Source organism: Streptomyces solitudinis (assembly GCF_036323765.1).
In the GTDB taxonomy this organism is placed as follows: domain Bacteria; phylum Actinomycetota; class Actinomycetes; order Streptomycetales; family Streptomycetaceae; genus Streptomyces.
This window is the reverse complement of the sequence record NZ_JAZDCW010000008.1, coordinates 1-114419: the sequence shown is the minus strand read 5'-3', so window position 1 is coordinate 114419 and position 114419 is coordinate 1. Positions and strand designations below refer to the sequence as shown.

The following is a 114419-nucleotide window of genomic DNA, read 5'->3' as shown; positions in this document are numbered from 1 at the left end:
GCACCACGGCTGGCGGACGGGCGGGTGCCGCTGCTGGTGCACCTGCTCTCCCCCGCCGGGCGCCCCGTCGCCGTCACCGCCGACCTGGCCTCGTTCTGGGCCGACGGCTACCGGGCGGTGCGCGCCGAGCTGCGGGGCCGCTACCCGCGCCACCCCTGGCCCGAGGACCCGGCGACGGCACAGCCCACCCGCCGCACCAACCGGCGCCGCTGAGCGGCCGGGCGGGGCGGCCCGCGCCGCTCAGCGGCGGGACGGCTCAGTCGAGGCGGGCGGGCGGCGTGGAGGCGGGCGCCGGGGACGCCCCGGCCGCGGGCTCGCCGGACTCCGCGTCACTGCCGGGCCCGGGCGCGCCCTCGTCCTCGGCGTCGCCGTCCGGGTCGCCGCAGGGCTCGTCGGGCCCCTGGCCCGGCTCGTCGGCGTCCTCGTCCTGGGTGCCCTCACCCGCGTCACCCGCGTCACCGGCTCCGGCGGTCAGGCCCGGCTCCGGCTCCTCCTCGGCGGCGGGCTGCGCCGGTGCGGGGGACGCGGTGCCCGGCTCGGACGCGCCGGGGGTGGCGGGCGCGTCGGGGTCGGCGGGCTCCGTCGGGCACTCGCCCGGCTCGCCCGGCTCCTCCTCGCCCGGCTCGCCCGGGTCCTTCGGCTCGTCCGGGTCGTCCGGCTCCTCGCCGGGGCCGCCCGGGTCGCCCGGTTCCTCGTCCGGGTCACCCGGGTCGCCCGGCTCCTCGCCCGGGTCACCCGGCTCGTCCGGCTCCTCACCCGGGTCACCCGGGTCGCCCGGCTCGTCCGGCTCCTCACCGGGGTCACCCGGGTCGCCCGGCTCGTCCGGGTCCTTCGGCTCCTCACCCGGGTCGCCGTCACCGGGGAGGTCCGTCCACGGCGGGAGGGGACCGCCCGGCTGCTGGCCGCCGTCGCCCGTGCCGCCGTCGTCCTTCCCACCACCGTCGCCCGTGCCGCCGTCCCCCTGGCCGGGGGTGCCGTCCGGAGAGGGCTTCGGCTTCGGCTTGGGCTTCGTCTCCGGCGCCGGTGCGGGCGCGGGCTTCTGCGCGGGCTTCGGCGACACCGGGCGCTCCGCGGGGCGGTCCTCGTTGCCCGCACCCGGCGACTCGGGCAGCGGACCGCTGCCGTCGGGCACCTCGTGCACGCCCTTGCGGTAGAACTCCAGCCAGGACAGGACGGTGTTCAGGTACTCACGGGACTGGTTGTAGCTGAGGACGGCCCGTTCCAGGTCGGCCGCGTCGGACAGGTCCCGCCCGTTCGCGCACAGGTAACGGCCCGCGGCCAGAGCCGCGTCGTAGATGTTGTTCGGGTCGTCGGCGCCGTCGCCGTTGCCGTCGGCTCCCCAGGCCGCCCAGGTGGAGGGGATGAACTGCATGGGGCCCACGGCCCGGTCGAACGTGGCGTCCCCGTCGTACGCACCGGCGTCGGTGTCGTTGATGCGGGCGAAGCCGTTGCCGTCGAGCACGGGGCCGAGGATCGGGGCCGTCGTGGTGCCGCCGGCGTCCACCGCACCGCCGCGCGCGTGCCCGGACTCCACCTTGCCGATGGCGGCGAGCAGTTGCCACGGCAGGTTGCACCCCGGCTGCTCGCTCCGCAGCGCGCTCTCGGCGTTCTGGTAGGCGGCCAGGACGGTGGCGGGGATGCCGCCCTCTGCGTCGCCGGTGACCGTGGGACCGCCGCCGAGGTCGTGCGACTGTCCGGGCAGGCCGGGAACTTGGAGCGGGGGCAGTTCGGTGTGGTAGGAGTCGTCGAGCGGGACGTCGTCGGCCCCCGAACCCGGGTCCTGCGGGGCGACGCCGGGCTGCATCAGGGTGATGCCGGGCGCCTGCGACGCCGTGAGAGCCACCATGGCAGCCGCCGCGACGGCCGTGCTCGTCACGCCCCTGCGGAGCCTGCCACCTGTCCGACCCGTCATCCGGCCGCCCCTCCCTGGTCCTGCGCGCCCTCGCGCCCGTCTCACCCCTGCCGACAGCAGCGTTCGAGACGATACGACACGCTGCGGCTCCAGGTCACGCGTACCTCCGGAATCGTGCGTTCCCCACGAACTCCGGCGGCCGCGAACGCAGCCCGCGAGCAACCGGCGCCCTGCCGTGCCGTCCGGGCGGCGCTCCGGACGGCACGGCAGGGCGCGGGGGGTGCGGCGGGCGGGAGTCAGTGGGCGGCCGACTCCCAGTCGGAGCCCACGCCCACGGAGACGTCCAGCGGGGCGCGCAGCTCCACCGCCGCCGCCATCTCACGGCGCACCAGTTCCTCGACCCGCTCGCGCTCCCCCGGGGCGATCTCCAGCACGATCTCGTCGTGCACCTGGAGCAGCATGCGCGAGGTGAGGTCCTGTTCGCGCAGGACGGCGTCCACCCGCAGCATGGCGATCTTGACGATGTCCGCCGCGGTGCCCTGGATGGGGGCGTTGAGCGCCATACGTTCCGCCATCTCGCGGCGCTGCCGGTTGCTGGAGTTGAGGTCGGGCAGATAGCGGCGGCGGCCGAGCATCGTCTGCGTGTAGCCGACGGCCCGCGCCTCCTCCACGGCCCGGCGCAGGTACTCCCGCACACCGCCGAAGCGTTCGAAGAAGGTGTCCATCAGCCCGCGTGCCTCGTCCGGGCTGATGCCGAGCTGCTGGGAGAGGCCGAACGCGGACAGGCCGTAGGCGAGCCCGTAGGACATGGCCTTGGTCTTGCGGCGCATCTCCGCGTCCACGTCCCCCTTCGGGACGCGGAACACCTGCGAGGCGACGGTGGTGTGCAGATCCTCGCCGGAGGTGAACGCCTCGATGAGGCCGTCGTCGTCGGAGAGGTGCGCCATGACGCGCAGCTCGATCTGGCTGTAGTCCGCCGTCATCAGCGTCTCGTAACCCTCGCCGACGACGAACGCCCGGCGGATGGCGCGGCCCTCGTCGGTGCGCACCGGCACGTTCTGCAGATTGGGGTCCGTGGAGGACAGCCGCCCGGTGGAGGCGACGGTCTGGCTGAAGGTGGTGTGGATGCGGCCGTCGGCACCGATCGTCTTGATCAGCCCCTCGACGGTGGCGCGCAGCTTGGACTGCTCGCGGTAGCGCAGCATCAGGACCGGCAGCTCGTGTTCCGTCTGCGCGGCGAGCCAGGCGAGCGCGTCGGCGTCGGTGGTGTAGCCCGTCTTCGTCTTCTTCGTCTTCGGCAGGCCCAGCTCGCCGAAGAGGACCTCCTGGAGCTGCTTGGGCGAACCGAGGTTGAACTCGTGCCCCACGGCCGCGTGGGCCTCGCGCACCGCGTGCTGCGCGGCGTCGGCGAACTGCTGCTCCAGCTGGGTGAGCCAGGGCCGGTCGGCGGCGATCCCGGCTCGCTCCATGCGGGCCAGCAGCGCGGAGACGGGCAGTTCCATGTCGGTGAGCAGCCCGGCCGCGCCCACCTCGGCGAGCCGTTCGGTGAACGCCTCCCCCAGGTCCAGCACGGTGCGGGCCTGGCCCATCAGGGCGTCGGCCTCGGCGGCCTCGTCCACGCCCAGCGCGAGCTGTCCGCCGGCGCCCTCCGCGGGCCGCGGCAGCTCCCGGCCGAGGAACTGCACGCTGAGGGCATCCAGCGCGAAGCTGCGCCGCCCCGGCTGCACGAGGTAGGCGGCCAGCGCGGTGTCCGTGGCGATGCCCGCGACGTACCAGCCGTGCTCGGCGAACACCCGCTGCGTGGCGCGGGCGTTGTGGACGGCCTTGGGGCGGGTGGCGTCGGCGAGCCAGGCGGCGAACGCGCGCTCGTCTCCCTCGTCCAGGCGGGCCGGGTCGAACCAGGCGGCGGGCCCGGAGGCGGCGGCCAGGGCGACCTCGGTGACCTGGCCCGCGCCCAGCCGCCAGTCGTCCACCGTGGCCAGACCCAGCGGCTGCTCCGCGTGCTCGGCCAGCCAGGGGGCCAGCTCGCCGGTGCCCAGCACCGTGCCGTCCAGTTCGACACCGGCCGCGGGCTCGGCCTCCTGGCTCTCCCCGGCCCCCGGGTCGGCGGCGAACAGGCGCTCGCGGAAGTTGGGGTTGCGGATCTCCAGGACGTCCAGCGCGGCCGTCAGCGCCTCGCGGTCGTAGGCGGCGCGCTCCAGCTCCGCCGGACCGCAGGGCAGCTCCACGTCGCGGACCATCTCGGTGAGCCGGCGGTTGAGCTTGACGGACTCCAGGTGATCGCGGAGGTTCTGCCCGGCCTTCGTCTTGATCTCACCCGCCCGCGCCACCAGCTCGTCGAACGAGCCGAACTGGCTGATCCACTTCGTCGCCGTCTTCTCGCCCACGCCGGGGATGCCCGGGAGGTTGTCGGAAGGGTCCCCGCGCAGGGCGGCGAAATCCGGGTACTGGGCAGGCTCCAGACCGTACTTCTCGCGGACCTTGTCCGGGGTGAACCGTGTCAGCTCCGAGACGCCCTTGGTGGGGTACAGCACGGTGACCCGGTCGCTGACGAGCTGGAAGGCGTCCCGGTCACCGGTGACGATGGAGACCTCGAAGCCGTCGGCCTCGGCCTGGGAGGCGAGGGTGGCGATGACGTCGTCCGCTTCGAAGCCCTCGACGGCGAAGCGCTTGACGCGCATCGCGTCCAGCAGCTCGCCGATCAGCTCCACCTGCCCCTTGAAGCCGTCCGGCGTCTTGGAGCGGTTGGCCTTGTACTCGGTGAACTCCTTTGACCGCCACGTCTTGCGGGAGACGTCGAAGGCGACGGCGAAGTGCGTGGGCGCCTCGTCACGCAGGGTGTTGGACAGCATCGACACGAAGCCGTACACGGCGTTCGTCGTCTGGCCCGTGGTGGTGGAGAAGTTCTCCTCGGGCAGCGCGAAGAACGCCCGGTACGCCAGCGAGTGCCCGTCCATCAGGAGCAGGCGGCGCGGCTGCCCGGCCCCCGGCTCCTGTGCTGTCTGTTGCGATGCTGTCTTTGCCACGGACCCGATCCTGCCACGGAGCGCTGACAACGCCTCCGCCGACAGGCGCCCCCGGGTTCCGCGCTGCCCGCCCGGCCGCACCCTGCCGCCCGCGGGCGGCCGCGTGGGAGGATGCGCGGCATGACGCGCACCCCGCCCCCGTCCTCCCCGGACGAGCCCGCCCAGGACGCTCCCCGGGTGGGCCCGCCGCAGCGCGCCGCCGCCGGGCTGCCCGCCGTCGGGCACGCCCTGCGGGCCGCGCACCGGGAGATGGGCGTGCGGCGCACCGCGCTCACGCTGGCCCGCGTCAACCAGGAGGACGGCTTCGACTGCCCCGGCTGCGCCTGGCCCGAACCGGAGCGGCGGCACGCGGCCGAGTTCTGCGAGAACGGCGTGAAGGCCGTCGCCGAGGAGGCCACCCGCGCCCGCGTCACCCCCGCCTTCTTCGCCCGGCACCCGGTCGGCGACCTCGCCGGGCGCTCCGGCTACTGGCTCGGGAAGCAGGGCCGCCTCACCCACCCCGTGTACCTGGCCGAGGGCGCGGACCGCTACGAGCCCGTCAGCTGGGAGCGGGCCTTCGACATCGTCGCGCGGGAACTGCACGGCCTGGCCTCCCCCGACGAGGCCGTCTTCTACACCTCGGGGCGCACCAGCAACGAGGCGGCGTTCCTCTACCAGCTGTTCGCCCGCGAGTTCGGGACGAACAACCTGCCCGACTGCAGCAACATGTGCCACGAGTCCTCCGGCGCCGCGCTCACCGAGACCCTCGGCGTCGGCAAGGGCAGCGTCTCGCTGGCGGACCTGCACCAGGCGGACCTGGTCATCGTCGCCGGCCAGAACCCGGGCACCAACCACCCGCGCATGCTCAGTGCCCTGGAGCGGGCCAAGCGCGGCGGGGCGAGGATCGTCACCGTCAACCCGCTGCCCGAAGCCGGCACCGAGCGGTTCAGGAACCCGCAGACCCTCCGGGGCCTGGCCGGGGCCGGGACCCCGCTCACCGACCTCTTCCTCCAGATCCGCATCGGCGGCGACCAGGCCCTGTTCCGGATGCTCGGCAGGCTCGTGATCGAGGCCGGCGGCGTGGACGAGGAGTTCGTCGCCGCCCACACCGACGGCTACGACGCCTTCGCCGCCGCCGCACGCGAGGCCACCTGGGAGGAGACGCTGCGCGCCACGGGGCTCGCGCGTGCGGACGTCGAGCGCGCGGCGCGCATGGTGCTGGACTCCCGCCGCACGGTCGTGTGCTGGGCCATGGGGCTCACCCAGCACCGGCACGCGGTGGCCACGATCCGCGAGGTCGTGAACCTGCTGCTGCTGCGCGGCGCCGTCGGCCGCCCGGGGGCGGGGGTGTGCCCGGTGCGCGGCCACAGCAACGTGCAGGGCGACCGCACCATGGGCATCGTCGAGCGGCCCGCCCCCGCCTTCCTCGACGCGCTCCAGCACGAGTTCGGCTTCGCCCCGCCCCGCGCCCACGGCCTGGACACGGTGGAGGCCATCCGGGCGCTGCGGGACGGCCGCGCCCACGTCTTCTTCGCGCTCGGCGGGAACTTCGTCGCCGCCTCCCCCGACACCCACGTCACCGAGGACGCGATGCGCCGCGCCCGGCTGACCGTGCACGTCTCCACCAAGCTCAACCGCTCCCACGTCGTCACCGGGGCGCGGGCGCTGATCCTGCCCACCCTCGGCCGCACCGAGCGGGACGTGCGGGCGGGCGGGGAGCAGTTCGTCACCGTCGAGGACTCGATGGGCGTGGTGCACGCCTCCCGCGGGCGGCTGGCCCCGGCGAGCCCCGCGCTGCTGTCCGAACCGGCCATCGTCGCCCGGCTGGCCCGCCGCGTCCTCGGGGCGGCCAGCCGCACCCCGTGGGAGGAGTTCGAGGCCGACTACGGCACCGTGCGCGACCGCATCGCCCGCGTCATACCCGGCTTCGAGGACTTCGGGGCCCGCGTCGCGCGGCCCGGCGGCTTCGTCCTGCCGCACCCCCCGCGCGACGAGCGCCGCTTCCCCACCGCGACCGGCAAGGCCCGCTTCACCGCGGCGCCCGTGCACCACCCGCACCTGCCCGAGGGGCGGCTGCTGCTCCAGACGCTGCGCTCCCACGACCAGTACAACACCACCGTCTACGGTCTCGACGACCGCTACCGGGGCATCCGCGGCGGGCGGCGCGTCGTGCTGGTCCACCCCGAGGACGCCCGGGAGCTGGGCCTGCCCGACGGCAGCCGCGCCGACCTCACCAGCGAGTGGCACGACGGCACCGAGCGCACCGCCCCCGGCTTCCGCGTCGTCCACTACCCGACCGCCCGCGGCTGCGCGGCGGCGTACTTCCCGGAGACGAACGTGCTGGTGCCCCTGGACGCCACCGCCGAGACCAGCAACACCCCGGCCAGCAAGTCCGTGGTGATCCGCCTCACCCCCGCCTGAGCGGCCGCCGGGCGTCTGATAGGAACGAGCCACCGCCAGGCACGGGCCGCACCGGCCCCTTCGCACCACGATCGGAGCCGCCCCCATGGGAGAGACCGCCCCCACCCGCTTCCCGCAGGCCGTGCTCGACCAGTGGAGCGGGCTCGGCGTCGACCTGCCGTCCCTCTTCTCCGCCGGTCACCTCGGCGACCGCATGGGGCTGCACATCGTCGAGGCCGCGCCCGAACGCGTCGTCGGGACCCTGCCGGTGGAGGGCAACACCCAGCCCTACGGGCTGCTGCACGGCGGTGCCTCCGCCGTGCTGGCCGAGACGCTCGGCTCGGTCGGCGCCATGCTGCACGGCGGGCCGGGCAAGGTGGCCGTCGGAGTGGACCTCAACTGCACCCACCACCGCGGCCTGCGCTCCGGCCACGTCACCGGCACCGCCACCCCCGTCCACCGGGGGCGCACCACCGCCACCTACGAGATCGCCGTCACCGACGAGCAGGACCGCCGGGTGTGCACGGCCCGCCTCACCTGCCTGCTGCGCGACGCCTGACCGCCGGCGCCCGGCCCGCCGACGGCGGGCCGGGCGCCGCGGGACGGGGCCGTCCCGACGCGCCCGGCCCGGCGTCAGCCCGCGGCGCCCTCGCCCAGGTACGCCTCGCGCACCCGGGGGTCGGCCAGCAGCGCCGGCGCCGCGTCCGACATCGTCACCGCCCCCGTCTCCAGGACGTAGCCGCGGTCGGCGAGCTGGAGCGCCTGCGCGGCGTTCTGCTCTACCAGCAGCACCGTCGTGCCCTGCTCGTTGACCTCCCGCAGGATGTCGAAGATCTGCTGCACGATCAGCGGCGCCAGCCCCATCGACGGCTCGTCCAGCAGCAGCAGCTCCGGCCGGCCCATCAGGGCCCGGCCGATCGCCAGCATCTGCTGCTCGCCGCCCGACAGGGTGCCGCCCAGCTGCGACGTCCGCTCCTTCAGCCGGGGGAACAGCGTGAAGACGCGGTCCAGGTCGGCCCGGTCCGGCGAGCGGAACCGGTAGGCGCCCATCTCCAGGTTCTCGCGCACCGTCATGCGGGGGAACACCCGGCGGCCCTCCGGCACGTGGCCGATGCCGAAGTGCACCAGGTCGTGCGGGGCGATGCCGTCGATCCGCTCGCCGCGCAGCCGCACCTCGCCCGAGCGCGGCGCGAGCATCCCCGAGGCCGCCCGCAGCGTCGTCGACTTGCCCGCGCCGTTCGCGCCCAGCAGGGCCACGACCTCGCCCTCGTGCACCGTGAGGTCGATGCCCCTGAGGGCCTCGATCGCGCCGTAGAAGACCCGCAGGCCCCGCAGTTCCAGCACCGGCGTACCGCCGGGCGCCGGGCGGGCCGGTTCCTCCGTCAGCTCCGTGACACCGCTCATTCCCGCTCCTCCGCGCCCGTGTGCGTGCCGCCGTGCGCCCCGCCGTCCGCCTGGTCCCGCGCCCCGCCGCCGCCGTCCGCGGCGCCGTCCGGCGTCCCGGAGGGCGGGGACGCCCCGGAGGCGCCGGACGCCTCGGGCGCGTCGTCCGCCGAGCCGAGGTACGCGGCCACCACCGCCGGGTCCCGCTGGACCTGCGACGGCGTGCCCTCGGCGATCTTCCGGCCGAAGTTCAGCACCATCACCCGGTCCGCCACCGACATCACCAGCCGCATGTCGTGTTCGATCAGCAGCACGCTGATCCCCAGTTCGCGGTTGATGCGCCGGATCAGCTCCTCCAGTTCCAGCTTCTCCGTGGGGTTCGTGCCCGCCGCCGGCTCGTCCAGCAGCAGCACCTGCGGATCGGTGGCCAGCGCCCGCGCGATCTCCAGCCGCCGCTGGTCGCCGTAGCTGAGCGACCCGGCCAGCTCGTTCAGCTTCCCCGCCAGTCCGACGAAGTCCAGCACCTCGTGGGCCCGCTGGTCGCTGCGCCGCTCCGCCCGCCGGGCGTTCGGCAGCCCCAGCATCACCGAGACCGGGTCCGCCCTCAGCCGCGTCTCCGCCGCGATCTTGACGTTCTCCAGCGCCGTGAGCGCCCCGAAGAGCCGGATGTTCTGGAACGTCCGCGCCAGGCCGAGCCGGTTCACCAGGTGCGGCTTGCGGCCGCGCAGCTCGTGCTCGCCGCCCGTCCCCGGGCGGAAGGTGATCCGGCCCTCCTGGGGCACGTACGCCCCGGTCAGCGAGTTGAACAGCGACGTCTTGCCCGCGCCGTTGGGGCCGATGACCGCGAGGACCTCGCCGCGCCGCATGGTGAGTTCGACGCCGTCCAGGCTGGTCACGCCACCGAACCGCAGCGTGACCCCCGCCGTCTCCAGCACGAGGTCGCCGGCCTGCGGCGCCGGCCGGTCCGCCACCGTGCCCTCCTTGCCCACCCGTGCCGTCATGACAGCCTGCCTCCCGCCGGAGCCGACATCGCGTCGGCCTCCACCTCGCCCGACTCCGCCATCTTCAACTCGCGCCGGCGCCGCCGGGACGGGATCACGCCCTGCGGGCGGTAGATCATCATGACGACCAGCAGCGCGCCCAGGTACATGTAGCGGTCCTTGGGATCGACCACCGTCCGCAGCGCCTCCGGCAGCCAGACCAGGAACGCCGCGCCGAACAGCACGCCCGCCAGCGAGCCCATGCCGCCGAAGATCACGTACGCCAGCACCAGCACCGACAGCAGGATGACGAAGTTCTCCGAGTTGATGTAGCCGACCTTGCTCGCGTAGGCCACGCCCGCCACGCCCGACGTCGACGCGCCGATCGCGAACGCCAGCAGCTTGTAGCGCACCGTGTCCACGCCCGTCGCCGCCGCGGCCACCTCGTCCTCCCGGATCGCCGTCCACGCCCGGCCGACCTTCGAGTGCTCCAGCCGCACGAACAGGAACAGCACCAGCGCGATGAACACCAGCAGCAGGTAGTAGTAGGGCAGTTGGTCCACCACACCCCACTCGTAGCTCCAGAAGCCGAGGTCCAGCGCGAAGCGCTCCACCTTCACGCCGCCGGTGCCCCCGGTGACGTCACCGAGGTTCTTCGCCGTCAGGTACACGATCTCGTGGAAGCCGAGCGTGACGATCGCCAGGTAGTCGCCGCGCAGCCGGAGCGTCGGGGCACCCAGCAGCACGCCCGCCACCAGGCACGTCACCACCGCGATCGGCAGCACCGCGAAGTTGTTCAGCACCACCGGCGGTGCCACCGGCAGCGCGCCGGTCCAGTAGGCCGCGCTGTAGGCGCCGATGGCGAAGAAGGCGATGAACCCGAGGTCCAGCATGCCCGCCCAGCCGATGACGACGTTCAGCCCGATCGCCACCAGCACGTAGATCGCGATCTGGTCCACGAGCACCGTCTGCCAGTACCGGTCGAGCACCGACGGCACGAAGACGACCAGCGCCGCCGCCCCCGCCAGCACGCCCCAGCGCACCCGCCGGTCGTCCCGCCAGGCTCCGCGCACCGAGGCCACCGGGCCCCGCGCCACCGCCCGGGACGCCGCCACCGCTCCCACGAGCTGCGGCGTCAGGAACTCCCGGCCCGCCCAGACGAGCAGTGCCAGACCGAGCCACACCAGGAACAGGGCCGAGGTGAAGTCCTCCCGCATGGCGTACATCAGGTTCCGGTGCGTGCCCTGCACACCCGTCACCAGCGTCATCAGCACCGCAAGCGCCAGCAGCGCCGCCAGCCTGCGCCACCTGGGCCGCTGGTACCACGCCTGCCTCCGCAGCCGCTCCGCGACCCGGGCCCGCACCACCGCATCCGTACTCACGCGGTCCTCCCCAGACGCTCACCCAGCAGGCCGGTCGGCCGCACCATCAACACCAGCACCAGCACCGCGAAGCCCGCCACGTAACGCCACTGCTCGCCCCAGACGAACACCGTCAGCGTCTCCACGACGCCCAGCACCATCCCGCCGAGCATCGCGCCCCGCACGTTCCCGATGCCGCCCAGCACCGCCGCGGCGAACGCGGTGATCCCGGGCAGGAAACCCATCGTGTACACGACCTTGTTGTTCACCCCGAACAGGAATCCGGCCGCGCCGCCCAGCAGTCCGCCGATCACGAACGTCCGCGACACCACCTTGTCGATGTTCACGCCCATCAGCGAGGCCACCTCCGGGTCCTGCGCCACCGCGCGGATGCCCGACCCCAGCTTCGTCCGGTTCACCACGTAGTCCAGGCCGATCATCATCGCCACGGCCGAGACCACGATCAGCACCTGCGTCACGTTGAGATCGGCACCGAGCAGCGTGAAGACCGTGTCGTTCTCGTACATGTCCGGCATCGCCAGCGAGTTGCGCCCGAAGACCTTGCCCGCGAGGTTGTACAGGAAGAACGACGCGCCGATCGCCGTGATCAGGAACACCAGACGCGGCGCGTGCCGCCGCCGCAGCGGCCGGTACGCCACCTTCTCCAGGCCGAACGCCACCGCGCCGCCGAACGCCGCGCCGGCCAGCATCCCGACCACGACGTACACCACCGACTGCAACCCGGACGGCTCGGCCACCGGCGCCCAGGCCGTGAGCGCCAGCAGGCCGCCGAAGCCGCCGAACATGAAGACCTCGCTGTGCGCGAAGTTCAGGAGCTGGAGCACCCCGTACACCAGCGTGTAACCGATGGCGATGACGGCGTACAGACAGCCGAGCACCACCCCCAGGACCAGGAAGTCCCAGAACTCGTTGAGGGACATCGAACTGACTTCCTTAGAAAGCGACGACCTTGGAAAGCGAGGACCGGACGGCGGGGCGCGGCACTTCGTCCCCGGGAACACCGGCCGGCGCGGTGCGCCACGCACCCCTCCGGCCGGCGGCCGGCAACCGGCCGGCCGGAGGGCCGGGGCGACGCGCCCCGGCCCGCGGTCACTGCTGGGTCAGTTCCTCGATGCTCCCCGAGTACTCGATCGCCCCGTCCTTCACCTCGTACAGGTAGATCGACTGGTTGGTGAACTCGCCCTTGTCGTCGAACGAGAAGGTCTTCGTCAGCCCCTTGTGCTCCACGCCCCGCAGCGCCTCCAGCAGCTTCCCGCTGTCGGAGTCGACGCCGCCCGTCGCGGCCACCTGCTCGATGATCATGTTGGCGACGTCGAACGACTCCGCCGAGTACGTGCCCGGGATCTGGTTGAACTCCGCCTCGTAGTCCTCGGCGAACTTCTTCGTCGCTTCCTCGCGCGTCGGGTCCGTGCACGGGCACGTCAGCAGCCAGCCGTTCGCGGCGCTCCCCGCCAGCTCCACGAACTGCGCGTCCTTCGTGCCGTCGCCCGAGATGGCGATGCCCTCGAAGTCCTCCTCCGCCAGCTTCGTCGCGAAGGGGCCCGCGTCCTCGTAGTAACCCGCGTAGATCAGCCCGTCGGCGTTCGCGCCCACCACGTTCTTGGCAGCCGCGCTGTAGTCCGGGGTCTTCTGCGGCACGCTCTGCCGCACCACGTCGAGCCCCGCCTCCTTCAGCGACGCCTCCGCCACGTCCGCGAGGCCCACGCCGTAGTCCGTGGTGTCGTCCACCACGACGATCTTCTCCGCGTCCGTGCTCTCGGCGAAGTACCGCGCCATGCCCGCGCCCTGCGCGGAGTCGTTCGGCACGGCCCGCAGGAAGGACCCGTACCCCTTCGTCGTCAGGTCGGGACGCGTCGCCGACGGCGACACCGCCGCGATCCCCGCCTCCGCGTAGTACTCGGCCGCCGTGTCGGCGGGCCCCGAGAACGCCGGGCCGACGACGGCTATGACGTTCTCGCTGATCGCCTTCTGCGCCGCGGCGGTCGCCTTGTCCGGCTGGCCCTGGTCGTCCGTCGGGAAGTACTCGATCTCGAAGTCGTACTCGCCCGACGCGTTCGCCTGGTCGATCGCCAGCTTGACGCCGTTCTCCATGTTCTGCCCGAGCTGGACGTTGTCCCCCGAGAGCGGCCCCTGGAAGGCGATCCGGACGGTGTCGCCACCGCCGCCGCTCTCCCCGCCGCAGCCGGTGAGGGCCAGCGCGCCGACGGCGAGCGGAACGACCACCTTCACGAGATTCTTGTTGAGCACCGAGGACACCCCTTGATCGGTCGATCCGGCTCGGAACGAGACGGCCGCCGGACGGACCGCCGGCGCCGCGAGCCGCACGAACGTGCGGTTGGCCTCGGAATCTATGCCGCACGCGGCCGACGCAGACAGACACGCGGCACAGATGTGATCCCCCTGTGACCTGTGCCACGCGCCGGAAACAGGACGGTCCTTACCGCTCACCGAACGAAACGGCGAAGATCCTTTGAAGCCGGACATGGCGGTGCCCCGGGTGCGAAGCCGTGCGGCTTCGCACCCGGGGCACCGCCGGGCCGGCCGGGCGCTCAGCCCTGGTTCTTCTGCTGCTTCTTCTCCTCGGCGTCCTCGATCACGGCCTCCGCCACCTGCCGCATCGACAGCCGCCGGTCCATCGAGGTCTTCTGGATCCACCGGAACGCCGCGGGCTCGCTGAGCCCGTACTCCGTCTGCAGCAGCGACTTCGCCCGGTCGACGAGCTTGCGCGTCTCCAGCCGCTGCGTGAGGTCGCCGACCTCCCGCTCCAGCTGCTTGAGCTGCGCGAACCGGGAGACGGCCATCTCGATGGCCGGGACCACGTCGCTCTTGCTGAACGGCTTGACCAGATACGCCATCGCCCCGGCGTCCCGCGCCCGCTCGACCAGCTCCCGCTGGGAGAACGCGGTCAGCATGAGGACCGGCGCGATGCTCTCCCCCGCGATCTTCTCGGCCGCCGAGATGCCGTCCATCACCGGCATCTTCACGTCCAGGATCACCAGGTCGGGCCGGTGTTCGCGGGCCAGTTCCACCGCGGCCTGTCCGTCACCGGCCTCGCCGACGACGGTGTAGCCCTCCTCCTCCAGCATCTCCTTGAGGTCCATGCGGATGAGGGCCTCGTCCTCCGCGATCACCACGCGGGTGGTCAACGGCGGCACATGGGCGTCGGAGCCCTCGGCGGTGTCGGCCGGCGTGGGGGTCTCGGGGGCGTCAGCGGCGCTCACTGTGCTCCTCGCTTTCAGCAGGTGGGGCCCCATGAGCCTAACCGGCCGCCGAGCGCCCGGACGACCCGGTACACTGCCAGTGGCTCTCGGCCGGCCGGGTTGGCGAAATCGGCAAACGCGAAAGTCTCAAACACTTTTGCCTGAAAAGGCTTGTGGGTTCGAGTCCCACACCCGGCACCCAGCACTCAGCGCCCAGCACAGATCACCAGCGTAGGCCATACGGGCGAATTCGACCCGCCGCGCTGGTCCAGCCGATTCGAACAGGCGCACGATGTGCTCATGGATGAGCGCACGCTGTCACCCGGCCACCGCCACACCGTACCGCCGCACAGGGGAGCCCCGGCCGCCGCAGCGGCACCCGGCGGCGGGGGCGCGCACGTCGCGGTGCCGCCTTCCGGCGCGCCGCCCGGCCGGTCAGCGGTGGGTGTGGTGGGGGCGGGGGGCGTCCTCCTCGCCGATGTGGTGCACGCGCACGAGGTTGGAGGTGCCGGGCATGCCGGGCGGCGAGCCGGCCGTGATGACGACCATGTCCCCGCGTCCGCAGCGGCCGACCTTGAGCAGGTGTTCGTCGACCTGGTCGACCATCTCGTCGGTGGTCTGCACGGTCGGCCCGAGGAACGTCTCCACCCCCCAGGTCAGGCAGAGCTGGGCGCGGGTGACGGGGTCCGGGGTGAAGGCGAGCAGCGGGATGGGCGAGCGGTAGCGGGAGAGGCGGCGGGCGGTGTCGCCGCTCTGCGTGAAGGCGACGAGGTACTTGGCGCCGAGGAAGTCGCCCATGTCGGCGGCGGCACGGGCGACGGCACCGCCCTGGGTGCGCGGCTTGGTGGTGGGGCTGAGCGGGGGCAGGCCCTTGGCGAGCATCTCCTCCTCGGCCGCGGCGACGATGCGGCTCATCGTGCGGACGGTCGCCAGCGGGTGCTTCCCGACGCTGGTCTCGCCGGAGAGCATGACGGCGTCGGCGCCGTCCATGACGGCGTTGGCGACGTCGGACGCCTCGGCGCGGGTGGGGCGGGAGTGGTCGATCATCGACTCCAGCATCTGGGTGGCGACGATCACCGGCTTGGCGTTGCGCTTGGCGAGCTGGACGGCACGCTTCTGGACGACGGGGACGTTCTCCAGCGGCATCTCGACGCCGAGGTCGCCGCGGGCGACCATCAGGCCGTCGAAGGCGTGGACGATCTCGTGCAGGTTGTCGACGGCCTGGGGCTTCTCGATCTTGGCGATGACGGGACGGTGGACGCCCTCCTCGCGCATCACGCGGTGGACGTCGCGGATGTCGCCCGCGCTGCGGACGAAGGACAGGGCGATGACGTCGGCCCCGAGGCGGAGCGCCCAGCGGAGGTCCTCCACGTCCTTGCCGGAGAGCGCGGGGACGGAGACGGCGACGCCGGGGAGGTTGAGGCCCTTGTGGTCGGAGACATAGCCGCCCTCGAGGACGGTGGTGCGGACGCGGGGGCCCTCGACGGCGGTGACGTGGAGAGCCACGCGGCCGTCGTCGACGAGGATGCGTTCGCCGGGGCTGACGTCGTGGGCGAGGCCCGGATAGGTGGTGCCGCAGTGGGTGTGGTCGCCCTCGGTCTCCTCGACGGTGATGGTGAAGTCGTCGCCGCGTTCGAGTAGTACGGGGCCTTCACGGAATCGGCCCAGGCGGATCTTCGGGCCTTGAAGGTCGGCGAGCACACCGACGCTGCGCCCGGCGTTCTCGGCGGCCTCGCGGACGCGGCGGCAGCGTTCTTCGTGTTCGGCGTGGGTGCCGTGGCTGAGGTTGAGGCGGGCGATGTCCATTCCGCTGTCGACGAGTGCTTTGATCTGCTCGTACGAGTCGGTGGCCGGTCCCAGAGTGCAGACGATTTTTGCTCGGCGCATGGGAGGAGCTTATGGCTTACCCGGCGGTAGGCGGCCCGGCGCGGGTGGCGGGTCAATGGCGTGCGGCATAACGGGAATTGACGTTTTCTGAATGTGTGCGCAATAGCGCTCAGACGAGCACCGCCCCGGGTCCGCGCGCTTACAGGCGTTCGAATCCGCGGTGGCGTTCCCAGTCGGTGACGGACCGTTCGAAGGCGGCGAGTTCGGTACGGGCCGCCTGCGCGTAGTGGGTGGTGACGGCGTCCCCGAAGGTCTTGGCGACGGTGTCGCTGGCCTCCCAGTGGTGCAGCGCTTCGGTGAGCGTGCCGGGCAGCCGCGGCACGCCCGGGTCGGCGAGGGCGTTGGCCGGGTGGGGGTCGGGCAGGGGCAGCCGGTTCTCGATGCCGTGCAGGCCGGCGGCGAGAACGGCGGCGAGCGCGAGGTAGGGGTTGGCGTCGCCGCCGGGCACGCGGTGTTCGATGCGCAGGGAGTGGCCGCTGCCGATGACGCGGACGGGGCAGGTGCGGTTGTCGCGCCCCCAGCCGATGCCGGTGGGGGCGAAGGCACCGGGCTGGAGGCGCTTGTAGCTGTTGACGCCCGGGGCCATGAGGAGGGTGAAGTCGGGCAGGCACGCGAGCTGTCCGGCGATGAAGTGGCGCATGAGGCCGGACATGCCGTCGTCCGCCGCGGGGTCGGCGAGGACGGCGCTGCCGTCCTCGCCGCGCAGGGAGAGGTGGATGTGGCAGGAGTTGCCCTCGCCGTCGTCGTACTTCGGCATGAAGGTGACGGCGCGGCCCTCCTGCGCGGCGATCTGCTTGGTGCCGTGCTTGAAGAGGGCGTGGTGGTCGGCCGTGGTCATGGCCTCGGCGTAGCGGAAGACGATCTCGTACTGCCCGGGGTGGACCTCGGCGCGGGCGGTCTCCAGGGTGAGCCCGGCACGGGGCATCTCGCGGCGCAGGCGGCGGAGCATGGGCTCGAGGCCGGTGAGGCCCTGGAGCGCGTAGTCGACGTTGTGCCGGGTGGCGGGGCGCAGGCCGTGGTAGTTGGCGTCGTGGGCCTGCTGGTAGGTCGCGTCGAAGGCGAGGAACTCCAGCTCGGTGCCGGCGTGGGCGGTGAGCCCGTGCGCGGCGAGCCGGTCGAGCTGGCGGCGCAGCACGTGGCGGGGGGCGACGGGTACGGGGGTGCCGTCGGGCCAGGTGGCGTCGGCGATGACGAGCGCGGTGCCCTCGTCCCAGGGGAGGGTGGTGTACGTGGCCGGGTCGGGCCGCAGCAGGAAGTCGCCGAAGCCGGTGCTCCAGGCGTCGATGGCGTAGCCCGGTCCGGTGTTCATCTCGACGTCGGTGGCCAGGAGGTAGGTGCAGGCGCTGAAGCCGTGGTCGGCGGCCTCCTCCAGAAAGTGCGGTACGGCCAGGCGGCTGCCCTGGAGGCGTCCCTGGAGGTCGGGGAGGGCGACGATGACGTTGTCGACGCGCCCGGCGGCGTGGTCGGCGCGGAGCTGCTCGTAGGCGTTCATGCGGGTTCCTGGGCGGGTTCCGGGGCGGCGGCGGGGGCGGTGTACGTGGCGGGGGCGGTGGCCAGCGGGTTGGCGACGCGGCCGTGGGTGACGTCGAAGCCCTCGTCGCGTTCGGCCCGGTCGTGGAAGGCGCCGCCGAGGAGCTGCTCGCGGTTGAGCGCGACGCGGTCGAACTCGGGGGCCAGGAGTCCGTAGTCGCCGGCCCGGCCGGCGAGGTCGGGGAAGCGGGCGTGGTAGCGCTCGATCTCGGCCCGTACGAGCGCCCAGAACGCGGTCTCGGGCAGGCCGAGGTGCCGTTCGAGCAGGGGCGCGAAGAAGCGGAAGTGCCCGGCGAAGACGGCGCTGAGCAGTGAGTGGGCCAGCTCGCCGGGGGGCCAGCGCAGCAGGACCTTGTCGGCGCGGGCGCTGAGGCCGGCGTACTCGGGGTGGTCACCGGGGAGCAGGTTGACGTCTTCGGCGAAGTCCTTGACGGCGATGCCGACGGGTGTGTCGGTGGCGTCGTAGAGGATGACGGTGTTCTCGCCGTGCGGGCAGAAGGCGACGCCGTACCGGTAGAGGTGGTGGAGGAGGCCGGGGAGGAGCGCGGCGAGGAGGTGGCGGAGCCAGTCCCGCACGTCACGGCCCGAGCGGTGCACGAGTTCGGTGACCAGGGCGCGGCCGTCGGAGCCGGTGCTGAGCAGCGCGGCCATGGTGCGCGCGTTCTCGCCCTCGGCCAGGAGCGCGGTGACGGGCTCGCGCCAGACGGCTCCCAGGAGTTCGTGGTAGCGGTAGGGCGCGTCGGGGACGGCCTCGTACAGGGGGTGGCGGACGGCGACGGCGGCGACCTCGCCGAGCGGGTGGAAGCGCAGCTCGTCGCGGAGGTAGGGGTCGCCGTCGCGCAGGGTGTGCAGCCAGTGGGAGACGTCGGGCGCGGCGTGGGTCGGCTCGGTGGACAGGCCGCGCCACACGAGGGTGTTGCGGATGAGGAGGGGCACCTTGACGTTGCGCCGGCGGGGGTGGTCGAGGTTGGCGAGGGTGCGGATGGACTGGAGGGGGCGGTAGCGGTCGGGGCCCTCGCCGAGGGGGACGATGCGGCCGTCGGCCAGGTAGGGGGCGAAGAGGGTCTCGACGGCCTCGTCCCAGTGGAAGGGGTGGACCGGCAGCCAGGTGTAGTCGTCGGCGGTGTGCCCGGTGGTGGCGGTGGCCGCGTCGAGGGCGGCGGAGAACCGGTCGCGGGTGGCCGCGTCGAGTTCCTCGGCGAGCAGGGTGCCGGCGTCCAGGCCGGGGGTGCCGGAGTAGCGGGCGAGCGAGGTGTGGACGGCGGCCCACCGCAGACGGACCGTTCCTGCGGATTCGGGCGCGTAGGCGGCGGCGTCGCGGGCGGAGAAGCCGAGGCGGCCCTTGTTGAGCAGCATGCAGGGGTGGCCGTCCTGGTGGGCCTCCAGGTCGAGGTGGCCGAGGTCGGCGAGCTGGGCGGCGGTCCGGGACCGGGTGAGGGCTCCTGCGTCGGCCTGCCGGGTGGCGGTGAGTTCGCGCAGGACCTCGGCGGTGGTGGGGCCGTCCCAGCCGAGGCGAGGGCGTGCGTCGAGGAGGAGCTGCTCGGGCCCCGCCTCGCCCGCCTCCGGCTCGGGGTGGCGGACGGGCGTGGCGGTGAGGTGCCAGGTGCCGAAGGTGCCGCGGGTGGCGGGGAACGTCCAGTGGACGCCGTCGGCGAAGGCCAGGCGGTAGGTGCCGGGGTGGCCGGGGCGGGGCTCGGGGGTGAGGAGTTCCTCGTAGGCGAACTCCTCGATGGCCTTGACGAGCAGCCGGCGGCCCGCTTCTGCCCAGGTGGCGGGGGTGGGGCGGTTCATGAGCGGGCTTCCTCCGGTTCGTGGGCTGCGGGTGTGTCGTGGACTGCGGTGCCGGTGCCGGTCCCGGAGCCGGTGCCGGTGCGGCCGCGGACGAGTGAGACGAGGGCCGCGCCCAGCAGCGCGGCGGCGGCGACGCCCAGCGGCAGGGCCAGGTCGCGGCTGGCGGTCGCCGCCGCGATGAGGGGGGCGGCGACGAGTCCGGCGGAGCGGACGGTCTCCACCGCGGTGAAGGCGGGTCCCGCGGTGCCGGTGGCCCGGAACATGCGCAGCTCGACGGCGATCTGGGCGAGTCCGAGCCCGGCGCCGAAGAGGGCGCGTCCCGCGGCGAGGGCGGGCAGGCCGTCGGCCAGGTACTGGGAGGCGAGCCCGGCGGCGGTGAGGGCGAGGGCGGCGGGCAGCAGGCGGGCGCCGAGCAGCGCGTGGCAGCGGCGGGCGGCGGGCAGGACGGCGAGGGCGGTGAGGGAGGGCAGGAGGAAGAGGGCGGCGGCGAGTCCCGGTCCGCTGCCGAGGTGGTGGGCGAGTTCGGTGAAGAAGGGCCGGGAGGCGCTGACGGCGAAGTCGAAGGCGACGCCGATGACGGCGGCCTGGGCCAGGAGCAGCAGCCAGGTGGTGCCGCGCCGGGGCGTGGCGGGGCGCTCGCCGGGCGCGGGGGGCGGCAGGTGGCGCAGGGTGCGCAGGAGGAGGGCCGCCAGCAGCAGGTCCAGGAGGGCGAAGGCGGAGATGCCCAGGCGTGGGTCGGGCAGGGCGAGGACGCCCGCGCCGGTGAGGGTGGCGGCGACGGAGGCGAGGTGGAAGACGGCGACGATGGCGGTGACCGCGGCGAGGCGCGCGTGGTCGCTGCCGGGGTGGCCGGCGCCCGCGTGGCGGCTGTGCTCGGCGATGAGGGCCGGGTAGGCCAGCAGCAGGGCGCAGTTCGCGGCGACGGAGGCGGCGGACAGGGCGGTGAAGGCGGCGTAGGTGGGGGCGAGGCCGAGGGCGAGGTCGCAGGCGGCGGAGGCGCACAGGCCGGTGAGGACCAGGCGGTGCAGGGCGTACCGGCGGGCGGCCAGGCCCCACAGGGGCAGCGCCGCGAGGCCGACGACGCGGCAGGTCCACAGGTACAGCCCCGTGGCGCCGGGGTCGTCGATGGCGTAGAGCTGCGTGAACAGCTGGGGCAGGAAGGGGGCGAGGGCGGTCTCGGCGATGAGGTAGAGCGCGATGACGGCGATGAGGACGACGCGCAGGCGCCGGGTGGACGGCTCGGGTCCGGCCGCCTTGGCCGCGCCCGGTGGGGTGCTGCCGCCGGGTGCGCCGCTTCCGCCGGCCGCCGCCGCGGGGGCCGTGGCGGGGCGGGCGGGTTCGGCGGGCTGGGCGGACGGGGTGGCCCGGGCGGCGGCGTCCGGTATTCCGGTGCCCGGGGTGGCGGTGTGTCCGGTGCCGTCCGGGGTGGCGGCGGCGCGGGGTGCGCTCACCGCCGGGTCCCGGCGGTCGCCGACGGCTGGCCGGTACCGGTGTCCGGGCCGGTACCGGTGTCCGTCCCCGCCGTCCCGCCGGCGGCCGGTGCGGGGGCGGGGGCGGCCGCCTCCGCACCGGGTGCGCCGAAGGTGGTCCAGGCCGCCGTGCGGGGCACGGGCACGGCGATGCGTCCGGTGACGGCGTTGAGGATGGTGGCGGCGCGCCAGGCGCCGAGCGTGAGGTCGGGCGCGCCGACGCCGTGGGTGTGCGTCTCGGCGTTCTGCACGTACAGGCGTGCGCCGACGCGGGGGTCGAGGGCGACGCGGTAGTCGCCGTCGATCTGGTAGCGGCCCTGCGCGTCGAGGTCCAGGAGCCCCAGCAGCGGGTCGAGGAGGGCGGGGCGCCGGGCGGCGTAGCCGGTGGCGGCGACGACGGCGTCGGTGCGGACGGTCCACTCGGTGTCCTGCTGCTGGTGACGGCAGGTCAGCCGGTAGCCGTCGCCCTCCGGTTCGGCTCCGGTGACCTCGACGCCGGGGTGAAGCCCGGCCCGGGGCCGTCCGCCGCCGATGGTGCGTTCGTACAGCTCGTCGTGGATCTCGCCGAGCGTCGTCTCGCTGACGCCCTTGTAGAGCTGCCACTGCTCGCGGACGAGGCGGCTGCGGGTCGCGTCGGGCAGGGCGCGGAAGTAGTCGATGTAGTCGGGGGTGAAGTGCTCCAGGCCGATCTTGGAGTACTCCATGGGGGCGAAGGCGGGGGTGCGGGCGAGCCAGCGCACGTGCGGGCCGCCGGCGCCGTCGCCGTCCTGGTGGCGGATGAGGTCGAGGGCGACCTCGGCGCCGGACTGGCCCGCGCCGACGACGGTGACGTCGCCGAGGGCGGCGAGCGCGGCGCGGTGGCTGCGGTAGTCGGCGCTGTGCAGGACGCGCCCGGAGCCCAGGTGAGGGCGCAGCGGCGCGGGGACGGTGGGGGTGGTGCCGGTGCCCAGGACCACCTGCCGGGCGTGCAGGCGGCCGGTGGTGCCGTCGGCGGCGCGGTGGGTGAGGACGAACGTCCCGGCCGCCTCGTCCCAGGCCAGGGCGGTGACCTCGGCGTCGAAGCGGCAGCTGGGCAGGTTCTGGGCGACCCAGCGGCAGTAGTGGTCGTACTCGCGGCGCGGGATGTGGAACCGCTCGGAGAAGAAGAACGGGAACATCCGGTCGTGGTGGCGCAGGTAGTTGAGGTAGGACCAGGGGCTCGTGGGGTCGGCCATGGTGACGAGGTCGGCGAGGAAGGGCACCTGCAGGGTGGTGCCTTCCAGCAGGAGGCCGGGGTGCCAGGAGAAGGCGGGCTTGGCGTCCAGGAAGCAGGTGGTGAGGCCCTCGACGCCGTCGGCGAGCGCGGCGAGCGACAGGTTGAACGGGCCGATGCCGATGCCGGCCAGGTCGTAGGTGGTGGGCTGCGCTGTCACCGCTGGGCCTCCGCGAGGGGGTTGGGTAGGTCGATGTAGACGGACTGGGTGTGGACGTCGCCGACGAGTTCGTCCAGGCCGTCGACACAGGTGAGGTAGTTGCCCTTGCAGCGCAGCACGGGGGCGTCCAGCAGCAGCCCGAGGAGCCCCGCGGCGCCGGGCTCCTCGGCGCGCAGGCGGGTGAGCGCGGCGCGCGCCGCGCGCAGGAGGCGGTCCTCGTCGGCGAGGCCGAGGGCGCCGAACGCGCCGATGAGGCCGAGGAGGTTGTTGATGCCGAGGTAGTAGGCGACGCGTTCGTCCACGAAGGCGTCGTCGAAGACGAGGTCGAGGCCGTCGGTGGCACCGGGCAGCAGGGCCTCGGCGGTCTCGGCGTGCGAGGCGGCCAGGTAGTAGCCCTGGGAGTCGCGGTACCACCCGGCGCTCGGCAGGCCGGTGGTGTCGAGGGCCACGAGGGTGTTCTGGTGGTGCGGTTCGAGGGCGATGCCGTAACGGGCCTGGAGGCGGATCAGCGGGACGAGGAGGACGTCGAGGTAGCGCTCCAGCCAGAGCCGGGCGGCCTCGGGGACGCCGAGGCGGTGTGCGGCGGCGGCGCGGTGGACGGCGTCGGCTGCGAGCGCGCGGTGCGCGGGCGGGGTGCCGTCGCCCGGTCCGGTGCGTTCGGCCAGAAGTCCGGCGACGCACAGGGCGTCGTCCGCGCCGCCGTGGAAGGGGTTGTCGCGCAGGGCGGTCTCCAGGCCGGTCTCCGTGTCGCCGGGGCCGGCGGAGATCCAGGCGTGGTCGCGGAGGATGCCGAAGGACGGGTGGTGGGCGCGCAGCCACGCGGCGGGGCCGGCGGCCAGCAGGCGGGCGGCCCGGACACCGAGGCGCATCTCCGAGCGCAGGTTGTTGCGGCGCGAGTTGGTGATGCGCATGCCCAGGGAGAGCTTCAGCATGACGTCCGCGTCGGGGCGGTGCACGGTGCGCACGGACGACGTGGGGTGCCAGGGGTCGCCGTGCGGGCCGAGGTCGGTGAGGAGTCCGGCGTCCAGGAGGGCGCGGACGGCGGGGCGGCGCCGGACGTCGCGGGCCTGCCAGGGGTGGGCGGGCAGCGGGACGGTGCCGTCCGGGAGGGCGAGGCCGGCGGCCAGGGGGCGGAGCAGTGCGGCCGGGGGGCGCCCGTCGTGGGTCTCACCGGTGACGATGTCGGGGTGGGCGGCGAACCAGTGCAGCGGGAAGGAGCCGCGCAGTTCGGGCGAGTAGGCGTCCAGTTCGGCGTCGGACGCCTCTTCGCGGCTCTTGGGCGCGGGGTGGAAGGGGTGGCCGGTCAGCAGGGCCTGTTCGGCGTCGAGGTGCGGGGTGGGCCCGGTGGTGCCGGGCGGCTCGGCGCGGCGGGCGGTGAGGTGGGCGGCGGTGCGGCGGGCGGAGTTCAGGACGCGGGCGGTGGCGTCGGCGCCCAGGTGCGGGGGCAGGCCGCGTCCGGCGGTGGTCTGGCGGATGGCGGCGGCGGCGACCAGGGCGGTCTCGGCGGGGACGGGGGCCGCGTTCGGGGCGGGGCGCAGCGTGGCGGGTCCGAAGCGGTGCCAGCCGGTCGCGGAGCGGTACCGCACGGGGACGGTGAGGGTGAGGCCGGTGGCGGGCAGGTCGAGGTGGAGGTCGCGGCCGGTGGCGGGGACGGGGGTGCCCGTCTCGCGGACGTAGGCGCGCAGCAGGGTCTCGCTGGCGGCGTTGTCGGCGGCGTGCTGCGGGTCGGGGTGGTCCAGCGGGTCGGCGCCGCGCGGTCCGCGCGGCGGGGGCGCGGCGGGGGGCCGGGACGGCTCCTGGGCGGGGGCGTGCGGGTCCGGCGCCGGGGCGGGGCCGGGCGCGTCGGCGTGAGCGTGGGCGGGGCGGGCGGGCATGGGGGGCTCCTGGGGTGCGGTGGCGGCGGGCCGGGTCACAGGAGGTGGCGTTCGGCCGCCGGGTGGCCGAGGAAGTGCGGCATGGCGAACTCCCAGCCGTAGGAGCCGGCGTTGGGGAAGACGACGACGTCACCGGCGCGCAGGCGCCCTACGCGCACGTCCCGCAGGAGGGTGTCCTCGGGGGTGCACAGTTCGCCCACGACGGTGACGGTCGTGTCCTCGGCCGCCGGGCGGGGGCAGCCGGCGGGCCACTCCTCGACGGGCAGGACAGTGATGTTGTGGACGATGTCCCAGGACGTCGGGAGCTGGAAGTGGTTGATGCCGCCGCGCAGCATGGCGAACCAGTGTCCGTAGGAGTTCTTGACGTCGGTGACCTCGGCGGCGTACCAGCCGCAGTCCGCGACGAGGTACCGCCCCGGTTCCAGGATGACCTTCGCGCCGGACGGCGGCGGGGTGTCGGCGATCAGCTCCGCGAAGCGGGCGACGTCGAAGGGCTTCTCCCCCTCGTCGAAGGCGACGCCGATGCCGCCGCCGGTGTCGATGTGCCGCAGGTCGAGCCCGGCGGCGCGGGCGGTCTCGGCCGCCCAGGTGACGCACCAGCGGACGTAGGCGGCGTGGGCCTCGGCGTCGAGGTTGCCGGAGGCGGCGTGCACGTGGAAGCCGGTGATGTCGAGCGCGGGCAGCGCGCGGGCGGCTTCGAGGACGGCGGGCACGTCGGGCTCGGCGACGCCGAAGGCGGAGGGCTCGCCGCCCATGCGCAGGGATCCGGTGACGGGGATGTGGGCGGGGTTGACGCGCAGCGCGACGCGCGCGGTGGTGCCCAGTTCCTGCGCGATGCGGCTGATGCGGTGCAGTTCCAGCAGGCTTTCGGCGTTGACGGCCTCCACCTGGGCGCGCACGAGGTCGGTGAGGACGGCGACGGACTTGGCCGGTCCGGCGGCGACAAGGGGCGGCGGCGCGTCCTGCCCGGCGGGGGACAGGGCGGCGCGGGCGAGGGCCAGTTCGCTGCGGGAGGCGACCTCGAAGCCGTCCACGTGCGGGGCGAGGCCGTCCAGCACGCCGGGGAAGGAGTTGGCCTTGACGGCGTAGTAGACGGCCGCCCACTCCGGCAGGGCGGAGCGCAGTTCGCGGGCGCGGGCGGCGGCGGTGTCCGGGTCGTACAGGTAGGCCGCCAGCGGTGCGCGGGTCCGGGCCAGTTCGGCGAGGCGCGCGCGGACCGGTTCGGGCAGGACGGTCAGCGGGTGGGCGGCGCGGGGCGCGGCGGAGGGCGGGAGCTGGATGGACACGGGTTCTGCCTTGCCTGGGTCGGGGGCGGGGCGGGCACGGCGGGGGCGCGCGGGTCGGGCGCACCCCCGGGGGAGGCGGCGTGGCGGCCGGGGCTGGTGGCGTCAGCGGCGGCGGAGCCGGTCGAGCGTACCGACGACCATGGTGTGCGGGCGCCAGCCGGGGTACGGCTCGACGGTCCCGGCCTGCTCGAAGCCGTAGGCGGCGTAGCGGCCGAGGACGACGGTGTTGCCGTCCGCGATGAGGGCGGCGGCGCGCTCCTCGGTACGGCGGGCCAGGAAGTGCTGGAAGAGGGTGGCGCCGACGTGGGAGCGGCGCCAGGCGGGCGCGACGAGGAGTTCGCACACCCCGACGGTGCGGCCCGGGTACTCCCGGACGAACTCCGGGTCGGGGCTGGGGGTCAGGCCCTCCCACCACAGGGTGTCGGTGGGCAGGGTGTAGCCGTAGAGGTATCCGGCCACGGCCCCGGCTCCCCCGGCCGTGCCGTCCGCGCCGTCGTGCACCGCGGCGACCAGGGCGAAGCCGGGGCGCCGGGCGTGGCGGCACAGCCGTTCGGCGATGGGCGGGTCGCAGTGGTCACTCAGCTCGATGGCGTGGGCGTAGACGTCCTCGTAGGCGCGCGCCCACGGCGCCGGGTCGGCGGCGACCTGCTCACCTCTGTGGTGCTCGATGCGCAGCCCGGGCGGGAGCTGCCCGGTTATGCCCGCGGGCGCCTCGGTGGTGGGGCTGGGGGACAACGTTCCCTCCGGAGGGTCGAACGAACGGCTGAATTAGGCGAGCCTAAGCTAATTCAGAGGGTGGAGCTTTCCAAGCGGGCCTGTGCCGGGAGCCGCACGACCGTCAGGTCCGCGTCCGGTTCGGCCCGTTCGGCGACCTGTTTCAGCAGGGCCTCCAGGTCCGCCGCGGCCGTCTGCGGGTGCAGCAGGGTGGCCTTGAGCCACAGCCGCTGCGTCCCGTCGGCGTCGGCGGCCCTGGCGCGGCCGAGCACCGCCCGTCCCTCGTGCAGCAGCTCGCGGCGGATCCCGGCGACCAGTTCGTCGCCGGCCGCGTCCGGCAGCAGGTCGGCGGCGACCGGGCGGAACAGCACCGTGCTGATGCCGACGGTTCCCGGGCGGCGGCGCAGCGCGGGGTGCGCGTCGAGGGCGTCCGCCAGCTCCCGCGCCGTGCGCACGCAGTGCTCCACGACGTCGCCGAGCCCGGTGCGGCCGAGCGCCCGCAGGGTGACGGCGATCTTGAGCGCGTCCGGGCGCCGGGAGGTGCGCACCGAGCGGCCCAGCAGGTCCGGCAGTCCGGCCTCGGTGTCGTCGTCGGCGTTGAGGTAGTCCGCGCGCAGCGACAGGGCCTCCAGCAGCGCGGCGTCGGGGACGGCGAGCACGCCCGCGGCGACGGGCTGCCAGCCGAGCTTGTGCAGGTCGAAGGTGACCGAGGCGGCGTGCTCGATGCCGCGCAGCTGCCCGGCCAGGCGGTCGCTGAACAGCAGCGGCCCGCCGTAGGCGGCGTCCACGTGCAGTTCGGCGCCGTGCAGGGCGGCGACGCGGGCGAGTTCGGGCAGCGGGTCGATGAGCCCTTCGTCGGTGGTGCCCGCGGTGGCGACGACGAGGGCGGGCGCGCCGCCGTCCCCGGCCAGCTCCGCCAGGAGGCGGTCCACGTCGGCCGGCACCATGCGTCCGTCCTCGCAGCGGACGGGCACCGGTGCGGGCAGGCCCAGCATCCAGGCCGCCCGGTGCACGCTGTGGTGCGCGTTCGTGCCCGCCAGCACCCGCAGCGGCCGCTGCCCGCCGGTGCGTTCGCGGGCGCGTTCGCGTGCCAGGAGCAGGGCGACGAGGTTGGACTCGGTGCCGCCGCTGGTGATCAGGGCGTCGGGCCGCTCCCGCCCCGGGTAGACGAGCCCGGCCAGCGCGCCGGTCACCTCCTCCTCCACGACGGCGGCGGCCGGGGCCTGGTCCCAGGAGTCCATCGAGGGGTTGAGCGCGGAGGCGGCGAGGTCGGCGGCGACGGCGACGGCCAGCGGCGGGCAGTGCAGGTGGGCGACGCAGTGCGCCTCACCGGGGTCGGCGGCGCCCTCGGCGGTGGCCCGCACGGTGGCGTAGAGGGCGTCGGAGGCGCCGACGCCCCGCTCGGGCAGCACCGGTGTGACGAGCTGCCGGGTGCGGGCGCTGACGGCGTCGGGGCCGCCGGGGGGCAGCGGTCCGCCGCGGGCGGCGGCTCCGTCAGCGAGGGCGTCCAGCGCGACGCTGGTCAGGGCGCGCAGGGCCCGGGGCTCACCGGCCCCGGCGGCGACGGCGGTGTCGGGGAACTGGCTCATGCGGCGTGCTCCACGTCGGTGCGTGCGGCGGAACGGGCGTCGGTGCGGTCCGTGCCGGGAGCGGCGGGGGGCGTGCCGCCGCCGGCGGTGGGGCCCTCGTCGCGTGCGGCGGTGAGGGCCTCGGCGAGACGGGCGAGGACGGAGTCGGCCTGGGCGTCGGTGAGCACCAGCGGCGGCAGCAGCCGCAGCACGGTGCCGTCCCGGCCGCCGAGTTCGAGCATCAGTCCGCGTTCCAGACAGGCGGCCTGGACGGCGCGGGCGTAGCGGGGGTGGCCGGGACGGGCGCCCAGCGCTCCCGGTTCGGCGTCCGGGTCCACGAGTTCGGCGCCGGTCATCAGGCCGCGTCCGCGCACGTCCCCGATGGCCGGGTGCTCGGCGGCCAGCGCGCGCAGCGCGCCGCGCAGCCGGTCGCCGAGTTTGCGCGCGTGTTCGGCGAGCTGCTCCTCGGCGACGGTGCGCAAGGTGATCTCACCGGCCACCATGGCGAGGGTGTTGCCGCGGAAGGTGCCGGTGTGGTCGCCGGGCTGCCAGGCGTCGAGTTCGGGGCGGTAGGCGATGAGAGCGAGCGGCAGCCCGCCGCCGACGGCCTTGGAGGTCACGAGGATGTCGGGCGTGACGCCCGCGTGCTCGCAGGCCCAGAAGTCGCCGGTGCGGCCGACGCCCGTCTGGACCTCGTCCACCACCAGGACGATGCCGTGCGCCTTCGTGATGCGCCGGATCTCGCGCAGCCAGGCGTCGGGGGCCTCGATGACGCCGCCCTCGCCCTGCACGACCTCCAGGATGACGGCGGCCGGGGTGGCGACCCCACTGGAGGGGTCGGTGAGGTAGCTCTCCAGCAGGCGTGCGGACAGCCGCGCGCCCTCCTCGCCGCCCACGCCGAACGGGCAGCGGTAGGGGTGCGGGAAGGGCAGCCGGGTGACGGGCTGCGCGGTGGCGGGGCCCTGCCCGTCGGCGCCGCGCATCCGCTGCGGCCCGGAGACGGAGGAGGCGCCCAGCGTCATGCCGTGGTAGGCACCGGTGAAGGCGACGACGCCCTGGCGGCCGGTGGCGGTGCGGGCGAGCTTGAGCGCGGCCTCGACGGCGTCGGTGCCGGCGGGGCTGCAGAAGTGCAGCTTGGCGTTGTCGCGCAGGGTGCCGGGGAGGCGGGTGAGCAGTTCGGCGCTGAAGGCGTCCTTCTGCGGCGTGATCATGTCCAGCGCGTGCAGGGGCACGCCGGAGTCCAGCGCGTCCTTGAGCGCGGCGATGACGCGCGGGTGGTTGTGGCCGAGCGCGAGGGTGCCCGCGCCGGAGAGGCAGTCGAGGTAGGTGCGGCCGTCGGCGCCGGTGACCTCGGCTCCGGCGGCGGCGACGGGGGCGACGGGGAGGGTGCGCGCGTAGGTGCGGGCGGCGGACTCGCGTCGCGCCTGGCGGTCGAGGAGTTGAGCACGCAGCATGGCGTCTGGCCCTTCGGTCACGGTGTCGACAACGCGCGGTGACGGTGCGCGGCAGACCCGGCCGGGGGTCACACCGGCCGGGGCGGTACTTAGGTTAGCCTAACCTGCGACGTACGCCGAGTGGGCCGCCAGGACGGTTCGGCCCGGCGCCGGCGCAGGCCGACCCCGGGCTGAGGAACGGGAGTTGGGCGGGCGGGGTTACGGACCTCCCGTCACCGCCGCGGGGACCCGGCGGACTTCCCCCCGAGTGGCCCAGCGGCCCCGTCCCCGGCCGCCGCGGCGGGCCGGTCGTGGCGGCTGAGCGGGACGACGAGGGGCGTGCCGGTCTCCTCGTCCGTGCGGACCCGGGCGCGCAGCCCGAAGACGTCCGCCAGCAGTTCCTCCGTCAGCACCTCGGCGGGCGCGCCGCTCGCCGCGACGCGGCCGTCCTTCATGGCCACCAGCCGGTCCGCGTACCGGGCGGCCAGGGACAGGTCGTGCAGGACGAGGACGACGGTGCGCCCGGTCTCCTGGTGCAGCTCGCGCACCAGGTCCAGGACCTCGATCTGGTGGGCGAGGTCCAGGTGGTTGGTCGGCTCGTCCAGCAGCAGCAGTTCGGTGTCCTGCGCGAGCGCCATGGCGATCCAGGCGCGCTGCCGCTGGCCGCCCGAGAGCTCGTCCAGCGTGCGTTCCGCCAGCTCCCAGGTGCCGGTGGCGCGCAGCGCCTGCTCGACGACCGCCTCGTCGTGCGCGGACCAGCGCCGGTACCAGCTCTGGTGCGGATGGCGTCCCCTGGCCACCAGGTCGGCGACGCTGAGCCCCTCCGGGGCGGCCGGGTTCTGCGGCAGCAGGCCGACCAGGCCGGCGACCGTCCGGGTCGGCAGCGTGTGCAGGGGGGAGCCGTCCAGCAGCACCCGCCCGCCGCGCGGCTTCATCAGGCGCCCGAAGGCCCGCAGCAGCGTGGACTTGCCGCAGCCGTTCGGGCCGATGATCGCGGTGACCGAGCCGTCGGGCACCGACAGGTCCAGCTCGTGCACGACGGTCCGTTCGCCGTACCCCAGGGTCAGCCGCTCGGCGCACAGCCGGACGCGCGGGGCGGGGGCGGGGGCGGGGAGGGCGGCGGAGACCGGGTGGCGGACGGTGTCGGTCATCAGGTGCGGGCCTTTCCGCTGCGGATCAGCAGGTACAGCAGGTAGGGGGCGCCGAGCACCGCGGTGAGGATGCCGACGGGCAGTTCGACGCCGGGGAACGCCGTGCGTCCGAGCACGTCCGCCCACACGGTGACGGCCGCGCCCAGCAGCGCCGAGGCGAGCAGCGGCGGGTGGCCGCAGCGCAGCAGGCGCAGCGCGAGCTGCGGGGAGGCCAGCGCGACGAAGGCGACCGGCCCGGCGGCCGCGGTGGCGACGGCCGTCAGCAGCACCGCCGTGAGCAGCAGGGCGAGCCGGGCGCCGGTCATCCGCACGCCCAGTCCGCGCGCCGTGTCGTCGTCGAAGGCGAGGGCGCCGAACTGGTGGGAGAGCACGAGCGCCATCGGCAGCAGCACGGCCAGCGCCCAGCCGACGGGCACGGCGGTGGCCCAGCTGGTGGCGTTGAGGCTGCCGTTGAGCCAGATCAGGGCGCGGCCGGCGTCCACGATGTCGGCCTTGACGAGCAGCCAGGACAGCACGCTGGTGAGCGCCGCGTTGACGCCGACGCCGACCAGCAGCACCCGGTACCCGGTGATGCCGCGCCGCACGGCGAGCAGGTAGACGACGACGGCGGCGAGCAGCCCGCCGGTGACGGCGGCGCCGGGGACGCCGAGGTCGGCGAGCGGCCCGCTGACGGAGCCGTGGGCGCCGGCGAGGACGATGACGGACACGGCGCCGACGCCCGCGCCCGCGGTGATGCCCAGGATCTCGGGGCTGGCCAGCGGGTTGCGGGCGATGCCCTGGAGGATGGCGCCGGCCAGGGCGAGCGAGGCGCCGACGAGGGCGCCGACCACCGAGCGCGGCAGCCGCAGTTCCCACACCACCAGGTGGGCCGCGCCCTCACCGCCGCCCAGGAGGACCTCCACCACCTCCCCCGGGCTCAGCGGGAAGTCGCCGCGCCCGGTGTTGACGACGACGGCGGCGGCCAGCACGGCGGCGAGCACCAGCGGCACCAGGACGGTGCGCGGGCGCCACACGCCCGAGACGGGGCCCAGACGCAGCGGGGTACGGCCGGGGACGCGCGCGGCGGACCGCGGCACGCTCCCGCCGTCCGTGCGGGGCGGCTCGTCCGGTGCGGCCGGGCGGGCGGCCGGTGCCGCGCTCACAGCCGCACCGGCTTGCGGCGGCGGACGAGCTGGATGAAGACGGGCGCCCCGATGAGCGCGAGCATGATGCCGACCTGGAGTTCCCCGGGCCTGGCCACCACCCGTCCCAGTACGTCGGCGACGAGGACGAGAGCGCCGCCCAGCAGTCCGGCGTAGGCGATGACCCAGCGGTAGTCGGGACCGGTGAAGTACCGGCTGACATGCGTGGCGACGAGGCCCACGAAGCCGATCGGCCCGCAGGCGGCGACGGCCGAGCCGGTGAGCAGGGTGATGGCGGCCATGCCGACCGCGCGGGTCACCCCGAGGCGCACGCCCAGCGTGCGGGCGACGTCCTCGCCAAGCGACAGGGCGTTGAGCCCGGCGGCGTTGTACCCCGCCAGCAGCAGCCCGGTGACGACGAAGGGCAGGAGCTGGAGGGTGAAGTCCAGCGGACGTCCGCTCACGGCGCCGACCGTCCAGAAGCGGTAGGTGTCCAGCGCCTGCCGGTCGAAGATGACCATGCCCGCCGTCAGGGCGGTGAACAGGGCGTGGGCCGCGGCCCCGGCCAGCGCCAGGGTGACCGGGGTGGCGCCACCGCGCGCCAGGGAGCCGACGGAGTGCACGAGGACGGCGGCCATGAGCGTGCCGAGGAAGGCGAACCACACGTACCCGTAGAGGCTGGTGACGCCCAGCAGGAACACGGCGCCCACCACCCACACCCCGGCCCCCGCGCTCAGCCCGAGGAGGACGGGGTCGGCGATGGGGTTGCGGGTGTGGCCCTGCATGAGCGCACCGGCGACCCCGAGGGCGACCCCGGCGACGAGGGCGAGCACGGTACGGGGCAGGCGCAGCGAGTGGACGATGACGCCGGCTTCCGAACCGTCCGCGCCCCACAGACCGTTCCAGACCTCGGCCGCGCTCAGCGCCTTGGAGCCGAAGGCGACGCTGGCGAGCAGCGCGGCCGCCAGCACGGCCACCAGGACGAGCAGGCCCGTCCACCGCTTCCGGGTGCGTTCCACCGCGACCTGCCGCCGTCGCCCCGCACGGGGTGGCGCAGATAGCGCTTCGATCACGATCTCCTCCGCCGCGCGGTGCAGTAAATTAGGCGAGCCTATCCTTACAGCGCACTATCCCGCGAGAGAAGGGGACCCCCCTGATGAGAGCCCGTCTGCTCACCCGAGTCGGCCGCACCGCCGGCGCACTCACCGTCGCCGCCGGCCTGTTCGCGACCGCCGCCTGCACCAGCGGCTCTGACCAGGATACGGACGCGCAGAGCGGCTCGTCCCCCGCCGCATCCGACGCGGCCTTCCCGCGGACCGTCGAACACGCCATGGGCAGCACGGAGATCCCGGCGGAGCCCAAGCGCGTCGTCGCCCTCGACATGACCTTCGTGGACGCCACGTTCGCCCTGGAGGGCAGCCTCGTCGGCTACACCACCTTCACCGGCCCCGAGGAGGAACTGCCCCCGTACTTCGGCGAGGACATCGAGGCGTTCGGCGCCGAGGCCACCGAGGTCGGCACGCTGGAGGAGCCGAACCTGGAGAAGATCATCTCCCTGGAGCCGGATCTCATCCTGTCGGCGAAGGTGCGTCACGAGAAGCTGTACGACCAGTTGGAGAGCATCGCGCCGACCGTCTTCACCGAGGACACCGGCGCGACGTGGAAGGACAACCTGAGGCTCGTCGGCGAGACCCTGGGCAAGGAGGAGCTGGCCGAGGAGAAGACCGCCGCGTTCGAGGAGCGCGCGCGGACGATCGGTGACGCCGTCCGGGAGAAGGAGGGGACCAACCCGTCCGTCTCGGTGGTGCGCTTCGTGGACGGCCCGACGCGGCTGTACAAGGAGGACACCTACATCGGCGTCATCGTGAACGACCTCGGCTTCGACAAGCCGGAGGACGCCCGGGGCACCGGCTTCAACGCCGACATCTCCGAGGAGCAGATCGCCAGGGTCGACGCCGACGACATCTTCGTCACCGCCTACCCCGACCCGAACGGCGCCTCGGTGGCGAGCAAGGAGAAGTTCCAGGCGAACCCGCTGTGGGGCAAGCTGGAGGGTGAGGTGCACGAGGTGGACGACATCACCTGGATGATCGCCGTCGGCCTCTACGGCGCGCACGCGGTGCTCGACGACGTCGCCGGCACCTACGGGGTCGACCCGGCCCGCGCGTAACTGCCCGCCCGCCTCTCCCCCGCCCGCGCCGCGGCGACGCGCCGTCAGACGCGGCGCGGGCAGGAGGAGCAGAGCGGGGCGGCGGGGAAGGTGTAGTAGAGGCAGCAGTTGAGCCGGGTCCTGCTGCCGTCGGCGTGGAAGCGCGCGGCGCCGCTGTACGGCGGGGTGCCGCCGGGCAGGAGTGCGCCGGCGGCCGCGGCGGCGGCCCGCTCGTCACCCAGCAGGGTGCCCAGGTAGCCGAGGCCGTCGGCCAGTTCGTCGGTGGCGACGCCCCACATGCCGCGCGGGCCGCGCCGCAGCAGCGGGCCGAAGGCGTCCAGGACGGGGGCCAGGTGGGCCGCGACGGCCGCGCGCAGCTCCGCCCGCAGCGCTTCGCCGTCCGGCACCGTGCGGACGCCGGGCAGTCCGGCGGCCGGGTCGCCGGGGAGGCAGCTGATCCGCGCGGGTGCGAGGGCGAGGACTTTCTCGCCCTCGTGGTAGGCGAGGCGTCCCGTCTCCAGCCACGGGACGCGGGCCTCCAGGTGCCAGGGGCCGCTCATGGCCAGGCAGGCCACGAAGGCGTACTGGTGCAGGACTTCGGTGGCCGCGACGTCCGGGCGCGGTGCGGCCCCGTGGGTCTGCCGCATGCCCCGGGCCGCCCGCTCGACCAGGGCCTCCCGCACGGCGGCGTCGTCGGCGAGCGCCCGCCCGGTCAGCCAGCCCTCCCCCCGCGGGGACTCGGTGGTGACGCGCAGCAGCGGGAAGACGGCGTCGAAGCGGGCGTAGACGGCGGCGGCCAGGGAGCCGTGGCGGGACGGGACGGCGGACCCGGCGGGCACGCCGGGCGGTGCGGCGGTGGCGGACACGGGCACCCCTCAGGCTGGCGGGACGGCTACTCGTCAGGTAAGCCTCACCTTAAGCCGGTGGCCCGACCGCCGACACCCCCGCCGCACCGGCCCCGGCGCGGGCCGGACGGGCTGGACGCGGCCGGATGGGCTGGACGCGACGGACGCGGCCGGCGGGGCAGTTCGCCCGGCACCCTCACGGGCGTCAGCCGTCGCGGGTGACGCGGTCCTCCTGGGACGGCCCGGCCCGCTCCGCCCCGCCCACGAGGTGCCCGAGCGTGCCGGTGATGGTCAGGAGCCGCTCCAGGGACGGCGGGCGCCGGTCGAGGTGCAGGAGCACCCCGGCCTCGGTGGTGCGGCGGTGGACCATCAGCAGCGCGGCCAGGCCCATGGAGTCGCAGGTGCCCAGCTCCGCGCAGTCCAGCCGCAGGTGCCGCACCGCGCCGCCGTGCACGGCGAGCTGCCGGGTGACGACGTCGGTCAGGTGGTCGGCACTGTCGTAGTCGAGGTCACCGCCGAGCGCGATGCGCAGGGTGCCGGCGTCCAGGGGACGCGGGGTGAGCTGGAGCGGGCGGGGCGCGGGTGCGGTCATACGGGTCGTCCAGGGCCGGAGAGGGTGTGGGTGAGGGCGTCGCGTCCCTGGCCGATCACGGCGGTGGCGCGGGGGAGGTCCCGCAGGCCGTCACCGAGGAGGTCCAGGGCCGGCAGGAGGGAGCGGGCGGGCACGCCGCGCGCGGTGAGCACGTCCGCGGTCCAGGTGAGGAAGGACGTGAAGAGCGCGGCGTCGTCGGTGTAGAGGGCGGCGGCCAGGAAGTCCACGAGGTGGGCGAGGTCCTGCGCGGTGTGTTCCCGCTGCCGCTCGTCGTACTCCCGCAGCGCCGGGAACCGCTCCAGGAGGCCGGTGAAGGTCTCCCGCACCAGGCGCCGGGCCGACCTCGTCACCAGCGTGTACTCCTGGTCGGCGAGGTGCGGCAGGCCGCCCGCGGCCTGGTGGGCGGCGGGCCGCACGAGCGGCCGCTCCAGGCGGCCGGCGGCGCCGCGGGCGTCGGGCGCCCAGCCGTCCGCGCCGCACAGCCGCGCGTAGCGTCCGTCCGGGCCGAACGCGGCCCCGCCGGCGAGGACGGGGACCCCCGCGGCCTGGCAGGCCGCGATGGTGGCGTGCGCGGTGGGCAGCCGGGTGGCCAGGGAGCCGGAGAGGGCGACGGCGTCGGCCCCGGTCAGGTGCAGGTGCTCGACGAGGTGCGGGAGGGGGACCTGCGCGCCGAGGAAGTCCACGCGCCAGCCGCGCAGCCGCAGCACTTCGGCCAGCAGCCGGGCGGGCAGGGCGTGCCACTCGCCGTCCACGCAGGCCACGGTGACCCGGCCCCGCACGGGCCCGTGCGCCGCGCCGGTCCTGGCGGCGGGGTGGTGGGCGAGGGCGGCCATGACGCGCTCGTTGATGGCGGTGGCCGTGTGCTCCTGGGCGACGGTCATGCGGTTGGCCGCCCACTCGGTGCCGACGCGGCGCTGGACCGCCGCCAGGACGTCGAGGAGGAACGCCTCCGGGTCCAGACCGGCGTCCAGGACGGCGAAGGCGGTGCGGACGGCGGCCTGTTCGTCCCCGGCGGCCACGGCGTCCCACAGCCGCCCCGCCCATCCCGCGGCGCCGCGGGGCCCCGGCACCTCCCGCGGGCGCGGCGGCGGGGAGGCGGATGAGGTGTGCGTCGTCATGAGGTGAACCTGCCCGGCGTGTGGCCGTCCACCGCACTGAGATGCGCGCCGCGCGGCGCGGTGATGGCCACGACGGCCATGTCGTCGTGGACGTTCGCGCCGGTCCACTGGGCCGCCAGCATCTGCACGTGCTCGACGACGGCCTCGGCCGGCATGCCCGCGCAGTGGGACAGCGTCTCCGCCAGCCGGTCCTCGCCGAACATGGCGTCCCCCAGCGGGCCGCCCCTGGCCTCGGTGACGCCGTCGGTGAACAGCAGGCACGTCTCCCCCGGCGCGAGCCGGAGCCGGGCGGTGCGGGCGCCGATCTCGGGGAGCGCGCCGACGAGGCTGCCGGCGGTGTCCACGGTCTCGACGCGGCCGTCGGCGCGCACGACCAGCGGCGGCGGGTGTCCGGCGCTGGTGACCCGCAGCGCGACGTGGTCGCCCTCCCGGGCGGCGGAGGCCAGGACGAGGGTGGCGAAGCGGGTGTGGTGGGAGCTGAGCAGGGCCCCGTTCAGCAGGCGCAGCATCCGCTGGTGGTCGTCGGCCATCGGCAGGAGTGCCTGGAGGGTGTTGCGGATCTTCCCGGCGAGCACGGCCGCCTCCAGGCCCTTGCCGCACACGTCGCCGAGGACCGCGAGGGACACGCCGCCCGCGGCGGCGGGGTGCACGTCGTAGAAGTCGCCGCCGATCCGTTCGCTCGTGCCCGAGGGCCGGTAACCCGCGGCGAACTCGACGCCGTCGAGGTGGCGCAGCGGCGGGGGCAGCAGCTCCCGCATCAGGGTCTCGGTGATCCGCGCCTGCTCGGCGTACATGCGCGCGGCGGACAGCGCCGCCCCGGCCCGGGCCGCGAACATCCGGGCGAACAGCTCCTCGTCCCCGGTGAACGCGTCCCGGCCGGTGCGCCGCAGCAGGACGAGCGCGCCCGCGGGGGCGCCGTGCCCCGGCAGCGGGGTGACGACCATGGAGCCGACCGGGCCGAACCCGCCGGGCACCAGCCACTGCGGTGCCGCGCTCGGGTCCGCCCACCGCGAGGGGACCGGCGGGGAGCCCTGGAGCGCCTCGGCCAGGCCCGGCACCGCCGCCGGGTCCCCTTCGGCGGTCATCCGGAACGGCGGGCCGTCGCCGGCGCATCCGACGACGGACAGGGCTCGGCCCCTGGCCGCCGGGGCGAACACCACGGCCGCGTCGGCCAGGTGCCGGGACGCCAGTTCGGCCGTCACCTCCATGCACCGGTCCAGGTTGAGCGAGGACAGGAGCCGGTTCGACGCCTCGGCGAGGAAGGCGGTGCGTTCCCGTTCGTGGCGCAGCGACTCCTCGGCCAGCCGGTGCTCGGTGTCGTCCACCAGCCACCAGGCCACGCCGCCGTCGTCCAGCGGCGTGGGGTGGGCGGCGAAGCTGCGTCCGGCGGCGCGGCCGCGGGCCGGCTCGTCCGGCACGGCGGCGGGCCCGCCGCCAGGGGGCGGCGCGCTGAGCCTGCGGTGGGCGGCGCCCAGCCAGCCGGGTGCCACGTCGTCGACGGGTCTGCCCGGGGCCGCGCGGGGGAAGAGGGCGCGAGCCGCCTCGTTGACCTCCCGCACGGTGCCGGAGGCGTCGATCAGCACGACGGGGCAGGGCGCGGCCCGCAGGACGGGGCCGCCCCTGAGACCGTCGGGGAACGGTTTCGCGGAACTCTCCACACGGCAGGCCCCGGGGGGCCGGGGCCGCTCACCTCTCATCTCCTACGACGGAACGTTGCCCTCAGGCAACCATCCGCCATGCGGCGCCGTGACGCAACTCCCTCCTTCCCGGGCACCTCCGGGGGCGCCACCGGGTTCCCGCCCTGCCAAAATGGGGGCATGATCGATGAGCCGGACACCGTCGTCACGCAGGCCGACGGGACAGCGACGTTCTCCGTACGGGTCGTGCGGGAGATCGACGTCGACAGTGCCCCCGCGCTGGAGGAGGCCCTCGCCCGCGCGCTGCGGTCGGACACGCGGCGGACCGTGGTGGACCTCTCCGAGACGGTGTTCGCCGACTCCACGATCCTGCACGTCCTCATGGAGGCGCGGCGGCGGCACGAGGCGGCCGGACGGCCGATGGTGGTGGCCGGCCCGCTCAGCGACGTGGTGCGCCGCCTCTTCGACGTCACCGGCACCGCGGCGTTCTTCGGCCTCGGGCCGGACGGCGGCACGGCCGCTTCCGCCGGGGCCGACGCGTAGGACGGCACGTGCGGGGCACCCGTGATTCCCGTTCGGTAACGGCCGGGCACGAAGGGCCGTCCAGCGGGCAGGGGGTTCCGTGGGGTGCGGAGGTGCGCCCGCGAGGAGTGGGAGCGGTGTGAAGAGCAGCCACACGGACAACGCGTCCGCCGACGAGGACGTACCGGTCAGCGCGGCGGACGCCCGCGCACGCGTCATGGCGGTGCTGAAGGCGCGCGAACGCGGGCCGGGCGGCCCGGCCGTGGGTGAGACGGCGCTGGCGGACGTGCTGCTGGTCACCTCCGAACTCGTCACGAACGCCATACGGCACGGCGGCGGCCTCACCCGCTTCGCCGCCGAGGTGACCGGCGGCGGGCTGCTGCTCACGGTGGGCGACGCCAGCGACGCCCTCCCGGTGAGCGTGCCGGGCCGGGAGGGGTTCGGCGCGGGCGGCTACGGCTGGCCGCTGGTCCACCGCCTCGCCGCGGACGTGAGCGTCACCCGGCTCCGGACGGGCGGCAAGCGCATCCGGGCCCTGGTGCCGCTCGGCTGAACCGGTGGACCGCCCCCGGAGGCCGGCCGGGCCCGGGGGCGGTCTGCGGGCGGCTACCCGGCGGCCCCGTCCCGCCCCGCCGCGGCCCCGGCGGCGGTGCGGACGCGCAGGGCGCGGCGCAGGTCGTCGAGCTGGTCGGCGAGCGGGCGGCGCAGCGCGGGCGGCACGGAATCCCCGGCCAGGCACGCCTCCCCCCGGCGCAGCACCTCGGGCTCGGCCAGGGTGCGCGGGAAGGCCGCGGTGGCGGCGAAGTGCGCGAGGGACGCGCCGCGCCGTCCGGCCAGCTCCACGGCGGCGGTGAAGTACCGCTCGGCGTAGGGCCGCACCAGGCCGGTGTGCTCGGCGTGCCAGAAGCCCTGCGCGGTCGCGGTGAACAGGTAGTTGGACAGCGCGTCGGCGGGACCGAACATCGCGTCCCACGCGGCGGCCTTGGCCTCGGCCGTGGGCAGCGCGGCGCGGCAGCGGGCGGCGCCCTCCCGGCCGGTGGCGCTGGTGTCGCGCCGGGCCTCGGCGTCGATGTCCTCCCCGGTGGCGCCGCCGAGGACGGCGAGCCGGTGCAGGAGCTGCCAGCGCAGCTCCTGGTCGAGGGCCGGGCCGCCCGGCACCGTGCCCGCCCGGAGCCAGGCGGCCATGCCGGCGGGGTCGGTGGCCGAGGCGACGGCGCCGCGGACGGCGATGAGCCGCAGCCCGCGGCCGGTGTCGCCGGCGGTGCGCTCCAGCAGCTCGTGGCAGACGGCGTGCAGCGCCGCCAGCGCCTCCGGGCGCCGCTGCGGGGGCAGCATCCGGTCGGCGACCTCGGTGCGGGCGAACTGGAGGACGGCCTGCACGACGGCGTTGTCCGTCTCCCGCGGCAGGTGCGCGCGGACGGCCTCCAGGTAGGAGCCGGGCGGCAGTTCCCCGTCCCGGACCATGTCGCGCGCGGCGTTCCACACGACGGCGCGGGTCAGCGCGTCGGGCAGCCCGGACAGGGCCTCGCGGGCGGTGTCCCAGGAGGCCGGGTCCAGCCGGATCTTCGCGTAGGTGAGGTCGCCGTCGTTGAGCAGCACCAGGCCGGGGCGGGGCCCGGGGAAGTCGAGCGTGGTGGTGCCGCGCTCCTGGGGGACGTCCACGGGGGTGCGCTCACGCAGCACCAGCCGGCCGGGCGTGCCGTCTTCGGCGGCCCCTCCGGTGGCGTCGGGCTCCGCGCGGTCGTAGACGCCGACGAGCAGGCGGTGCGGCCGGGTGCCCTCGTGCCGCAGCCCGAGCCGCCAGCCGCCCTGGGCGGTCGCGGTCACCTCGGGGACGAGGGTGTCGGGGCCGCTGGTGCGCAGCCAGTGCTCGGCCCAGGTGTGCACGTCCTTGTCGGAGGCGCCGGACAGGGAGTCCAGGAAGTCGGCGAGGGTCGCGTTGCCGAACCGGTGCCGGGCGAAGTGGGCGTTGATGCCCGCCAGGAAGTCGCCGGGGCCGAGCCAGGCGACGAGCTGGCGCAGCGCCGAGGCGCCCTTGGCGTAGGAGATGCCGTCGAAGTTGAGCCGGGCGGCCTCGGTGTCGGGCACGTCGCGCGGGTCGGGGGCGACGGGGTGGGTGGACGGCCGCTGGTCGGCGTCGTAGCCCCAGCTCTTGCGGGCGATGGCGAAGTCCGTCCAGGTGTCCGTCCAGTGGGTGGCCTCGGCGAGCACCTGGAAGCCCATGTACTCGGCGAAGGACTCGTTCAGCCAGATGTCGTCCCACCAGCGCAGGGTGACCAGGTCGCCGAACCACATGTGGGCCATCTCGTGCGCGATGACCATGCCGCGGGTCTGGCGCTGGTTGTCGGTGACGGCGGAGCGGAAGACGAACTCGTCGCGGAAGGTGACCAGGCCCGGGTTCTCCATCGCGCCGGAGTTGAACTCGGGGACGAACGCCTGGTCGTAGGAGTCGAACGGGTAGGGCTCGTCGAACAGCTCGTGGTAGCGGTCGTAGCAGCGCCGGGTGATGGCGAACAGTTCCCCGGCGTCCGCGTCGAGGTGCTCGGCGAGCGACCGGCGCACGTGCAGCCCGAAGGGCAGCCCCGCGTGCTCGGTGCGCACGGAGTGGTAGGGGCCCGCCGCCACCGCCATGAGGTAGGTGCTCAGCCGCGGGGTGAGCGCGCACGTCCACCGGCCGGGCCGCCCCGGGTCCTGGGTGGCGACGCCGTTGCCCAGGACCGTCCAGTCCTCGGGGGCGGTGACGGCGACGGCGAACTCGGCCTTGAGGTCGGGCTGGTCGAAGCAGGCGAACACCAGGGGCGCGTCGGACTGGCAGCACTGGGTGTAGAGGTAGCTGAGCCCGTCGGCCGGGTCGGTGAAGCGGTGCATGCCCTCGCCGGTGTGCGAGTAGCGCATGTCCGCGGTGACGCGCAGCTCGTGCTCGCCCGGGGCCAGGCCGGTGAGCGCGAGGCGCCCGCCGTCGAAGGCGTCCGCGTCCAGCGCCCGGCCGTCCAGCTCCGCGCGGTGCAGGGCGGCGGGCCGCACCTCCGCGAACGTGTCCCCCGCCGCGCGGGCGGTGAACCGGATCGTGGTCACCGCACCGAACACGTCGTCGCCCCGGGTCAGGTCGAGGTCGATCGTGTAGCGGTGCACGTCGAGGAGTGCTGCTCGGGTCTGCGCTTCGCCGCGCGTCAGTACGGACATGGGGACATCGTGCCGCATGGGCCCCGCTCCGGCCGCCGGACCGGGTGGAGAAGCGGCCCCCGCCCGCGCCGGGGGTTCAGTCGTCCGTGCCGCCGGCCAGCGTCTCGTGGTGGCGGATGACCTCGGCGATGACGAAGTTGAGCAGCTTCTCGGCGAACGCCGGGTCGAGCCTGGCGTTCTCGGCGAGCTGCCGCAGCCGCGCGATCTGCCGGGCCTCGCGCGCCGGGTCGGCGGGCGGCAGGCGGTGGGCCGCCTTGAGACGGCCCACCTGCTGCGTGCACTTGAAGCGCTCGGCGAGCATGTGCACGACGGCCGCGTCGATGTTGTCGATGCTCTCCCGCAGCCGCGTCAGCTCGGCCCGCACGGACGCGTCGATCTCGCTGTTGGTCATGGTCCACGACCTTAGACGCGCGGCAGCGGGCCGGGCGCCGGCCGTCCACACCGTGAACGGCCGGCGCGCGCGGCGCGCTGTGCCCGGTCACTTCCCTTCCGCGCCTCCCAGGGTGTCGACGAGCCGGGAGTAGCTGTCCTTTCCGTGGCCCGCGGCGATGGCGCGGTCGGCGGCGTCCTTCGCGGCGGCGAGCACCCGCGTGTCGATGCCCCGGGAACCGGCGGTGTGGACGATGTGCTCCAGGCTGGCGGCGGCGGAGACGATGTTGCTGTCGTCACCGGGGTGGGTGCCGTCGTCGACGTTCGCGGCGAACTCGTCGATCACCCCGTCCATGATCCCGACGATGCCCTTGGCCAGCGGCGCCAGGTCACGGGCGGCGATGCCCTCCGCCTTGGCGACGGTGAGGGCGTGGACGTACCCGGTCATGGTCGTCCAGAACAGGTCCAGCAGCGAGACGTCGAACCCGGCGGCGCGGCCCGGGTCGGTGCCCAGGTACGTGCCGGTGCCGCCGAAGCTCGCCAGGGCGGACTCGTAGGCGCGGTAGACGTCCTCCGGGCCGCTGTAGAGCACGACGGCGTGCTCGGTGCCGATGGTGGCGGCCGGCGACATGATCGCGCCGTCCACGTAGTCGATGCCGTGCTCGATGGCCCACGCGGCCGTCCAGCGGGCCCGCTCGGGGGTGTCCGCGGTGAGGTTGACGACCGTCTTGCCGCGCAGGTCCTCCCCGAGGGGGCCGAGAACGGCGTGCGCGGCGTCGTAGTCGAGGACGCAGACGACGACGAGCGGCGAGGCGGCGACGGCTTCGGCGGCGGTCGCCGCCTCCGTCGCGCCGGCCTCCACCAGTTCCGGCGCGCGGCCGGGCGTGCGGTTCCAGAGGGTCACGGCGTGGCCGTTCCCCGCGAAGGCACCAGCCAGCGCCCGTCCCATCGGCCCGAGGCCGATGACGGTGACGGGGGTCTTGGCCTTGGCGTCCATCAATGTGCTCCCTTGATCGTGTGGCGTTCCCGCCGGGGCGTCCCCGGCTGGTGGGACCAGCGTGCCGCCGGGCGCGCACGGTCCGCCGACGGTCGGCGCACGGTCCCCGCAGGGCGGGTTACGGTGATCGCATGCGATTCGGGGTGCTCGGTCCGCTGGCGGTGTGGACGGGGGAGGGGGAGCCGGTCACCGTGCCGGAGGCGAAGGTGCGGGCGCTGCTCGCCGACCTGCTGGTGCACGAGGGCCGCACGGTCTCGGTGGACCGGCTCACGCAGGACGTGTGGGGCGACCGCCCGCCGGGCAATCCCGCCAACACACTCCAGACGAAGGTCTCCCAGCTGCGCCGCGCCCTGGAACGGGCCGAGACCGGAGCGCGCGCCCTGGTGGCGCACCGCCCGCCCGGTTATGCGCTGGTCACCGCCGAGGTGGACGCGGCACGGTTCCGGGACCTGGCCGCGCGGGCCCGCGCGGCGGCCGACCCGCGGGCCGCGAGCGCCCTGTTCGCCGAGGCGCTCGGCCTGTGGCGCGGCCCGGCGTACGCGGACTTCGCGGACGAGGAGTTCGCCCGGGCCGCAGCCGTCCGGCTCGACGAGGAGCGGCTCACCGCCGTGGAGGAGCACGCCGAGACGCGGCTCGACCTCGGCGAGCACCGCCAGCTCGCCGCGGAGCTGGGCGAGGTGGTGGAGCGTCACCCGCTGCGGGAGCGGCTGCGCGCGGTGCACCTGCGGGCCCTGTACCGGTCGGGGCGCCAGGGTGAGGCCCTGGCCGCGTACGAGGACCTGCGGCACCGCCTGGCCGAGGAGCTGGGCGTGGACCCGAGCCCCGAACTGGCCGCCCTGCACCGGGACATGCTGACGCAGGCGCCGCGGCTGGCCCCTGCGCCGGAGCCGCCGCGCCGGACGCGGGGGAACCTGCCCGCCCCGCTGACCGCCCTCGTCGGCCGGGACGAGGCCGTGGCCCGGCTGCGCCGTCTGCTGGGCTCGGCCCGGCTGGTGACGCTGACCGGCCCCGGCGGGGTGGGCAAGACGCGCCTGGCGGTCGAGACGGCCGCCGGGCTGCCCGCGGCGGCGGCCCCCGACGGGGTGTGGCTGGTGGAACTGGGCCCGGTCCGCCCCCATGCGGGAGGCCCGGGGGGCACGGCTGCCGCCCCGGCCGGGGACGCGTCCGGTGGGGCGCTCGCCGTCGAGGACGCCGTGCTGGCCGCGCTCGGGCTCCGCGACGACGCGGGTGAGCGGCCGGGCGGGCGGCCGCCGGGCGGCCGGGCGCCCGGTGAGCGCGTCGCGGAGGCCCTGCACGGCAAGGAGGTGCTGCTGATCCTGGACAACTGCGAGCACGTCGTGGACACCGCCGCCGCGCTGGCCGCCGGGCTGCTGCGCGCGGCCCCCGGCGTGCGGGTGCTGGCCACCAGCCAGGAGCCGCTGGCCCTGTCCGGCGAGGTGGTGTGGCCGGTGCCGCCGCTGGACGGCGCCGGTGCCCGGGAGCTGTTCGCGGCGCGCGCGGCGGCGGCCGACCCCGGTCTCGACCTGGACGATCCGCGCACCGCCGAGGCGGTCGCCGCGATCAGCCGCCGGCTGGACGGCATCCCGCTCGCCCTGGAACTGGCCGCGACGCGGGTGCGGGTGCTGGGCGTCCCGGAACTGGCCGCCCGGCTGGACGACCGGTTCCGGGTCCTCGGCGGGGGGCTGCGCGGCGCCCCGGCCCGGCAGCAGACGCTGCGCGCGGTGCTGGAGTGGAGCTGGGAGCTGCTGACCGGCGCCGAGGCCGTCGTCCTGCGGCGGCTGGCCGTGCACGCAGACGGCTGCGCGCTGGCCGCCGCCGAAGCGGTGTGCGCGGGAGCGGAGCGGGCCGCCCCTCCCCCGTCCGCCCCCCGCCCCGGCGCCCTGCCCGGCGAAGACGCCGCGCCACAGGACGCCGCGCCGGGCGACGAGGCGTCCGAAGGCGCCGCGCCGGGTGACGTCGCGCCCGCTGACGTGCTGGACGTGCTGGCCCGGCTGGTGGACCGCTCGCTGGTCACCGTGGTGCCGACGCCCGCGGGCCCCCGCTACCGGCTGCTGGAGACGGTGGCCGCCTACGGCCTGGAGCGGCTGCGGGAGGCCGGGGAGCTGGAGACCCTGCGCGGACGGCACGCGGCCTGGTACGCCGCGCTGGCCGAGGAGGCCGCCGGACGGCTGCACGGTCCGCAGCAGTGCGCGTGGCTGGAGCGCCTGGACGCCGAGTCCGGCAACCTGCGGGCCGCGCTGGACACCGCGCACCGGCAGGGCGCGGCGGAGACGGCCCTGCGGCTGGCGGGCGCGCTCGGCTGGTTCTGGTTCGTGCGCGGACGCACCCGGGAGGCCCGCCGGGCGCTGGAGCTGGCGCTCGCCACGCCGGGCCCGGCCCCGCACGCCGTACGGGCCACCGCCCAGGCGTGGCACGCGGCCACCGCGCTGCTGGACAGCGCCCCCGAGGAACGGCAGGCCCTGGCCGAGGCCGCGCTCGGCGACCGCGCGGACTCCGTGGCGGGCCCGGTGCGGGCCCACGCCGCGTGGCTGGTGGCCCTGGCCCTGTGGACGACGGGCGAGCTGTCCGCCAGCGAGAGCTGGACCCTGCGGGCGCTGCGGGAGCTGCCCGGCGGAGACCGCTGGACGGAGGCGGCGGCGCTGGTCCTGCGCGGCAAGCAGGCCCTCGTCCGCGGCGACCTGGCCGCGGCCCGCTCCGACGGGCTGGCGTCCGCCACCGCGTTCGCGGAACTCGGGGACGGCTGGGGCCGCCTGCAAGCCGCCGAACTCCTGGCCGGCCTCGCGGAGATCACCGGCGACTACGTCCGCGCGCGGGAGCTGTGCGCGCAGGCCCTGCGCACGGCCGAGGAGCTGGGGCTCGGGCCGCAGGCCGCCGACTGGATGACCGCGCTGGCCCGCGTCGCCCTGCTGACCGGCGACGCGGAGCAGGCCCGGGAGCTGCACGAGCGGGCGCTGCGGCGCTCGGCCGACCAGGGGTACACCGCCGGCGTCATCCACGCCGAGACGGGGCTGGCGCTGGGCGCCCGCAGGTCCGGTGACCTGGACGCGGCCGAGGCGCAGCTCCTGCGCACGCTGGAGCGGCACCGGCGCATCGACTTCGACCCCGGCAGCGCGCTGCTGCTCGCGGAGCTGGGCTTCGTCGCGGAGCTGCGCGGCGAGGCCCAGGCGGCGCTGGCCCGGCACTCCGAGGGGCTGGCCGTCGCCCGCCGGGTGGGCGACCCCCGGGCGGTGGCGCTGGCCCTGGAGGGGCTGGCCGGTGCGCGGGTGCTGGCCGGGGAGGCCCGGGAGGCCGCGCGGCTGCTGGGCGCCGCCGAGGCGGCCCGCACCTTCGCCGGTGCCCCGCTGCCGCCCGGGGAACGCGGCGACGTGGCCCGGATCACCGCCGCGGCACGCGCCGCGCTCGGCGGGGACGCGTTCGCCGCCGCGCACGCGGCCGGTGCCGCGCTCCCGTGGGACACGACCTGGCCGGAACAGGATGTCGCCCTGACGACGTCCCCCAGCCGGGAGTCCGCCTAGGCCGGGACGTCGCGGTGGGCTCCGCGCTTGTCCGCTCAGCCCTTGACCGCCCCCGTGGCGAGGCCGGTGGCCAGCCGGTGCTGGACGAGGACGAAGAACACCAGCACCGGCAGGGTGATGAGCGTGGAACCGGCCATCACCGCCCCCCAGTCGTTGGTGTGCTGCCCGAAGAACCGGTGCAGGCCCACGGCGGCGGTGAACTTCCCCTCGTCCTGGAGGAAGGTGAACGCGAACACGAACTCGTTCCACGCGACGATGAAGGAGAACACGCTGGTGGCCACCAGCCCGGGGGCCACCAGCGGCAGGAGCACCGAGCGGAACATGCGGGACCAGGAACAGCCGTCCAGGTAGGCGGCCTCCTCCACCTCGCGGGGCACGGCGGCGACGAAGCCGCGCAGCATCCAGATCGAGAACGGCAGCGAGAACGCCAGGTAGACCACGGTGAGTCCGAGCAGGCTGTTGAGCAGGTCCAGGTTGCGCATCTGCACGAACAGCGGGATGACCAGCGCCTCCAGCGGCACCATCTGCACGACCAGCACCATGACGAGCACCGTCGTGCGCAGCCGGAAGGCGAACCGGGCGACGGCGACGGCCGCGAGCAGCGCCAGCGCGCCGGCCAGGACGACCGTCCCGGTGCCCACCAGCGCGGAGTTGAGCAGGAACCGGCCGAAGCCGCCCTCGGCCAGCACGTAGCGGAAGTGGTCGAGGGTGAACCCGGACGGCAGCGGCGCCGCGCCCCGCGCCCCGGCGCGCGGGTCGAAGGCGGAGGTCACCATCCAGTACACGGGCAGGGCGGTGAAGGCGAGCAGCGCGGCGGTGGCGGCCGCGGTGCCGCAGCGCGCGGCCGGCGTGGGTCTCACAGCTCCTCGCTCTCCCGCAGCAGCGCCCGGATGTACAGGACGGTGACGCCGAGCAGCAGCAGCGTCAGCAGGACGGCGATCGCCGCCCCCATGCCGTACTGCCGCTGGGCGAAGGACTCGACGTAGGACCACACGCCCAGGTTCAGCACCTCCGGGTTGGCCCCGTCGCCGCCCGGCATCAGGTACAGCTGCACGAACACCTTCATGTCCCAGATGGTGGACAGGATGATCACGACCAGGAACACCGGCCGGATCGAGGGCACCGTGACGGCCCAGAACCGCTGCCAGGCGTTCGCGCCGTCCACGACGCCCGCCTCGTGCAGTTCACGCGGGATGGTCAGCAGCCCGGCGAAGACGGTGACGGCGACGAACGGGAAGCCGTGGTGGACGACGTTGAGCGTGGCGATGGCGTAGAACGACAGCCGCCCGGTGAACCAGTTGGTCTCGGTGGGCTCCACGAGCCCGAACGCGCCGAGGCCCTGCACCACGGCACCGCCGAGCGGGTCGAACAGCCACACCCACACGTAGGTGCCGGTGACGGCGGGCATGGCCCACGCCATCATGAGGACGCTCGCGGTGACGGTCCGCCACAGCCGTCCCAGCCGGTGCAGCAGCAGCGCCACCAGCGTGCCCAGCACGACGGTGAGCGCCACGCAGGCGGCGGCGAACAGCACCGTGTTGGGCAGGACGGTCGTCCACAGGTAGGAGCTGCCGAGGATCTCGGCGTAGTTGGCGGTGCCGGTGAAGTTCGTCGTGCCGGTGACGATCTCGCGCAGCCCGTAGTCCTGGAAGGACATCCACACCACACGGCCCAGCGGCCACAGCAGCAGCCCGCCGACGGCCAGCAGGGCGGGCGCCATCAGCAGCCAGGGGCGCGCCGACCTGCGGCGGCGGGCCGCGCGGGCCGCCCGCCGGGCGGTGCGGGCCCCGGTCGTGCGCGGCGGCGGGGCGGGCGCGGTCCGCGGCGGCTCGGGGGCCCGCGTGAGTTCAGCGGCCAAAGGTCTCGTCCATGTCGGCCGCGGCCTGCGCGGTGGCCTCGCGGACGCTCTTCCTGCCGCTGAGGATCGCCTGCACCATCCGGGCGAGGGTCTTCTCGCCCTGGACGCGTCCGTAGGCGGGGGTGACGGGGACGGTGCGGCCGCCCTCGGCCATCTGCCGGGCGAACGGCGCCACCAGCGGTCCGCCCTCCCGCCCGGCCCGCTCCACCTGCGAGGTGCGGCCCGGGAAGTAGCCGGACTGCTCCGCCCAGTCCGCGGCGAACTCCCGTGACGTCAGCAGTTCGACGAACTCCCAGGCCAGCTCCGGGTCGGGGGCCGAGTTGAAGACGCTCAGGTGCGAGCCGCCGAGGAACGAGGGGCTGATCCCGCCGTCGGGGCCGGGCAGCGGCGCCGCGGCCAGCCGGCCCGCCAGTTCGGGGGCGTCGGCGGTGATGGCGGCCGGGGTCCAGCTCCCGGCCACCGCCATGGCGACCTTGCCGCGGGTGATGCCCGCGACGAGGTCGGCCTCGTCCCAGGTGGTGACCGCCTTCGCGGACGTGCCGTACCGGGTGGCCAGCGACGTGTAGAAGTCCACGCCGCGCACCGCCGCCGGGCGGTCCACGGCGGACGTCCAGCGTCCGCCGTCGCGGATGGCCAGCTCCCCGCCCGCGCCCCAGATGAAGGCGTCCAGGACGTACTCGCTGTCGCCGGGGACGGGGAACGGCAGCAGGCCGGGTTCCTTCTCCCCGAGCGTCTGTGCCACCTCGCGCAGCTCGTCCCAGTCCGCGGGCGCGCTCAGCCCGTGCCGCTCGAAGACGTCGCTGCGGTACAGCAGCGCCCGCACGCCCGCGTACCAGGGGACGCCGTAGAGCCGGCCCTCGTAGGTGCCCGCGGCGCGCAGCGCGGGCACCATGTCGTCGTCGAGGCCGGCCGCGCCGCTGAACGCCGTGAGGTCGGCGAGCGCCCCGGCGTCCGCGAACTCGGCCGTCCAGGTGGTGCCGACCTCGGCCACGTCGGGCGTGGTGCCGCCCGCCATGGCCTTGGTGAACTTGTCGTGCGCGTCGGGCCAGGGCACGTACTGCACGTCCAGCGCCGCACCGGTGCGCTGGGTGAACTCCTTGCCCACGCGGGCGAAGAACGGTTCGGCGCCGGGGTTGGTGCCCTGCATGATCCAGACGGTGAGCGTGTCGCCGCCGGGGCCGCCCGAGCCGGTGCCGCAGGCGGTCAGGGCCAGCGACAGGGCGGCGGCCAGGGCGGCGGCGCGGCGCCGGACGCGCTTCCTCATGGGCCGGGCTCCTCCCGAGCGGGTACGCACGGTGCGCCTGGCGGCACCGCCGGTGACACTGCCACCTTGCGCCATCGTGCCCGGCACATCACGGACCGGCGCCGCCATTCACCCGTCCGGCGCGCCCGCGCCGGAGGCGGTCAGCCGCCGGAGCCGCTCCCGTTCCCGGCGACGGCTTCGCCGGTGGCGGCGTCCACCACCGTGCGCCCGCCCAGCTCCTCGTCCAGCTCGACGCGCACCTCGTCGGTGACGAGCTGCTCGGTGCAGAACTCGTTCTCGTCGGCCTCGTGCCAGCCGCCGAGGATGACCAGCTCGGCGGACTCCTCCAGGTGGACGCCCCAGTCGGTGTCGCAGGCACCGTGCCCGACGGTGACGGTCAGGGTGAGATCACCGGCCTTCAGCGGCTCGACGCCCTGGAGCGGCATGAGACCGCTGTCCTTCGCCGGGGTCACGTCGGGCCAGTTCTTCTCGATGACCGCGGCCCGCTGCTCGAACGGCGAGGGTGCCGCCGAGGGGGTCGGGTCCTGCGGCCGGACGGTCTGCTCGTCCCCCGCCTGGCCGCCGCCGGCCTGCTGCTCACCGCAGCCGGCCAGCGCGAGCGCCGCCGTCGCGGCGAGCAGTGCCGCCGCCGTCCGCCGGGTCCTGCCGTGGGTGTGTCGCATGGCTCCTCCTCACGATTGCCCATGAGACGTACCCCGCGGCGTCCCGGTTCCCCCGCCGCGCCGCCCGGCGGGCGGGGACCGGCGCGCGGGAAACGGAAAAACCGCGGTGTCCGCCCTCGGTCGGGGTTGAGGGCGGACACCGCGGCGGTGTCCGTACGCCGTTGTACAGGACAACGGGCACCGGCGGGAGCGGGCGCGTCAGACGGTGAGCGCCCGGTCCGTCGGCTTGACGGGGGCCGGCAGCGCGCTGCCGCCGGTGAGGTAGCGGTCCACGCCCCGGGCCGCCGAGCGGCCCTCGGCGATGGCCCACACGATCAGGGACTGGCCGCGCCCGGCGTCACCGGCGACGAAGACGCCGTCGATGTTCGTGGCGTAGTCCGCGTCCCGGTTGATGTTGCCGCGCTCGTCCATCGCCAGGCCGAACTGCCGGGTCAGGCCGTTCTCCTGGTCGGTGCCGGTGAAGCCCATGGCCAGCGTGACGAGCTGGGCGGGGATCTTCCGCTCGGTGCCCGGCTTCTGCGTCAGCCTGCCGTCCACGAACTCGACCTCGACCAGGTGCAGGAACGCGACGTTCCCCTCCGCGTCGCCCTCGAAGTGGGTGGTGGAGACGGAGTAGACCCGCTCGCCGCCCTCCTCGTGCGCGGAAGTGACCTTGTACAGCATCGGGAACGTCGGCCACGGCTGGTGCGGCGCGCGGTCCTCGCCCGGCCGGGGCATGATCTCCAGCTGGGTGACGGACGCCGCGCCCTGGCGGTGCGCGGTGCCCACGCAGTCGGCTCCGGTGTCGCCGCCGCCGATGACGACGACGTGCTTGCCCTCGGCCGAGACCGGCGCGGTGACGTAGTCGCCCTCCTGCACCTTGTTGGCCAGCGGCAGGTACTCCATCGCCTGGTAGACGCCCTTCAGCTCCCGGCCGGGAACGGGCAGGTCGCGGGCGACGGTGGCCCCGGCGGCGATGACGACGGCGTCGTAGCGGCGCCGCAGGTCGGTGGCCTGGACGTCGCGGCCGACCTCCACACCGGTGCGGAACTTCGTGCCCTCCGCCCGCATCTGCTCGATGCGCCGGTTGATGTGCCGCTTCTCCATCTTGAACTCGGGGATGCCGTAGCGCAGCAGCCCGCCGATGCGGTCGGCCCGCTCGTAGACGGCGACGGTGTGCCCGGCCCGGGTGAGCTGCTGGGCGGCGGCCAGACCGGCCGGACCGGAGCCGATGACGGCGACGGTCTTGCCGGAGAGCCGCTCGGGCGGCTGCGGGCGCACGTCACCGGTGTCCCACGCCTTGTCGATGATGGAGACCTCGACGTTCTTGATGGTCACCGCGGGCTGGTTGATGCCCAGCACGCAGGCCGACTCGCACGGCGCCGGGCACAGCCGCCCGGTGAACTCCGGGAAGTTGTTCGTCGCGTGCAGCCGCTCGCTGGCGGCCTGCCAGTCCTCGCGGTAGGCGTAGTCGTTCCACTCGGGGATGAGGTTCCCGAGCGGGCAGCCGTTGTGGCAGAACGGGATGCCGCAGTCCATGCACCGCCCGGCCTGCTTGCTGACGATCGGCAGCAGGGAGCCGGGGACGTAGACCTCGTTCCAGTCCTTGACCCGCTCGGAGACCGGACGCGTCGCGGCGACCTCGCGGTCGGTGGTCAGGAAGCCCTTGGGGTCAGCCATTGATCGCCGCCTCCATCATCTTCTCGTGGGTCTCGGACTCGGTGAGTCCGGCTCGCTCGGCGGCGTCCTTGGCGGCGAGCACGGCCTTGTAGGTGGGCGGGATGACCTTGCGGAACCGGGCCGCGGAGGCATCCCAGTCGGCGAGCAGCCGCTCGGCCACGGTGGAGCCCGTCTCCTCCTGGTGGCGGCGCACGACGTCGTGCAGCCACTGCCGGTCGGTGGTGTCCAGCTCCCCGACGGCGGACACCAGGTCGCGGTTGACGTTGTCCGGGTCCAGGTCGATGACGTAGGCGACGCCGCCGGACATGCCGGCCGCGAAGTTGCGGCCCGTCTCGCCCAGGACGACGGCCACGCCGCCGGTCATGTACTCGCAGCCGTGGTCGCCCACGCCCTCGGAGACGACCGTCGCGCCGGAGTTGCGGACGCAGAACCGCTCGCCGACCTTGCCGCGCAGGAACAGCTCGCCGCCGGTGGCGCCGTAGGCGAGGGTGTTGCCCGCGATGACCGAGTACTCGGCCAGGTGGTCGGCGCCGCGGTCCGGCCGGACGACGACGCGCCCGCCGGACAGGCCCTTGCCTACGTAGTCGTTGGCGTCGCCCTCCAGGCGCAGCGTGACGCCGCGCGGCACGAAGGCCCCGAAGGACTGGCCCGCCGAGCCGGTGAAGGTGATGTCGATGGTGTCGTCGGGCAGTCCGGCGCCGCCGAACTTCCGCGTCACCTCGTGGCCCAGCATGGTGCCGACGGTGCGGTTGACGTTGCGGATGGCGATCTGGGCGCGTACCGGCTGGGCGGCCTCGGCGCTGTCCGCCGTCAGCGCGTCCGCGGCGAGCTTGATCAGCTCGTTGTCCAGGGCCTTCTCCAGGCCGTGGTCCTGCGCGGCGATCTGGTGGCGCACCGCGCCCTCGGGCAGCTCCGGCACGTACAGCAGCGGGGCCAGGTCCAGGCCGCGGGCCTTCCAGTGGTCCACGGCGCGGGTGGTGTCCAGCAGCTCAGCGTGGCCGATGGCCTCGTCCAGGGTGCGGAAGCCCAGCTCGGCCAGGATCTCGCGGACCTCCTCGGCGATGAACTCGAAGAAGTTGACGACGAACTCGGCCTTGCCCGCGTAGCGCGAGCGCAGCACCGGGTTCTGCGTGGCGATGCCGACCGGGCAGGTGTCCAGGTGGCACACGCGCATCATGACGCAGCCGGAGACGACCAGCGGGGCGGTGGCGAAGCCGAACTCCTCGGCGCCGAGCAGCGCGGCGACCACCACGTCGCGGCCGGTCTTGAGCTGGCCGTCGGTCTGCACCACGATCCGGTCGCGCAGCCCGTTGAGCAGCAGCGTCTGCTGCGTCTCGGCCAGGCCCAGCTCCCACGGGCCGCCCGCGTGCTTGAGCGAGGTGAGCGGGGAGGCGCCGGTGCCGCCGTCGTGGCCGGAGATGAGCACGACGTCCGCGTGCGCCTTGGACACGCCGGCGGCGACGGTGCCGACGCCGACCTCGGAGACCAGCTTGACGTGGATGCGCGCCTTGGGATTGGCGTTCTTCAGGTCGTGGATCAGCTGGGCCAGATCCTCGATGGAGTAGATGTCGTGGTGCGGCGGCGGGGAGATCAGGCCCACGCCCGGTGTGGAGTGCCGCGTCCTGGCCACCCACGGGTACACCTTGTGGCCGGGGAGCTGGCCGCCCTCGCCGGGCTTGGCGCCCTGGGCCATCTTGATCTGGATGTCGTCGGAGTTGACCAGGTACTCGCTGGTCACGCCGAAGCGTCCGGAGGCCACCTGCTTGATGGCGGAGCGCCGGGCCGGGTCGTACAGCCGCTCCGGGTCCTCGCCGCCCTCGCCGGTGTTGGACTTGCCGCCGAGCTGGTTCATGGCGATGGCCAGCGTCTCGTGCGCCTCCTGCGAGATGGAGCCGTAGGACATGGCGCCGGTGGAGAACCGCTTGACGATCTCCGAGGCGGGCTCGACCTCCTCCAGCGGGACGGGGGTGCGCTCCCCCGCGAACTGGAACAGGCCGCGCAGCGTCATCAGCCGCTCGGACTGCTCGTCCACGCGCCGCGTGTACTGCTTGAAGATGTCGTAGCGGCGGGTGCGCGTGGAGTGCTGGAGCCGGAAGACGGTGTCCGGGTCGAACAGGTGCGGCTCGCCCTCGCGGCGCCACTGGTACTCGCCGCCGATCTCCAGGTCGCGGTGGGTGGCCGCGATGCCGGAGACGGGGTACGCCTTGGCGTGCCGGGCGGCGACCTCGCGGGCGATGACGTCCAGGTCGGCGCCGCCGATCTTCGTGGCGGTGCCGTGGAAGTACTTCTCGGTGAACGCCTCGTCCAGGCCGACGGCCTCGAAGACCTGGGCGCCGCGGTAGGAGGCGACGGTGGAGATGCCCATCTTGGACATCACCTTCAGCACGCCCTTGCCGAGCGCCTTGATGAGGTTGCCGATGGCGGCCCCGGGCTCGGTGTCCGCCTCCAGGAAGGTGCCCGCGCGGACCAGGTCCTCGACGGTCTCCATGGCCAGGTAGGGGTTGACGGCGGCCGCGCCGTAGCCGATGAGCAGCGCGACGTGGTGCACCTCGCGCACGTCCCCGGCCTCCACCAGCAGCCCCACCTGGGTGCGCTGCTTGGTGCGGATGAGGTGGTGGTGCACGGCCGAGGTGAGCAGCAGCGACGGGATCGGGGCGTGCTCGGCGTCGGAGTGCCGGTCGGAGAGCACGATGATCCGGGCGCCGCCGGCGAGGGCCGCGTCCGTCTCCCGGCAGATCTCCTCGATGCGGTCGGCCAGCGCCTGGCCGCCGCCGCTCACCCGGTACAGGCCGGACAGCGTGGTGGCCTTCAGACCGGGGCGGTCGCCGTCGGCGTTGATGTGGATGAGCTTGGCCAGCTCGTCGTTGTCGATGACCGGGAAGGGCAGGGTCACGCTGCGGCAGGAGGCCGACGTCGGCTCCAGCAGGTTGCCCTGCGGGCCGAGCCCGGAGTGCAGCGAGGTGACCAGCTCCTCGCGGATGGCGTCCAGCGGCGGGTTGGTGACCTGCGCGAACAGCTGGGTGAAGTAGTCGAACAGCAGGCGCGGCCGGTCGGAGAGCGCGGCGATGGGCGAGTCGGTGCCCATCGAGCCGATCGGCTCGGCGCCGGTGCGGGCCATCGGGGCGAGCAGGACGCGCAGCTCCTCCTCGGTGTACCCGAAGGTCTGCTGGCGCCGGGTGACCGAGGCGTGGGTGTGCACGATGTGCTCGCGCTCGGGCAGGTCGGCCAGCCGGGTGAGCCCGGCGTCCAGCCACTCCTGGTAGGGGTGCTCGGCGGCGAGGGCGCTCTTGATCTCGTCGTCCTCGATGATGCGGTGCTCGGCGGTGTCCACCAGGAACATCCGGCCCGGCTGGAGGCGTCCCTTGCGCACGACGCGGGCCGGGTCGATGTCCAGGACGCCGACCTCGGAACCGAGGACCACCAGGCCGTCGTCGGTGACCCAGTAGCGTCCCGGGCGCAGGCCGTTGCGGTCCAGGACGGCGCCGACCTGCACGCCGTCGGTGAAGGTGACGCAGGCCGGTCCGTCCCAGGGCTCCATCATCGTCGCGTGGTACTGGTAGAAGGCGCGGCGCGCCGGGTCCATGGAGTCGTGGTTCTCCCACGCCTCGGGGACCATCATCAGCACCGAGTGCGGCAGGGACCGCCCGCCCAGGTGCAGCAGCTCCAGCACCTCGTCGAAGGAGGCCGAGTCGGAGGCGTCCGGCGTGCACACGGGGAAGATCCGCTCCAGCGACCGGCCGTCGCCGAAGAGGGTGGTGGCGAGCTGCGACTCGCGGGCGCGCATCCAGTTGCGGTTGCCCTTGACGGTGTTGATCTCGCCGTTGTGCGCGATGAACCGGTAGGGGTGTGCGAGCGGCCAGCTCGGGAACGTGTTGGTGGAGAACCGGGAGTGCACCAGCGCGATGGCGGAGGCGAAGCGGCGGTCCGACAGGTCGGGGAAGAAGGGTTCGAGCTGGCCGGTGGTGAGCATGCCCTTGTAGACGAGGGTGCGGGCCGACAGCGACGGGAAGTACGTCGCGGCCTCGCGCTCGGCGCGCTTGCGCAGCACGAAGGCGAGCCGGTCCAGCGCGACGCCCTCGCGGGCGCCGTCGGCGGCGGCGACGAAGAGCTGGCGGAAGACGGGCATCGTGGCCCGCGCGCCGTTGCCCAGCAGCTCCGGGGCGACGGGCACGTCGCGCCAGCCGAGGACGTTCAGGTTCTCTTCGGCGGCGATCTCCTCGATGCGCGCGAGCGCGGCGGCGGATTCGGCCTCGTCGGCCGGCAGGAACGCGATGCCGACGGCGTAGGCGCCCGCGGCGGGCAGGTCGAAGGCGACGCTCTCGCGCAGGAAGGCGTCGGGGACCTGCACCAGGATGCCGGCGCCGTCCCCGGAGTCGGGCTCCGAGCCGGTGGCGCCACGGTGTTCGAGGTTGCGCAGAACGGTCAGCGCCTGCTCCACGAGACGGTGGCTCGCTTCGCCGGTGAGGGTGGCCACGAAGCCGACACCACAGGCGTCGTGCTCGTACCGGGGGTCGTACAACCCCTGCTTGGCAGGGTGGGCCGCCATAGACGCTGCACGCATCGGCTCTCCCGTCGTCGTCGTGGCAAGTACAAACGCCGAGGGACGACGTTGGCCCTCTGCAGATCAGAATTTCGTGCAGGTTACATGATGAGCAGTTTCCCGAGAAGTGGATAACGGAGTCCATCATCCGGACACCGGACACGGTGTCCGGGGTGTCGGCCGTGCGGGACGGCGACGGCGCCGGACGGCTCTGCTCGTACGAGGTGCCACAGGCGTCGTTGCCCGCGGCGCTGGGGGCTCATGCCCAGCCACCGGGCAATCGAAACCGCCTGGTAACACGTTTTACTCAGCGCGCTCGGCCGACTGCGCGAAGGCCCTGGACGGTCTCTTCCAGGATGACCCGTCGGTGACCCGGCACCACCGGTGCCGGGGGTGACCTCCGCCGCCGCGGAAGGGGCCGCCGCACGGAGCGGCCGGGGCGGCGGTGCTTGGGGAGGGGAGGCGGCGGTGCTCAGGAACGGTCGGCGGACGCGCCGTCCTGCTCGTGGACGGCGGAGCCGGAGGCGTCCCCGTCCCGCCCGTCCCGCTGCTCCTGCGCGGAGGCGTTCCCGGCCGGGACGTCGTCCTTCTCGGGGGCGTCCTTCGCGGGGGCGTCCTTCGCGGGGGCGTCCGCGGCCGGGACGTCCTGCGCGGGGCCGTCCTGCGCGGCGCTCCCCGGTCCGGTGCCGCCGACCTCCGGGTCCGGCTCCACGATCTCCTCGCGTCCCGGACGGCGCCGGGCGGAGACCACCAGGTAGGCGACGGCCGCCAGGAAGACCAGCAGCGCCGTCCAGTTGTTCAGCCGCAGCCCGAGGATCTCGTGGGCCTGGTCGATGCGCAGGTACTCGATCCAGAACCGCCCGGCCGTGTACCCGGCGACGTAGAGCGCGAAGGCGCGCCCGTGGCCGAGCCGGAACCGGCGGTCCGCCCAGACGACCAGGGCCGCGACGCCGAGGCACCACAGCGACTCGTACAGGAAGGTCGGGTGGTAGGTGCCGCTGTCCGCCCCGTTGTCGATCTCGACCGCCCAGGGCAGGTCGGTGGCGCGTCCGTACAGCTCCTGGTTGAACCAGTTGCCCCAGCGGCCGACCGCCTGGGCCACCGCGATGGCCGGGGCCACCGCGTCCGCGTAGGCGGGCAGCGGGATGCCCCGGCGGCGGCAGGCGATCCAGGCGCCGACGGCGCCGAAGGCGATGGCGCCCCAGATTCCGAGGCCGCCCTCCCAGATCTTCAGCGCGTTGACCCAGTTGCGGCCCTCGCCGAAGTAGAGCTGGTAATCGGTGACGACGTGGTAGAGCCTGCCCCCGACGAGACCGAACGGCACCGCCCACACCGCGACGTCGGCGACGGTCCCGGGCCGTCCGCCACGGGCCACCCAGCGCCGCCCGCCGAACCAGACGGCGAGGAACACGCCGAGGATGATGCACAGCGCGTAGCCGCGCAGCGGGAACGGACCGAGCATGATCTCGCCGGTCGAGGGGCTGGGGATCGAGGCAAGCGTCTCCATGGCGGTTCAGACGCTACCCTGCCGGGGCGCCGTCGCGGTAACCGCGTCACGACTTCTTCGCATACGCACCGTTTCCCCGCGGTGCCGTTCCGGTGACGTGGCCACCCGGGTGCCCCGCCGGTCCCGCGGCCTCACCGCTTCCCGGCGGCTTCGGCGACCTTCGCCCGCAGCGACTCGGGCGTCAGCGGGTGGGCCGGGTCCCCGTAGACGCTCTCGCCGTCCAGCAGCACCGTCGGCGTCGCGTTGTACTCCGAGGCGGTGAACGCGTCGTTGCTGCGCTTGACCCACGCGTCGTGCGTGCCGTCCTCCACGCAGGAGCGGAAGGCGGGGGTGTCCAGCCCGTCCACCCGCCCGGCCAGCGAGATCAGGTGACCGGTGTCGGCGAAGGCGTCCTCCTGCTCCGGCGGCTGGTGGGCGTAGAGCAGGTCGTGGTAGGGGGTGAACTCGCCCGCGTCCCGGGCGCAGGCCGCCGCGTTGGCCGCGCGCCGCGAGCCGTCGCCGCCCATGTTGCCGTCGATGATCGAGACGAGGTGGTACTCGGTGCGGATCTTCCCGTCCTCGGTCAGCTCGTGGATCGTGTCCTTGAACGCCTGCTCGAACTGGGCGCAGCCGGGGCAGCGGAAGTCCTCGTAGACGGTCAGGGTCACCGGGGCGTCGCCGCGCCCCACCACGATCGGTTCCGCCACTTTTCCGTCGCCCTCCTCACGGGCCCCGCCGGCCGCCGCGTAACCCACCACGCCGACGGCGGCGAGCACGGCGACGACCACGGCACCGGCCTTCACGTTCCGCTTGCGCCGGCCGGCCGCCTGCTCCTTCGCGCGCTGCTCGTGCAGCCGCTCGACGGCACTGCGCTTCCCGTCCGAAGTGTTGTCGCTCATCACGTCCGGCACAACGAGCCACCGCCGCCTTACCAGGGCTGACTCGCCGGATTTCCCCCGAACGGGGGCAAGGAGGCGGTGCGGCTTGACGACCGCTGGTCGTGTTTTCAGACCGGTCGTCGCACGGAGGCGTACCGCTCGCCGCGCATCCGGTGCGTTCACCGAGCGTGTCCGGTGGTTGCTTCCGCCCCGTTGTGACGCTGCTTACGTTGCCCCCGTCCACACCCCTGACGAGGAGGCGTCCATGCCGCACGATTCTCCACCGCAGTCGCGCTCCCCCGAGGAGCTGGCGGAACGCACGGTGACCATGCACACCGACCCGCGCTTCCTGGAGCTCAAGCGCCGCCTCACGGTCTTCGTGTTCCCCATGAGCGTGGCCTTCCTCGTCTGGTACCTGCTGTACGTCCTCATGTCGGCCTACGCCCGCGGCGTGATGGGCACCGTGCTCTTCGGGACCGTGAACGTGGCGCTGGTGTTCGGGGTGCTCCAGTTCCTCAGCACCTTCGGCATCGCCGTCCTGTACTCCCGCTACGCCAACCGGCGGCTCGACCCGCTCGCCGGGCAGCTCCGCGACGAGCTGACCGGCGGCGACGGCACCTCGGACGCCCCGCAGACCGCCGCCCCGAAGGGAGACGTCCGATGACGCACGCGCTCGACCTCGCCCAGGAGGCGGGTTCCAGCGGCCGCACGATCACCGTCGTGCTGTTCCTGGCGATGATTGCCATCACGCTCGGCGTCACCGTCTGGGCCAGCAGGCAGACGAAGTCCGCGGCCGACTTCCACTCGGGCGGACGCGGCTTCAGCGGGTTGCAGAACGGTTTCGCCATCGGCAGCGACTACATGTCCGCCGCGTCCTTCCTGGGCATCGCGGGCATGATCGCGCTGTTCGGCTACGACGGCTTCCTCTACTCCATCGGCTTCCTGGTGGCCTGGCTGGTGGCGCTGCTGCTCGTCGCCGAGCTGCTGCGCAACTCCGGACGCTTCACGATGGCCGACGTGCTGTCCTACCGGATGCGCCAGCGGCCCGTCCGCACGGCCGCCGCCGTCTCGACGATCACCGTGTCGGTCTTCTACCTGCTGGCCCAGATGGTCGGCGCCGGCGCCCTCATCGCCCTGCTGCTGGGGATCGCGCCCGGTGAGACGTACCTGGGCATGGACGCGGACACCGCCAAGATCGCGGGCATCATCGTGGTCGGCGTCCTGATGATCGTCTACGTCACCTTCGGCGGGATGAAGGGCACCACCTGGGTCCAGATCATCAAGGCCGGCATGCTCATGGGCGGCGCCTTCCTGCTCACCGTCATGGTGCTGGCCGTCTACGACTTCAACCTGGGCTCCCTCATGGGGGACGCCGCGAACGCCAGCGGGGCCGGGCAGTCGTTCCTGGAACCGGGCCTGCGGTTCGGCACGGAGGTGCCGGGCGACGCCCTCCAGACGCTGTGGAACAAGCTCGACATGATCAGCCTGGGCCTGGCCCTGGTGCTGGGCACGGCCGGGCTGCCGCACATCCTCATCCGGTTCTACACCGTCCCCGACTCCAAGACCGCCCGGAAGTCCGTGAACTGGGGCATCGGGCTCATCGGCACCTTCTACCTGATGACGCTCGTCCTCGGCTTCGGCGCGGCGGCGATGGTCGGCAAGGACGCGATCACCGCGCAGGACGCGGCGGGCAACACGGCGGCCCCGCAGCTCGCCGAAGCGGCCGGCGACTACTTCGGCGGCTCCGGACTGGCCGCCGTCATGCTCGCCATCATCGCGGCCGTGGCCTTCGCGGCGATCCTGTCCACGGTGGCCGGGCTGACGATCGCCTCGTCCTCCTCCCTCGCGCACGACTTCTACAACAGCGTGCTGCGCAAGGGGAAGGCGACCGGCCAGGAGGAGGTCAAGGTCGCCAAGCTGGCCGCCTTCGGCGTCGGCGCCGTGGCCATCGTGCTGGCGATCTTCGCGCAGAGCCTGAACGTCGCCTTCCTGGTGGCGCTGGCCTTCGCCATCGCCGCCTCGGCGAACCTGCCGACCCTGCTGCTCAGCCTGTTCTGGAAGCGCTTCAACACGCAGGGCGCGGTGGCCGGCATCTACGGCGGCCTGATCAGCGCGGTCGGCCTCGTCATCTTCTCGCCGGTGGTGTCCGGCTCGGAGAAGGCGCTGGTCACCGGCGCGGACTTCGCCTGGTTCCCGCTGTCCAACCCGGGCCTGGTCTCCATCCCGCTGGGCCTGCTGTGCGCCGTCGTCGGCACGCTGATGTCGGACGAGAACAACCCGCGCCGCTACGCCGAGCTCCAGGTGCGGGCCCTGACGGGTGCCGGGGCGGAGGGTGCGTCCCACCACTGAGCCCCGGCACCCCGGCGCCGGGCCCGGCGGCACCCCCCCACCCCGCGGCGCGCCCGCCGTCCCTGGCGCGCACCCGGGCGCCGCCGGGCCCGGCGCCATTCCGGTTCCCCTGGGTTACGGTCTGCCCGTGGACAGGACGAGCCGGCCCGGCACACCAGGCGCCGCCCGGCCCCGGCGGACATGGACGCCGTGGCCCGGGCGGCGCGGCGCCCGCCCCGCGGGCACGGGCCTCCCCGCGACGATCGCCGCGCTGCGGGAGGCCCGGCTGCTGGGCGCGGACCTGCGCGCCGGGCTGCGCGGAGGCGGGACGGCGGCGGCCCGGCGCATCCGCCGGCTCCTGCGCGCCGACGCCGTGCTCCTGGCCGACCTCGACGGGCCCGTCGCCCGGCACGGTGCCCTGCCGCGGGGCAGCGGGGCGGAGGGGCTGCTCGCCGAGGTGTACGAGCACGGGACCGCCCTGCGCCGCCCCCCGCTGTGCGCGGCGCCGCTGATCGTGGCCGACGAGCTGGCCGGCTGCCTCATCGCCGCCGGGGACGTGGCCGAGGAGGACCTCAGCGAGGTCGCCCGGCTCGTCGCCGAGCAGCTCGACCACGCCGAGCTGCGCACCGCCCGCACCCGGATCGCCGCCGCCGACCTGCGGACGCTGCGGGCGCAGATATCACCGCACTTCCTGCACAACGCGCTCGCGGTCATCGCCGCCCACATCCGCAGCGACCCCGGCCGGGCGCGCGGGCTGCTCACGGACTTCGCGGACTACCTGCGCTACAGCTTCTCCACCCAGGGCGACTACGCGACCGTCGCCGCCGAGCTCCAGGCCACGCAGACGTACCTGGAACTCCAGCGCGCCCGGTTCGACGACCGCCTCGACATCACGGTGCGGATGGCCCCGGAGATCCTGCCCGTCGCCATCCCCTTCCTGGTCGTGCAGCCCATCGTGGAGAATGCGGTCCGGCACGGACTGGAGCGGAAGGCGGGGCGCGGCCACATCAGCGTCTCCGGCTTCGGCGAGGGGCCGCTCGTCGTCATCGAGATCGAGGACGACGGCGTGGGCATGGACCCCCAGCTCGCCCGCGCCGTCCTCGCGGGCTCCGGGCCCCCGGCGAAGGGCGTGGGCCTGGCCAACGTGGACCAGCGGCTGCGCGCGGTGTACGGGCCCGAGCACGGCCTGCTCATCGAGACCGCGCCGGACAGCGGTACCAAGGTCGTCATCCGGGTACCGCGCTTCATGCGAGGAGTGGTGGCCGAGTGATGCTTCAGGTTCTGGTCGTGGAGGACGAGCCGTTCACCCGGGAGGAGCTGAACGGCTTCCTCGCCGGCATGCCCGAGATCGCGGACGTGGTGTCCGCCGAGAGCGGCGAGGCGGCCGTGCGGCTGCTGGGCGGCACCGCGTTCGACGCGGTCTTCCTGGACATCTCCATGCCGGGCCTGGACGGGATGGCGGTGGCCCGGGTGATCAGCATGCTCTCGGCCCCGCCCGCGATCGTGTTCGTCACCGCCTCGGAGTCGCACGCCATCGAGGCGTTCGGCATCGGCGCGGTCGACTACCTGCTCAAGCCGGTGCGCCCGGAGCGGCTGGCCGACTCGGTGGCGCGCATCGCACGGCTGCGCCGGGGCCCGGAGGAGGAGGGCGGCCCGGCCGACGAGCTGGCGGTGGTGCAGATCGAGCACAGCAGGCGCACCGTGTTCGTGCGGCGCGACGACATCCAGTTCGCCGAGGCGCACGGGGACTACGTGCGGCTGCACACCGCCGACGGCACGCACCTGATCCGGCTCTCCCTGTCCTACCTGGAGGACGTGTGGGCGCCGGCCGGTTTCGTGCGGGTGCACCGGGGCTTCCTGGTGGCGGTGCGCTGGGTGCACGACCTGCGGGTGACCAGCTCGGCCGGGCTGGTGGCCTGCACCCCGGCCGGTGACGTCCCCGTCAGCAGGCGGCACGCCAGGGGCCTGAAGGAGCGGCTCATCGACGCGGCCCGCAGCGGCCAGCTCGGCCGGGCGGCGAGGTGACCGGCGCCCGGCGGGTGAAGGTCACCAGCCCGCAGACCCGTATCGCGCTGGCCCGGGGCCGCCGCAGCGACCGCCGCTCGCTGCCGCTGCCGGGGCCGGCCGATCCGGAGCTGGCCCGGCGCGTCTTCGCGGCGCAGCGCCGCACGGCCCTGCGCACCACCGTCCTGCTGGCGGCCGTGCTGTTCGGCACGAGCGGCACGATCGCGGCGCTGCCCGTGCTGGACCGGCTGCGGGTGGGCGGGGTGCCCGTCTCCTGGCTGCTGCTGGCCGCGGCGACGTACCCGCTGCTGCTGCTCATCGCCGCCGCGCACGTGCGCACGGCCGAGCGCACCGAGGAGGCCGAACGCGGTGGAACCGGGCCGGGCGAGCGGGACGGCGGCGGGGCGTGACCGGTCTGCTCGCCATCGGGTTCCTCGTCGGGGCGAGCCTGGTCATCGGCGTCTACGGGGTGCGGGCCGCGCGGACCACACCGGACTTCCTGGTCGCCTCCCGGCGGGTGGGCAGCGGGCTCAACGCCATGGCCATCGCGGGCGAGTACGTCTCGGCGGCCTCCGTGCTGGGGCTGGCGGGGCTGCTGCTCAAGGACGGCATCGGCACCATGTGGTACGCCGTCGGGTTCACGGCCGGGTACGTGGCCGTCGCGGCGCTCGTCGCCGGGCCGATGCGCCGTTCGGGGGCCTTCACTGTGCCGGACTTCGCCGAGTACCGGCTCGGCTCGCCCGCGGTGCGCAGGCTGTGCGGGCTGATCGTGCTGGTGATCATGTGGCTGTACCTGGTCCCGCAGTTCAAGGGCGCCGGAGTGGTGCTCCAGCTCGTCAGCGGGACCCCGTACTGGGTCGGTGTGGTGCTGGCGGGCCTGGTGGTGAGCGGGTCGATCGCGGTGGGCGGGATGCGCTCGGCGACGTACGTGCAGGCGTTCCACTACCTGGTGAAGCTGGTGTTCATCGCGGTGCCCGCCGTCTTCCTGGTGGCGCACTCCGGGGCCCGGACGCGGGAGGCGGCGCTGACGCCGGTCACCGTGCCGGAGGGGTGGAGCCGCCCGCTGCTGGACGTGGGCGGCTCGGGGTACCCGCTGCTGTCGACGTGGTCGGTGCTGCTGGCCACGACGCTGGGCGCGGTGGGCCTGCCGCACGTCATCATGCGCTTCCACACCAGCTCCAGCGCCCGCGCGGCGCGCCGGGTGGCGGTCGGGGTGATCGCGCTGCTGGGCGTGTTCTACCTGTTCCCCGTCGTGTACGGGCTGCTGGGCCGGGTGCTGACCCCGCACCTGGTGCACGACAACGCCACCGACACCGTCGCCGTGGTGCTGCCCGGCGAGGCGGTTCCGGGGATGCTGGGCAGTGTGCTGACGGCCCTGGTGGCCGCCGGGGCGTTCGCCGCGTTCCTGTCCACGTCCTCGGGGCTGCTGCTGGCGCTGGCGGGCGGCCTCTCGCACGACCTGTTCGGCAGCGGGCTCTCCCGGCTGCGCGCCGCGGTCGCGGCCGGGGCGTTCGTGGCGGTGCTGCTGTCGCTCCCGGCCGCGCACCTGGCCATCAACGTGCTCGTCGGCTGGGCCTTCGCGGTGGCGGCGTCCACCTTCTGCCCGCTGCTGGTGCTGGGCATCTGGTGGCCCCGGCTGACGCTGGCGGGCGCGGTGAGCGGTCTGGTCGCCGGGGCCACCTCGGCGACGGGCGCGGCCCTCGTCTCGGCGCTCGGCGCCTTCGAGCCGGGGCTGCTCACCGTCCTGCTGGAGCAGCCCGCGTCGTGGACGGTGCCGCTGGCCTTCGGGACGATGATCGGCGTGTCCTGGTGGGGTACGCCGCCGGAAGGGGCGGAGCGTGCGGTGCTGCGCCTGCACGCCCCCGACCCCTCCCCCGCCGGGCGGCGTCAGCCCTGACGCACGGCCTCGCGCACGCCGCGGGCCAGCTCGCCCGCCAGCTCCCGCACCTCCGCCAGGCCGGCGTCGAGGTCGTCCGGGTGGTCGAGCAGCCGCTTGACGAACGCGGAGCCGACGATCACGCCGTCGGCGAAGCCGGCCACCTCGGCGGCCTGGGACCGGCCGGAGACGCCGAGCCCGACGCACACCGGCAGGGTGGTGGCGGCCCGGGTGCGCCGGACCAGTTCCGCCGCCTGCCGGCCCACCGAGGCGCGGGTGCCGGTGACGCCCATGAGCGAGGCCGCGTAGACGAAGCCGCTGCCCGCCGCCGTGATGGTGGCCAGCCGCTCGTCCCGGCTGCTGGGCGCGACCACGAAGACGGTGGCCAGCCGGTGCCGCTCGGCGGCCTCGCGCCACGGGCCCGACTCCTCCACCGGCAGGTCGGGCAGGATGCACCCGGCGCCGCCCGCGTCGGCCAGCTCGGCGGCGAAGCGCTCGGGCCCGTAGCGGTCCACCGGGTTCCAGTAGGTCATGACGAGCACCGGGGCGCCGGTGGCGGCGTGCGTCTCGCGCACGGTGCGCAGCACGTCGGCGATGCGGACGCCGCCGCGCAGGGCGATGTCGTCGGCGGTCTGGATGACCGGGCCGTCCAGCACCGGGTCGCTGTGCGGCAGCCCGACCTCGACGATGTCGCAGCCGCCCTCCAGCAGCGCGGTGCAGGCCGCGATGCCGCCGTCCACCGTCGGGAACCCGGCGGGGAGGTAGCCCACGAGCGCCGCGCGGCCCTCGTCCCTGGCCCGGCCGAGCACGGAGTCCAGCAGGGCGGCGTTGCCCCGCGCTCCGGCCGGGACGGGCGGCAGGTCGCCCGCGTCGTGCGTGGCGGCGGGGGTGCCGGTGCCGTGGATGTGCGTGGTGCCCGTCATCGTCCGGCCTCCGCCGTGTCGTCGTCCGCGCCGTCGTTCCCGTCCGCGCTGTCCGTTCCGAGCGCGTCCCGCCCGCCGCTCGCGGGCTGCTCGTCGTAGTAGCCGAAGTAGCGGGCGGCGGTGTCCATGTCCTTGTCGCCGCGTCCGGAGAGGTTGACCAGGACGAGCCCGCCTTGGCCGAGTTCGCGGCCCAGCTCCAGGGCTCCGGCGAGTGCGTGGGCGCTCTCGATGGCGGGGATGATGCCCTCGGTCTGGGACAGCAGCCGCAGGGCCCGCATGGCCTCGTCGTCGGTCACCGGGCGGTATTCGGCCCGTCCGGCGTCCTTGAGGTAGGAGTGCTCGGGGCCGATGCCCGGGTAGTCCAGACCGGCGGAGATCGAGTAGGGCTCGGTGATCTGGCCCTCGTCGTCCTGGAGGACGTAGGAGCGGGAGCCGTGCAGGATGCCGGGCTCCCCGGCGGTCAGCGTCGCCGCGTGCTCGCCGGAGTCCACGCCGTGGCCGGCGGCCTCCAGCCCGACCAGCCGCACGGCGGCGTCGCCGAGGAACGCGTGGAAGAGGCCGATGGCGTTGGAGCCGCCGCCCACGCAGGCGGCGACGGCGTCCGGCAGCCGCCCGGTGCGCTCCAGGATCTGGCGGCGGGCCTCGACGCCGATCACCCGGTGGAAGTCGCGGACGAGGGCGGGGAACGGGTGCGGTCCGGCGACGGTGCCGAACAGGTAGTGGGTGTCCTCCACGTTGGCGACCCAGTCGCGGAACGCCTCGTTGATGGCGTCCTTGAGGGTGCGGCTGCCGGAGGCGACGGGGACGACCTCGGCGCCCAGCATGCGCATCCGGGCGACGTTGAGCGCCTGGCGCCGGGTGTCGATCTCGCCCATGTAGATCGTGCAGTCGAGGCCGAACAGGGCGCAGGCGGTGGCGGTGGCCACGCCGTGCTGCCCGGCGCCGGTCTCGGCGATGACGCGGGTCTTGCCCATGCGCCGGGTGAGCAGGGCCTGCCCGAGCACGTTGTTGATCTTGTGGGAGCCGGTGTGGTTGAGGTCCTCGCGCTTGAGGAAGACGCGGGCTCCCCCGGCGTGTCCGGCGAAGCGCGGGACCTCGGTCAGCGCGCTGGGCCGGCCGGTGTAGTTGACCAGCAGGTCGTTCAGCTCGGCGGCGAAGGCCGGGTCGGCCTTGGCCTTGGCGTACTCGGCGGCCACCTCGTCCACGGCGGCGACGAGCGCCTCCGGGATGAACTTGCCACCGAACGCGCCGAAGTACCCTTCGGCGCTCGGGACGGTGCCCTCGGGGTCGGGCAGGAAGAAGTCAGCGGACATCGACGCAGCTCCTGGGACGCGGTCGTTACGTGACGATAAGCACGGATGCGCGGGCGTGCGGGCACGGCCGCGCCCGGCGGCGGCCGTCCGGGCGTGCCGGAGCGGCCTGCCGCCGGGGCGGCCCGGACGGGCGGCCCGCTCAACGGCGGGGGTGCCGCCGGCCCGGCCCGCTCATCGCCATCGGCGTCCGTTGACCTGTCCCGGTTCCGCTCCGATGTGGTAGCGCACGCGCCGCCCGTGGACCCGCCGCGCCGGGGCGCGGCAGCCGCGCGGCCGGCAGCCGCGGGCGAGTCGGGCGTGGGCGCGGCGCACGGCGGTCAGCGTCCGTGGCGCAGGGCCGGGTGGGCACCGGCGGCAACGAGGTCGGCCACCGCCGTCCTCGGGTCCTTGCCGGTCACCAGCGACTCGCCGACCAGCACCGCGTCCGCGCCGTCGTTGGCGTAAGCGATGAGGTCGTGCGGGCCGCGCACGCCGGACTCGGCGATGCGCACGACGTGGTCGGGGATCTCGGGGGCGACGCGGGCGAAGTTGCCCCGGTCGACCTCCAGCGTCCTGAGGTTGCGCGCGTTGACGCCGATGACGCGGGCTCCCGCGTCCACCGCGCGCTCGACCTCCTCCTCGTCGTGCACCTCGACCAGCGGGGTCAGGCCGATGCTCTCGGCCCGTTCGATGAGGGAGACGAGCGCGTCCTGCTCCAGGGCGGCGACGATGAGCAGCGCGAGGTCGGCGCCGTAGGCGCGCGCCTCCCACAGCTGGTAGGCGGTGACGATGAAGTCCTTGCGCAGCACCGGGATGCCGACGCGGGCGCGCACGGCCTCCAGGTCGGCCAGGGATCCGCCGAAGCGCCGCTGCTCGGTGAGGACGGAGATGACCGCGGCGCCGCCCGCCTCGTAGTCGGCGGCGAGCCCGGCCGGGTCCGCGATGGCGGCCAGCGCGCCCTTGGAGGGGCTGGACCGCTTCACCTCGCAGATGACCTTGATCCCCTCGCCCCGCAGGGCCGCCACGCCGTCCAGGGCCTGCGGGGCCTGCGCGACGCGCTCCTTGAGGTCGTCGAGGCTCACGCGCGCCTGGCGTTCGGCGAGGTCCTCGCGGACGCCGTCGATGATCTCGGCGAGCACACTCACGCGAGCGGCCCCTTTCTGCTGGGTGGCGGACGGCCGTGAGGAGCGGACGGTCGCGGTCGGTCCCTGTGATGGTATCCGGCCACCGGGGCGGTGCCCGCATCCGGTGCCCCGGAGTCTCACATACCGGAGGAAAGGGCCAGAGCCGCACCGGTCTACGGGGCCAGGGCGGCGCCGGCGGGCAGGTTCCGCGCGACGGTGAAGAGGAGCGTCAGCGCGCCTGCGGCGTACGCCCATCCGGGCCGCGGGACCGGCGGGCGGTCCGGGCGCAGCAGCCACCGCGCACCCAGCACGGCGAGGACCACCACACCGGCCACCACCAGCGCGTTCGCGCCCGCGGCGGTGCCGAGATGGCCGTGCAGCAGGGCGTGGGCGGCCCGCAGCCCGCCGCAGCCGGGGCACAGCAGCCCGGTGTGGCGCAGCACCGGGCAGGGCGGGTAGCGGACCGGCTCCCCGGGAGGGACGGCGGCGACGTACGCGGCGGCGGCCCCGAGCACGGCCGCTCCCGCCAGCGGCACGGCGCGGGGGCCGAAACGGAACGGGCGCATCCGCCCAGCCTGCCGCCCGCGCCGCGCCCGGACAGCGCGACGCGCCCGCCGCGGCACCGGTACGGGTGCCGCGGACGGGCGCGCGTCAGCGGTACGGGGCGGGAACCCGGGCGGCGCTTCGCCGCCCGGGCGGTCAGCTGGTGACGCCCGCGCGCTCCCGGCGGTCGGCGGCGTCCTGGGACTCCTTCGGCGCGCCGAGGCCCATCGAGCGCATCACCATGCCGACGACACCTCCGAGCGCGACGACGACGAGCCCGGCCACCACGCCGACCGGCTGGGCCATGACGGTGAACGCCGCGCCGATGCCGAAGCCGATGAAGGCGATGATGACGCCGGTCCAGGCGGCGGGGGTGTGTCCGTGGCTGCTGTCCGCCATGAGTGCTCCTCGTCGGTCAGGGGTGTCGGGGCCGGGTCGGATTCCCCGCTCATTGTGTCAGGGGCGGTCAGGACCGTCGCGCCCGGCCGTCCGGTCGTCAGCGCCGGGGGACGCCCCCTCGGGCGGACCGGTGGGGTCCTCGCCGCGGTCGAGCGCCTTCCACAGCTCCTCGGGACGCTCCGGGTCGGCGGGCGCACGGGCCGCGCGCTGACGGCGCGGTGCTCCCTCGCGTTCGTAGCGGCTGCCCATCGCGGGCCAGTGCCGTCCGTACCGCAGGGCGAGCAGCCCGGCGCCCAGCAGCAGGGCGCCGCCCACCGCCGCGGCGTAGGGCCAGCCGCTGTGGGAGACCTGCTCCAGGGAGCTGTGGGCCAGCCCCGTCGCGGAGGCCGCGGCGCCGTCCAGGCCGGTGGTGCCGGAGGCGCCCGCCAGCGCCGCGGCCAGCGTCCCGGCGCCGCAGGCCGCGAGCAGCAGCGCGACGGCCGCCCTGGTGGCGCGGCGCACCGCGAAGACGGCGACGAGGGCGGCGAGTCCGACCAGGGCCAGCGCGCTGGGCAGCCCGGTCACGTCACTGCCGCTCGCCTCCACGGGCATCCGGGCGCCGCCTTCCACGGCGTAGCCGCGCACCCACGGCTGGCCCGCCGCGACGAGCACCACGGCGGCGCCGAGCGCGCCGCCGGACAGGGCGGCCCCGAGCGCACGGCGCGGCCCCTGCCCGGTGCCTGACGCGGTCTCGGGTCCGGTGCCGGACCCGGTGCCGGTTGCGGGTTCGCGGTCGGGTTCCGGGGCGGATTCGGGCGAAGTGGTCACGTCTCCACGCTACCGCCGAGGTGGTGGGCGGACTCCACCGCCCTGAGCACGGCCGCCGCCTTGTTGCGGCACTCGGTGTCCTCGGCGTGCGGGTCGGAGTCGGCGACGACCCCGGCGCCCGCCTGCACGTAGGCGGTGCCGTCGCGCAGCAGCGCGGTGCGGATGGCGATGGCGGTGTCCAGGTCCCCGGCGAAGTCCAGGTAGCCCACGCAGCCGCCGTACAGGCCGCGCCGGACCGGTTCCAGCTCCTCGATGATCTGGAGCGCGCGCGGCTTGGGCGCGCCGGAGAGCGTCCCGGCGGGGAAGCAGGCGGTGAGCGCGTCGAACGCGGTGCGTCCCGGTGCCAGCCGTCCGGTGACCGTCGAGACGATGTGCATGACGTGGCTGTACCGCTCGACCGACATGAAGTCGACGACCTCGACGCTGCCGGGTGCGCAGACCCGTCCCAGGTCGTTGCGGCCCAGGTCCACGAGCATGAGGTGCTCGGCGCGCTCCTTGGGGTCGGCCAGCAGCTCCTCGGCCAGCGCGTTGTCCCGCTGCGGGGTGGCGCCGCGCGGGCGGGTCCCGGCGATGGGGTGCAGCAGGGCGCGGCCGTCCTCCACCTTGACGAGCGCCTCGGGGCTGGACCCGACGATGTCGAAGCCGCCGCCGTCCTCCCCGGTCCCGCCGAAGCGGAACAGGTACATGTACGGGCTGGGGTTGGTGGTGCGCAGCACCCGGTAGACGTCCAGCGCCGAGGCGGCGCACGGCGTCTCGAACCGCTGCGAGGGCACGACCTGGAACGCCTCCCCGGCCCGGATGCGCTCCTTGACGTCCTCCACGGCGTCCTGGAACGCGGCGCCGCCCCACCGCTCGGTGTACTCGGGGACCTGGGGGTCGGGCAGGGCGGAGGCGCCGGCGGCGACCGGGCGGTCCAGGTCGTCCGCCATCGCGTCCAGCCGGGCGACGGCGTCGGCGTACGCCTCGTCCACGCCCGTCTCCAGGTCGTTGTGGTTGATGGCGTTGGCGATGAGCAGCACCGTGCCGTCGCGGTGGTCGAGCACCGCGAGGTCGGAGGTGAGCAGCATGGTGAGTTCGGGCAGCCGCAGGTCGTCCCGTGCGCTGTCGCCCACGCGTTCCAGGCGGCGCACGATGTCGTAGCCGAGGTAGCCGACCATGCCGCCGGTGAAGGGCGGCAGGTGCGGATCGCGCGGGGTGTGCAGCGCCTCGACGGTGGCGCGCAGCGCGGCGAGCGGGTCGCCGCCGGTGGGGACGCCGACGGGCGGGGTGCCGGTCCAGTGCGCCTGTCCGTCCCTGACGGTGAGCGCGGCGGAGCTGCGCACGCCGACGAAGGAGTAGCGCGACCAGGTGCGGCCGTTCTCGGCCGACTCCAGCAGGAAGGTGCCGGGCCGTTCGGCTGCGAGCTTGCGGTACAGGGCGATCGGGGTGTCGCCGTCGGCCAGCAGCCGCCGGGTGACGGGGATGACGCGACGGTCCTTGGCCAGCGTGCGGAACGCGTCGAGGTCGGGGGTGGTCATCGTCAGCGCCCCTCCCCCGCCGCCACGGGCAGATCGCCGGCGTCGAAGCAGGTGCGGTCGCCGGTGTGGCAGGCCGCGCCCACCTGGTCGACCCGGACGAGGACGGTGTCACCGTCGCAGTCGAGGGCGACCGACCGCACGTGCTGGACGTGCCCGGAGGTGTCGCCCTTCACCCAGTACTCGCGGCGGCTGCGGCTCCAGTAGGTGCAGCGCCCGGTGGTCAGCGTGCGGTGCAGGGCCTCGTCGTCCATCCAGCCGAGCATGAGGACCTCGCCGGTGTCGTACTGCTGGGCGATGGCGGGGAAGAGACCGTCGGCGTTCCTCTTGAGGCGGGCGGCGACGGCGGGTTCGAGCGCGGAAGCGGGCATGGCCACATTCTGCCGTCGCGGAACCCGAACCGGAAAACCGGCATAACGTGCGTAAAGCGCGTAAAGCGCCTGGCCGTTCGCCGCCGCAGGCTGTTCCCGACCTGTGACGCTGCCCGGGGAGTCGAATGTCTGTGGCATGGGGCATGCTGTCGACCATGAGTTACCCTCCGCCGCCGAACAATCCGTCCGGGTCCGGCGCCGGCGGCGGCTTCGGCCCGCCGCAGGGCTTCGGGCCCCCCGAACAACCCGGTCCGCCCGCCGGGGGCTACGGCTACCCCGGCCAGTCCGGCGGGTACCCCGGCGCCCCCGGGCAGCCGCCCGGCGGTTATCCGGGCCAGCCGCCCTACGGCGGCCCCGGCATACCCGGCGGCCCGCCCGGCGGCCCCGGCATACCCGGCGGCCCGGGCGGTTACCCGCCTCCGCCGCCCGGCGGCAGCGGGGGCAACGGGCCGAAGGTGGCCGCCATCGTCATCGGTGCCGTCCTCGTCGCCGCCCTCGTCGTCGGCGGCCTGCTCATCGCCAACCAGGGTGACGGCGACGCCCAGGCGGACGGGGACACGTCCCCCTCGCCCACGCCCTCCGGCACGGCGGAGGCCTCCCCGGCGCCGAGCGAGGAGGCGAGCAGCCCTCCCACCGAGGAGGCGACGGACGGCCCGGCGTCGCCCGCCGCGACGCCGCGCATCCAGTACGTCGTCCTCGACCCGGGCACCTGCTTCGACCACCCCACCCTGACGAGCGGCCTCTCCGAGATCGAGGAGAAGCCGTGCAGCGGGGAGCACGACGCCGAGGTCATCTCCAACCTCACCCTCACCGGTGACTTCGCCGACGACGACGCGATCGGCCAGAAGGCCCTCGAACTGTGCGAGACGGACGCCATGGAGCGGGTGCGGAAGCTCCCGCAGAGCAACACCGTCTACTACCCCTTCGCGCTCTACCCGCTGAGGACGACGTACGTGCTCCAGGGCAAGGACACCGTCTCCTGCGCCCTGACCCAGAGCAACGCGGCCGACGGCGAGAAGATGACGGGGCCCCTTCCCGGGAGCTGAGGCGGCCCGGTGGCGCGGCGCCTCGCCCGGCGCCGCCCCCGGCCGTAGGGTGGAGACATGTCCACCCATGCCAAGCGTGAACGCCTGCTCCTCGCCGACCTGTTGGAGGCGTCGGGTCCCGACGCCCCCACCCTGTGCGAGGGGTGGTCCACCCGCGACCTCGCCGCCCACCTCGTCGTGCGCGAGCGCCGGGCCGACGCGGCGGGCGGCATCCTGATCAAGCCGCTCGCCGCCCGGCTCGGCCGCGTCCAGGGCGAGTTCGCCGCCAAGCCCTACGAGGAGCTGGTCCAGCTCATCAGGACGGGCCCGCCGCGCATGTCGCCGTTCTCCCTCAAGCAGGTCGACGAGGCGGCCAACACCGTGGAGTTCCACGTCCACGCCGAGGACGTCCGCCGCGCGCAGCCGGACTGGACGCCGCGCGAGGTGGACCCGGTCCTCGCGGACGCCCTGTGGCGCAGGCTGGAGACGACCGCCCGGGTGTACGGCCGCCGGTGCCCGGTCGGGCTGGTGCTGCGCCGCCCCGACGGCCAGACGGCGGTGGCCCGCAAGGGCACCCCGGTGGTCACGGTCACCGGCGAACCGGCCGAGCTGCTCCTGTTCGCCAGCGGCAGGCAGCAGGTGGCCGACGTCGAGCTGGCCGGCGACAAGGACGCCGTGGCCCGGGCCACCGAGGCCCGCCTGGGCATCTGAGCCCACCGGGGACGCCCGCCGCGGCCGTCCCCGCCCGGAACAGCCCCCCGGGTGCCGGAACCGTTCCGGCACCCGGGCGGTCCGGGACCCAGCAGTCCCGGACCGCCCGGTGCCGGGGCTACCGCACCGGGTGCCCGGAGTCCCGCAGCGCCGCCTTGACCTCCGCGATCCGCAGGTCCCCGAAGTGGAACACGGAGGCCGCCAGGACGGCGTCCGCCCCAGCCTCGACCGCCGCGGGGAAGTCGGCGGGCTTGCCCGCGCCACCGGAGGCGATCACCGGTACGCTCACGTGCCGCCGCACGGCGTCGATCATCTCGGTGTCGTAGCCGTCCTTCGTGCCGTCGGCGTCCATGGAGTTGAGCAGGATCTCCCCGGCGCCCAGATCAGCCGCCCGGTGCGCCCACTCCACCGCGTCGACGCCGGTGCCGCGCCGGCCGCCGTGCGTGGTCACCTCGAACGCGCCGGACGCCGTCCGCCGCGCGTCCACGGACAGCACGAGGACCTGGCGGCCGAAGCGTTCGGCGATCTCCCGGATCAGCTCGGGGCGCGCGATGGCGGCGGTGTTGACGCCGACCTTGTCGGCGCCCGCGCGCAGCAGCCGGTCCACGTCGTCGGCGGCGCGCACCCCGCCGCCCACGGTCAGCGGGATGAAGACCTGCTCGGCGGTGCGGCGCACCACGTCGTAGGTGGTCTCCCGGTTCCCCGAGGACGCCGTGATGTCCAGGAACGTCAGCTCGTCGGCGCCCTCGGCGTCGTAGACCTTCGCCATCTCCACCGGGTCGCCGGCGTCCTTCAGGTTCTGGAAGTTGACGCCCTTGACGACCCGGCCGCCGTCCACGTCCAGGCAGGGGATGACTCGTACGGCCAGGGTCACGGACGTTCTCCTCGGAATGCTTCCAGTTCGACTTCCACCAGGACGCGCGAGTCGGTGAAGCCCGACACCACGACGAGCGTCGCGGCGGGCCGCACGGTGCCGAACTGCTCCCAGTGGGCGCGGCCCACGGCCTCCACGTCCCGGGCGTGGGCCAGGTACATGCGGGTGCGGACGACGGACTCGGCGTCCAGCCCGAAGGGCTCCAGCGCGGCGAGCGCCCGCGCGAACGCCGTCCTGGCCTGCTGGTACGGATCGCCCTCGCCCTGGATGACGCCGTCCACGAACGCCGTCGTGCCGGCCACCACCACCAGGTCACCGGCGGCGACCGCGCGGGCGGAGCCGACGGACTCCTCCCAGGGGTCCTCGCTCCGCACGCGCTCGACCGTCATGCCGCCACCGCCTCCAGCGCCTCTTCCAGGGTGAACGCCTTCGCGTACAGGGCCTTGCCCACGATCGCGCCCTCCACCCCGCTGGGCACCAGCGTGGCGATGGCGCGCAGGTCCTCCAGGGAGGAGACGCCGCCGGACGCCACGACGGGCCGGTCGGTGGCGGCGCAGACGTCCCGCAGCAGCTCCAGGTTGGGGCCCTTGAGGGTGCCGTCCTTGTTGATGTCGGTGACCACGTAGCGGGCGCAGCCCTCGGAGTCCAGCCGGGCCAGCGTCTCGTACAGGTCGCCGCCGTCCCGCGTCCAGCCCCGGCCGCGCAGCGTGGTGCCGCGCACGTCGAGCCCGACGGCGATCCGGTCGCCGTGTTCGGCGATGATCTTCGCCACCCACTGCGGGGACTCCAGGGCGGCCGTGCCGAGGTTCACCCGCGTGCACCCCGTGGCCAGCGCGGCGGCGAGCGAGGCGTCGTCGCGGATGCCGCCCGACAGTTCCACCTTGAGGTTCATGCTGCGCACGACCTCGCCGATCCGTTCCCGGTTGTCCCCGGTGCCGAACGCGGCGTCGAGGTCCACCAGGTGCAGCCACTCGGCGCCCGCGGCCTGCCAGGCCAGCGCGGCCTGGAGCGGGTCGCCGTAGGACGTCTCGGAGCCGGACTCGCCGTGGACCAGCCGGACGGCCTGGCCGTCGCGCACGTCCACGGCGGGGAGCAGTTCGAGCTTTCGGAGCGTTGCCTCGGGCATCAAAGGGTCTCGATCCAGTTGGTGAGGAGCTGCGCGCCGGCGTCGCCGGACTTCTCGGGGTGGAACTGGGTGGCCCACAGCGGGCCGTTCTCGACGGCGGCGACGAACCGTTCGCCGTGCGTCGACCAGGTGACCTTCGGCGGCGCCAGCGCCGCGTTGTGGGTTTCGAACTCCCACGCGCGCACGGCGTAGGAGTGCACGAAGTAGAACCGGGCGCCGGCGTCCAGGCCGGCGAACAGGGCGGTGTCCGCAGGGGGCTCCACGGTGTTCCAGCCCATGTGCGGGACGACCTCGGCCTTGATCGGCCCGACCGTCCCGGGCCACTCGTCCAGGCCCTCCGCCTCGATGCCGTGCTCGACACCCCGGCTGAAGAGGATCTGCATGCCGACGCAGATGCCCATCACCGGACGGCCGCCCGCCAGGCGGCGGCCCACGATCCAGTCGCCCCGGGCCTCCCGCAGCCCGGCCATGCAGGAGGCGAAGGCGCCTACCCCGGGCACCAGGAGACCGTCGGCCTCCATCGCCCGGTCGAAGTCGCGGGTGATCTCCACCTCGGCTCCGACGCGGGCGAGCGCCCGCTCGGCGGAGCGGACGTTGCCGAAGCCGTAGTCGAAGACGACGACGTCCTTCTTCGCTGTCACGCGGTCACACCTCCAGTCGCAGGACGCCGGCCAGCAGGGACAGCGCCGAGCCGATGCCGAGGACGGTGATGACGGCCTTCGGCTGGCCCTGCTTCCAGAACGAGACCGCCCCGCCCAGCAGGAACAGCCCGACGAAGATGAGCAGGGTCGACAGGCCGGTCACAGCGCGCCCTTGGTGGAGGGGATTCCCGTCTGGCGCGGGTCGATCTCGCTGGCCTGGCGCAGGGCACGGGCGAGCGCCTTGAACTGGCACTCCACGATGTGGTGGGCGTTGCGCCCGTAGGGCACGTGCACATGCAGGGCGACCTGCGCCTGCGCGACGAAGGACTCCAGGATGTGCCGCGTCATCGTGGTGTCGTACTCGGCGCCGATCATCGGGGCCATGCCCTCGGGTTCGCTGTGCACGAGGTACGGGCGGCCCGAGAGGTCCACGGTCACCTGCGCCAGCGACTCGTCCAGCGGCACGGAGGCGTTGGCGAACCGCACGATGCCGCGCTTGTCGCCGAGCGCCTGCCGGAACGCCGCGCCCAGCGCCAGCGAGGTGTCCTCGATGGTGTGGTGGGAGTCGATGTGCAGGTCGCCCTCGGTCTTGACGCTGAGGTCGAACAGGCCGTGGCGGCCGAGCTGGTCCAGCATGTGGTCGAAGAAGCCGACGCCGGTGGCGACGTCGACCTTCCCCGTGCCGTCCAGGCCGATCTCGACGAGGACGGTCGTCTCCTTGGTGGTGCGTTCCACGCGGCCCACGCGGCTCATGGCTTCTTCTCCTTCATGACGGCTCGTACCGCGTCCAGGAACGCGTCGTTCTCCTCCGGGGTGCCCGCGGTCACCCGCAACCAGCCCGGTACTCCGTTGTCCCGGACGAGCACGCCGTGCTCCAGCAGCGCCTGCCACACGGCGTGGGCCCCGCCCTCGCCGGTGAAGCGGCCGAACTGCACGAAGTTGGCGTCGGAGTCGGTGACCTCGCATCCGGCGGCGCGCAGCTCGCGGACGATGCGGTCCCGTTCGGCCTTCAGCTCCTCGACGTAGCCCAGCAGCGTGTCGGTGTGCTCCAGGGCCGCCAGCGCGGTGGCCTGGGTGACGGCCGACAGGTGGTAGGGCAGCCGCACGAGCTGGACGGCGTCCACCACGGCGGGGTCGGCGGCCAGGTAGCCGAGCCGCAGCCCGGCGGCCCCGAACGCCTTCGACATGGTACGGGAGACGGCCAGGTTGGGGCGGCCCGCCAGGAGCGGCAGCAGGGAGGGGCGGTGGCTGAACTCGCCGTACGCCTCGTCCACCACGACGAGTGCGCCCCTGCCGCGGGCCGCCTTCTGCGCGGCGTCGTACAGGGCCGCCACCGTCTCGCCCGCGACCGCGGTGCCGGTGGGGTTGTTGGGCGAGCAGACGAAGACCACGTGCGGCCGGTGCCGGGCGATGGCGCGGCGGGCGGCCTCGACGTCGATGGTGAAGTCCTCCTCGCGCGGCCCGGACAGCCAGCCGGTGCCGGTGCCGCGCGCGATGAGGGCGTGCATCGAGTAGGACGGTTCGAAACCGAGCGCGGTGCGCCCGGGTCCGCCGAACGCCTGGAGGAGCTGTTGCAGCACCTCGTTTGAGCCGTTGGCCGCCCAGACGCCGTCGGTGTTGACGGGGTGGCCGCCGGTGCGGGTGAGGTAGGCCGCGAGCCGGGTGCGCAGCTCGACCGCGTCCCGGTCGGGGTAACGGTTCAGGCCGCGCGCCGCCTCGGTGACCCGCTCGGCGATCCGGGCCACCAGTTCCTCGGGCAGCGGGTAGGGATTCTCGTTGGTGTTCAGCCGCACGGGCACGTCGAGCTGCGGCGCGCCGTAGGGGGACTGGCCGCGCAGCTCGTCCCGGACCGGCAGGTCGTCGGAGGCGGTCACGCGCCGGGCACCTTCCCGTCGAAGCGGGCCGTGAGGGCCGCGCCGTGGGCAGGGAGGTCCTCCGCGTCGGCGAGGGCCACGACGTGGTGGGTGACCTCGGCGAGGGCCTCGCGGCTGTAGTCGACGACGTGGACGCCGCGCAGGAAGGACTGCACGGACAGGCCGGAGGAGTGGCAGGCGCAGCCGCCGGTGGGCAGCACGTGGTTGGACCCGGCGCAGTAGTCGCCGAGCGAGACGGGCGCGTACGGGCCGACGAAGACGGCGCCGGCGTTGCGCACCCGGGCGGCGACGGCGGCGGCGTCCGCGGTCTGGATCTCCAGGTGTTCGGCGGCGTAGGCGTCCACGACGGCGAGGCCGTGCTCGACGTCGTCCACGAGGACGACCCCGGACTGGCGGCCGCCGAGCGCCTCGGCGATCCGCTCGCTGTGCCGGGTCCGCGCGACCCGGTCGGTCAGCTCGGCGTCCACGGCGTCGGCCAGCGCCTCGGAGTCGGTGACCAGGACGGCGGCGGCGAGCGTGTCGTGCTCGGCCTGGCTGATCAGGTCGGCGGCGACGTGCGCGGGGTCGGCGGTGTCGTCGGCGAGGACGGCGATCTCCGTGGGACCGGCCTCGGCGTCGATGCCGATGCGCCCCTTGAGCAGCCGCTTGGCCGCGGCGACCCAGATGTTGCCGGGCCCGGTGACGAGCTGGGCCGGGCGGCACTCGTCGGTTCCGTAGGCGAACATGGCGATCGCCTGGGCGCCGCCGGCCGCGTACACCTCGTCGACGCCGAGCAGGGCGCACGCGGCGAGGATCGTGGGGTGCGGCAGTCCGCCGAAGGCCGCCTGCGGCGGGGAGGCGACGGCCAGCGAGGCCACCTGCGCCTCCTGGGCGGGGACGACGTTCATCACCACGGACGACGGGTAGACGGCGTTGCCGCCGGGCACGTAGAGGCCGACGCGTTCGACGGGCACCCAGCGCTCGGTGACGGTGCCGCCGGGCACCACCTGGACGGTGTGGTCGGTGCGGCGCTGGGCGGCGTGCACGGTGCGGGCCCGCCGGATGGACTCCTCCAGCGCGGCGCGCACGGCCGGGTCCAGCTCCTCCAGGGCGCGCGTGAGGGCGTCGGCGGGCACGCGGACGCGGTCGAGGGTGACGCCGTCGAACCGCCGGGCCAGGTCGATCAGCGCCGCGGTGCCGCGATGCGCGACGTCGTCGCAGATGGGCCGCACCTTCTCCAGGGCGGCCTCCACGTCCAGTTCGGCGCGGGGCAGTACGTCGCGGTCGACCGCGACGCCGCCGGAGGCGGAACCGCGCAGGTCGATTCGGGCCAGGGAAATCGTTCGCAGCACCCCTCCAGTCTCTCAGACCTCGTCAGGCGGCCGGGCCACGTATCAGTGCGTGATACGCCTGTCCGTTGTCAGTGCTGACCGTTAGCGTTGTTCCCGTCACGCGCGGTGCGCGCGCAGCCGTCCGGGGCGCCGGCGCGTGGCGGGGCACGGGCGGGGCCGGACGGGGCCGGACGGGACGGACAGGACGAACGGGGCCGAGGAGAGTTGGGGGGAGACGGCGTGAGCGAGCCGCTGACCGACGGCGAGCCGCCGGCGGGGCTGCTGCTGACCACCGCGGAATGGGGCCTGTGGCAGGCGTTCCGCAACGGCAGTACGCACGACCTGCGCACCGGTGATCCGGCCGGGGACGATCCGAACGGCGAGCTGCTGTGGGACGCGCGGCGCACGGTGCGCGCCCGGGTGATCGCGCTGCTGCTGCTGCACGGCCCGCCGCCGCTGCTGGGCCGGGTGGCCTCGCTCCAGCTCGCCGGGGCGCTCATCACCGGGCGGCTCGACCTCTCGGGCGGCCGGGTGCAGACGTACGTGGAGCTGACGCAGTGCCGCTTCGAGAACGAGGTGGCCCTGACGGAGTGCCGCATGGGCACCGTCCGCCTGGTGGACTGCCACGTGCCGCGCCTGGAGGCCGCCAGGGCGGTGACGGACGGGGATCTGCACCTGGCGCGCTGCACCCTCCCCGAGGGCATACGCCTGACGGACGCCACGATCGGCACCGACCTGATGCTGAACCAGGCGACGATCGGCAGCGGGACGCGCTCGCGCGCCGTCGCGGCGGACGGCCTGGCCGTCGGGCAGGACCTCCAGGCCGGGCTGCTGGTGTGCAACGGCGAGGTGAGCCTGCGCGGGGCGCGGATCGGCGGCTCCCTGTTCATGTACGGCAGCGTGCTGCGCAACCAGCGCGGCCGGTACGCCCTGCACGCTCCCGAGATGCACGTGGCCCGCTTCGCGCACTTCGCCTGCTCCGGACCGGCCACGGCGCACCTGACGCAGGGCGCCACCCCGCCCGCGGGCACCGGGTATCCGGTGGACGGCTACCGGGTGCAGGCGGGGCCGGCCGCCGCCGGGTTCCACGTCAAGCAGTTCCAGTGCACCGGCGGGATGAAGCTGGACGACGGCCGGTTCGGCGACTCCCTGGTGCTGGACAGGGTGCGCTTCACGCTCCACCGCGGCCAGGAGGTGTCGCTGCGCCGGGTGCAGACCCCGGAGCTGTGCTTCACGCCCGAGCGTCCCGAGAACGGCTGGGTCGTCCTGTCGGGCGCCACCGTGGGGAACCTGGTGGACAGCGTGGACAGCTGGCCGGTGCGGGACGGGCTCTGGATGGCCGGGTTCACCTACGAACACCTGATCCCGGTCGGTCCCTTCCCGCTGGAGCGCCGCCTGGAGTGGGTGGCCGCGGCCACCCCGGAGTACTCCCCCGAGCCCTACGAGCAGCTCGCGACGGTGCTGCGCAACGGCGGGGAGGACGCCGACGCCCGGCTGGTGCTCCTGGCCAAGCAGCGCAGGCGCCGCGAGACGCTGTCGCTGGTCGGGAAGGTGTGGGGCTTCCTCCAGGACTGGACGGTGGCCTACGGGTACCGTCCGGGGCTCGCCGCGCTGTGGATGGCGCTGCTCTGGCTGGCCGGCACGCTGTTCTTCGCCGGACGCCGCCCGGAGCCGCTGGACGCCGACAAGACGCCGCACTGGAACGCCGCCGTCTACGCGCTGGACCTGCTGCTGCCGGTCATCGACCTCGGGCACGGCACCGCGTGGAACCCGGTGGGGGCGGGCCAGTGGACGGCCGTCGGCCTCATCCTCGCCGGCTGGGTGCTGGCCACCACGGTGGCCGCGGGCGCCACCCGGCTGCTGCGGCGGCACTGAGGTGCGGGGGCGGGGGCACCGAGGGTGTGGCGCCACCCGGCCCGGCGGGACGCCGTAGGCTGGCCGACTGTGACCATCGCACGCCTTCCGCTGTTCCCGCTCAACACGGTGCTGTTCCCCGGCCTCGTGCTGCCGCTGAACGTCTTCGAGCCGCGCTACTGCGCCCTCATGCGGGATCTGCTGGAGATCCCCGAGGACGAGCCCCGCCCGTTCGGCGTCGTGGCCATCCGGGACGGTCACGAGGTCGCCCCGACGGCGGTCGGGCTGCCCGACGACGTCACGGCGCCCGCGCAGGACGCCGCCGCCGGGTTCGGCTCCGATCCGGCCGCCTCCTTCCACACCGTCGGCTGCGTCGCGGACGCCTCGACCATCCGGGAGCGGGAGGGCGCCGAGGGGTACGAGGCGCTGGCGACGGGCACGAGCCGCTTCCGGCTGCTGTCGGTGGACGCCTCGGGCCCGTACCTGGTCGGCGAGGTCGAGGAGCTGGAGGAGGACGGCGGCGAGGGCGCGGGCGCGCTGGCCGCCGGGGTGCTGCGGGCGTTCGGCGCCTACCGCAAGCGCCTCGCCGGTGCCCAGCAGCTCACCCTCACCACCGGGCAGGAGCTGCCGGAGGAGCCGTCCGTCGTCTCCTACCTGGTTGCGGCGGCGACGGTGCTGGACACCACGGTCAAGCAGCGGCTGCTCGCGGCGCCGGACACCGCCACCCGGCTGGCCGAGGAGCTGCGGCTGCTGCGCCGGGAGACGGCGGTGATCGGCAAGCTGCCCTCGCTGCCCGCCGTCGACTTCACCCAGCAGCCCACCAGCCCGAACTGAGCGGAGGCACGATGGCGAGGGCCAGGCGGAAGCAGCAGACGTCCGGCGGTACGCCCGCCACCGTCGCCCTGACGGCGGCCGGGGTGCCGTTCACGCTGCACGCCTACGCGCACGATCCGGCGGCTGAGTCCTACGGGAGGGAGGCGGCCGACGCGCTGGGTGTGGAGGCGGCGCGCGTCTTCAAGACCCTGGTGGCCGAGGTGGACGGGGCGCTGACGGTCGCCGTGGTGCCCGTGACCGGATCGCTGGACCTCAAGGCGCTCGCCGCCGCCGCGGGCGGCAAGCGCGCGGTGATGGCCGACCCGGCGGCGGCCGAGCGGTCCAGCGGGTACGTGCGCGGCGGCATCTCGCCGCTGGGCCAGCGGCGGCGGCTGCCCACCGTCGTGGACGCCTCGGCGGACGCCCACACCACGGTGTGCGTCTCGGCCGGGCGGCGCGGCCTGGAGATCGAGCTGGCCCCGGCGGACCTGGTGGCCCTCACCGGCGCCCGCACGGCCGCGATCGCCCGGACCGGCTGAGCCGGCCCGGACCGGCTGGGCCGGGGCGCGGGCGCTGACGGGCGTGCCCGTCAGCGGGCGCCCCCGTCGGCCGGCGTCCCGTCGGCGGGCGGCTGCGCGAAGGGCAGCGGCTCCGGCCCCGCGGCGGGCACCGGATCGCGCGGACCGAACACCGCGACCAGCACCAGGTGCGCGGCCAGCGCGGCCAGCGGCCACACCAGGAGCAGCACGGAGCTGCTCACCTCCAGCGGACCCTCGAACACCCCGCCGCGCCCGGCCTCGGCCGCCCGCGCGCCGACGTCGGCGTCCGGGCCCAGCAGGCCGCCCGTCCACGCGCCCACCCACGAGCCGAGCACGGAGCCCGAGGCCAGGCCGAGCACGACGCCGACCCCGCCGTGCCGCCGGTACGCGTAGGCCAGCGCGCCGCAGGCCAGTCCCACCGCGGCGGCCAGCACCGCGAAGGTGCCGTCCACCGCGAAGGAGTCCTCGCTCTCGTTGCTGCGCAGGAACGCCCGGCTCCCGTCGGAGATGTAGGGGACGGGCGGCGCCAGCCACCACCACAGCAGTCCGAGCACCGCACCGGCCAGCGCCGCCGCGGCGCCGACGAGCAGGGCCTCGCGGAGGTCGCCCGGGCCCAGCGCCGGTTCCGGCCCGTCGGCGCCGCTCTCCTCGCCCGGCGCGTGCCGGGCCCAGGGGTCGTAGCGCTCGGCGCCCCCTTCGGGCTGGGCGGGGCGTCCTGGTGGGGGCGAGGCGGGCGTCGGTACGGTCACCCCGCCATCGTGCCAGGCGCGCGCCGCCGCGCGGGACCGGGGCGGCACCGGCGCCGCGCCAGCCGGGTCAGCGCACCGCCGCGCGCCGGTACGCCCAGGTGGCCAGGGCCAGCGCGAGCACGCCGACGGCGGCGCACACGCCGAGGTCCAGGGCCACCCGGGCCCAGTCGGGCCGGGGCCCGAACGTGGCGGCCAGCGCCTCGACGCCGTAGGTCGACGGCAGCAGGTCGCGCGCCCACCGCACGAGGACGGGCAGCGAGGCGGGCGGCAGGACTCCGAGGAGCAGCGCGGCGGACATGCCGAGCTGTCCGCACAGCGTGGCCAGTTCGGGGCGCGGGGCGAGGAGCCCGAGGGCCGCGCCGAGCCCGGCGAGGGCGGCCCCGGCCAGCGGGACGACGCCGATCAGCACCCACAGTCCGGTCAGCGGGAGCTGGAACATCACGCTGCCGGTCACCGCCGTGACCAGGACGCCGGGCACGGTGAAGGAGGCGTAGGCACCCGCCGCGCCGAGCACCACGGCGGCGGGCGGCACGGGCAGCGTCGCGTAGTGGTCGAGCCCGCCGGAGGCGCGGAGCTGGCCGAAGTACTGGGCGAGCAGGTTCAGCGCGACGAAGGCGACGACGAGCACGCTGGACCCGGCGACGACGGCCCGCGCCTCGGGGCCGGGCCCCGGCTCGACGACGCCGCGCAGGAGCACCATGATGCCGATGGACTGGAACGTGGCGACGAACAGCAGCGGGATGCGCGCCACCCGGGCGCGGGAGAGCTGGGCGCGGTAGACGGCGCCGAGCGCCGGCCACAGCCGCACGGCGGGGGCGAGCGGCGCGGGCGCCCCGCGGGCGGGCGGCTCCGCCCGGTCCCCGCCGGACGCGGGCCTCGTCGCCGACACTGCGCTCACGCCTTCACCAAGCCTTCCGTTCGGCCCCCCAGGGCCAGGTACACGTCCTCCAGGCTCGGGGTGGCCAGGGAGAAGTCGTCGAGTGCCGCGAAGGCCGGGCCGCCTGTGACGGCGGAGACGGCGGCCCGTGCGGCGTCCGGGGAGAGCCGCAGCGTCCAGCGGCGGCCCGCCGTCCTGGCGGCCCGCCGCAGCGCGGCGACCTCCGGGACGTCCAGCGGCGGCTCGTCCCGCCACACCAGTTCGAGCCGGACGTCGTCGCCGATGAGGGCCTTGAGCCCGCCGGGGGTGTCGCAGGCGATGACGCGGCCCTGGTCCAGCACGGCGACCCGGTCGAGCACGGACTCCGCCTCGATGACGTTGTGGGTGACGAGCACGACCGTCGCGCCCCGCTCGGCGCGGCGCCGGTCCACGGCGGCCCACACCGCGCGCCGGGCGACCGGGTCCATGCCGGTGGTGGGTTCGTCCAGCACGAGCAGGGGGCGTTCGCCGACGAAGGCGGTGGCCACGCAGGCGAGGCGGCGCTGCCCGCCGGACAGGCGGCCCAGCGGGCGGGCGGCCAGGGGGGTGAGGCCCAGTTCCTCCAGGACGGACGCGCACGCGCGGCGGGCGTCCGCGGCGGGCAGGCCGCGCAGCCGTGCGGTGGTCTCGACGGCGAGGGAGACGCTCAGCTCGTCGAGCGCGGTGGACTCCTGGCCGAGGTAGGCCAGCAGCCGGGCGGCCCGTTCGGGGTGGCGCACCAGGTCGTGGCCGAGGACGTCGACGCGTCCGGAGTCCGGGCGCAGCAGCCCGGTGAGCTGCCGGACGAGGGTGGACTTGCCCGCGCCGTTGGGACCGAGCAGCCCGAACAGCTCACCGCGCCGCACGCTCAGCGTGATGCCGTCGCTGGCGCGGACGGCGGGCGCCGGGGGCGCCTTGCGCCGCCCGCGCTGGGCCGGGTAGGTCTTCACCAGCTCGCTGACGGCGCACGCCGGCCGCTCACTGGTGTGCTCTTGCCGCGCGCCGCTGTCCACGACGTACGAGGGTACGCGCCCGTCCGGCGGTGCCCGTCACCCGCCCGGCGGCGGGGGCGGGTGCGGCCGGACGGTCACTGGTCGGCCGGGGCGCGTTCCGTGCCGGTGCGGGCGTCCACCTCGCGCCAGAACCCGGCGCGGATCGCGTAGCGGTCGCGCTCGTCGATCTGGTCGTCCTTGTGGGCGAGCAGCCCGAAGCGGGCCGCGTAGCGCAGCAGCTCGCCGTCGATGCGGTGCGGGATGCGCGGGTACTGGGCGGAGAGGTGGCCGAGGTGTCCGTGGCCGCCGAGGCGGGCGATCCAGCGGCGGGCGAAGACCTGCCCGACCTCGAACGGGTCACCGCTGACCGTGGTGATGTCCTCCTCGCGGTCCGCCCAGCGCTGCTCGGCGGTGGTGAGCTGGGCCAGCATCGGCAGGGCGGCCACCTCCGGCGGGTCGGCGGGCGTGCCGCCGCGGTCCACCCAGCCCTTGTCGGAGGACCAGCGCAGGGTCGCCCCGGGCGGGGCCTGGGCGACGGGCTGCGCGGCGGGCGGGCGGCCCAGTCCGGCCAGGTCCTTCGGGGTGGGCACGCCGCGGCCCGGGGCCGCGGGCTCGGTGCCGGTCTCGGGGGGCGCCGCGGCACCGCGCTCGGCGGGGGCCGTCCCGTTCTTGCCCGCCGCCTCGGCCCCGGCCGGGCGGGAGGACTCGGGCAGCGGCGCGGAGAGGATCGCGGCGATGTCGGGGCGGGTGGGGGCGGCCGGCGGACAGGTGCCGCTGGGTTCCCTGGCCCGGACGGCCCGGGTGATCCAGGCGCGGTCCAGCACGCGGCGCTCGTCGGCCTCGGCGACGAGGTCCTCGGACTGGTTGTAGTCGCCGTCGGCGGCCTGCACCGCCCACAGGTGCACGGCGACGCCGTGCTCCTTGGCGGACATCAGGCCGGGCAGGAGGTCGCCGTCGCCGGTGACGAGCACGATGTCGGAGCAGGCGCGGTTGCGGGCCAGCTCGGTCAGCTCGGCGTGCATGGCCGCGTCCACGCCCTTCTGCGCCCAGCGGCCGTCGCTGCGGGTGAGGGCGCCGAGCCGCACGGTCACCCGCGGCATGACGCGCAGCCGGCGGTGCTCGGGCTGCGGGACGCGGTCGGGTGCGCCGTCGAACCAGTAGATGCGCAGCAGCGCGCGGCCGGTCTCCGCTTCGGCGCGTTCGCGCATGCCCTGGATGAGGACGGAGTGGTCCACGGTGATCCGGGAACGTGCGGGTTCACCGGCGAGGAGACTCGCGGCGGCACCCAGCAGGTAACCGGCGTCCACCAGGACGACGCAGCGGTCCACGGTCCACCCACTCTCGTCACGGCGCGTTTCGTTCGAGTCTGCCCGACCGTACCGGGGTTATCAGCCGGAACTCGATCTTCGGCGTGGCGAATCCGTGAGCGCATCGTGCGAGTGCGGGCACGGACAGCCGTCACCACGGGGCGCGTTGTCCGGAATGCGAAGAGTGTCGGCTCGTGCGAACGTGGTCACAGCCGCCCTCCGGCGGCCGGGTTCCCAGGACCTTGAGGAGGTCACGATGGCCAAGAACAAGAACCGAGATCGCCAGAAACAGCAGCCCCGCGGCGACCGGCAGCCGCCGCGGAGCACCGAGGGCGAGCGCACCGAGGAGACCGCACGGGGCATGGCGGATCCCCCCTCGGCGCGCAAGCCGAAGCGGCTCGGGCACAACTGACCCGGTCCGCCAGAACGACGCACGGCGGCACACGCGGGGCGGGGGCGCCGCCGGACGGCGGCGCCCCCGCCCCGCGCACGTCCGCGCGGAGTGAGACGGCGGCGCTCAGCCCGCCAGGCAGGCCGGGCCCAGCAGCTCCTTCAGGTCGCCGAAGAGCGCCGGGTCGGCGTGCACGCGGTGGCGGTCGAGCCGCAGGACCGTCGTCCTGCGGGTGCCCTGGAGCCGCACCCGCACCTCCGTCGAGCCCTTGTGGTGCGTCAGCACCTCCCCCAGCCGCGCGACGAGCGGCGGGGTGACCTTGACCGACGGGATGGTGATCGTGACGGGCGCGTTGGCGGACGCCTCGCTCAGGTCCGGCACGGTCAGTTCCATCGCCACCAGGCGCGGCACGTCCTCCCGCTTGTCCAGCCGTCCCTTGACGAACACGACGGCGTCCTCGACGAGCTGCGTGGAGACGAGCTGGTAGGTGGCGGGGAAGAACATGCAGTCGATCGAGCCCGCCAGGTCCTCCACGGTGGCGATCGCCCAGGCGTTGCCCTGCTTGGTCATCTTCCGCTGGAGCCCGGAGATGATGCCGCCGATGGTGACCGTCGAGCCGTCGCCGTACTCGCCGCCGGTGAGCTGCGAGATGCCCGCGTCCGCCTTCTCGTTCAGCACGTGCTCGATGCCGAACAGCGGGTGGTCGGACACGTACAGGCCCAGCATCTCCCGCTCCTGGGCCAGCAGGTACGTCTTCTCCCACTCCTCCGGCGAGAACTGCACGTCCAGCCCGAAGCCGGGGCCGTCCGAGCCGTCGTCCCCGCCGAGGTCGCCGAAGAGGTCGAACTGCCCCTCGGCCTCCTTGCGCTTGACCTGCACGACGTTGTCGATCATCGGCTCGAACTGGGCGACGAGGCCCTTGCGGGTGTGCCCCAGCTCGTCGAACGCGCCCGCCTTGATCAGGGACTCCACCGTGCGCTTGTTGCACACGACGGCCTCCACCTTGTCCAGGAAGTCGGGGAACGACTCGTAGGCGCCCTTGGCCTTGCGGCACCGCACGATGGAGTCCACGACGTTCTGGCCGACGTTGCGCACGGCGGTGAGCCCGAACACGATCGTGTCGTCACCGCGCGGCGTGAAGTTGGCGTCGGACTCGTTCACGTCCGGCGGCAGCACCTTGATGCCCATGCGCCGGCACTCGTTGAGGTAGACGGCCGACTTGTCCTTGTCGTCCCGCACGGACGTCAGCAGCGCCGACATGTACTCGGCCGGGTAGTTGGCCTTGAGGTAGGCCGTCCAGTAGGTGACCAGCCCGTACGCGGAGGAGTGCGCCTTGTTGAACGCGTACCCGGCGAACGGGACGAGCACGTCCCACACCGCCTGGATCGCCTCGTCCGAGAAGCCCTTCTCCCGGGCGCCCTTCTGGAAGTTGACGAACTCCTTCTCCAGCACCTCGGGCTTCTTCTTGCCCATGGCGCGGCGCAGCAGGTCGGCCTGGCCGAGGCTGTACCCGGCGAGCACCTGCGCGGCCTTCTGCACCTGCTCCTGGTACACGATGAGGCCGTGGGTGATGTCCAGGACCTCCCGGAGCGGTTCCTCCAGCTCGGGGTGGATCGGCGTGATGTCCTGCTGGCCGTTCTTGCGCAGCGCGTAGTTGATGTGCGAGTTCATGCCCATCGGGCCCGGCCGGTACAGCGCCGAGACGGCGGAGATGTCCTCGAAGTTGTCGGGCTTCATCATGCGCAGCAGCGAGCGCATCGGGCCGCCGTCGAACTGGAAGACGCCGAGGGTGTCGCCGCGCTGGAGCAGCTCGTAGGTGGGGGGGTCGTCCAGGGGCAGGTCGAGCAGCTTGATGTCGACGCCCTTGTTCTTCTTGATGGCCTTCTGGGCGTCGTCCATGATCGTCAGGTTGCGCAGGCCCAGGAAGTCCATCTTCAGCAGGCCGAGCGACTCGCAGCTCGGGTAGTCCCACTGGGTGACGACCACGCCGTCGTTCTTCGGCGAGAAGACGGGCACGTGGTCGATCAGGGGCTCGCTGGACATGATCACGCCGGCGGCGTGCACGCCCATCTGCCGGACCAGGCCCTCGATGCCGCGCGCGGCGTCGATGACCTTGGTGACGTCCGGCTCGTTCTCGTACATCGAGCGGATCTCACCCGCCTCGCTGTAGCGCGGGTGCTGCGGGTCGGTGATGCCGGACAGCGGCAGGCCCTTGCCGAGGACGTCGGCGGGCATGGCCTTGGTGATGCGATCCCCGACGGCGTACGGGTAGCCCAGCACGCGGGCGGAGTCCTTGATCGCGTTCTTGGCCTTGATCGTGCCGTAGGTGCCGATCATGGCCACCTTGTCCGCCCCGTACTTCTCGGTGACGTAGCGGATCACCTCGCCGCGCCTGCGCTCGTCGAAGTCGATGTCGACGTCGGGCATGGAGACGCGCTCGGGGTTGAGGAACCGCTCGAAGATCAGCCCGTGCTCGACGGGGTCGAGGTCGGTGATGCCCATGGCGTACGAGACGATCGAACCGGCCGCCGAGCCGCGCCCCGGGCCGACCGCGATGCCGTTGTTCTTGGCCCACATGATGAAGTCGGCGACCACGAGGAAGTAGCCGGGGAACCCCATCTCGATGATGACGCCCATCTCGTACGCGGCCAGCCGCTGGCGGTCCTCGGGGACGCCGCCGGGCCAGCGGCGGGCCATGCCGCGCTTGACCTCCTCCTGGAACCAGCTCACCTCGTCGTAGCCCTCGGGCACGTCGAAGCGCGGCATCAGGTTGCGCGGCTTGAACATGCCGGTGGTGTCGATGCGGTCCGCGATCAGGAGCTGGGTGTTGCGGCACCCCTCCTGCCAGGCGTCCGAGTTGTCGATGGCGTACATCTCGGCGGCGGACTTCAGGTAGTAGCCGGAGCCGTCGAACTTGAACCGGTCCGGGTCGGAGAGGTTGCTGCCGGTCTGGATGCACAGCAGGGTGTCGTGCGCCGAGGACTCGTGCTCGTAGGTGTAGTGCGAGTCGTTGGTGACGACGAACGGCGCCCGGAGCTTCCGGGCGATCTCCTCCAGCCCGGCGCGGGCGCGCTTGTCGATGTCGATGCCGTGGTCCATCAGCTCGACGAAGAAGTTCTCCTTGCCGAAGATGTCCTGGAACTCCCCGGCCGCCTTCAGCGCCTCGTCCATCTGGCCGAGCCTGATCCGGGTGGACACCTCGCCCGAGGGGCAGCCGGTGGTGGCCATCAGGCCCTCGGCGTACTCGGACAGCAGCTCGCGGTCCATGCGGGGCTTGCGGAAGAAGCCCTCCAGGCTCGCCCGGGACTGGGCGCGGAAGAGGTTGTGCAGGCCGGCCCGGTCCCGCGCCCACATCGTCATGTGCGTGTAGGCGCCGGCGCCCGCGACGTCGTCCCGCTTCTGGTGCGGCGCGCCCCACTTCACCGGCCGGTTGAAGCGCCGGGACTCGGGCGCCACGTACGCCTCGATGCCGACGATGGGCGTGATACCGGCGCCCTCGGCCTGGTGGAAGAAGTCGTAGGCCCCGTGCAGATTGCCGTGGTCGGTCATGGCGATGTGCGACATGTCCATGTCGCCGCAGGCCGCGAACATGTCCTTCAGTCGCGCCGCACCGTCCAGCAGCGAGTACTGGGTGTGCACATGCAGATGCGTGAACGGCTGGTCGGTCACGGGGCGGGCCACCTCCGGCACGGGTCTTCGCGGAACGGGGTCGAAGTCTACGGCCGCCGGCCGACGGCTCCGGCGGCGGCGCACGGTCCCGCGCGGTGCCGCCCCGGCGGACGGCGCCCGGCCGCCGCGGCGCGGCGCCCGGTCACGGTCGGGTAGCGGTTGCGGCACTCCTCACCCGGCCCTTACGGCGGGCGTGGCACACTCGCAGGCGATGGTCACTCCCCGCACTGGTATACGAGCAGCACGCGCCGCGGTGTTCACCGCGGTGTGCGTCGTGCTGTCCGCGGGCACCCACGTGCTGCTGTCGGCGGCGCCCGTGCCGCTGCCCGTGCTGCTGGCCGTCACCGGCGCCGTGTTCCTGTGCGCCTACGCCCTCGCGGGCCGCGCGCGCGGCTACGGGGCGACCGCAGCCGCCCTCGTTCCGCTGGAGCTGGCCGCCGACACCGTCTTCACCTCGGGCCAGGTCACCTGCTACGGCGCCGCGGGCGGCCCGGTCACCGGACCGCTGCGCAGCCTCGGCCTGGACCTGGTCTGCGCGGGCGGCGGCTTCGGCACGCCGCTGGCGCGGATGGCCGCCGACGCCCCCACCCCGGCGCTGGCCCACCCGGCCGCACCGTGGCTGCTGCTCGGCGCGCACGGGGCCGTCGGGCTGGCCGCCGCCGCCTGGCTGTGGCGCGGCGAGGAGGCGTTCGCCCGGCTGTGGCGCGCCGCCGCCGCGCGGACGCACACCCTGCTGCACCCGCTCCTGGCCCGCGCCGCCGCCCGTGCCCTGCCGGTGCCGCGGCCCGCCCCGTCGCGCGCCGCGCACCGGGTCCGGGCACCGCACGCCCGGCCCCTGCTGACCCACTCCGTCGTACGACGCGGGCCGCCCCGCCCGGCCGCGGGCTGACGTCCCGCCCCGGCCGCCCGGTCCCGGGCCACCCCCCTGTCGTACCCAACCCAACGGAGCCACGTCGTCATGAGCAAGCGCAACACCCAGGAAGCCAAGAGGGAAGCCCGCGAGCGGCTGCGCGTCGAGCGCGAGAAGCAGGCGAAGAAGGACAAGATGCGCCGCCAGCTCGGCGTGGCCGGCGCGGTCGTCGTCGTGCTGGCCGTGGCCGGCGGCATCGGCATCGCCGTCACCAACATGAGCACCGGCGGCGGCGAGGGCGACAACAGCGACTGGTCGGCCGCCTCGCAGGTCGCCGAGAAGGACGAGGCCGCGGGCGACTACGCCAAGTACACCGCCCCCGCCAACACCGAGGGCGAGGACGGCACCGACGTCGTCATCGGCGACCAGGACGCGGCGGACACCGTCACCGTCTACGAGGACATGCGCTGCCCGGTCTGCGCCTCCTTCGAGCAGGGCGTCGGCGAGACCCTCATCAAGGACATCGAGGACGGCAAGTACAAGGCCGAGTTCGTCTTCGGCACCTTCCTCGACGGTGACAACGCCGAGGGCGTCGGCAGCAACGGCTCCGGTTCCAAGAACGCCCTCAGCGCGCTCGGCGCCGCGCTCGACGTGAGCCCGGAGGCGTTCCTGGAGTACAAGAAGCTCCTCTACTCGCCCGACAACCACCCCGACGAGCGGATCGACGAGTTCGCCGACGACCAGAAGCTGATCGACATGGCGCAGGACGTCGAGGAGCTGAAGGGCAACGACGCGTTCGAGAAGGCCGTCAACGAGGGCACCTTCGACCCGTGGGCGCTGAAGATGTCCGACAAGTTCCGGGCCGCCCCGGACGTCACGGGCACGCCGACCGTCAAGGTCAACGGTCAGAAGATGGGCGGCGAGCAGGGCAGCGTCCCGCACAACCCGGAGCAGTACAACCAGATGGTGGACGCCCTGCTCGCGAAGTGACCCGGAGCGGAGCGCGCGGGTAACGGGGACCGGCGGGCGGGCGAACAGCCGTCCGGCGTCTGTCCGTTGCCCGGTTCCGGCCGTAGCATCTGCGGCCGTGACGCACTCCGACGCCGCCACCGAGCCCACCGCCGACACCGGGCGCACCGGCCCGTCCGCCACCGCGGACGGGCCGGACGCCGCACGCCCCGCCGCCCGGCCCGCCGCCCGGCCCAGACGCCGCAGCGTCCTGGCCGCGGCGGCCACGACCGCCGCCCTGGCCCCGCTGGCCACCGGCACCGCCGCGGGCGCCGCCGCGAGCGGCCCCGCCTTCGAGCACGGCGTCGCCTCCGGCGACCCGCTCCCCGACGGCGTCCTGCTGTGGACCCGCGTCACCCCCGAACCCGGCGCGCGGCCGGGCTCGGGCCGGGGCGCCGGCCTGGACGTCGGCTGGGAGGTCGCCGAGGACGCCGCCTTCACCCGCGTCGCCGCGCGCGGCACCGTCCGCGCCACGGCCGCCGCCGACCACACCGTGAAGGCCGACGTGCGCGGCCTGCGCCCGGACACGGCCTACCACTACCGGTTCACCGCCGCCGGGACGCACTCCCCCGCGGGCCGCACCCGCACCGCACCCGCTCCCGGCAGCAGCCCGGCGAACCTGCGCCTGGGCGCGGTCTCCTGCTCCAACTGGGAGGCCGGCTACTTCGCCGCCTACCGCCACCTGGCCGCCCGCTCCGACCTGCACGCCGTCCTGCACCTGGGTGACTACCTGTACGAGTACCCGACGGGCGGGTACGGCACCCGGGGCCGCACCGTCCGCCCGCACGAGCCCGCGCACGAGATCACCACGCTCGCCGACTACCGCGTCCGGCACGGCCAGTACAAGACCGACCCGGACCTGGCCGCCCTGCACGCCGCCCACCCGGTCATCGCCATGTGGGACGACCACGAGTTCGCCGACAACGCCTGGTCCGGCGGGGCGGGGAACCACACCCCCGGCGCCGAGGGCACCTGGGCGGCGCGGATGGCGGCGGCCAAGCAGGCGTACTTCGAGTGGATGCCGGTCCGGCCGTCCACCGCCGGCACCACGTACCGGCGGCTGCGCTTCGGCACCCTGGCCGACCTGCACCTGCTGGACCTGCGCTCCTTCCGCGACCAGCAGGTGCAGGCGGGCGACGCGGGCGTGGACGACCCCGGGCGCACGCTGACCGGACGCGCCCAGCTCGACTGGCTCAAGGCCGGGCTCAGCTCCTCGCAGGCCCGCTGGCGGCTGGTCGGCACGTCCGTGATGATCTCCCCGCTCGCCTTCGGCTCCGTGCCCGCCTACCTGCTGCGGCCGCTCGCTGACCTGCTGGGCCTGCCCGCCGGCGGGCTCGCCGTCAACACCGACCAGTGGGACGGCTACACCGGCGACCGCCGGGAGCTGCTGGGCCACCTGCGCGCCCACGGCATCGACAACACCGTGTTCCTGACCGGGGACATCCACATGGCCTGGGCCAACGACGTACCCGTCGAAGCGGCGACGTACCCGCTGTCGCCCACCGCCGCCACGGAGTTCGTCGTCACCTCCGTGACCTCCGACAACATCGACGACGCCCTGCGCGTCCCGGAGGGCACCACCACGCCCGTGGCCTCGGCCGCGCTGCGCGCCGCGAACCGGCACGCGCGCTGGGTGGACACCGACGCGCACGGGTACGGCGTCCTGGACGTGACCGCCGAACGGACGCAGATGGACTACTACCGGCTCACCGACCGGACGGACCCGCAGGCCGCTTCCCGGCACGCCCGCTCCTACCGCACCCGGTCCGGGAGCCAGCGTCTGGAACGGAGCTGGCAGCCCGTACGCTGACCCCCATGAGCGGGGGCACCAGGGGGCGCGTCGTCGACGGCCGGTTCGAGCTGCTGGAACGGCTCGGCAGCGGGGGGATGGGAACGGTGTGGCGGGCGCGGGACCTCGTGCTGGAGCGCGAGGTGGCGCTGAAGGAGGTCCGCCCGCCCGGCCCGGCGGCGGTGTCGCAGGACCCGGGGCTCTCCACGAAGCTGCGCGAGCGCGTGCTGCGCGAGGCGCGCGCCCTGGCCCGGCTCACGCATCCCCACGTGGTGACGATCCACCACGTCGTCGACCAGGGGCCGTACCCGTGGCTGGTGATGGAGCTGCTGCCGGGGCCGAGCCTCGCCCGGCGGACCGCCGCCGGGCCGCTGCCCGTGCCGGAGGCCGTCCGCGTCGCCCGCGACGTCCTCGCCGGGCTGCGGGCGGCGCACGCGGCGGGCGTCCACCACCGGGACGTCAAACCGGCCAACGTGCTGCTGCGCGCGGACGGTTCGGCGGTGCTGACGGACTTCGGCATCGCCGTGTACCAGGACTCGCCGCAGGTGACGGCCACCGGCGATCTGGTCGGCTCCCCCGAGTTCATGGCCCCCGAGCGCGTCCGGGGCGCGGCGGACCATCCGGCGGCCGACCTGTGGTCGCTGGGCATGCTGCTGTACGTCGTCGTGGAGGGGCACAGCCCGATGCGCCGGGGCAGCACGCTCGCCACGCTGGCGGCGGTGCTGGACGAGCCGGTGCCGCCGCCGGTCCGCTCCGGACCGCTGGCGGCGGTGCTGGCCGCGCTGCTCGTGCGGGACCCGGCGGCCCGGCCGGACGCCGCGCAGGTGGACGGGATGCTGGCCGCCGCGGCGAGCGCCCCCGGGGCCGCGCCCCGGCAGGCACCGGCCCCGGTGGCGCCGCCCCGGCCCGCGTCCCCGCCCGGGGTGCCGCACCCGTCCGCGCCCCCGGCGCCGCCCGCGGCGGGGTACGGGACGCCGTACCAGCCCACCCGGTACGACACCCGCCGGCCGGGCCCGCCCGCGTCCGGCACCCCGCAGCACGGCACCCCGCAGCACGGCGACACCCGGCCCGGCGGCACCCCGCCGGGCGGCGGCCGGCGGCGGCGCGCGGGGCCGGCCGTCGGGGCGGCCGTCTGCGCCCTGGCCGTGCTGGGCACGGTGGCGGGCGGACTGCTGCTCTCCCAAGGCGATGGCGGCTCCCCCGCGGGCGGCGGGGCCGTTCCGCAGTCCGGCGTCACCCAGGCCGTCGGCCCGACGGCTCCGGAGTCCACCGCGCCCGCCACCCCGTCGCCGTCCGCCTCGCCCTCGTCCCCGGCGCCCGCCCCGTCGGACACCCCCGGTCCGTCCGCGTCACCGGACGCGCCGCGCGACGACGCGGCGGGACAGGAGCCCGGGGCGCCCGGGCAGGGGTCCGGCGCCCCGCCCGGGACGGGCACGTGGATCGCCCAGCTGTTCTCCGAGCCGGTCTCCACCGGCGAGGACGTCCGCGACCGGCGGCTGGCGGCCGTCCGGGAGGAGGTGCCGGAGGCGGAGCTGCTGCGCAGCGACGACTTCGCCTCGCTGAACCCCGGCTACTGGGTCGTCCACGTGCCGGGCCCGTTCGCCGACGGCCGCGACGCGGTGCGGTTCTGCGCCGAGCGCGGCCGGACGAGCGCGAACGCCTGCGTCGGCCGCTACCTCAGTGACGACCCGGCCGACACGGTGTACGTCTGCCACCCGCAGGGCGGCGGGAGCGGACGCTGCACCCGGCCCTGAACCGTCCCGGGGCGCGAGCGCGGCGGCCGGGGCGGCCGGCGGCCGTCAGCTCCCGGTGTCCGCGGGGCCGGTCTCCGCGAGGAAGGCGAGCGCGGTGCGCCAGGTCCGCTCGGCGGCCTCCGCGTCGTGGTCGGGCAGACCGGGGTCGGTGTACAGGTGTCCGGCCCCGGCGTAGCGGTGCACCTCGACGTCCGCGCCGGTCCGCCGCATGTTCAGGTACCAGGCGTTGAGCCAGTCGTGCGGCTCGAACGCGTCGGGGTCGGCGACGTGCAGCTGCACGGGCAGGTCGGGCGCCGTGGCGCCCTCGGCCACGTCGGAGGTGCCGTGCAGGAGCAGCAGCCCCCGGGCGTGCTCGTCGGCCAGGGCGAGGTTCTGCGCGACGGAGGCGCCCAGGGAGAACCCGGCGTAGACGACACCCTTCCCGGTCAGCGGGGCGGTCGCGGCGACGGCCCGGCGCAGCAGCTCGTCGCGGCCGATGCCGTCCTTGACGGCCATGCCCTCCTCCACCGTCCCGGTGGTCCGCCCGTCGTAGAGGTCGGGCGTGTGGACCTCGTGCCCCGCCTCCCGCAGCCGCGCCGCGGCGGCGTGGACGGCGGGCCGCAGCCCGTAGGCGGAGTGGAACAGCACAACGGTGGCCAACGCGTCACGTCCTTCGTCGTCTCCCCGGGGCCGCTCGCGCCCCGTGTCCCAGAGTGTCCCACGGTGCCAGGTACGGTCGGGTGAGCCCCTCATCGTCAAGGAGTCGTAACGACATGGAAGACGTGCTGCGGCCGGCCATCGTGTTCGGCGGCGCGATCGTGCTGGCCTGGGCGCTGGCCTGGGCCGTGGACCGGCTGCTCGTGCGCATCGACGCCCGGCACCCGGAGACGCCCCTGTGGGGCCTGCTGCGCCGCGGCCGCAGCCCGCTGATGGCGGTGCTGTTCGTCGCTTTGGTGCGCGGCTTCTTCGGCAGTACGCACCTGGGCGGAGGCAGCCGGGTGACGGTCGAGCTGTGGCTGACGCTCATCCTCATCGGTGCCTCGGCGTGGCTGGTGCTGCGCGTGGCGACCGCCGTCATGGAGGCGGCCTCGGTGCGGTACACCGGGGTCGCCCACGACCCGGCCAGGGCCCGCCGCGTGCGCACCCAGCTCACCCTGGTCCAGCGCATGGTGACGGCGGTCGTGGTCGTCGTCGCGGTGGCGGCGATACTGCTCCAGTTCGACGGCATGCGCACCGTGGGGACCTCGATGCTGGCCTCGGCCGGTGTGCTGGGCATCGTCGCCGGTATCGCCGCCCAGTCCACGCTGAGCAACCTGTTCGCCGGCCTGTCGATCGCCTTCGGCGACATGGTCCGCATCGGGGACACGGTGGTGGTGGACGGCGAGTACGGCGTCGTGGACGAGATCACGGTGTCCTACCTGGTGGTGCTCACCTGGGACGAGCGCCGCATCACCATGCCGGTGTCGTACTTCACGAACAAGCCGTTCGAGAACTGGTCGCGCGGCGGCACCCAGATGACCGGGACCGTCTACCTCCACCTGGACCACACCGCGCCGCTCGCGGAGCTGCGGGCGAAGACGGAGGAGATCGTCCGGGCCAGCGACGAGTGGGACGGCCGCAGCTGGGGCCTGGTGGTGACCGACACCACGCCCACGACGATCCAGGTGCGGGCCTCGATGACGGCCCGCACGCCGGACGACATCTGGACGCTGCGGGTCACCGTGCGCGAGCAGCTCATCACGTGGCTGCGCGACGAGCACCCCTCCGCGCTGCCCCGCGTGCGCACCGGCCCCGGGCCGGACGCCCGCCCCGCCCCGGACGCCACCGCCCCGGGCCGGGACGGCGTGGGCCCCGGCCCGTACGAGCAGCGCGCCCCGCGCCCGGCCCGCTGACCCGGCCGCCGACGGCTCCGGCTACGCCTCGGCCTTCTTCATCAGCTCCACCAAGGCGGAGAAGCTGTCCGCGGCGTGGCCGGCGTCCATGCCGCGCCGGAAGAGGTCGGCCACCGCGGCCGGGAGCGTGGTGTCGGCGCCCGAGTCGGCGTTGGTGTGCAGCACGTGCTCGACGCTGGCCATGCCCATGGCCAGGCGGTCCACGTCACCGGTGTGCCGGCCGGCGTCGATGCGCTCCGCGTAGAAGGTGAAGAAGTCCGGCAGTGAGTTCGCGGTGTCGATGGCGTGCGGGAGGACGTCGGCCGCCGTCAGCCCGTTGGCCTCGGCGAGGGCGATCGCCTGCCAGTAGCTCAGCATGGAGGTCCAGAACATGACCATGCCGATCTGGTAGACGAGCGCGGCCATTCCCGGGTCCTCCCCCCGGTAGTCGGTCCGGCCGGTGACGACTTCGAGTACCGGCCGGTGCTCGTCGAACGCCGCGCGCGGTCCGCTGTAGAAGGTGGACGACTCGGGCCGGCCGATGCCGGAGGGCGGCACGGAGACCCTCCGGTGAGCTGCACGGCCCCGCGCCCGGCCGCCCAGCGGGCGGCGGTCCGTGCCCGCTCGGGAGTGTCGGAACTGAGGTTGACCAGGACCCGGCCGGGCAGCGCCGCCGCGGCGGGTTCCAGCACGTCGTACATCGCGGCGTAGTCGGTGAGGCTGAGTATCACCACCTCGTTCGCGGCGACGGCCTCCTCGGGGCTCCCCGCGAGGACGGCGCCGCGGGCCACCAGGTCGTCCGCGCGCGACGCCGTGCGGTTCCACAGCGTGACCGCGTACCCCCGGTCCAGGAAGGCCCCGGCCGTGGCGCGGCCCATGGGCCCGAGTCCGATGACCGTGACCGACTGCGTGGTGCTGTTCATGCCATGCTCTCCATCCTGACTAAAACGAGCGCTCTATCCAGAACGAGGCGAACGTAACACTCTCTAAAACGAACGTTCTACTCAGTGACTCGGTACGATGCCTCCATGCAGACCAGCACCCGGGACCGGATCGTCGTCGCCGCGGCCCGCCTCATGCAGCGGCAGGGGTACGTCGGCACGGGCGTCAAGCAGATCGCCCAGGAGGCACAGGCCACCCTCGGCTCCGTCTACCACTTCTTCCCGGGGGGCAAGGCGGCCGTCGCCGTGGCCGCGATCAACCACAGCAGCGAGGACGTCGCAGCGCCCCTCCGGAAGGCGCTGGAGGACCACGAGGACCCGGCCGAGGCGGTGCTGGCCTGCGCCCGGCAACTCGCCGACGACCTGCGCGAGTCGGGCTGGACGGACGGCTGCCCCGTCACGGCGGCGGCCCTGGAGACGCTCGGCACGGACCCGGAGATCCAGCGGGCGTGCGCCGAGGCACTGCGCACCTGGGAAGACCTGGTCCACGACAAGCTGCTGCGCTGCGGCTTCCCCCCGCAGGACGCCCGGGAACTGGGCACCACCGTCATCGGCACCCTGGAAGGGGCGGAGGTCACCGCCCAGGTGTACCGCAGCGAGGAGCCGCTTCGGGCTGCGGGGCGGCAACTCGCCCGCCTCGTGCGCTCGTACGAGCCCCGCACCCCCGGCCCGGCGGCCGGCACCGGCGGCACGATGGCTGGTGCCGCGACCGGGTAGGCCCGCCGGGCCGGGAACGGCCGCCGGTTCGGGAGGCGGCGGCGTCCCGCCGGATCAGGGAATGGCCTCGATGCGTTCCATGTGCTCTTCGCCCCACTCGCCGAGCGGGGCGAGCGCCGTGTTGAGCGAGCGGCCGAACGCGGTCAGCGAGTATTCCACCTTCGGCGGGACCTGGTGGTAGACCTCGCGGTGCACCAGGCCGCTGGCCTCCATCTCCCGGAGCTGGAGGATGAGCATCCTCTCGCTGATGCGGGGCACCGCCCTGCGCAGTTCCCCGAAGCGCAGGGGCCCGTCACCGAGCGAGAAAAGGACCAGCCCCTTCCGCTTTCCGCCCATGACGGCGATTGCGGCGTCGAGTCCGCAGGTGTAGGCCCGCTTGGCCACCGGAATCCTCCTGACAATTCTGTGCGTACCGAACAGAATTGTAGGTACTTGATCGAATGTGCGTGAAGCCTCCGGGATGGAAAGGCGTCCCACGGACGCACTGATCCGCGGATTTCCCGCGATTTTCCAGGCCATCCGACTGCTGACTGGAGTGACGCATGACCAGGAACGTTCCCGTACCCGTGACCGTCGTCGGGCTGGGTTCGATGGGCCGGGCGCTGGCCGAGGCGTTCGTCGGCGCCGGGCATCCGACGACGGTGTGGAACCGCACCCCGGCCAGGGCCGCGCCGCTGGTGGCCAAGGGCGCCGTCCACGCCGAGGAGGTGCGGGCCGCCGTCGAGGCGAGCCCCCTGGTCATCACGTGCCTGACCACCTTCGAGGACACCCGCTCCGCTCTGGAGCCGGCCGCGCCCGCGCTGGCCGGTCGCGCCCTGGTCACGCTGAACAGCGGTTCACCCGCCGGTGCCCGCGCCATGGCCGGCTGGGCGACCGGCCACGGCGCCCGGTTCCTGGCCGGAGCGGTCAAGAACGTGCCCGCGGCCGTGGGAGCGCCGGACACCCTGCTGTACTACGGCGGTGACAAGGCGGTCTTCGACGAGTACGAGACGACGCTGAAGGTCCTGGGCGGCGACACCGTCCACCTCGGGCACGAGAGCGACCTCGCCGCGCTGTACGAGATGGCGGTGGGCGCCATGCTGCTCCCGGCGCTCGCCGGTTTCTTCCAGGGCGCGGCGGCGGTCCAGGCCCGTGGGCTCACGGCGGACAGCACGGTGCGGTTCGCGGGGAAGTGGCTGGAGATGATCGCGTCCCTGCTGCCGGTCTACGCCAGGGAGATCGACAGCGGTGACTACACCGATGCCGCCTCCTCCGTGAACCTCTTCCTCGCGGGCGCGGCCCAGGAGGCGGAGCTGTCCGAGGAGACGAACGTCGACACCACCTGGCTCGCTCCGCTGCACGCCCTGCTGGAACGGGCGGTGGAGGCGGGCCACGGCGACCACAGCATCTCGGCCCTGACCGAGGTGCTCAGGCAGCCCGGCCGGAAGGCCGCCTGACACCCGGCCCCCCGGGCCCGGCGGGGTCAGGCGCTGTCGGCGCGGACGCGGTCCAGGGCGGACTGGAGGTCGCCCGGGTAGTCGCTCCCGAACTCCACCCAGCTCCCGTCGGCCGGGTGCGTGAAACCGAGCCGCACCGCGTGCAGCCACTGCCGGGTGAGCTTCAGCCTGCGGGCGAGCGTCGGGTCGGCGCCGTACGTCAGGTCGCCCACGCACGGGTGCCGGTGGGCGGACATGTGCACCCGGATCTGGTGGGTGCGGCCCGTCTCCAGCTTGATGTCGAGCAGGCTCGCGGAGCGGAACGCCTCGATGAGGTCGTAGTGGGTCACCGAGGGCTTGCCCTCGGCGGTCACCGCCCACTTGTAGTCGTGCTGCGGGTGGCGGCCGACCGGCGCGTCGATGGTGCCGCTGAGCGGATCGGGGTGGCCCTGGACGAGCGCGTGGTAGCGCTTGTCGACCGTCCGCTCCCGGAACTGCTGCTTGAGGTGGCTGTAGGCCCGCTCCGACTTGGCGACCGCCATCAGGCCCGACGTCCCCACGTCCAGCCGGTGCACGATGCCCTGGCGCTCCGCCGCGCCGGAGGTGGCCACGGTGAACCCCGCGGCGGCCAGCCCTCCGATGACGGTGGGGCCGCTCCAGCCGGGGCTGGGGTGGGCCGCGACGCCGACCGGCTTCATGACGACGACCAGGTCGTCGTCGTCGTGGACGACCTCCATGCCCTCCACCGGCTCGGCGACGACGCGCAGCGGCGCGGGCGGCGGCGGCATCTCCACCTCCAGCCAGGCCCCGCCGTGCACGCGGTCGGACTTGCCCGCCGCCGCGCCGTCCACCCGCACCTTGCCGTCCGAGGCCAGCTCGGCCGCCTTCGTCCGGGAGAAGCCGAACATCCTGGCCAGGGCCGCGTCGACGCGCTCGCCCTCCAGGCCGTCGGGTACGGGCAGGGTGCGCAGCTCGGAAGGCGATGGGGTACTCACCCGGTCGAGTATGCCGGACGGGCGCCACCGCCCCGACCACCCGCCCGGGGCCGCACGCCGGGGCCGCCCGCCGGGGACGTCCGCCGCTACGCCGGGCCGCCGCCGGGGACGGCGTCCGCGGGCGCGGGCGCGGTCGCGGGCGCGGGCGCGGGCGGACGCCAGGCCGTGCGGGCGAGACCGGCGAGCGTGCGCAGGACGAGCGTCGGGCGGCGGTCCCGGTGCAGGACGTAGTGGACGCCCAGCACGGGCGCGACCGTCCAGGGCAGCACCGCCAGCTCCCCGCGCCCCGCCTCGTCCGCGATCGTCGCCTCCGGGACCAGGGCCACGCCAAGTCCGGCGGCCGCGCAGCGCTTGAGCGCCTCCACGCTGACGAACTCCATCGTCGGCGGGCGGGCTCCGGTCCGGCGCAGTTCCCGGTCGATGACGTCGCGCTGCGCGCAGCCCCGCTCGATCACCAGCAGCGTCTCCCCCGCCAGCTCGGCGGTGGCCACCCGTTCGCGGGCCGCCAGCGGGTGGTGCGGGTGCGCCACCAGCCGCAGCGGCTCCCGCGCCATGCGCTCGGCCACCGTCATGGGGTGGTCCACCGATTCCTCCAGGAGGAAACCCGCGTCCAGGGTGCCGTCCTCCAGCCCGGCGACGAGCGCCGACCGCCCGGCCGGTCCGAACACCACCCGCAGCAGCGGGAACCGCTCCTTGAGCGCGCTGAGCACGGCGGGCAGCCGGTAGGCGCACAGGCTCTCGGGCGCGGCGATGCGCAGCGTCCCGCGGATCTCGCGCGGATCGGCCGCGGCCCCCGCGACGGCCTCCCTGGTCTGTTCCGCGTAGCCGACCAGGTGCTGGGCGCGCGGCCGCAGCTCACGACCCGCGTCGGTGAGCGCCACCCGGCGGCCCAGGCGTTCGAACAGGGGCACGCCGAGGTCCGCCTCCAGCGCCTGGATGTGGGCGGTGACGCTCGACTGCACGTAGTCCAGGTCCCGCGCGGCACGGGTGAAGCTGAGCTCCCGGGCGACGGCCAGGAACGTGACCAGGTGCTTGAGCTCCATGCACCCATCGTATGCACCGATCGCCTGGATCGGCAGGATTCGTTGGACGTGATGGCTTCGGGCGCGTACACCGGAGACATGGCCCTCCCCACCTTCCGCCGCTCCGGCCGGACCGTCCCGCCCCCCGCTTCCGCCGGGGGAATCGGCGGGCGGGACTTCCTGCTCCTGCTCGCCGCCACGCTGGGCACGTTCTCGAACTACGCGCCGCTGCTGTCCGTCGTCCCCGCCTGGTCCGCCCAGGGGGGCACCGCCCTCGGCGGGGTGGGCGCGGCCACCGGGGTGACCATGGCCACCACCGTGGGGGTCCAGCTCTTCATGGCCGGGCTGCTGCGCCGGTTCGGGCTGCGCAGGCTCCTGGCCGCGGGCGCCGCGCTGCTGGGGCTGCCCACCTTCGCCTACGTGCTCTCCCCGGACCTCGGCTGGGTGCTGGCCGTCTCCGCCGTGCGCGGGGTCGGCTTCGGCATGGTGGCCGTCGCGGGGAGCGCCCTGGTCGCCGAACTCGTCCCGGCCGGGCAGCGCGGCCGGGCCGTCGGCTGGTACGGGGTCGCCGTCGGGCTCCCGCAGGTCGTCTGCCTGCCGCTGGGCGTCTGGATCGCCGCACACGTGGGCTTCGCGCCCGTCTTCGTCGCGACGGGGCTCCTCAGCCTCCTCGCCGTGCCCCTCGCCGTCGCCCTGCGGACGCCCGCCGCCCCCGCCCCGGCCCACCCGTCGGACGCGCCGGACACGCCCGGGGCCCCGGACACGTCCGGCGCGGCGCGCCGCCGCCGCACCGCCGGGCGGCTGCGTCCGCTGGCCGCTCCGTGGGCCATGCTGATCGCCTCCGCCTGCGCGCTCGGCGGCGTGACGTCGTTCCTGCCGCTCGGCGACAGCGGCGCGTCCGTCGCCTCCACCGCCCTGTTCGTCCTCTCGGCGGCCATCATCGCGGGCCGCTGGGGCGCCGGGGTGTGGAGCGACCGGTTCGGCACCGGCCGGCTGCTCCTGCCCAGCCTCCTGGCGTGCGTCCTGGGCGTGGCCGGGTTCGCCCTCTCCTCCGGCTCCTCCGGGTACGCGGCCGCGCTGGCCGTGGCGGCGGCGGCCGTCTACGGCACCGGCTTCGGCGTGCTCCAGAACGACACCCTGGTCGTCATGTTCCAGCGGGCGGGCCCGCGGGGGAACGGCATGGCCAGCACGGCCTGGAACATGGCCTACGACGCGGGCACGGGCGTGGGCGCGGTGGCCGTCGGCCTGCTGGCCCGGCCGCTCGGCATCGGCGGCGGCTACCTGGCCTGCGCCGCCCTCATCGCCCTCACCCTCCCCCTCACCCGCCGCCCCGCCGGCCGGGAGCGCCCCCGCGAGCACCCCGCGGTCCCCTCCGCCGCCGGCCGGACCTGACCACCACCCGCCGTCCCGTGACGGCGCCCCGCCGGCGTCCGGGGTCACCGCGCGCTCCCGCCCCGGCCCGCCAGGCGGCGGCGCGGCGTGGCCGATAACGCCGGGGTCTCATTGCCCGGCTCGCATCGAGCACGGACCATTCCACCCAACCAGCCAGGAAGGGCACACCTCATGGCCAACGGATTCCCGCTGACGTCCCGCCTCGCCCCGGCAGCGCCGGGCGGCGGCCCCGGCAGCGTCCTGGTCGACCTCAGCCACGAGATCACCGCTGGTGCCACCGCCTACCCGGGGCTCCCCCAGCCGGAGCTGACCGACCACGTCACCCGGGAGGAGTCCCGGGCGGCGTACGCGCCGGGCACGGAGTTCCACATCGGCAGGCTCTGCCTCGTCGGGCAGACGGGGACCTACCTCGACGTGCCCTTCCACCGCTACGCCGATGGTTTCGACCTCACCCGGCTCGACCTGGCCCAGGTCGCGGGCAGGTCCGCGGTCGTCATCGACACGGAGGAGCGCAGCATCACACCGGCCGCGTTCGCCGGGCGGCCGCTGCGGGGCCGGGCGGTCCTGATCCGGACAAACTGGTCGCGGTTCTGGGGGATGGCGGAGTACGGCTCCGGGGAGCACCCCCACCTCTCCGCGGAGGCCGCCCGCTACCTCGCGGCGGAGGCACCCGCCGTGGTGGGCATCGACTCCCTGAACATCGACGGAACGCACACGGGGGAACGCCCGGCCCACTCCGAACTGCTCGGCGCGGGCATCCCCGTGGTGGAGCACCTCACCAATCTGTCGCAGCTTCCCTCCGAGGGGGCCCGGTTCACCGCGGTGCCGGTGAAGGTCGCCGGGCTGGGGACCTTCCCCGTGAGGGCGTACGCGGCCTGGAACAGGTGGACGTGACACAGCGGAACGAGGAGCGGATGGTAAGCCTTCAGCACTTCAAGACCCTGCACTCCGTACAGCACCACGGCGGCATCGTGGCGGCGGCCAAAGAACTCAACCTGTCGCCCTCCGCCGTCTCCCAGCAGATCAAGGCACTGGGGTCCGAATGCGGATTCCCGATCGTCGAACCGGACGGCCGGGGCATCCGGCTGACGGAGAGCGGTACGCAGATCGCCCGCATAGGCCTGCAGATCGAGGAGTTATGGGAGCGCTCCGTCGCGCGCCGCCGAACCGCCGGTGAGAACACCCGCGGCCATCGGCGCACCGTGCGGCTGGGCGCCTTCCCCTCCGCGATGGCCGGGTGCGTGCTCCCGGCCATCGCCACGGCCAAAGACCCCCGTCTGACCCTCCAGCTCTTCGAGACCAGCCCGCACGAGGGCCGCGACCAGGTGGAGGCCGGCAACCTGGACGTGGCCGTGTCCATCCAGGAGGACGGAGCCGGGGCGGACGCCCGCTTCGGGGTCGTCCCGCTCAAGCACGATCCGTTCGTGCTGACCGGCCCTCCCGGCGTGATGGCCGCCGTGAACCGGTCCGACCCCGCCCGGGCCCTGTCGCAGGTGCCCTGGGTCTTCCCCCGCGTCGGCTCCGACTGCGACCGCCTCATCAGCACGCACTTCGCCCGGCACGGCATCGCCGCGCGTCCCGTCGGACGCACGGACGACTGGGCCCTCGCTCAGGAGATGGCGGCCACGCTCAAGGCCGTCACGTGCGTGCCCTCCTCGGCGCTGGTCCGCCGTCCCGATCTCGTGCGGCTGGTGACGGCCGGCGGGATGCCCGCGCCCGCGCGCACGCTCGTCCTCGTCGCCAAGCCGGCGGCGCTGGCGGCCGAGTGGTTCACCGTGCTCCAGCAGCGCCTGAAGCGGGCCTGTTCGCGCACCTCGGGCACCGCCCACACCACCTGAGACGGCCGCCGGCCGGGTGCGGTCACCGCCCGCGCGGGGCGGTGACCGCACCCGGCCGGTCACCTCCGGCGCCCGCCCGGACCGGCGGCCGGGGTCAGCCCGCGGCGCGGCGCAGCAGCCCCTCGTACTCGCTCTTCTTCTTCCACTGCGGCTCCGGCGGCGTGTGCCCCGCGCGCGGCGCGTGCGGGGAGTGCCCCGCCGCCCGCACGTCGTGCAGGTAGCGGGGGCAGTTCTCGAACACCTCGCGCACGGCGACGTGCACCACCGCGTCCGCTCCCTCGAAGTGCTCGGGGGACTCCCCTGCCGCCAGCACCCGCGCGTCGCCGTTCACGCGCACCTTCAGGGGCCTTCCGTAGTCGATGAACAGCAGCCCCACCGCGGGGTTCTCCAGGACGTTCCCCAGGCTGCGGAACATGCCGTTCCCGTCGTAGCTGGGAAAGACGATCTCGCGCGGTCCGCGCAGCCGCACGAAACCGGGCAGGCCCCCCTTGTAGGAGCAGTCGGGACGGCCGTGCGCGTCCGCCGTCGCCAGGTAGAAGCAGTCGGCGCCCGCCACGACCTCGGCGGGCGCCCCCTCGACGGACTCGCTCACGTACCGCTCGGCGATGTGGTCGGCCAGGCCGACGGTGTCCATGGACTCCTGCACGCGACGGGCACCGGGCCCGTAGAACCTCTCGCTGCGCATCTTCGCTCCGTTCGCTCGTACGGCGGCTGGCAGCTCCCGTGCAGCGTGGGGACGCCGGAGTGCCCCGGTCAACGACCGTGCAGATATTCAGCAGGGTGCCCGGCCGCGCCCCCGCCCGGTTTCCCGGCCCCATCCCGGGGCCGCCCGTCGGCACGTTCGCGCAGGAAGCGGCCGAAGTGAACCAATTCACGCATTCCGTGCGGCGGCCGTCCGGCGCCTGTCGATCATTTCGCCTTCTCGCAGCGTTCTGTCCGGGAAATGCGCGGAAAGCAAGACTTCTTCTCGTCACCCGCCCCTTCTCCAGGCGGCGCCGGATTCCGACGGCGTGACCACCCGCGGCACGGCGCCCCGCTGCTCCCCTCTCCCCGCCCCTCCGCACCACCACCGTTCGAAGGAGACCCATGACTCTCGTCACCGACCGCCGGACCGGCACGCAGCCGCTCACGCCGCAGCTGGACCGGGCGTTCCCGGAAACGGGCGCCCCCGACCCGCGCCTGCGGGAGTCCCTCCTGGCCGGCCTGCACAGCCACTACGTGGCCTACATGTCCGGCCCGGAGGACTTCGCGCGCACCCCGCGGCTGAACACCGACCCGCACATCAGGCAGATCGAGGACGCCTGGCTGCGCTGGGAGGACGCGCAGGTCGACCAGTCGCAGCTCCCCCGCACCGGCGCCGCGTTCCGTGACTGGTTCCTGGCGGTGGCCGACGACCACACCCAGCCCGAGTTCTGCGCCTACCTGGCCGAGGAGGCGACCCTGCCCGAGATGGCGCTGTTCTTCATGGGCGAGGAGCTGGTGGACAGCAAGTTCGACGACCTCATGGCCATGGTCCAGATCGGCACGCAGGGCCACACCAAACTGACCATCGCGGAGAACTACTGGGACGAGATGGGCGAGGGGGACATCAACGGCGTCCACACCCGCATGTTCGAGCACTCGGCCGTGTACATGCGCGCCCGCCTGGCGGACGCGGGCATCGACCGGTCCGCGCTGCACTGCCCGGAAGCCTTCGAGAACGCCTGCCTGCTGCTGATGTACGGCATCCACCGGCACCTCAACCCCCGGGCGCTCGGCGCGATGGGCGTGCTGGAGCAGAGCGCGTCGCCGCGCTTCCAGGCCATGGTCGACGGCTGCGACCGCCTCGGCGTGCCGCCGGACGTGATCGACTACCAGCGCGTCCACGTCCACGTCGACGCGGACCACGGGGCCGAGTGGTTCGACGGCGTCTTCGTGCCGCTCGTCGACCGGTCGCCCGAGCTGCTGCGCGAGATCAGCCTCGGCGTCGCCACCCGCGTCCGCGTGGCGGACGCCTACTACCGGCGCATCTGGAACGTGATGCGCGACCTCTCCCACTGAAGGGGACGGCCATGTCCGCTCCGGCCACGCACGAGGGGCCACAGGTCCTCTTCCGCAAGGCGCGGGTCACCCGCCACGACGAGAAAGTGTTCCTCGCCAAACTGGTCCTGGCCGCGGCCCTCACGGCGGTGGCCGGCTACCTCGCCCTGCAGCCCCACCCGGTGACCGCGGTGCTCGGCATGCTGCTGCTGGGCGCCATGTACACGCACATGGTCGAGTTGCAGCACCAGTGCCTGCACCACTCGGCCTTCCGCTCGCCGCGCGCCCACCGCCTGGCGGGTGTGCCGCTCGGCCTGCCGCTCCTGGTCTCCTACAGCCACTACCGGGTGCGCCACCTCCAGCACCACCGCTACCTCGGCACGCCGCAGGACTCGGAGTTCTTCGGCTTCGACACCCGGGCCCCGCTGCGGTGGAAACTCCTGCTGCGCGGGCTGCTGGACTACCCGCGCGTCGCCCTCGTCCTGAAGGACGTCGCGCGCAGCTTCTCCGGCCGCTGGTCCTACGACATGGGGCAGATCGCCGAACGCAGGCGCCGGGAGATCATGGCCGAGTACCGGCTCCTGGGCGTCCTCGTGGCCTCGCTGGCCGCCGTCTGCCTGGCGGGCCACCCGGACCTGGTCCTGCGGCTGTGGCTGCTGCCGCTCCTGGTCGCGGTACCGCTGCACTTCCTGGTCGAGCTGCCGGAGCACATCCTGTGCGAGACGGAGACCACGGACGTCCTGCGCAACACCCGTTCCATACGCGGCAGCGCGCTCAGCACGTGGTTCACCAACGGCAACAACCTGCACGTGGAGCACCACGCGGCCATGGTGGTGCCGATCAACCGGCTGCGCGAACGGCACGCCGAGGCCGAGCACTTCGCCGTCCACGTGGAACACAGCTACGCCGCCTTCTTCCGCACGGTCGCGGCCACCGCACGGCGGAACGGGAAACAGGCGAAGGCACGGAAGGAACGGGAGGACCACCGATGACGACCACCGACCCGCGCCGCGCGGCGAACGTGGAGGTCAGGGGCGTGGCCGTCCGGCACGCGCGGGCCGTGATCTGCGAGGCGGTACCGGACGCCCTGAAGGTTTCCTGCGTCGCGGACACCGTCCGCTGCGAGGTTCCCGAGGCCGAGATCAAGGTCGTGCTGCGTTCCACCGGCGAGCGGCGGACGTGCCTGTGCTTCCACGCGGTGTTCCGGGAACGGCAGTCGGCGGGCCGGACGTGGTGGACGAGCTGGGAGGTGGAGGTGCCCGACGCGGCGGGCAGCCGCCGGGTCGGCTGGGTCCTGGTCTCGGAGCTGCGTGCCTGCCGCCGCTCCTTCGCGCGGGCCGTGGACGACGCCGGGCTGCCGGCCGCGGCCTGAGCCGGGCCGGGCCACGCTCCTGACCGGAGCGGGGCCCGGCCCGTCCACCCGAGGAGGGAGAGGGGAACATGGAACTCACACAGGCGATCCGCACCCGCAGGAGCAGGCACCTCCTGACCGCTCCGGCGCCCAGTGACACGCAGTTCACCGACCTCGTCCGGACGGCGGCGTCAGCGCCCGACCACGGCACCCTCCGGCCGTGGCGCTGGCTGCTGCTGCGCGGCACGGCACGGCACGTGCTGGGGGACGCGCTCGCCGCGCAGGCGACCGACGGCAACGGCCACCGGCTCCGCGACAAGCCCCTGCGGGCACCGCTGCTCGCCTCGATCATCTTCTGTCCGCACGAGGAGGCGACCCGCGTCCCCGCGTGGGAGCAGCTGGCCGCCACCACCCTCCTCGTCCACAGCGTCGAACTGCTCCTGCACGACGCGGGGTGGGGCAGCATCTGGCGGACGGGCGGGGCGGTGGAGGCGCCGGCCGTCCGGGAAGCCCTGCACATCGGCGCGGACGAACGCCTGCTGGGCTGGCTCTACGTCGGGACCCCCGACGGGCGCTCGTCCCCTCCGGCCCGGACGCTCCCCTCCGTGCGCGAACGCGTCACCAGCCTGTCCGGCCGGCACCCCCGGCGGCAGGGGGGTGCCGCTCCGGGCCGGCGGTAGATTCTCCTCTGCGAGGTCCGCGGCAGGAGTGAGGTGAAGGCCCGTCATGACACCAGCGGGCCCGGTGCGGGTCGCCCTCCTCGACGCCCACCCCGTCGTCCTGGCGGGCATCGAGACCTGGTACGCCGCCTCGGGCAGGTCCATCACGGTGTGCGCCAAGGGCGACGACGTCTCGGCCGCCCTCGCCGGACCGGGCCGTCAGGCACAGGTCGTGGTGCTCGACCTGCACCTGACACCGGGACGATGCGCCTACGAGGAGCTGACGGCGCTGGTCGCCCAGCAGCGACGGGTGCTCGTCCACGCCCCCCGGGGTGGCCGGACGGAGGCACAGACCTGCCTCGGCCTCGGTGCGTTCACCTTCCTCACCAAGGCCGAGGGGGAACGCCCCCTTGTCGCCGCCACCCTCGCCGCGGCCGACGGGATCCCCTACACGTCCCCGGCACTCGCCGCCATGCTCGGCGGCGGCTCCCGGCCGGGCCGTCCCCACCTCGCGCCCCGCGAGGTGGACGTCCTCCTGAGCTGGTTCCGCTCCGAGTCGAAGGCCGCGGTGGCGGCCGGCCTCGGGATATCCGTCCGGACCGTCAACACCTACCTCGACCGGGTCCGGGTCAAGTACGGCGACGCGGGCCGTCCGGCCCGCACCAAGGCCCACCTCGTGGCCAGAGCCGTCCAGGACGGCCTCATCGCCCTGGACGACCTGTGAGCGCCCGCCTCCACGACGACACAGTCTGTCCCAGCGTGGCCTGTCCGGGCGGTGGTCTCCTCGCACGCGCCGCAGTGTGAGCAGGTCAAGGATGGCTGGGTACGTGTAGCCGCCCCTCGGAAGCGCTGAGGGGCGGGCCCCTCGGTACGCAACGAGGAACCCGCCCTCTCTTAGCCCGGACAACACCGCTACGGCCGCATCTCCTCACCTGCCGGCCGATGTCTCGCCTGCTGGTTCCGTCCTTGACGCCGCTGAGGGGCATCGGACGCCTGGCACCGGCTCAGCACCTCATTCGAGCGGCCACAGCTTGCGGCCGTCCGCGATGACGCGGCCATAGAGGTGCCCGACCTGTACAGCGTTGCCCTCGCCCATGATGTTGACGTCACCGAAGATCCTGCCGGCCTGGACGATGGAGAGACGTTCTTCGGGCACGCCACCGAGGAGGGAGTTTCCACCAGGCGGACTCATGCGGCCGACCACATTGCGGTTTCCGATCTGGACGACGTTCCGGGCGTTTCCGAAAACGGTCCCTCCTTCCGCCATCACCGCCGTGCCGTGCACGTCACCATCGACGGTTCCGCCTCGGACGACGACATCGCCGTGTACGTCACCGGTCCTGACCTCACCGCGTCCGACGACTTCGAAATTTCTCTGTTCGTGTGGATTCCCCGCTCTGTCCGGACGGTCGGGACTGTCCGGGCCTTCTGGTTCGCTTCTGGCTTCGGAGCGGTTGTCCGCCGCCTTCTTCTTGGCCGCGGTGAGCCTGTCCTTGGCCTTGCTGAGGGTCTTGGAGTGCTTCCACATTCCCTTGACGCCGGATGTCAGGTCACCCAGCAGGCCCCAGACGCGTTTGACCATGCGGGCACCCTTCGCCCACTGCCAGGGCGCTCCGTACTTGGCGAGGATCTTGCCCGCCAGGCCGCCGACGAAGGTACCGGCGATGTTGAGCGCGGTCTCCCCGCAGGCCGCGAGGTCGCCGCTGGAGAAGCAGTCCATCGCGGCGTTGATGCCGAGGATGTCCTTCGCGATCTCGACGAGTTCCTTGGCCGCGTCGATGGTCTGCTGTCTGGCCCCGTTGTACTGGCTCCGGGCCCGGTTGACGTCCTCCTGGGCCTGTGAGGGCGTCACTGACGTCCCCGTGGCCGACGCTCGTTGGATGTACTTCGGATTGATCATGATCGCCAGCAGGCCCGACGGATCGGAGGCGGTGACGGGGGTGTTGTTGGCGTAGGCGTAGCCGTTGACCTGCTGCGGGTCGGTGTAGTCGATGACCGGGTCGACCGAGATGAACTTGCCCAGCGCGGGATCGTACTGGCGTGCCCCGATGTGGGTGAGCCCGGTCTGGCCGTCGAGCGTGCCGCCGACGAAGCCCTTCTCGCCCGGCCACTGGCCGGCCGGCGTGCCCCGGTCCTGACCGTAGGGGTTGAAGCGGCGCTGTGCGACCTGCCCGGACGCGGCGTCGACCGCCAGTTGCGCGGTGCCCTGGTGGTCGGAGGCGAGGTAGGACAGCGTGCCGTCGTCGGTGCGGACGGCGACGGTCTGGCCCGCGAAGGAGTAGTAGCGGGTGGCCTCGGCCTCGGTGGAGCCGTCCGCCAGGCGCAGTTCCATGCCGGGCAGGTAGACCGTGGTGGACGTGGCGTCGCGCCGCAGGACGCGGTCGCCGCCGGCGTCGTAGACGTAGGTCGCCTCGTCGCCGTCCGCCTCGGTGGACCTGGTCAGCTTGCCCTCGGCGTTCCACTCCAGGGTCTGGGTGTCGCCGCCGATGACGCGCCGCGTGGTGTTGCCGCTCGCGTCGTAGGCGTACGTGAACTGCTCGTCGGCCGTGGGGCCGTCCTGGACGACCTTGGTGACGGCGTGCGGGCCGGCGTCGCCCTCCCCGTAGGTGTAGGTGCGCGTGGTGTCGCCGGCCGGGTCGAGGCCGACGTCGTGGTGGACCTCCTGGGTGCGGTTGCCGATGGAGTCGACCGTGTAGGACGTCCAGTAGGGCGCCGGTCCGCCGAGGGCGGCGGTGCCGGGGGCGGCGTCACAGGCGGCCGGGGCGGTGCCCTCCAGTCGGCCGCTGACCGTACCGGAGCCCACGGCCGTCCCCGCGTCGGCCGCCGGGGTCCACGCCTCGGTGAGGCGCCGGCCGGTGTCGTAGGCGAAGCACTGGACGTCGGGGGAGGCGCCCGCGCGGTCCGCGATGGCCAGGACGTTGCCCGCCGCGTCGTAGGAGTAGTCCGCGGACCGCAGCGGAGCCGCCTGCGAGGACAGGTCGAGCACTGAGCGGGTCAGCCGGTCGGTGCCCTTCTCGTAGGCGAAGGTCTGCCACAGCGTCTCGCCGCCGTCCATGTTCAGGGCGAGCTGCTGGACGAGGCTGGTCGGCGAGTACGTCGTCTCCTCGACGTAGGGCGTGTCGTTGCCCGACATGCCGGTCACGCGCTGGAGGTCGTCGTACTCGTAGGAGAGGGACTCCGCCTCCAGGCCGCCGGCCGCCGGCATGCCCGCACTCTGGAGGGTGCCGTCGCGGTTGTAGTTCTGGGTGAAGGTGTAGACGCCGCCGAGGGCGCCTTCGGAGTCGGGCACCCGGTAGGCGGTCTTCAGCGGACGGTAGTACTCGTCCATGGACTGGACGACGGAGCCGAAGTACGCGCTGCCGCCGTTCACGTAGCGCAGTGAGGCGTAGGCCTTGCCGAGCCAGCCCGCCTTGTCGTAGCGGGTCTCGGTCAGCCGCGTCCCGGTACCCGGGTCGCCCTCCCAGGTGGAGGTGGGCCGGCCGAGGTCGTCGTAGACCGTGGAGGTCTTCTCGCCCCGGGCGTCGGTGGCAGAGACGAGCTGGTCCAGCGCGTCGTAGGCCATGGTGGACGTGCCCGCGTCCGGGTCGATGCTCCTGACCTTGCGGCCCAGCTGGTCGTACTCGTAGCGCCAGGTGTTCCCCTGGGCGTCGGTGACGGTCTCCAGCCGCCCGGCCGGGGTGTAGGTGTAGGCGGTGGCGTCGTAGCCGTTGCCGGGCCCTGCCCCGCCGCCGGGGTTCGGTGCGGTGCCCTCCCAGTGCCGGATCTCGGTGGTCTGGCCCGCGGCGTTGGTGACGGTCGTGGTCGGTACGCCGCCCTCGGGCGGGTCGACGTGGGTGTACTGGCCGTCGTAGGTGGTGGTGGAGTTCCACTGTGCCGCCCCGGCGACGGCGAACGTCTGCCGCGTCGGCCGTCCCAGGCCGTCGTACTCGTAGAGGGTCTGGGCGCCGACCTCGCCGTCGGGGACGAGCAGCAGGTCCGAGGACGGCGCTCCGGTGGCGTTGTAGGTGCTGGAGGTCTTCCAGACCTTGCCGGTGCCGTCGTAGAAGGAGTCGGCGACCATGCGGGTGCCGTCCGGGCCCTCGGTCTGCTTCTGCCGGGGGCGCAGCAGGCCGTCGTAGAGCTGGTACTCGACGCCGTAGCCGCCGCCGGTCTCCAG

At 74.4% G+C, this 114419-nt stretch carries 97 protein-coding genes, 1 tRNA gene and 2 pseudogenes (1 of these 100 running past the window's edge); 35 read left to right on the top strand and 65 right to left on the bottom strand.

The genetic code is table 11. The annotated features are described in order from the left end of the window. A protein-coding gene (gene hrpB, locus V1J52_RS20455) for an ATP-dependent helicase HrpB (protein WP_330141370.1) crosses the window boundary here: on the top strand, positions 1 to 213 show its 3' portion. 2346 nt of this gene lie to the left of the window's left edge; 213 of the gene's 2559 nt are visible here — the last part of the coding sequence; the start codon falls outside the window, past its left edge; its stop codon occupies positions 211 to 213. A 439-nt stretch (positions 214 to 652) separates the two neighbouring features. Here hrpB and V1J52_RS20450 read toward each other — a convergent pair. Together V1J52_RS20450 and polA are read right to left on the bottom strand one after the other, a co-directional pair. After that, positions 653 to 1912, bottom strand: a pseudogene (locus tag V1J52_RS20450) (lytic transglycosylase domain-containing protein); the annotation flags it as partial. Between the two features lie 236 nt (positions 1913 to 2148). After that, positions 2149 to 4878, bottom strand: coding sequence for a DNA polymerase I (gene polA / locus V1J52_RS20445; RefSeq protein WP_330141368.1), 2730 nt, complete (start codon positions 4876 to 4878; stop codon positions 2149 to 2151). 120 nt (positions 4879 to 4998) lie between these two features. Here polA and V1J52_RS20440 point away from each other — a divergent pair, with 120 nt between their 5' ends. Both V1J52_RS20440 and V1J52_RS20435 read left to right on the top strand, forming a co-directional pair. Continuing rightward, positions 4999 to 7278 (top strand): FdhF/YdeP family oxidoreductase, encoded by a 2280-nt coding sequence (locus V1J52_RS20440; RefSeq protein ID WP_330141367.1) that lies wholly within the window; start codon positions 4999 to 5001, stop codon positions 7276 to 7278. Between the two features lie 85 nt (positions 7279 to 7363). After that, positions 7364 to 7816, top strand: a complete 453-nt coding sequence (locus V1J52_RS20435) for a PaaI family thioesterase (RefSeq protein ID WP_330141366.1) — start codon at positions 7364 to 7366, stop codon at positions 7814 to 7816. A gap of 74 nt (positions 7817 to 7890) precedes the next feature. Here V1J52_RS20435 and V1J52_RS20430 read toward each other — a convergent pair whose 3' ends face one another. The 6 genes from V1J52_RS20430 to V1J52_RS20405 all read right to left on the bottom strand — a co-directional run bounded on the left by V1J52_RS20430 (position 7891) and on the right by V1J52_RS20405 (position 14223). Next, on the bottom strand, positions 7891 to 8661 hold the full coding sequence (locus V1J52_RS20430) for an ABC transporter ATP-binding protein (RefSeq protein WP_330141365.1): 771 nt from the start codon (positions 8659 to 8661) through the stop codon (positions 7891 to 7893). Continuing rightward, positions 8658 to 9641, bottom strand: coding sequence for an ABC transporter ATP-binding protein (locus V1J52_RS20425; protein ID WP_330141364.1), 984 nt, complete (start codon positions 9639 to 9641; stop codon positions 8658 to 8660). Before V1J52_RS20425 ends, V1J52_RS20430 begins: the two co-directional genes overlap by 4 nt. Next, entirely contained in the window at positions 9638 to 11002 is a 1365-nt protein-coding gene (locus V1J52_RS20420) for a branched-chain amino acid ABC transporter permease (protein ID WP_330141363.1), read from the bottom strand. The genes V1J52_RS20425 and V1J52_RS20420 overlap by 4 nt, the downstream gene beginning before the upstream one ends. Beyond that, complete coding sequence (locus V1J52_RS20415; protein ID WP_330141362.1) at positions 10999 to 11922, bottom strand: branched-chain amino acid ABC transporter permease; 924 nt, start codon at positions 11920 to 11922, stop codon at positions 10999 to 11001. Before V1J52_RS20415 ends, V1J52_RS20420 begins: the two co-directional genes overlap by 4 nt. 169 nt (positions 11923 to 12091) lie before the next feature. Then, the gene (locus tag V1J52_RS20410; RefSeq protein ID WP_330141361.1) at positions 12092 to 13249 is read right to left on the bottom strand and encodes a branched-chain amino acid ABC transporter substrate-binding protein; all 1158 of its coding nucleotides are present in this window, start codon (positions 13247 to 13249) and stop codon (positions 12092 to 12094) included. Positions 13250 to 13551: 302 nt separating this feature from the next. Continuing rightward, complete coding sequence (locus V1J52_RS20405) at positions 13552 to 14223, bottom strand: ANTAR domain-containing response regulator (RefSeq protein WP_330141360.1); 672 nt, start codon at positions 14221 to 14223, stop codon at positions 13552 to 13554. A 93-nt stretch (positions 14224 to 14316) separates the two neighbouring features. On the opposite strand from V1J52_RS20405, the gene V1J52_RS20400 reads away from it, so the two are divergent. Continuing rightward, positions 14317 to 14400, top strand: a tRNA-Leu gene (locus tag V1J52_RS20400). A 237-nt stretch (positions 14401 to 14637) separates the two neighbouring features. Here V1J52_RS20400 and pyk read toward each other — a convergent pair. From pyk to V1J52_RS20335, 13 genes are all read right to left on the bottom strand, one after another. Beyond that, positions 14638 to 16089: a pyruvate kinase gene (gene pyk / locus V1J52_RS20395; protein WP_330141359.1), complete on the bottom strand. Its 1452-nt coding sequence runs from the start codon at positions 16087 to 16089 to the stop codon at positions 14638 to 14640. Between the two features lie 139 nt (positions 16090 to 16228). Then, complete coding sequence (locus V1J52_RS20390; protein ID WP_330141358.1) at positions 16229 to 17581, bottom strand: glutamine synthetase family protein; 1353 nt, start codon at positions 17579 to 17581, stop codon at positions 16229 to 16231. Next, positions 17578 to 19410, bottom strand: a complete 1833-nt coding sequence (locus V1J52_RS20385) for an IucA/IucC family protein (RefSeq protein ID WP_330141357.1) — start codon at positions 19408 to 19410, stop codon at positions 17578 to 17580. The genes V1J52_RS20390 and V1J52_RS20385 overlap by 4 nt, the downstream gene beginning before the upstream one ends. After that, positions 19407 to 20861, bottom strand: coding sequence for an MFS transporter (locus tag V1J52_RS20380; protein WP_330141356.1), 1455 nt, complete (start codon positions 20859 to 20861; stop codon positions 19407 to 19409). Before V1J52_RS20380 ends, V1J52_RS20385 begins: the two co-directional genes overlap by 4 nt. After that, a complete protein-coding gene (locus V1J52_RS20375; protein WP_330141355.1) occupies positions 20858 to 22291 on the bottom strand; it encodes a lysine N(6)-hydroxylase/L-ornithine N(5)-oxygenase family protein in 1434 nt (477 codons plus the stop codon). The genes V1J52_RS20380 and V1J52_RS20375 overlap by 4 nt, the downstream gene beginning before the upstream one ends. After that, entirely contained in the window at positions 22288 to 24165 is a 1878-nt protein-coding gene (locus V1J52_RS20370) for an IucA/IucC family protein (protein ID WP_330141354.1), read from the bottom strand. The genes V1J52_RS20375 and V1J52_RS20370 overlap by 4 nt, the downstream gene beginning before the upstream one ends. A gap of 35 nt (positions 24166 to 24200) precedes the next feature. Then, entirely contained in the window at positions 24201 to 25451 is a 1251-nt protein-coding gene (locus V1J52_RS20365; protein WP_330141353.1) for an alanine racemase, read from the bottom strand. Between the two features lie 102 nt (positions 25452 to 25553). Continuing rightward, the gene (locus V1J52_RS20360) at positions 25554 to 26186 is read right to left on the bottom strand and encodes an N-acetyltransferase (protein WP_330141352.1); all 633 of its coding nucleotides are present in this window, start codon (positions 26184 to 26186) and stop codon (positions 25554 to 25556) included. A gap of 53 nt (positions 26187 to 26239) precedes the next feature. After that, the gene (locus tag V1J52_RS20355; protein WP_330141351.1) at positions 26240 to 27754 is read right to left on the bottom strand and encodes a pyridoxal phosphate-dependent decarboxylase family protein; all 1515 of its coding nucleotides are present in this window, start codon (positions 27752 to 27754) and stop codon (positions 26240 to 26242) included. Then, on the bottom strand, positions 27751 to 29187 hold the full coding sequence (locus tag V1J52_RS20350; RefSeq protein ID WP_330141350.1) for a diaminobutyrate--2-oxoglutarate transaminase family protein: 1437 nt from the start codon (positions 29185 to 29187) through the stop codon (positions 27751 to 27753). Before V1J52_RS20350 ends, V1J52_RS20355 begins: the two co-directional genes overlap by 4 nt. Before the next feature lie 212 nt (positions 29188 to 29399). Next, positions 29400 to 30317, bottom strand: a complete 918-nt coding sequence (locus tag V1J52_RS20345) for an ABC transporter ATP-binding protein (protein WP_330141349.1) — start codon at positions 30315 to 30317, stop codon at positions 29400 to 29402. Beyond that, a complete protein-coding gene (locus V1J52_RS20340) occupies positions 30317 to 31459 on the bottom strand; it encodes a FecCD family ABC transporter permease (RefSeq protein ID WP_330141348.1) in 1143 nt (380 codons plus the stop codon). Before V1J52_RS20340 ends, V1J52_RS20345 begins: the two co-directional genes overlap by 1 nt. Further along, on the bottom strand, positions 31456 to 32457 hold the full coding sequence (locus V1J52_RS20335; protein WP_330141347.1) for a FecCD family ABC transporter permease: 1002 nt from the start codon (positions 32455 to 32457) through the stop codon (positions 31456 to 31458). The genes V1J52_RS20340 and V1J52_RS20335 overlap by 4 nt, the downstream gene beginning before the upstream one ends. Before the next feature lie 137 nt (positions 32458 to 32594). Here V1J52_RS20335 and V1J52_RS20330 point away from each other — a divergent pair, with 137 nt between their 5' ends. Beyond that, positions 32595 to 33608 carry an ABC transporter substrate-binding protein gene (locus V1J52_RS20330; RefSeq protein ID WP_330141346.1) on the top strand — a complete coding sequence of 338 codons (1014 nt, stop codon included), beginning with the start codon at positions 32595 to 32597 and terminating at the stop codon, positions 33606 to 33608. Between the two features lie 44 nt (positions 33609 to 33652). Here V1J52_RS20330 and V1J52_RS20325 read toward each other — a convergent pair whose 3' ends face one another. The 4 genes from V1J52_RS20325 to V1J52_RS20310 all read right to left on the bottom strand — a co-directional run bounded on the left by V1J52_RS20325 (position 33653) and on the right by V1J52_RS20310 (position 37749). After that, positions 33653 to 34453 carry a (2Fe-2S)-binding protein gene (locus V1J52_RS20325; RefSeq protein WP_330141345.1) on the bottom strand — a complete coding sequence of 267 codons (801 nt, stop codon included), beginning with the start codon at positions 34451 to 34453 and terminating at the stop codon, positions 33653 to 33655. A gap of 184 nt (positions 34454 to 34637) precedes the next feature. Continuing rightward, positions 34638 to 35024, bottom strand: coding sequence for an STAS domain-containing protein (locus tag V1J52_RS20320; protein WP_330141344.1), 387 nt, complete (start codon positions 35022 to 35024; stop codon positions 34638 to 34640). Beyond that, entirely contained in the window at positions 35021 to 36142 is a 1122-nt protein-coding gene (locus tag V1J52_RS20315) for a cobalamin B12-binding domain-containing protein (RefSeq protein ID WP_330141343.1), read from the bottom strand. The genes V1J52_RS20320 and V1J52_RS20315 overlap by 4 nt, the downstream gene beginning before the upstream one ends. Beyond that, positions 36139 to 37749, bottom strand: a complete 1611-nt coding sequence (locus V1J52_RS20310) for a SpoIIE family protein phosphatase (RefSeq protein ID WP_443075890.1) — start codon at positions 37747 to 37749, stop codon at positions 36139 to 36141. Before V1J52_RS20310 ends, V1J52_RS20315 begins: the two co-directional genes overlap by 4 nt. A 210-nt stretch (positions 37750 to 37959) precedes the next feature. Here V1J52_RS20310 and V1J52_RS20305 point away from each other — a divergent pair, with 210 nt between their 5' ends. Together V1J52_RS20305 and V1J52_RS20300 are read left to right on the top strand one after the other, a co-directional pair. After that, complete coding sequence (locus tag V1J52_RS20305) at positions 37960 to 38322, top strand: STAS domain-containing protein (RefSeq protein ID WP_330141342.1); 363 nt, start codon at positions 37960 to 37962, stop codon at positions 38320 to 38322. A gap of 118 nt (positions 38323 to 38440) precedes the next feature. Then, positions 38441 to 38854: an ATP-binding protein gene (locus tag V1J52_RS20300; RefSeq protein WP_330141341.1), complete on the top strand. Its 414-nt coding sequence runs from the start codon at positions 38441 to 38443 to the stop codon at positions 38852 to 38854. 53 nt (positions 38855 to 38907) lie between these two features. Here V1J52_RS20300 and pepN read toward each other — a convergent pair whose 3' ends face one another. The 3 genes from pepN to V1J52_RS20285 form a co-directional block, all read right to left on the bottom strand. Next, a complete protein-coding gene (gene pepN / locus V1J52_RS20295) occupies positions 38908 to 41484 on the bottom strand; it encodes an aminopeptidase N (RefSeq protein WP_330141340.1) in 2577 nt (858 codons plus the stop codon). 76 nt (positions 41485 to 41560) lie between these two features. Continuing rightward, positions 41561 to 41875 carry a chorismate mutase gene (locus tag V1J52_RS20290; protein WP_330141339.1) on the bottom strand — a complete coding sequence of 105 codons (315 nt, stop codon included), beginning with the start codon at positions 41873 to 41875 and terminating at the stop codon, positions 41561 to 41563. Between the two features lie 87 nt (positions 41876 to 41962). Beyond that, a complete protein-coding gene (locus V1J52_RS20285; protein WP_330141338.1) occupies positions 41963 to 42850 on the bottom strand; it encodes an NAD(P)-dependent oxidoreductase in 888 nt (295 codons plus the stop codon). Positions 42851 to 42981: 131 nt separating this feature from the next. Here V1J52_RS20285 and V1J52_RS20280 point away from each other — a divergent pair, with 131 nt between their 5' ends. Then, entirely contained in the window at positions 42982 to 46365 is a 3384-nt protein-coding gene (locus V1J52_RS20280; RefSeq protein WP_330141337.1) for an AfsR/SARP family transcriptional regulator, read from the top strand. Positions 46366 to 46400: 35 nt separating this feature from the next. On the opposite strand, the gene V1J52_RS20275 is transcribed toward V1J52_RS20280, so the two are convergent. From V1J52_RS20275 to V1J52_RS20240, 8 genes are all read right to left on the bottom strand, one after another. After that, positions 46401 to 47225, bottom strand: coding sequence for a carbohydrate ABC transporter permease (locus tag V1J52_RS20275; RefSeq protein ID WP_330141336.1), 825 nt, complete (start codon positions 47223 to 47225; stop codon positions 46401 to 46403). After that, the gene (locus V1J52_RS20270) at positions 47222 to 48223 is read right to left on the bottom strand and encodes a carbohydrate ABC transporter permease (RefSeq protein WP_330141335.1); all 1002 of its coding nucleotides are present in this window, start codon (positions 48221 to 48223) and stop codon (positions 47222 to 47224) included. The genes V1J52_RS20275 and V1J52_RS20270 overlap by 4 nt, the downstream gene beginning before the upstream one ends. Continuing rightward, positions 48213 to 49487, bottom strand: coding sequence for a sugar ABC transporter substrate-binding protein (locus V1J52_RS20265; RefSeq protein WP_330141334.1), 1275 nt, complete (start codon positions 49485 to 49487; stop codon positions 48213 to 48215). The genes V1J52_RS20270 and V1J52_RS20265 overlap by 11 nt, the downstream gene beginning before the upstream one ends. Before the next feature lie 140 nt (positions 49488 to 49627). Further along, entirely contained in the window at positions 49628 to 50149 is a 522-nt protein-coding gene (locus tag V1J52_RS20260; RefSeq protein WP_330141333.1) for a hypothetical protein, read from the bottom strand. A gap of 198 nt (positions 50150 to 50347) precedes the next feature. Next, on the bottom strand, positions 50348 to 51808 hold the full coding sequence (locus V1J52_RS20255; protein ID WP_330141332.1) for a glutamate synthase subunit beta: 1461 nt from the start codon (positions 51806 to 51808) through the stop codon (positions 50348 to 50350). Beyond that, positions 51801 to 56354 (bottom strand): glutamate synthase large subunit, encoded by a 4554-nt coding sequence (gene gltB / locus V1J52_RS20250; RefSeq protein WP_443075889.1) that lies wholly within the window; start codon positions 56352 to 56354, stop codon positions 51801 to 51803. The genes V1J52_RS20255 and gltB overlap by 8 nt, the downstream gene beginning before the upstream one ends. A 466-nt stretch (positions 56355 to 56820) precedes the next feature. Further along, the gene (lgt, locus tag V1J52_RS20245) at positions 56821 to 57855 is read right to left on the bottom strand and encodes a prolipoprotein diacylglyceryl transferase (protein WP_330141329.1); all 1035 of its coding nucleotides are present in this window, start codon (positions 57853 to 57855) and stop codon (positions 56821 to 56823) included. A 131-nt stretch (positions 57856 to 57986) separates the two neighbouring features. Then, entirely contained in the window at positions 57987 to 58733 is a 747-nt protein-coding gene (locus V1J52_RS20240) for a DsbA family protein (protein ID WP_330141328.1), read from the bottom strand. Between the two features lie 244 nt (positions 58734 to 58977). On the opposite strand from V1J52_RS20240, the gene V1J52_RS20235 reads away from it, so the two are divergent. The 6 genes from V1J52_RS20235 (at position 58978) to V1J52_RS20210 (ending at position 64941) form a co-directional block, all read left to right on the top strand. Continuing rightward, positions 58978 to 59376: a DUF485 domain-containing protein gene (locus tag V1J52_RS20235; protein ID WP_330141327.1), complete on the top strand. Its 399-nt coding sequence runs from the start codon at positions 58978 to 58980 to the stop codon at positions 59374 to 59376. Then, entirely contained in the window at positions 59373 to 61061 is a 1689-nt protein-coding gene (locus tag V1J52_RS20230; protein ID WP_330141326.1) for a monocarboxylic acid transporter, read from the top strand. Before V1J52_RS20235 ends, V1J52_RS20230 begins: the two co-directional genes overlap by 4 nt. Positions 61062 to 61188: 127 nt before the next feature. After that, positions 61189 to 62310 carry a sensor histidine kinase gene (locus tag V1J52_RS20225; protein ID WP_330141325.1) on the top strand — a complete coding sequence of 374 codons (1122 nt, stop codon included), beginning with the start codon at positions 61189 to 61191 and terminating at the stop codon, positions 62308 to 62310. Then, positions 62310 to 63065 (top strand): LytR/AlgR family response regulator transcription factor, encoded by a 756-nt coding sequence (locus V1J52_RS20220; protein ID WP_330141324.1) that lies wholly within the window; start codon positions 62310 to 62312, stop codon positions 63063 to 63065. The genes V1J52_RS20225 and V1J52_RS20220 overlap by 1 nt, the downstream gene beginning before the upstream one ends. Then, the gene (locus V1J52_RS20215; protein ID WP_330141323.1) at positions 63062 to 63454 is read left to right on the top strand and encodes a hypothetical protein; all 393 of its coding nucleotides are present in this window, start codon (positions 63062 to 63064) and stop codon (positions 63452 to 63454) included. Before V1J52_RS20220 ends, V1J52_RS20215 begins: the two co-directional genes overlap by 4 nt. Then, a complete protein-coding gene (locus V1J52_RS20210) occupies positions 63451 to 64941 on the top strand; it encodes a sodium/solute symporter (protein WP_330141322.1) in 1491 nt (496 codons plus the stop codon). Before V1J52_RS20215 ends, V1J52_RS20210 begins: the two co-directional genes overlap by 4 nt. Here V1J52_RS20210 and trpA read toward each other — a convergent pair. From trpA to hisI, 9 genes are all read right to left on the bottom strand, one after another. Continuing rightward, positions 64932 to 65843 carry a tryptophan synthase subunit alpha gene (gene trpA / locus V1J52_RS20205; protein ID WP_330141321.1) on the bottom strand — a complete coding sequence of 304 codons (912 nt, stop codon included), beginning with the start codon at positions 65841 to 65843 and terminating at the stop codon, positions 64932 to 64934. The genes V1J52_RS20210 and trpA overlap by 10 nt on opposite strands. Continuing rightward, positions 65840 to 67156, bottom strand: coding sequence for a tryptophan synthase subunit beta (gene trpB, locus V1J52_RS20200; protein ID WP_330141319.1), 1317 nt, complete (start codon positions 67154 to 67156; stop codon positions 65840 to 65842). The genes trpA and trpB overlap by 4 nt, the downstream gene beginning before the upstream one ends. Positions 67157 to 67327: 171 nt before the next feature. Continuing rightward, positions 67328 to 67468, bottom strand: a complete 141-nt coding sequence (trpM, locus tag V1J52_RS26240; protein WP_503676892.1) for a tryptophan biosynthesis modulator TrpM — start codon at positions 67466 to 67468, stop codon at positions 67328 to 67330. Between the two features lie 5 nt (positions 67469 to 67473). Beyond that, on the bottom strand, positions 67474 to 68280 hold the full coding sequence (gene trpC, locus V1J52_RS20195) for an indole-3-glycerol phosphate synthase TrpC (protein WP_330141318.1): 807 nt from the start codon (positions 68278 to 68280) through the stop codon (positions 67474 to 67476). Between the two features lie 152 nt (positions 68281 to 68432). Then, positions 68433 to 68825 (bottom strand): DUF2752 domain-containing protein, encoded by a 393-nt coding sequence (locus tag V1J52_RS20190; RefSeq protein WP_330141316.1) that lies wholly within the window; start codon positions 68823 to 68825, stop codon positions 68433 to 68435. 133 nt (positions 68826 to 68958) lie between these two features. Continuing rightward, the gene (locus tag V1J52_RS20185) at positions 68959 to 69201 is read right to left on the bottom strand and encodes an HGxxPAAW family protein (RefSeq protein ID WP_330141315.1); all 243 of its coding nucleotides are present in this window, start codon (positions 69199 to 69201) and stop codon (positions 68959 to 68961) included. 57 nt (positions 69202 to 69258) lie between these two features. Further along, entirely contained in the window at positions 69259 to 70008 is a 750-nt protein-coding gene (locus V1J52_RS20180; RefSeq protein ID WP_330141314.1) for a TIGR02234 family membrane protein, read from the bottom strand. Next, positions 70005 to 71525, bottom strand: coding sequence for an anthranilate synthase component I (locus tag V1J52_RS20175; protein ID WP_330141313.1), 1521 nt, complete (start codon positions 71523 to 71525; stop codon positions 70005 to 70007). The genes V1J52_RS20180 and V1J52_RS20175 overlap by 4 nt, the downstream gene beginning before the upstream one ends. 2 nt (positions 71526 to 71527) lie before the next feature. After that, a complete protein-coding gene (hisI, locus tag V1J52_RS20170; RefSeq protein WP_330141312.1) occupies positions 71528 to 71893 on the bottom strand; it encodes a phosphoribosyl-AMP cyclohydrolase in 366 nt (121 codons plus the stop codon). A 155-nt stretch (positions 71894 to 72048) separates the two neighbouring features. Here hisI and V1J52_RS20165 point away from each other — a divergent pair, with 155 nt between their 5' ends. Both V1J52_RS20165 and V1J52_RS20160 read left to right on the top strand, forming a co-directional pair. Then, the gene (locus V1J52_RS20165) at positions 72049 to 72939 is read left to right on the top strand and encodes a hypothetical protein (protein WP_330141311.1); all 891 of its coding nucleotides are present in this window, start codon (positions 72049 to 72051) and stop codon (positions 72937 to 72939) included. A gap of 57 nt (positions 72940 to 72996) precedes the next feature. Beyond that, positions 72997 to 73629: a TIGR03085 family metal-binding protein gene (locus tag V1J52_RS20160; RefSeq protein ID WP_330141310.1), complete on the top strand. Its 633-nt coding sequence runs from the start codon at positions 72997 to 72999 to the stop codon at positions 73627 to 73629. A 118-nt stretch (positions 73630 to 73747) separates the two neighbouring features. Here the strand turns inward: V1J52_RS20160 and hisF are convergent, their stop codons facing one another. Genes hisF through hisD form a run of 8 tightly spaced genes read right to left on the bottom strand, consistent with a single transcriptional unit; the run spans position 73748 to position 79475 of the window. Then, positions 73748 to 74503: an imidazole glycerol phosphate synthase subunit HisF gene (gene hisF, locus V1J52_RS20155; protein WP_330141309.1), complete on the bottom strand. Its 756-nt coding sequence runs from the start codon at positions 74501 to 74503 to the stop codon at positions 73748 to 73750. Then, positions 74500 to 74892, bottom strand: a complete 393-nt coding sequence (locus tag V1J52_RS20150; protein WP_330141308.1) for a Rid family hydrolase — start codon at positions 74890 to 74892, stop codon at positions 74500 to 74502. The genes hisF and V1J52_RS20150 overlap by 4 nt, the downstream gene beginning before the upstream one ends. Further along, positions 74889 to 75629: a bifunctional 1-(5-phosphoribosyl)-5-((5-phosphoribosylamino)methylideneamino)imidazole-4-carboxamide isomerase/phosphoribosylanthranilate isomerase PriA gene (gene priA / locus V1J52_RS20145; RefSeq protein ID WP_330141307.1), complete on the bottom strand. Its 741-nt coding sequence runs from the start codon at positions 75627 to 75629 to the stop codon at positions 74889 to 74891. Before priA ends, V1J52_RS20150 begins: the two co-directional genes overlap by 4 nt. Then, positions 75629 to 76270 carry an imidazole glycerol phosphate synthase subunit HisH gene (hisH, locus tag V1J52_RS20140; protein WP_330141306.1) on the bottom strand — a complete coding sequence of 214 codons (642 nt, stop codon included), beginning with the start codon at positions 76268 to 76270 and terminating at the stop codon, positions 75629 to 75631. The genes priA and hisH overlap by 1 nt, the downstream gene beginning before the upstream one ends. Before the next feature lie 4 nt (positions 76271 to 76274). Next, positions 76275 to 76433 carry a CG2302 family histidine operon protein gene (locus V1J52_RS20135; protein WP_330141305.1) on the bottom strand — a complete coding sequence of 53 codons (159 nt, stop codon included), beginning with the start codon at positions 76431 to 76433 and terminating at the stop codon, positions 76275 to 76277. Further along, a complete protein-coding gene (gene hisB, locus V1J52_RS20130; protein WP_330141304.1) occupies positions 76430 to 77023 on the bottom strand; it encodes an imidazoleglycerol-phosphate dehydratase HisB in 594 nt (197 codons plus the stop codon). Before hisB ends, V1J52_RS20135 begins: the two co-directional genes overlap by 4 nt. Continuing rightward, positions 77020 to 78144, bottom strand: a complete 1125-nt coding sequence (locus V1J52_RS20125; protein ID WP_330141303.1) for a histidinol-phosphate transaminase — start codon at positions 78142 to 78144, stop codon at positions 77020 to 77022. The genes hisB and V1J52_RS20125 overlap by 4 nt, the downstream gene beginning before the upstream one ends. Beyond that, positions 78141 to 79475 (bottom strand): histidinol dehydrogenase, encoded by a 1335-nt coding sequence (gene hisD, locus V1J52_RS20120; RefSeq protein ID WP_330141302.1) that lies wholly within the window; start codon positions 79473 to 79475, stop codon positions 78141 to 78143. The genes V1J52_RS20125 and hisD overlap by 4 nt, the downstream gene beginning before the upstream one ends. 219 nt (positions 79476 to 79694) lie before the next feature. Between hisD and V1J52_RS20115 the strand changes: the two genes are divergently transcribed. The 3 genes from V1J52_RS20115 to ybaK all read left to right on the top strand — a co-directional run bounded on the left by V1J52_RS20115 (position 79695) and on the right by ybaK (position 82660). Further along, a complete protein-coding gene (locus V1J52_RS20115) occupies positions 79695 to 81329 on the top strand; it encodes an oxidoreductase (protein WP_330141301.1) in 1635 nt (544 codons plus the stop codon). 69 nt (positions 81330 to 81398) lie between these two features. Continuing rightward, entirely contained in the window at positions 81399 to 82142 is a 744-nt protein-coding gene (locus V1J52_RS20110) for an LON peptidase substrate-binding domain-containing protein (protein ID WP_330141300.1), read from the top strand. Positions 82143 to 82153: 11 nt separating this feature from the next. After that, complete coding sequence (ybaK, locus tag V1J52_RS20105; protein ID WP_330141299.1) at positions 82154 to 82660, top strand: Cys-tRNA(Pro) deacylase; 507 nt, start codon at positions 82154 to 82156, stop codon at positions 82658 to 82660. Positions 82661 to 82710: 50 nt separating this feature from the next. On the opposite strand, the gene V1J52_RS20100 is transcribed toward ybaK, so the two are convergent. From V1J52_RS20100 to V1J52_RS20085, 4 genes are all read right to left on the bottom strand, one after another. Further along, positions 82711 to 83409 carry a hypothetical protein gene (locus V1J52_RS20100; protein WP_330141298.1) on the bottom strand — a complete coding sequence of 233 codons (699 nt, stop codon included), beginning with the start codon at positions 83407 to 83409 and terminating at the stop codon, positions 82711 to 82713. A gap of 67 nt (positions 83410 to 83476) precedes the next feature. Beyond that, the gene (locus V1J52_RS20095; protein ID WP_443075876.1) at positions 83477 to 84307 is read right to left on the bottom strand and encodes an ABC transporter permease; all 831 of its coding nucleotides are present in this window, start codon (positions 84305 to 84307) and stop codon (positions 83477 to 83479) included. After that, positions 84304 to 85317, bottom strand: coding sequence for an ABC transporter ATP-binding protein (locus V1J52_RS20090; protein WP_330141297.1), 1014 nt, complete (start codon positions 85315 to 85317; stop codon positions 84304 to 84306). Before V1J52_RS20090 ends, V1J52_RS20095 begins: the two co-directional genes overlap by 4 nt. A gap of 74 nt (positions 85318 to 85391) precedes the next feature. After that, on the bottom strand, positions 85392 to 86624 hold the full coding sequence (locus V1J52_RS20085) for an NYN domain-containing protein (protein ID WP_330141296.1): 1233 nt from the start codon (positions 86622 to 86624) through the stop codon (positions 85392 to 85394). A gap of 235 nt (positions 86625 to 86859) precedes the next feature. Here V1J52_RS20085 and V1J52_RS20080 point away from each other — a divergent pair, with 235 nt between their 5' ends. Further along, entirely contained in the window at positions 86860 to 87015 is a 156-nt protein-coding gene (locus V1J52_RS20080; protein ID WP_330141295.1) for a hypothetical protein, read from the top strand. A gap of 105 nt (positions 87016 to 87120) precedes the next feature. Here the strand turns inward: V1J52_RS20080 and dnaE are convergent, their stop codons facing one another. Next, positions 87121 to 90663, bottom strand: coding sequence for a DNA polymerase III subunit alpha (gene dnaE, locus V1J52_RS20075; RefSeq protein WP_330141294.1), 3543 nt, complete (start codon positions 90661 to 90663; stop codon positions 87121 to 87123). A 211-nt stretch (positions 90664 to 90874) separates the two neighbouring features. On the opposite strand from dnaE, the gene V1J52_RS20070 reads away from it, so the two are divergent. The 4 genes from V1J52_RS20070 (at position 90875) to V1J52_RS20055 (ending at position 96064) form a co-directional block, all read left to right on the top strand. Then, positions 90875 to 91552, top strand: coding sequence for a hypothetical protein (locus V1J52_RS20070; protein WP_330141292.1), 678 nt, complete (start codon positions 90875 to 90877; stop codon positions 91550 to 91552). 69 nt (positions 91553 to 91621) lie between these two features. Continuing rightward, positions 91622 to 92503 carry a thioredoxin domain-containing protein gene (locus V1J52_RS20065; RefSeq protein ID WP_330141291.1) on the top strand — a complete coding sequence of 294 codons (882 nt, stop codon included), beginning with the start codon at positions 91622 to 91624 and terminating at the stop codon, positions 92501 to 92503. 229 nt (positions 92504 to 92732) lie between these two features. Continuing rightward, the gene (locus V1J52_RS20060; RefSeq protein ID WP_330141496.1) at positions 92733 to 94331 is read left to right on the top strand and encodes an alkaline phosphatase D family protein; all 1599 of its coding nucleotides are present in this window, start codon (positions 92733 to 92735) and stop codon (positions 94329 to 94331) included. Between the two features lie 5 nt (positions 94332 to 94336). Beyond that, positions 94337 to 96064, top strand: coding sequence for a serine/threonine-protein kinase (locus V1J52_RS20055; RefSeq protein WP_330141290.1), 1728 nt, complete (start codon positions 94337 to 94339; stop codon positions 96062 to 96064). A gap of 45 nt (positions 96065 to 96109) precedes the next feature. Here the strand turns inward: V1J52_RS20055 and V1J52_RS20050 are convergent, their stop codons facing one another. Continuing rightward, positions 96110 to 96703 carry a dienelactone hydrolase family protein gene (locus V1J52_RS20050; RefSeq protein WP_330141289.1) on the bottom strand — a complete coding sequence of 198 codons (594 nt, stop codon included), beginning with the start codon at positions 96701 to 96703 and terminating at the stop codon, positions 96110 to 96112. Between the two features lie 113 nt (positions 96704 to 96816). Between V1J52_RS20050 and V1J52_RS20045 the strand changes: the two genes are divergently transcribed. Next, positions 96817 to 97935 (top strand): mechanosensitive ion channel family protein, encoded by a 1119-nt coding sequence (locus tag V1J52_RS20045; protein WP_330141288.1) that lies wholly within the window; start codon positions 96817 to 96819, stop codon positions 97933 to 97935. A 21-nt stretch (positions 97936 to 97956) separates the two neighbouring features. Here V1J52_RS20045 and V1J52_RS20040 read toward each other — a convergent pair. Beyond that, a pseudogene (locus V1J52_RS20040) lies at positions 97957 to 98837 on the bottom strand (NAD(P)-dependent oxidoreductase). Between the two features lie 105 nt (positions 98838 to 98942). On the opposite strand from V1J52_RS20040, the gene V1J52_RS20035 reads away from it, so the two are divergent. After that, complete coding sequence (locus tag V1J52_RS20035) at positions 98943 to 99572, top strand: TetR/AcrR family transcriptional regulator (RefSeq protein ID WP_330141287.1); 630 nt, start codon at positions 98943 to 98945, stop codon at positions 99570 to 99572. A 54-nt stretch (positions 99573 to 99626) separates the two neighbouring features. On the opposite strand, the gene V1J52_RS20030 is transcribed toward V1J52_RS20035, so the two are convergent. Further along, positions 99627 to 99956 carry a winged helix-turn-helix transcriptional regulator gene (locus V1J52_RS20030; protein ID WP_330141286.1) on the bottom strand — a complete coding sequence of 110 codons (330 nt, stop codon included), beginning with the start codon at positions 99954 to 99956 and terminating at the stop codon, positions 99627 to 99629. A gap of 158 nt (positions 99957 to 100114) precedes the next feature. On the opposite strand from V1J52_RS20030, the gene V1J52_RS20025 reads away from it, so the two are divergent. Next, entirely contained in the window at positions 100115 to 101008 is an 894-nt protein-coding gene (locus V1J52_RS20025; protein WP_330141285.1) for an NAD(P)-dependent oxidoreductase, read from the top strand. A 26-nt stretch (positions 101009 to 101034) separates the two neighbouring features. Here V1J52_RS20025 and V1J52_RS20020 read toward each other — a convergent pair whose 3' ends face one another. Together V1J52_RS20020 and V1J52_RS20015 are read right to left on the bottom strand one after the other, a co-directional pair. Continuing rightward, positions 101035 to 101982, bottom strand: a complete 948-nt coding sequence (locus V1J52_RS20020) for an RluA family pseudouridine synthase (protein WP_330141283.1) — start codon at positions 101980 to 101982, stop codon at positions 101035 to 101037. A gap of 86 nt (positions 101983 to 102068) precedes the next feature. After that, positions 102069 to 103025, bottom strand: coding sequence for a LysR family transcriptional regulator (locus V1J52_RS20015; protein ID WP_330141282.1), 957 nt, complete (start codon positions 103023 to 103025; stop codon positions 102069 to 102071). 78 nt (positions 103026 to 103103) lie between these two features. On the opposite strand from V1J52_RS20015, the gene V1J52_RS20010 reads away from it, so the two are divergent. The 3 genes from V1J52_RS20010 to V1J52_RS20000 all read left to right on the top strand — a co-directional run bounded on the left by V1J52_RS20010 (position 103104) and on the right by V1J52_RS20000 (position 106234). Continuing rightward, complete coding sequence (locus V1J52_RS20010; protein ID WP_330141281.1) at positions 103104 to 104396, top strand: MFS transporter; 1293 nt, start codon at positions 103104 to 103106, stop codon at positions 104394 to 104396. A gap of 171 nt (positions 104397 to 104567) precedes the next feature. Next, a complete protein-coding gene (locus V1J52_RS20005) occupies positions 104568 to 105290 on the top strand; it encodes a cyclase family protein (protein ID WP_330141280.1) in 723 nt (240 codons plus the stop codon). Positions 105291 to 105310: 20 nt separating this feature from the next. Then, on the top strand, positions 105311 to 106234 hold the full coding sequence (locus V1J52_RS20000; protein WP_330141279.1) for a LysR family transcriptional regulator: 924 nt from the start codon (positions 105311 to 105313) through the stop codon (positions 106232 to 106234). Between the two features lie 94 nt (positions 106235 to 106328). On the opposite strand, the gene V1J52_RS19995 is transcribed toward V1J52_RS20000, so the two are convergent. Continuing rightward, the gene (locus tag V1J52_RS19995; protein WP_330141278.1) at positions 106329 to 106919 is read right to left on the bottom strand and encodes a pyridoxamine 5'-phosphate oxidase family protein; all 591 of its coding nucleotides are present in this window, start codon (positions 106917 to 106919) and stop codon (positions 106329 to 106331) included. 401 nt (positions 106920 to 107320) lie between these two features. Between V1J52_RS19995 and V1J52_RS19990 the strand changes: the two genes are divergently transcribed. The 5 genes from V1J52_RS19990 to V1J52_RS19970 all read left to right on the top strand — a co-directional run bounded on the left by V1J52_RS19990 (position 107321) and on the right by V1J52_RS19970 (position 110987). After that, positions 107321 to 108274, top strand: coding sequence for an iron-containing redox enzyme family protein (locus V1J52_RS19990; protein WP_330141277.1), 954 nt, complete (start codon positions 107321 to 107323; stop codon positions 108272 to 108274). Between the two features lie 11 nt (positions 108275 to 108285). Next, positions 108286 to 109245: a fatty acid desaturase family protein gene (locus V1J52_RS19985; RefSeq protein ID WP_330141276.1), complete on the top strand. Its 960-nt coding sequence runs from the start codon at positions 108286 to 108288 to the stop codon at positions 109243 to 109245. Continuing rightward, a complete protein-coding gene (locus V1J52_RS19980; RefSeq protein ID WP_330141275.1) occupies positions 109242 to 109625 on the top strand; it encodes a hypothetical protein in 384 nt (127 codons plus the stop codon). The genes V1J52_RS19985 and V1J52_RS19980 overlap by 4 nt, the downstream gene beginning before the upstream one ends. Positions 109626 to 109693: 68 nt before the next feature. Then, positions 109694 to 110284, top strand: coding sequence for a nitroreductase family protein (locus tag V1J52_RS19975; RefSeq protein WP_330141274.1), 591 nt, complete (start codon positions 109694 to 109696; stop codon positions 110282 to 110284). A 46-nt stretch (positions 110285 to 110330) separates the two neighbouring features. After that, positions 110331 to 110987 (top strand): helix-turn-helix transcriptional regulator, encoded by a 657-nt coding sequence (locus V1J52_RS19970; RefSeq protein ID WP_330141273.1) that lies wholly within the window; start codon positions 110331 to 110333, stop codon positions 110985 to 110987. Between the two features lie 288 nt (positions 110988 to 111275). Here V1J52_RS19970 and V1J52_RS19965 read toward each other — a convergent pair. Beyond that, the coding region (locus tag V1J52_RS19965; protein WP_330141272.1) for an RHS repeat domain-containing protein at positions 111276 to 114419 on the bottom strand (3144 nt) is incomplete at its 5' end.

Excerpts from the sequence above, each read along its gene's own strand:
- V1J52_RS20345 (WP_330141349.1), bottom strand. The coding sequence starts at position 30,317 with ATGACCGACACCGTCCGCCACCCGGTCTCCGCCGCCCTCCCCGCCCCC.
- V1J52_RS20190 (WP_330141316.1), bottom strand. The coding sequence starts at position 68,825 with ATGCGCCCGTTCCGTTTCGGCCCCCGCGCCGTGCCGCTGGCGGGAGCG.
- V1J52_RS20285 (WP_330141338.1), bottom strand. The coding sequence starts at position 42,850 with ATGGACGCCAAGGCCAAGACCCCCGTCACCGTCATCGGCCTCGGGCCG.
- V1J52_RS20430 (WP_330141365.1), bottom strand. The coding sequence starts at position 8,661 with ATGAGCGGTGTCACGGAGCTGACGGAGGAACCGGCCCGCCCGGCGCCC.
- hisI (WP_330141312.1), bottom strand. The coding sequence starts at position 71,893 with ATGCCCGCTTCCGCGCTCGAACCCGCCGTCGCCGCCCGCCTCAAGAGG.
- V1J52_RS20055 (WP_330141290.1), top strand. The coding sequence starts at position 94,337 with ATGAGCGGGGGCACCAGGGGGCGCGTCGTCGACGGCCGGTTCGAGCTG.
- V1J52_RS19980 (WP_330141275.1), top strand. The coding sequence starts at position 109,242 with ATGACGACCACCGACCCGCGCCGCGCGGCGAACGTGGAGGTCAGGGGC.
- V1J52_RS20435 (WP_330141366.1), top strand. The coding sequence starts at position 7,364 with ATGGGAGAGACCGCCCCCACCCGCTTCCCGCAGGCCGTGCTCGACCAG.
- ybaK (WP_330141299.1), top strand. The coding sequence starts at position 82,154 with ATGGCGAGGGCCAGGCGGAAGCAGCAGACGTCCGGCGGTACGCCCGCC.
- V1J52_RS20015 (WP_330141282.1), bottom strand. The coding sequence starts at position 103,025 with ATGGAGCTCAAGCACCTGGTCACGTTCCTGGCCGTCGCCCGGGAGCTC.
- V1J52_RS20240 (WP_330141328.1), bottom strand. The coding sequence starts at position 58,733 with ATGAGCGACAACACTTCGGACGGGAAGCGCAGTGCCGTCGAGCGGCTG.
- V1J52_RS20290 (WP_330141339.1), bottom strand. The coding sequence starts at position 41,875 with ATGACCAACAGCGAGATCGACGCGTCCGTGCGGGCCGAGCTGACGCGG.
- trpA (WP_330141321.1), bottom strand. The coding sequence starts at position 65,843 with ATGACGGGCACCACGCACATCCACGGCACCGGCACCCCCGCCGCCACG.
- V1J52_RS19970 (WP_330141273.1), top strand. The coding sequence starts at position 110,331 with ATGACACCAGCGGGCCCGGTGCGGGTCGCCCTCCTCGACGCCCACCCC.
- V1J52_RS20070 (WP_330141292.1), top strand. The coding sequence starts at position 90,875 with ATGGTCACTCCCCGCACTGGTATACGAGCAGCACGCGCCGCGGTGTTC.
- V1J52_RS20280 (WP_330141337.1), top strand. The coding sequence starts at position 42,982 with ATGCGATTCGGGGTGCTCGGTCCGCTGGCGGTGTGGACGGGGGAGGGG.
- V1J52_RS20260 (WP_330141333.1), bottom strand. The coding sequence starts at position 50,149 with ATGCGACACACCCACGGCAGGACCCGGCGGACGGCGGCGGCACTGCTC.
- V1J52_RS19985 (WP_330141276.1), top strand. The coding sequence starts at position 108,286 with ATGTCCGCTCCGGCCACGCACGAGGGGCCACAGGTCCTCTTCCGCAAG.
- V1J52_RS20320 (WP_330141344.1), bottom strand. The coding sequence starts at position 35,024 with ATGACCGCACCCGCGCCCCGCCCGCTCCAGCTCACCCCGCGTCCCCTG.
- V1J52_RS20315 (WP_330141343.1), bottom strand. The coding sequence starts at position 36,142 with ATGACGACGCACACCTCATCCGCCTCCCCGCCGCCGCGCCCGCGGGAG.
- V1J52_RS19990 (WP_330141277.1), top strand. The coding sequence starts at position 107,321 with ATGACTCTCGTCACCGACCGCCGGACCGGCACGCAGCCGCTCACGCCG.
- pepN (WP_330141340.1), bottom strand. The coding sequence starts at position 41,484 with ATGTCCGTACTGACGCGCGGCGAAGCGCAGACCCGAGCAGCACTCCTC.
- V1J52_RS20160 (WP_330141310.1), top strand. The coding sequence starts at position 72,997 with ATGTCCACCCATGCCAAGCGTGAACGCCTGCTCCTCGCCGACCTGTTG.
- V1J52_RS20080 (WP_330141295.1), top strand. The coding sequence starts at position 86,860 with ATGGCCAAGAACAAGAACCGAGATCGCCAGAAACAGCAGCCCCGCGGC.
- V1J52_RS20425 (WP_330141364.1), bottom strand. The coding sequence starts at position 9,641 with ATGACGGCACGGGTGGGCAAGGAGGGCACGGTGGCGGACCGGCCGGCG.
- priA (WP_330141307.1), bottom strand. The coding sequence starts at position 75,629 with ATGCCCGAGGCAACGCTCCGAAAGCTCGAACTGCTCCCCGCCGTGGAC.
- V1J52_RS20000 (WP_330141279.1), top strand. The coding sequence starts at position 105,311 with ATGGTAAGCCTTCAGCACTTCAAGACCCTGCACTCCGTACAGCACCAC.
- V1J52_RS20165 (WP_330141311.1), top strand. The coding sequence starts at position 72,049 with ATGAGTTACCCTCCGCCGCCGAACAATCCGTCCGGGTCCGGCGCCGGC.
- V1J52_RS20065 (WP_330141291.1), top strand. The coding sequence starts at position 91,622 with ATGAGCAAGCGCAACACCCAGGAAGCCAAGAGGGAAGCCCGCGAGCGG.
- V1J52_RS20025 (WP_330141285.1), top strand. The coding sequence starts at position 100,115 with ATGACCAGGAACGTTCCCGTACCCGTGACCGTCGTCGGGCTGGGTTCG.
- V1J52_RS20175 (WP_330141313.1), bottom strand. The coding sequence starts at position 71,525 with ATGACCACCCCCGACCTCGACGCGTTCCGCACGCTGGCCAAGGACCGT.
- lgt (WP_330141329.1), bottom strand. The coding sequence starts at position 57,855 with ATGGAGACGCTTGCCTCGATCCCCAGCCCCTCGACCGGCGAGATCATG.
- V1J52_RS20370 (WP_330141354.1), bottom strand. The coding sequence starts at position 24,165 with ATGCCCGCCCGCCCCGCCCACGCTCACGCCGACGCGCCCGGCCCCGCC.
- pyk (WP_330141359.1), bottom strand. The coding sequence starts at position 16,089 with ATGCGCCGAGCAAAAATCGTCTGCACTCTGGGACCGGCCACCGACTCG.
- V1J52_RS20185 (WP_330141315.1), bottom strand. The coding sequence starts at position 69,201 with ATGGCGGACAGCAGCCACGGACACACCCCCGCCGCCTGGACCGGCGTC.
- V1J52_RS19975 (WP_330141274.1), top strand. The coding sequence starts at position 109,694 with ATGGAACTCACACAGGCGATCCGCACCCGCAGGAGCAGGCACCTCCTG.
- V1J52_RS20035 (WP_330141287.1), top strand. The coding sequence starts at position 98,943 with ATGCAGACCAGCACCCGGGACCGGATCGTCGTCGCCGCGGCCCGCCTC.
- V1J52_RS20265 (WP_330141334.1), bottom strand. The coding sequence starts at position 49,487 with ATGAGGAAGCGCGTCCGGCGCCGCGCCGCCGCCCTGGCCGCCGCCCTG.
- trpB (WP_330141319.1), bottom strand. The coding sequence starts at position 67,156 with ATGTCCGCTGACTTCTTCCTGCCCGACCCCGAGGGCACCGTCCCGAGC.
- V1J52_RS20220 (WP_330141324.1), top strand. The coding sequence starts at position 62,310 with ATGCTTCAGGTTCTGGTCGTGGAGGACGAGCCGTTCACCCGGGAGGAG.
- V1J52_RS20230 (WP_330141326.1), top strand. The coding sequence starts at position 59,373 with ATGACGCACGCGCTCGACCTCGCCCAGGAGGCGGGTTCCAGCGGCCGC.
- V1J52_RS20440 (WP_330141367.1), top strand. The coding sequence starts at position 4,999 with ATGACGCGCACCCCGCCCCCGTCCTCCCCGGACGAGCCCGCCCAGGAC.
- gltB (WP_443075889.1), bottom strand. The coding sequence starts at position 56,354 with ATGGCGGCCCACCCTGCCAAGCAGGGGTTGTACGACCCCCGGTACGAG.
- V1J52_RS20390 (WP_330141358.1), bottom strand. The coding sequence starts at position 17,581 with ATGAACGCCTACGAGCAGCTCCGCGCCGACCACGCCGCCGGGCGCGTC.
- V1J52_RS20235 (WP_330141327.1), top strand. The coding sequence starts at position 58,978 with ATGCCGCACGATTCTCCACCGCAGTCGCGCTCCCCCGAGGAGCTGGCG.
- V1J52_RS20415 (WP_330141362.1), bottom strand. The coding sequence starts at position 11,922 with ATGTCCCTCAACGAGTTCTGGGACTTCCTGGTCCTGGGGGTGGTGCTC.
- V1J52_RS20305 (WP_330141342.1), top strand. The coding sequence starts at position 37,960 with ATGATCGATGAGCCGGACACCGTCGTCACGCAGGCCGACGGGACAGCG.
- V1J52_RS19995 (WP_330141278.1), bottom strand. The coding sequence starts at position 106,919 with ATGCGCAGCGAGAGGTTCTACGGGCCCGGTGCCCGTCGCGTGCAGGAG.
- V1J52_RS20355 (WP_330141351.1), bottom strand. The coding sequence starts at position 27,754 with ATGAGCCAGTTCCCCGACACCGCCGTCGCCGCCGGGGCCGGTGAGCCC.
- V1J52_RS20005 (WP_330141280.1), top strand. The coding sequence starts at position 104,568 with ATGGCCAACGGATTCCCGCTGACGTCCCGCCTCGCCCCGGCAGCGCCG.
- V1J52_RS20045 (WP_330141288.1), top strand. The coding sequence starts at position 96,817 with ATGGAAGACGTGCTGCGGCCGGCCATCGTGTTCGGCGGCGCGATCGTG.
- V1J52_RS20255 (WP_330141332.1), bottom strand. The coding sequence starts at position 51,808 with ATGGCTGACCCCAAGGGCTTCCTGACCACCGACCGCGAGGTCGCCGCG.
- V1J52_RS20330 (WP_330141346.1), top strand. The coding sequence starts at position 32,595 with ATGAGAGCCCGTCTGCTCACCCGAGTCGGCCGCACCGCCGGCGCACTC.
- V1J52_RS20150 (WP_330141308.1), bottom strand. The coding sequence starts at position 74,892 with ATGACGGTCGAGCGCGTGCGGAGCGAGGACCCCTGGGAGGAGTCCGTC.
- hisB (WP_330141304.1), bottom strand. The coding sequence starts at position 77,023 with ATGAGCCGCGTGGGCCGCGTGGAACGCACCACCAAGGAGACGACCGTC.
- V1J52_RS20350 (WP_330141350.1), bottom strand. The coding sequence starts at position 29,187 with ATGCTGCGTGCTCAACTCCTCGACCGCCAGGCGCGACGCGAGTCCGCC.
- V1J52_RS20385 (WP_330141357.1), bottom strand. The coding sequence starts at position 19,410 with ATGAACCGCCCCACCCCCGCCACCTGGGCAGAAGCGGGCCGCCGGCTG.
- V1J52_RS20010 (WP_330141281.1), top strand. The coding sequence starts at position 103,104 with ATGGCCCTCCCCACCTTCCGCCGCTCCGGCCGGACCGTCCCGCCCCCC.